At 73.4% G+C, this 86,539-nt stretch carries 76 protein-coding genes and 3 tRNA genes (1 of these 79 only partly in view); 25 read left to right on the plus strand and 54 right to left on the minus strand.

The features are described from left to right. A protein-coding gene (locus AC067J_RS03015) for an ADP-ribosylglycohydrolase family protein (protein WP_478296193.1) crosses the window boundary here: on the minus strand, nucleotides 1–760 show its 5' portion. 494 nt of this gene lie to the left of the window's left edge; only the first 760 of its 1,254 coding nucleotides appear in the window; the start codon lies at nucleotides 758–760; the stop codon falls past the left edge of the window. A 112-nt stretch (nucleotides 761–872) separates the two neighbouring features. Here AC067J_RS03015 and AC067J_RS03020 point away from each other — a divergent pair, with 112 nt between their 5' ends. Next, complete coding sequence (locus AC067J_RS03020; RefSeq protein WP_478296194.1) at nucleotides 873–1,874, plus strand: hypothetical protein; 1,002 nt, start codon at nucleotides 873–875, stop codon at nucleotides 1,872–1,874. Nucleotides 1,875–1,994: 120 nt separating this feature from the next. Here AC067J_RS03020 and AC067J_RS03025 read toward each other — a convergent pair whose 3' ends face one another. The 8 genes from AC067J_RS03025 to AC067J_RS03060 all read right to left on the minus strand — a co-directional run bounded on the left by AC067J_RS03025 (nucleotide 1,995) and on the right by AC067J_RS03060 (nucleotide 11,498). Then, nucleotides 1,995–2,408, minus strand: coding sequence for a transcriptional regulator (locus tag AC067J_RS03025; RefSeq protein WP_478296195.1), 414 nt, complete (start codon nucleotides 2,406–2,408; stop codon nucleotides 1,995–1,997). Continuing rightward, entirely contained in the window at nucleotides 2,408–2,884 is a 477-nt protein-coding gene (locus AC067J_RS03030; RefSeq protein ID WP_478296196.1) for a hypothetical protein, read from the minus strand. Before AC067J_RS03030 ends, AC067J_RS03025 begins: the two co-directional genes overlap by 1 nt. Nucleotides 2,885–3,045: 161 nt before the next feature. After that, nucleotides 3,046–3,591: a ribonuclease gene (locus AC067J_RS03035; RefSeq protein ID WP_478296197.1), complete on the minus strand. Its 546-nt coding sequence runs from the start codon at nucleotides 3,589–3,591 to the stop codon at nucleotides 3,046–3,048. Between the two features lie 402 nt (nucleotides 3,592–3,993). Continuing rightward, complete coding sequence (gene ppdK / locus AC067J_RS03040; protein WP_478296198.1) at nucleotides 3,994–6,702, minus strand: pyruvate, phosphate dikinase; 2,709 nt, start codon at nucleotides 6,700–6,702, stop codon at nucleotides 3,994–3,996. Between the two features lie 564 nt (nucleotides 6,703–7,266). Then, nucleotides 7,267–8,436, minus strand: coding sequence for a tRNA dihydrouridine synthase DusB (gene dusB / locus AC067J_RS03045; RefSeq protein WP_478296199.1), 1,170 nt, complete (start codon nucleotides 8,434–8,436; stop codon nucleotides 7,267–7,269). 268 nt (nucleotides 8,437–8,704) lie between these two features. After that, on the minus strand, nucleotides 8,705–9,496 hold the full coding sequence (locus AC067J_RS03050; RefSeq protein WP_478296200.1) for a DUF4097 family beta strand repeat-containing protein: 792 nt from the start codon (nucleotides 9,494–9,496) through the stop codon (nucleotides 8,705–8,707). Nucleotides 9,497–9,636: 140 nt separating this feature from the next. Next, the gene (locus tag AC067J_RS03055) at nucleotides 9,637–10,281 is read right to left on the minus strand and encodes a response regulator (RefSeq protein ID WP_478296201.1); all 645 of its coding nucleotides are present in this window, start codon (nucleotides 10,279–10,281) and stop codon (nucleotides 9,637–9,639) included. Further along, nucleotides 10,269–11,498 carry a sensor histidine kinase gene (locus AC067J_RS03060; protein ID WP_478296202.1) on the minus strand — a complete coding sequence of 410 codons (1,230 nt, stop codon included), beginning with the start codon at nucleotides 11,496–11,498 and terminating at the stop codon, nucleotides 10,269–10,271. The genes AC067J_RS03055 and AC067J_RS03060 overlap by 13 nt, the downstream gene beginning before the upstream one ends. Before the next feature lie 134 nt (nucleotides 11,499–11,632). On the opposite strand from AC067J_RS03060, the gene AC067J_RS03065 reads away from it, so the two are divergent. Next, complete coding sequence (locus AC067J_RS03065) at nucleotides 11,633–12,322, plus strand: hypothetical protein (protein WP_478296203.1); 690 nt, start codon at nucleotides 11,633–11,635, stop codon at nucleotides 12,320–12,322. A 446-nt stretch (nucleotides 12,323–12,768) separates the two neighbouring features. On the opposite strand, the gene AC067J_RS03070 is transcribed toward AC067J_RS03065, so the two are convergent. Further along, a complete protein-coding gene (locus AC067J_RS03070) occupies nucleotides 12,769–13,719 on the minus strand; it encodes a helix-turn-helix transcriptional regulator (protein WP_478296204.1) in 951 nt (316 codons plus the stop codon). A gap of 101 nt (nucleotides 13,720–13,820) precedes the next feature. Between AC067J_RS03070 and AC067J_RS03075 the strand changes: the two genes are divergently transcribed. Continuing rightward, complete coding sequence (locus AC067J_RS03075; RefSeq protein ID WP_478296205.1) at nucleotides 13,821–15,299, plus strand: MFS transporter; 1,479 nt, start codon at nucleotides 13,821–13,823, stop codon at nucleotides 15,297–15,299. A 200-nt stretch (nucleotides 15,300–15,499) separates the two neighbouring features. On the opposite strand, the gene AC067J_RS03080 is transcribed toward AC067J_RS03075, so the two are convergent. The 3 genes from AC067J_RS03080 to AC067J_RS03090 all read right to left on the minus strand — a co-directional run bounded on the left by AC067J_RS03080 (nucleotide 15,500) and on the right by AC067J_RS03090 (nucleotide 17,111). Then, complete coding sequence (locus AC067J_RS03080; RefSeq protein WP_478296206.1) at nucleotides 15,500–15,766, minus strand: hypothetical protein; 267 nt, start codon at nucleotides 15,764–15,766, stop codon at nucleotides 15,500–15,502. Next, complete coding sequence (locus AC067J_RS03085; RefSeq protein ID WP_478296207.1) at nucleotides 15,759–16,322, minus strand: RNA polymerase sigma factor; 564 nt, start codon at nucleotides 16,320–16,322, stop codon at nucleotides 15,759–15,761. The genes AC067J_RS03080 and AC067J_RS03085 overlap by 8 nt, the downstream gene beginning before the upstream one ends. A gap of 339 nt (nucleotides 16,323–16,661) precedes the next feature. After that, nucleotides 16,662–17,111, minus strand: coding sequence for an ATP-binding protein (locus tag AC067J_RS03090; protein ID WP_478296208.1), 450 nt, complete (start codon nucleotides 17,109–17,111; stop codon nucleotides 16,662–16,664). Nucleotides 17,112–17,261: 150 nt separating this feature from the next. On the opposite strand from AC067J_RS03090, the gene AC067J_RS03095 reads away from it, so the two are divergent. Both AC067J_RS03095 and AC067J_RS03100 read left to right on the plus strand, forming a co-directional pair. After that, entirely contained in the window at nucleotides 17,262–18,602 is a 1,341-nt protein-coding gene (locus tag AC067J_RS03095) for a hypothetical protein (protein WP_478296209.1), read from the plus strand. Between the two features lie 134 nt (nucleotides 18,603–18,736). After that, nucleotides 18,737–19,507, plus strand: coding sequence for an SMI1/KNR4 family protein (locus AC067J_RS03100; RefSeq protein ID WP_478296210.1), 771 nt, complete (start codon nucleotides 18,737–18,739; stop codon nucleotides 19,505–19,507). Nucleotides 19,508–19,539: 32 nt separating this feature from the next. Here AC067J_RS03100 and AC067J_RS03105 read toward each other — a convergent pair whose 3' ends face one another. Then, on the minus strand, nucleotides 19,540–19,947 hold the full coding sequence (locus AC067J_RS03105; RefSeq protein ID WP_478296211.1) for a VOC family protein: 408 nt from the start codon (nucleotides 19,945–19,947) through the stop codon (nucleotides 19,540–19,542). A 196-nt stretch (nucleotides 19,948–20,143) separates the two neighbouring features. Between AC067J_RS03105 and AC067J_RS03110 the strand changes: the two genes are divergently transcribed. After that, nucleotides 20,144–20,725, plus strand: coding sequence for an NADAR family protein (locus tag AC067J_RS03110; protein ID WP_478296212.1), 582 nt, complete (start codon nucleotides 20,144–20,146; stop codon nucleotides 20,723–20,725). Between the two features lie 199 nt (nucleotides 20,726–20,924). Continuing rightward, nucleotides 20,925–22,469 carry a hypothetical protein gene (locus AC067J_RS03115; RefSeq protein ID WP_478296213.1) on the plus strand — a complete coding sequence of 515 codons (1,545 nt, stop codon included), beginning with the start codon at nucleotides 20,925–20,927 and terminating at the stop codon, nucleotides 22,467–22,469. 251 nt (nucleotides 22,470–22,720) lie between these two features. On the opposite strand, the gene AC067J_RS03120 is transcribed toward AC067J_RS03115, so the two are convergent. Then, the gene (locus AC067J_RS03120; protein ID WP_478296214.1) at nucleotides 22,721–24,103 is read right to left on the minus strand and encodes a glycine--tRNA ligase; all 1,383 of its coding nucleotides are present in this window, start codon (nucleotides 24,101–24,103) and stop codon (nucleotides 22,721–22,723) included. A 191-nt stretch (nucleotides 24,104–24,294) separates the two neighbouring features. Between AC067J_RS03120 and AC067J_RS03125 the strand changes: the two genes are divergently transcribed. Genes AC067J_RS03125 through AC067J_RS03140 form a run of 4 tightly spaced genes read left to right on the plus strand, consistent with a single transcriptional unit; the run spans nucleotide 24,295 to nucleotide 27,438 of the window. Continuing rightward, a complete protein-coding gene (locus AC067J_RS03125) occupies nucleotides 24,295–25,290 on the plus strand; it encodes a metal ABC transporter substrate-binding protein (protein WP_478296215.1) in 996 nt (331 codons plus the stop codon). A gap of 17 nt (nucleotides 25,291–25,307) precedes the next feature. Next, nucleotides 25,308–26,075, plus strand: a complete 768-nt coding sequence (locus tag AC067J_RS03130; RefSeq protein WP_478296216.1) for a metal ABC transporter ATP-binding protein — start codon at nucleotides 25,308–25,310, stop codon at nucleotides 26,073–26,075. After that, entirely contained in the window at nucleotides 26,072–26,992 is a 921-nt protein-coding gene (locus AC067J_RS03135; protein WP_478296217.1) for a metal ABC transporter permease, read from the plus strand. The genes AC067J_RS03130 and AC067J_RS03135 overlap by 4 nt, the downstream gene beginning before the upstream one ends. A 35-nt stretch (nucleotides 26,993–27,027) precedes the next feature. Further along, nucleotides 27,028–27,438, plus strand: coding sequence for a Fur family transcriptional regulator (locus AC067J_RS03140; RefSeq protein ID WP_327676752.1), 411 nt, complete (start codon nucleotides 27,028–27,030; stop codon nucleotides 27,436–27,438). A gap of 73 nt (nucleotides 27,439–27,511) precedes the next feature. Here the strand turns inward: AC067J_RS03140 and AC067J_RS03145 are convergent, their stop codons facing one another. From AC067J_RS03145 to leuA, 4 genes are all read right to left on the minus strand, one after another. Further along, complete coding sequence (locus tag AC067J_RS03145; RefSeq protein WP_478296218.1) at nucleotides 27,512–28,351, minus strand: isoprenyl transferase; 840 nt, start codon at nucleotides 28,349–28,351, stop codon at nucleotides 27,512–27,514. 4 nt (nucleotides 28,352–28,355) lie between these two features. Beyond that, entirely contained in the window at nucleotides 28,356–29,102 is a 747-nt protein-coding gene (recO, locus tag AC067J_RS03150) for a DNA repair protein RecO (protein WP_478296219.1), read from the minus strand. Between the two features lie 346 nt (nucleotides 29,103–29,448). Then, on the minus strand, nucleotides 29,449–29,958 hold the full coding sequence (locus AC067J_RS03155) for a TerB family tellurite resistance protein (RefSeq protein ID WP_478296220.1): 510 nt from the start codon (nucleotides 29,956–29,958) through the stop codon (nucleotides 29,449–29,451). Between the two features lie 423 nt (nucleotides 29,959–30,381). After that, a complete protein-coding gene (gene leuA / locus AC067J_RS03160; RefSeq protein WP_478296221.1) occupies nucleotides 30,382–32,178 on the minus strand; it encodes a 2-isopropylmalate synthase in 1,797 nt (598 codons plus the stop codon). A gap of 330 nt (nucleotides 32,179–32,508) precedes the next feature. On the opposite strand from leuA, the gene AC067J_RS03165 reads away from it, so the two are divergent. Next, nucleotides 32,509–33,528: a M4 family metallopeptidase gene (locus tag AC067J_RS03165; protein ID WP_478296222.1), complete on the plus strand. Its 1,020-nt coding sequence runs from the start codon at nucleotides 32,509–32,511 to the stop codon at nucleotides 33,526–33,528. Nucleotides 33,529–33,595: 67 nt separating this feature from the next. Continuing rightward, on the plus strand, nucleotides 33,596–33,862 hold the full coding sequence (locus tag AC067J_RS03170) for a protealysin inhibitor emfourin (RefSeq protein WP_478296223.1): 267 nt from the start codon (nucleotides 33,596–33,598) through the stop codon (nucleotides 33,860–33,862). Between the two features lie 90 nt (nucleotides 33,863–33,952). Here the strand turns inward: AC067J_RS03170 and AC067J_RS03175 are convergent, their stop codons facing one another. From AC067J_RS03175 to hrcA, 16 genes are all read right to left on the minus strand, one after another. Continuing rightward, the gene (locus AC067J_RS03175; protein WP_478296224.1) at nucleotides 33,953–34,666 is read right to left on the minus strand and encodes an alpha/beta fold hydrolase; all 714 of its coding nucleotides are present in this window, start codon (nucleotides 34,664–34,666) and stop codon (nucleotides 33,953–33,955) included. A gap of 46 nt (nucleotides 34,667–34,712) precedes the next feature. Next, on the minus strand, nucleotides 34,713–35,642 hold the full coding sequence (gene era / locus AC067J_RS03180) for a GTPase Era (protein ID WP_478296225.1): 930 nt from the start codon (nucleotides 35,640–35,642) through the stop codon (nucleotides 34,713–34,715). 55 nt (nucleotides 35,643–35,697) lie between these two features. Continuing rightward, nucleotides 35,698–35,859 carry a hypothetical protein gene (locus tag AC067J_RS03185; protein WP_327676766.1) on the minus strand — a complete coding sequence of 54 codons (162 nt, stop codon included), beginning with the start codon at nucleotides 35,857–35,859 and terminating at the stop codon, nucleotides 35,698–35,700. A 137-nt stretch (nucleotides 35,860–35,996) separates the two neighbouring features. Beyond that, nucleotides 35,997–36,350, minus strand: coding sequence for a cytidine deaminase (locus AC067J_RS03190; protein ID WP_478296226.1), 354 nt, complete (start codon nucleotides 36,348–36,350; stop codon nucleotides 35,997–35,999). A 35-nt stretch (nucleotides 36,351–36,385) separates the two neighbouring features. Further along, a complete protein-coding gene (locus AC067J_RS03195; RefSeq protein ID WP_478296227.1) occupies nucleotides 36,386–36,925 on the minus strand; it encodes a DUF4383 domain-containing protein in 540 nt (179 codons plus the stop codon). Between the two features lie 12 nt (nucleotides 36,926–36,937). Next, nucleotides 36,938–37,174 (minus strand): hypothetical protein, encoded by a 237-nt coding sequence (locus AC067J_RS03200; RefSeq protein ID WP_478296228.1) that lies wholly within the window; start codon nucleotides 37,172–37,174, stop codon nucleotides 36,938–36,940. Nucleotides 37,175–37,206: 32 nt separating this feature from the next. Further along, entirely contained in the window at nucleotides 37,207–38,532 is a 1,326-nt protein-coding gene (locus AC067J_RS03205) for a hemolysin family protein (protein ID WP_478296229.1), read from the minus strand. Between the two features lie 19 nt (nucleotides 38,533–38,551). Continuing rightward, complete coding sequence (gene ybeY / locus AC067J_RS03210) at nucleotides 38,552–39,046, minus strand: rRNA maturation RNase YbeY (protein ID WP_238741059.1); 495 nt, start codon at nucleotides 39,044–39,046, stop codon at nucleotides 38,552–38,554. 14 nt (nucleotides 39,047–39,060) lie between these two features. Beyond that, entirely contained in the window at nucleotides 39,061–40,179 is a 1,119-nt protein-coding gene (locus AC067J_RS03215) for a PhoH family protein (protein WP_478296230.1), read from the minus strand. A 230-nt stretch (nucleotides 40,180–40,409) separates the two neighbouring features. Next, nucleotides 40,410–41,333 (minus strand): ribonuclease Z, encoded by a 924-nt coding sequence (locus AC067J_RS03220; protein ID WP_478296231.1) that lies wholly within the window; start codon nucleotides 41,331–41,333, stop codon nucleotides 40,410–40,412. Between the two features lie 4 nt (nucleotides 41,334–41,337). Next, nucleotides 41,338–41,691: a histidine triad nucleotide-binding protein gene (locus AC067J_RS03225; RefSeq protein ID WP_478296232.1), complete on the minus strand. Its 354-nt coding sequence runs from the start codon at nucleotides 41,689–41,691 to the stop codon at nucleotides 41,338–41,340. Nucleotides 41,692–41,791: 100 nt separating this feature from the next. Beyond that, nucleotides 41,792–42,397, minus strand: a complete 606-nt coding sequence (locus AC067J_RS03230; RefSeq protein ID WP_478296233.1) for an RDD family protein — start codon at nucleotides 42,395–42,397, stop codon at nucleotides 41,792–41,794. 125 nt (nucleotides 42,398–42,522) lie between these two features. Further along, nucleotides 42,523–45,771 (minus strand): S41 family peptidase, encoded by a 3,249-nt coding sequence (locus AC067J_RS03235; RefSeq protein ID WP_478296234.1) that lies wholly within the window; start codon nucleotides 45,769–45,771, stop codon nucleotides 42,523–42,525. A 166-nt stretch (nucleotides 45,772–45,937) separates the two neighbouring features. Beyond that, entirely contained in the window at nucleotides 45,938–46,687 is a 750-nt protein-coding gene (locus AC067J_RS03240) for a 16S rRNA (uracil(1498)-N(3))-methyltransferase (protein ID WP_478296235.1), read from the minus strand. A 91-nt stretch (nucleotides 46,688–46,778) separates the two neighbouring features. Next, complete coding sequence (dnaJ, locus tag AC067J_RS03245) at nucleotides 46,779–47,924, minus strand: molecular chaperone DnaJ (protein ID WP_478296236.1); 1,146 nt, start codon at nucleotides 47,922–47,924, stop codon at nucleotides 46,779–46,781. A gap of 75 nt (nucleotides 47,925–47,999) precedes the next feature. After that, entirely contained in the window at nucleotides 48,000–49,034 is a 1,035-nt protein-coding gene (gene hrcA, locus AC067J_RS03250) for a heat-inducible transcriptional repressor HrcA (protein ID WP_478296237.1), read from the minus strand. Nucleotides 49,035–49,294: 260 nt separating this feature from the next. On the opposite strand from hrcA, the gene htpX reads away from it, so the two are divergent. The 3 genes from htpX to AC067J_RS03265 all read left to right on the plus strand — a co-directional run bounded on the left by htpX (nucleotide 49,295) and on the right by AC067J_RS03265 (nucleotide 51,773). Next, nucleotides 49,295–50,215, plus strand: coding sequence for a zinc metalloprotease HtpX (gene htpX, locus AC067J_RS03255; RefSeq protein WP_478296238.1), 921 nt, complete (start codon nucleotides 49,295–49,297; stop codon nucleotides 50,213–50,215). Nucleotides 50,216–50,324: 109 nt separating this feature from the next. After that, complete coding sequence (pspAB, locus tag AC067J_RS03260) at nucleotides 50,325–50,909, plus strand: PspA-associated protein PspAB (RefSeq protein WP_478296239.1); 585 nt, start codon at nucleotides 50,325–50,327, stop codon at nucleotides 50,907–50,909. 30 nt (nucleotides 50,910–50,939) lie between these two features. Continuing rightward, on the plus strand, nucleotides 50,940–51,773 hold the full coding sequence (locus AC067J_RS03265) for a DUF3097 domain-containing protein (RefSeq protein WP_478296240.1): 834 nt from the start codon (nucleotides 50,940–50,942) through the stop codon (nucleotides 51,771–51,773). Nucleotides 51,774–51,779: 6 nt separating this feature from the next. Here AC067J_RS03265 and AC067J_RS03270 read toward each other — a convergent pair whose 3' ends face one another. The 4 genes from AC067J_RS03270 to AC067J_RS03285 are packed head-to-tail and all read right to left on the minus strand — an operon-like array spanning nucleotide 51,780 to nucleotide 56,202. Further along, on the minus strand, nucleotides 51,780–52,337 hold the full coding sequence (locus AC067J_RS03270; protein WP_478296241.1) for a Uma2 family endonuclease: 558 nt from the start codon (nucleotides 52,335–52,337) through the stop codon (nucleotides 51,780–51,782). Between the two features lie 58 nt (nucleotides 52,338–52,395). Then, nucleotides 52,396–52,950: a Uma2 family endonuclease gene (locus AC067J_RS03275; RefSeq protein ID WP_478296242.1), complete on the minus strand. Its 555-nt coding sequence runs from the start codon at nucleotides 52,948–52,950 to the stop codon at nucleotides 52,396–52,398. Nucleotides 52,951–52,991: 41 nt separating this feature from the next. Next, complete coding sequence (hemW, locus tag AC067J_RS03280; RefSeq protein WP_478296243.1) at nucleotides 52,992–54,221, minus strand: radical SAM family heme chaperone HemW; 1,230 nt, start codon at nucleotides 54,219–54,221, stop codon at nucleotides 52,992–52,994. A 58-nt stretch (nucleotides 54,222–54,279) separates the two neighbouring features. Further along, entirely contained in the window at nucleotides 54,280–56,202 is a 1,923-nt protein-coding gene (locus AC067J_RS03285; protein WP_478296244.1) for an AMP-dependent synthetase/ligase, read from the minus strand. Nucleotides 56,203–56,541: 339 nt separating this feature from the next. On the opposite strand from AC067J_RS03285, the gene AC067J_RS03290 reads away from it, so the two are divergent. From AC067J_RS03290 to AC067J_RS03305, 4 genes are all read left to right on the plus strand, one after another. Then, nucleotides 56,542–58,275, plus strand: a complete 1,734-nt coding sequence (locus AC067J_RS03290) for an ABC transporter ATP-binding protein (protein WP_478296245.1) — start codon at nucleotides 56,542–56,544, stop codon at nucleotides 58,273–58,275. A 233-nt stretch (nucleotides 58,276–58,508) separates the two neighbouring features. Then, complete coding sequence (locus tag AC067J_RS03295) at nucleotides 58,509–60,407, plus strand: ABC transporter ATP-binding protein (protein WP_478296246.1); 1,899 nt, start codon at nucleotides 58,509–58,511, stop codon at nucleotides 60,405–60,407. 214 nt (nucleotides 60,408–60,621) lie between these two features. Then, nucleotides 60,622–61,572, plus strand: a complete 951-nt coding sequence (gene sigJ, locus AC067J_RS03300) for an RNA polymerase sigma factor SigJ (protein ID WP_478296247.1) — start codon at nucleotides 60,622–60,624, stop codon at nucleotides 61,570–61,572. Between the two features lie 140 nt (nucleotides 61,573–61,712). Further along, a complete protein-coding gene (locus AC067J_RS03305) occupies nucleotides 61,713–62,780 on the plus strand; it encodes an NAD(P)/FAD-dependent oxidoreductase (RefSeq protein ID WP_478296248.1) in 1,068 nt (355 codons plus the stop codon). A gap of 137 nt (nucleotides 62,781–62,917) precedes the next feature. On the opposite strand, the gene lepA is transcribed toward AC067J_RS03305, so the two are convergent. Then, the gene (lepA, locus tag AC067J_RS03310; protein WP_478296249.1) at nucleotides 62,918–64,786 is read right to left on the minus strand and encodes a translation elongation factor 4; all 1,869 of its coding nucleotides are present in this window, start codon (nucleotides 64,784–64,786) and stop codon (nucleotides 62,918–62,920) included. A gap of 225 nt (nucleotides 64,787–65,011) precedes the next feature. Between lepA and AC067J_RS03315 the strand changes: the two genes are divergently transcribed. The 3 genes from AC067J_RS03315 (at nucleotide 65,012) to AC067J_RS03325 (ending at nucleotide 66,986) form a co-directional block, all read left to right on the plus strand. Next, nucleotides 65,012–65,317 (plus strand): antibiotic biosynthesis monooxygenase family protein, encoded by a 306-nt coding sequence (locus AC067J_RS03315; protein WP_478296250.1) that lies wholly within the window; start codon nucleotides 65,012–65,014, stop codon nucleotides 65,315–65,317. A 170-nt stretch (nucleotides 65,318–65,487) separates the two neighbouring features. Continuing rightward, nucleotides 65,488–65,757 carry a 30S ribosomal protein S20 gene (gene rpsT / locus AC067J_RS03320; RefSeq protein ID WP_329885167.1) on the plus strand — a complete coding sequence of 90 codons (270 nt, stop codon included), beginning with the start codon at nucleotides 65,488–65,490 and terminating at the stop codon, nucleotides 65,755–65,757. A 341-nt stretch (nucleotides 65,758–66,098) separates the two neighbouring features. After that, nucleotides 66,099–66,986 (plus strand): hypothetical protein, encoded by an 888-nt coding sequence (locus AC067J_RS03325; protein ID WP_478296251.1) that lies wholly within the window; start codon nucleotides 66,099–66,101, stop codon nucleotides 66,984–66,986. A 150-nt stretch (nucleotides 66,987–67,136) separates the two neighbouring features. On the opposite strand, the gene holA is transcribed toward AC067J_RS03325, so the two are convergent. Continuing rightward, the gene (gene holA, locus AC067J_RS03330; protein ID WP_478296252.1) at nucleotides 67,137–68,135 is read right to left on the minus strand and encodes a DNA polymerase III subunit delta; all 999 of its coding nucleotides are present in this window, start codon (nucleotides 68,133–68,135) and stop codon (nucleotides 67,137–67,139) included. Between the two features lie 72 nt (nucleotides 68,136–68,207). Here holA and AC067J_RS03335 point away from each other — a divergent pair, with 72 nt between their 5' ends. Next, on the plus strand, nucleotides 68,208–68,501 hold the full coding sequence (locus AC067J_RS03335) for a hypothetical protein (RefSeq protein WP_478296253.1): 294 nt from the start codon (nucleotides 68,208–68,210) through the stop codon (nucleotides 68,499–68,501). 315 nt (nucleotides 68,502–68,816) lie between these two features. Here AC067J_RS03335 and AC067J_RS03340 read toward each other — a convergent pair whose 3' ends face one another. From AC067J_RS03340 to AC067J_RS03375, 8 genes are all read right to left on the minus strand, one after another. After that, the gene (locus AC067J_RS03340; protein ID WP_478296254.1) at nucleotides 68,817–71,297 is read right to left on the minus strand and encodes a ComEC/Rec2 family competence protein; all 2,481 of its coding nucleotides are present in this window, start codon (nucleotides 71,295–71,297) and stop codon (nucleotides 68,817–68,819) included. A 204-nt stretch (nucleotides 71,298–71,501) separates the two neighbouring features. Beyond that, nucleotides 71,502–72,647, minus strand: coding sequence for a ComEA family DNA-binding protein (locus AC067J_RS03345; protein WP_478296255.1), 1,146 nt, complete (start codon nucleotides 72,645–72,647; stop codon nucleotides 71,502–71,504). Between the two features lie 182 nt (nucleotides 72,648–72,829). Next, complete coding sequence (locus tag AC067J_RS03350; RefSeq protein WP_478296257.1) at nucleotides 72,830–73,675, minus strand: DegV family protein; 846 nt, start codon at nucleotides 73,673–73,675, stop codon at nucleotides 72,830–72,832. A 58-nt stretch (nucleotides 73,676–73,733) separates the two neighbouring features. Next, nucleotides 73,734–74,558, minus strand: coding sequence for a hypothetical protein (locus AC067J_RS03355; protein ID WP_478296258.1), 825 nt, complete (start codon nucleotides 74,556–74,558; stop codon nucleotides 73,734–73,736). Between the two features lie 448 nt (nucleotides 74,559–75,006). Continuing rightward, complete coding sequence (leuS, locus tag AC067J_RS03360; RefSeq protein ID WP_478296259.1) at nucleotides 75,007–77,916, minus strand: leucine--tRNA ligase; 2,910 nt, start codon at nucleotides 77,914–77,916, stop codon at nucleotides 75,007–75,009. Between the two features lie 361 nt (nucleotides 77,917–78,277). Next, nucleotides 78,278–79,891 (minus strand): hypothetical protein, encoded by a 1,614-nt coding sequence (locus AC067J_RS03365; protein ID WP_478296260.1) that lies wholly within the window; start codon nucleotides 79,889–79,891, stop codon nucleotides 78,278–78,280. 126 nt (nucleotides 79,892–80,017) lie between these two features. Beyond that, a tRNA-Ala gene (locus AC067J_RS03370) sits at nucleotides 80,018–80,090 on the minus strand. Nucleotides 80,091–80,413: 323 nt separating this feature from the next. Further along, a complete protein-coding gene (locus AC067J_RS03375) occupies nucleotides 80,414–81,874 on the minus strand; it encodes an MFS transporter (protein WP_478296261.1) in 1,461 nt (486 codons plus the stop codon). A gap of 102 nt (nucleotides 81,875–81,976) precedes the next feature. On the opposite strand from AC067J_RS03375, the gene AC067J_RS03380 reads away from it, so the two are divergent. Beyond that, nucleotides 81,977–83,101, plus strand: a complete 1,125-nt coding sequence (locus tag AC067J_RS03380) for a helix-turn-helix transcriptional regulator (protein ID WP_478296263.1) — start codon at nucleotides 81,977–81,979, stop codon at nucleotides 83,099–83,101. Nucleotides 83,102–83,164: 63 nt separating this feature from the next. Here AC067J_RS03380 and AC067J_RS03385 read toward each other — a convergent pair. The 5 genes from AC067J_RS03385 to AC067J_RS03405 form a co-directional block, all read right to left on the minus strand. After that, nucleotides 83,165–83,237: transfer RNA gene (locus AC067J_RS03385), tRNA-Ala, on the minus strand. Nucleotides 83,238–83,274: 37 nt separating this feature from the next. Further along, nucleotides 83,275–83,347 (minus strand) — tRNA-Ala (locus AC067J_RS03390). Nucleotides 83,348–83,481: 134 nt separating this feature from the next. After that, a complete protein-coding gene (locus AC067J_RS03395) occupies nucleotides 83,482–84,129 on the minus strand; it encodes a histidine phosphatase family protein (RefSeq protein WP_478296363.1) in 648 nt (215 codons plus the stop codon). Beyond that, complete coding sequence (gene rsfS, locus AC067J_RS03400; protein WP_478296265.1) at nucleotides 84,126–84,596, minus strand: ribosome silencing factor; 471 nt, start codon at nucleotides 84,594–84,596, stop codon at nucleotides 84,126–84,128. Before rsfS ends, AC067J_RS03395 begins: the two co-directional genes overlap by 4 nt. 130 nt (nucleotides 84,597–84,726) lie before the next feature. Further along, nucleotides 84,727–86,539, minus strand: a 1,813-nt coding sequence (locus AC067J_RS03405; RefSeq protein WP_478296266.1) for an LCP family protein, incomplete at its 5' end; no start/stop codon positions are given.

The following is an 86,539-nucleotide window of genomic DNA, read 5'->3' on the forward strand; positions in this document are numbered from 1 at the left end:
CGGCCTCCCAGACCGCCCCGCGGTAGTCGGTGAGCCGGCGGGCCGCGCACCAGAGCGCGTACGGGACGGTGTCGGCGGCACTGACCCGGCTGCCGTTGCCGAGCACCTTCGCGACGGCCGCGAGGTCCCGCTCGCCCAGCAGCGCGACCGCCTCGGTCAGGCCGTCCCGTACGGCGCCGGCCGGTGTGAGGTCCCGCACCGACTCCAGGAAGCCCTCCGGGGTCACGGGCTCGGTGCGGGCCCGCACCGCGAAGGCCGCGGCGACCGCGACGGCGATCGCGCCGTCCACGGCCTGCGGGTGGGTGTGGGTGATCACGGCGCTGACGGCGGCCGGCTCGACGGCCGCACCCGGGTCGTCGGCGTACGCCGCCCCCAGCGGGGCGACCCGCATCGCGGCCCCGTTGCCGTACGAGCCCCGGCCGTCGAAGAGTTCGGCGGCCAGCTCCCGGGCGTCGCCGCCCTCGCGGACCAGCCGCAGCAGCCGGTTGGCGGCCGGGCCGTAACCCCGGTCGAAGTCGTGGCGGCGGGCGAAGGCGTGGGTGAGGTCGAAGGTGTCGACGCTCCCGCGCTCGGTGTGCGCGGCGTACACCGAGCACGCCATCTCGGTGTCGTCGGTCCACGGCCAGGGGCCGGGCGGTGCGGTGCGGGAGGCCAGGTGGGCTCTGGCGGTGGCGGGGACGAAGAACTGGGCGCCGAGGGCGTCGCCGACGGAGAGGCCGGCGAGCGCGTCGAGCGCGGGGCCGGTGTGAGGAATCGTCATCAGCGCCAAGCTGAGCCGTCGAACCGGCGCCGCGTCAACCTGATTTGACCCGGCGTTCCCCCTGCGGCCGATGCTTCGCATACCGCCGACCCGGGCGGGAAGCACCTCGGGCATGACCCGCACCACCGGCCTCGTCGACCCGCTACGGCTGTTCGGCGCCGACCAGCAGCACATCGTGACCCGCGCACAGCTGCACCGGCTCGGCGTGCCCTCCGGCACCATCGCCCACCGGCTGCGGCCGGACGGGCCGTGGCAGCAGGTGCTGCCGCGGGTGATCTGCCTGCAGACCGGGCGCCTGACGTCGCATCAACGCCTGCGGGCCGCAATCGCCTACGCGACACCCAGGGGCCGGGCGGACGCACCGGCCGGCGACGTCCTGCTGACCGGCGCGGCCGTGCTGGCCGACGCCGGGCTGCCCTCCGCCGGGCACCCGGCCGACCTGTCCTCGGTCGACGTGCTGGTCCCGGGCGGCCGGCGGGTGGCCGACCGGAGCTTCGTCCGGATCCACCGCGCGGCCGGGACGATGCCGGACGGCTTCGAGCGTGACGACGGGCTCTGGAGCACCACGGTCGCCCGGGCGCTGGCCGACCTCGCGCCCAGGGAGAGCGGCCGGCGCCGGTTCCGGGCGCTCTGCGCCGAGGCCGTCCAGCGGCGGCACTGCGAACTCGGCGAGCTGCTGGACCAGTTGCTGGCCCGGCCGAACGCGCTCGAACTGCCCCGGCTGGCCGGAGTGGTGGAGGAGCTGACCGCCGGGGTCCGCTCGGTGGTCGAGGGCGAGGCCCGGGACGCGGTGCGCGGCGCCGGGCTGCCGGAACCGCTCTGGAACCCGCTGCTCCTCCTGGACGGGCGGTTCCTGGCCGTGCCGGACGCCTACTGGCCGTGGGCCTGCGTCGCGCTGGAGATCGACTCCCGGGCCTGGCACCTGCGCCCGGCCGACCACGAGCGGAGCCTCACCCGGGCCAACCGGCTCACCGCCGCGGGCCTGCCGGTGGTCCGCACCACCCCGCTCCAACTGCGGCGCGACCCGGCTCCCGTACTGCGGGAACTGGCCGCCCTGCTCGCCGGGGGCCCGCACGGGCCGCAGGCCCGGATCACCTGGCGGCGGGCCCGGTGATCCACCTCGCGCGGCCGGGTCCGGCGGCGACGGCGGCGGCGGCGACGGCGACGGCGGCGACGGCGACGGCGACGGCGACGGGGCTGCGGTCGGGTGGCCGGCGGGCCGGGGTGCGGTGGGTCAGATGTCGGCGCGAGTGGGGACGGCGTCGGTGGGGACGGCGTCGGTGGGGACGGCGTCGGCAGGCGCGGTACCGGAGGGCACGGCGTCGGCAGGCACGGCCGCCGCGGTGGCGGCGCCCGCGGCTTCGGCGGCGGCGACCAGCCGCTGGAGTTCGGCGAGGTGCTCGGCGAGGGCTCGGCGGCCGGTCCTGGTCGCCGCGAGCCACGTGCGCGGACGCCGGCCGACCGCCCCCTTCCTGACCTTGAGGTAGCCCGCCTGCTCCAGCGCGGTCGCGGCCTTGCTGAGCACGGAGTCGGAGACCTCGCAGTGGTCGCGGACGGTGCCGAACTCGGCCTCCGCGCAGGCGCTCAGGAAGGCCAGCACGGTGAGCCTGGTCGGGTGCTGGAGCAGCGGGTCGAACGAAGCGGGCATCAGCGCGCCATCTCAGCGCGCCGGATCCGCCCGGTGAGCCACCCGGTTCCCGCCCAGAACGCCGCGCCGGCCGCGAGCCCGGCCGCCGCCCCCACCCAGCGCACACCGCCGCCGGCCAGCAGCACCAGGCCCGCCGCGGCGGCGCCGGCGGCGAAGACCCCGAGGACGGCCAGCACGGCCGGGCGGCCGTAGCCGGGGGCCGGCCGGTGCACGATCCCCGCCCCCTGCACGGCGATCCGGGCGAGCACGCCGGTCAGCGCGGCGAAGACCACCCCGAGCACAGCGCTCAGCCAGCCGACACCGGCGCCGATCGCCTGCCCGACGCCGGCCCCGTAGGCGGTGAACGCCACCGCGAAGGCCGGGCCGTACCAGGCGGGCAACCGGCCGGGGGCCTGGGCCGCCGCCTTGGCGCGGTCGGCGAGGCGCAGCGCCTCGGCCGCGGGCAGCGTGGGGCGGACGGGCTCGGAACTGCTCATGGAATCCCCCTGTCGTGCGGCGCCTCGGAGCGCATCGCGGTGATTCCACTATGGCATCCACTTTCCGATGTGGAAAGTACTTTCGGGAGGGATCCTCCGGGCGGCGGGCCGTGGACGCCGGGGCCTTGGGCCGCACACTGCGCCCGTCAGCAGCGGGCCGGTCAGCAGCGGACGTCGATCTCCTGGAAGGTCGCGTAGTGGTCGGCGGTCCAGTACTGCTCGCCGGAGTCACCGGTGACGACGCGGCGGGCGCCGCGGTCGGCGGAGCCTGGGGTGACGACGGTGAACTCGTGGTAGTAGCCCGAGGCCTTGCGGGGGAGCCTGCTCTCGCGGTTCTCGAAGACGATGCCGTCCGAGCGGTAGGGGTACGGGCCGCCCTTGGCGATCAGCCCGAGGGTGTCGACGGCCTGGGCGGGCAGCTTCGTCCGGCAGACGTCGGCCAGCGCCGGGTCGGCCGGCACCCAGGTCCCGGCCGGCACGGGCGTGCCCGGGGCGGACGCGGTGCCGGCGGGCGGGGAGGTCTTCGGTGCCGTGGGCTTCGGGGTCGCCGGTCCGCCGGACCCGGGTGCCGCCGAGCCGGTGGCGGGCGTCGCGGAGGCCTCGGGCGTGCTGTCGCCGGCGTCGTCCGACAGGGCGTACCCGACTGCGGCGGCGAGCACGCAGAGCAGCACGGCCAGGAGGGTGATCAGGCGGTTTCTGCTGGTCATGGGGCCCAGCTTGGCAGCCACCCGGGCCCGGACCGGGCAACCGCGCGCGTGGCCGCCGACACACCGCCGGGGAGGGCGCCGCCCCGGGACGGCACGAATTGGCACGGGACGGCGCGGGCACGGGATGGCCCGGAGAGGGCGCCGCCCAGGGGAGAACACCGGCCCGAGAACGGCAGCCGGGAGCAGCGGTGGCCGGGAGACGGCACCGGCCGAGGGGGCGCGGCAGAGGGGACGGCCCGGCCGGGGAAAAGCAGCGGCCGGGGCGGGGACGGACGCCGTTGTCCGTTCCCGCCCCGGCCGCCTCACGTACGCCGGTTCTCCTGCGCCGAGCTCCGGTGTACGCCCCTCCCGGGTGGAGGGGATGCGGTCAGCGAATCGACCGTGCCGAGGGGCTCAGAGCCCTCAGCGCGAGTCGCTGCCCGCAGTCTCGATGGCGGCGCGGCCTGCCTCCAGGCGCGCCACCGGGATCCGGAAGGGGGAGCAGGAGACGTAGTCCAGCCCCACCTCGTGGAAGAAGTGCACCGAGTCCGGGTCGCCGCCGTGCTCGCCGCAGACGCCGAGCTTGAGGTCGGGGCGGGTGGCCCGGCCGGCCTCGACGGCGTGCTTGACCAGCGCGCCGACACCGTCGCGGTCGATGGTCTCGAACGGGGAGACCCCGAAGATGCCCTTCTCCAGGTAGGCCGTGAAGAAGGAGGCCTCGACGTCGTCGCGGGAGAAGCCCCAGACCGTCTGGGTGAGGTCGTTGGTGCCGAAGGAGAAGAACTCGGCGGCCTCGGCGATCTGGCCGGCCGTCACGGCGGCGCGCGGCAGCTCGATCATGGTGCCGAGCTTGATGTCCAGCTGGACGCCGGTGGACTGGGCGACCTCGGCGAGGACGCGCTCGCACTCGTCGCGGACCAGCTCCAGCTCCTGGACGGTGCCGACCAGCGGGATCATCACCTCGGGGCGCGGGTCCGCGCCGGCCAGCTTCCGCTCGGCCGCGGCCTCGGCGATGGCGCGGACCTGCATGCCGAACAGGCCGGGGATGACCAGGCCGAGGCGGACACCGCGCAGGCCGAGCATCGGGTTCTGCTCGTGCAGCTTGTGCACCGCCTGGAGCAGGCGCAGGTCGTTCTCGTTCGGGTCCTTGCGGGCCTCGGCGAGCGCGACGCGCACCGACAGCTCGGTGATGTCGGGCAGGAACTCGTGCAGCGGCGGGTCGAGCAGGCGGACGGTGACGGGCAGCCCGTCCATCGCCTGGAAGAGCTCCAGGAAGTCGCCCTTCTGCAGCGGCAGCAGGGTGGAGAGCGCGGCCTCGCGGTCCTTGTCGTTGTCCGCGAGGATCAGGTGCTCGACCTCCTTGCGGCGCTCCTCCCCGAGGAACATGTGCTCGGTGCGGCAGAGGCCGATGCCCTGGGCGCCGTAGCGGCGGGCGCGCCCGCTGTCCTCGGCGTTGTCCGCGTTGGCGCGCACGGCGAGCCGGCGGCGGCCGTCGGCGTGCGACATCAGCCGGTGCACGGCCTGGACGAGACCGCCCTGGACGTCGGCGCCGGCGTGCAGGGTGCCCTCGAAGTACTCCACCACCGCGGAGGGGAGCACGGGTACCTCGCCGAGGTAGACCTTGCCGGTCGCGCCGTCGATCGAGACGACGTCGCCCTCCTCCAGCACCAGGCCGTCGGAGGTGGTCATCCGGCGGCGCTTGGTGTCGACCTCCAGCTCCTCGGCGCCGCAGACACAGGTCTTACCCATGCCGCGGGCGACGACGGCGGCGTGCGAGGTCTTGCCGCCGCGCGAGGTGAGGATGCCCTCGGCGGCGATCATGCCGTCCAGGTCGTCCGGGTTGGTCTCGCGGCGGACCAGGATGACCTTCTCGCCGGAGCGCGACCACTTCACGGCGGTGTACGAGTCGAAGACGATCTTGCCGATCGCGGCGCCGGGCGAGGCGGCGAGGCCCCGGGCGATCTGCTTGGACTCGGCGTCGGGGGCGAAGCGCGGGAACATCAGCTGGGAGAGCTGGCCGCCGGTGACCCGCATCAGGGCCTCGTCCAGGTCGATCAGACCCTGGTCGACCAGCTGGACGGCGATCCGGAACGCGGCCGCGGCGGTGCGCTTGCCGACCCGGGTCTGGAGCATCCAGAGCTTGCCGCGCTCGATGGTGAACTCGATGTCGCAGAGGTCGCGGTAGTGGTTCTCGAGCGTCTGCATGATCGCCATGAGCTCGTCGTACGACTTCTTGTCGAGCTTCTCCAGCTCGGCGAGCGGCAGGGTGTTGCGGATGCCGGCGACGACGTCCTCGCCCTGGGCGTTGGAGAGGTAGTCGCCGTAGACGCCCTGGGTGCCGGTGGAGGGGTCACGGGTGAAGGCGACGCCGGTGCCGGAGTCCTCGCCGAGGTTGCCGAAGACCATGCTGCAGACGTTGACCGCGGTGCCCAGGTCGTTCGGGATGCGCTCCTGGCGGCGGTAGAGGCGCGCCCGGTCGCCGTTCCAGGAGTGGAAGACGGCGTGGATGGCGAGGTCCATCTGCTCGCGCGGGTCCTGCGGGAAGGCCCGGCCGGTCTCGCGCTCGACGATGCCCTTGAAGTCCTCGACCAGCTGCCGGAGGTCGGCGGCGTCCAGGTCGAGGTCGTTGGTGGTGCCCTTGGCGTGCTTGGCCTCGTCCAGGGCCTCCTCGAACAGCTCGCCGTCGACGCCCAGCACGGTCTTGCCGAACATCTGGACCAGGCGGCGGTAGGAGTCCCAGGCGAACCGCTCGTTGCCGGACTGGGCCACCAGGCCGACCACCGAGACGTCGGAGAGGCCGATGTTCAGGACCGTGTCCATCATGCCGGGCATGGAGAACTTGGCGCCCGAGCGGACGGAGACGAGCAGCGGGTTGTCGGCCTGGCCGAGCTTCTTGCCCATCTCCTGCTCAAGGGCGTCCAGGTGGGCGCTGATCTCCTCGTGGAGCGAGGCGGGCTCGCTGCCGGTCTCCAGGAAGACCTTGCAGGCCTCGGTGGTGATGGTGAACCCCGGAGGGACGGGGAGCCCCAGGTTGGTCATCTCGGCCAGGTTCGCGCCCTTACCGCCGAGAAGGTCCTTGAGGTCCTTGTTTCCTTCAGTGAAGGAGTAAACAAACTTCTGCTGGGACGACACGGGTCGGTCTCCTCGCACACGGTTGCCCTGACGCCGGAGAACATACCCATTTCGAAGGCACTCCTGCGCTGCCAATAGGCCGTACGAGGCCGGTACCCAGCGGTAACCCGATAGATCGAATGCACATAAAGGCGTTCACCTCTGTTGATGAAATCGTCCGGATGACGCTAGCTAGCGTTCAAGTCTTGAACGCTACGAAACAGGAAGATCACACGAGGGGGACGGAGGGTAGCGGTCGGCCGTTCGACCTGACGCCTCGGCTTGATTTCCTGCACCCTGAGCGGGCGATCCACTGCCGCCCCCCTTCGGGAAGCGATTCACCGGCGACTTGTTCATTTCGTCCTGTCGGTCACCTCCGAGCAGCACCGTATGTGGCAAGCGTCACCAGCGCATCTCACCGCTCGGGCGTAGGCCGGCTCCGCCGATCGTCGCACTCCGTCCAGAAACGTGCTCGTTCCGTGATGCTCGCCTGCCAAAAAGGAGCCCTCCTGGCCAGATCGGCAAAGAGGGCTGGGACGGGGTGGCGAGGGGCCCCGATAGGGCCTTTTTGCCACTACGGAGTGGTCATCCGCCAGATGTGTCCGATTCGGCGTCTGCACCCGGCCGGGCGCAGTCGTACGGATCGTCCAACCAGCCCTCCGGCAGGACCACCCGGTTGTTGCCGCTGGTCCGCCCCCGCGGGCCGTCGGCACCGGCCGGCCAGGCCTGCGACTGCTCCACCAGGGCGAGGGTTTCGGCCAGTTCGGCCAAGGAGGAGGAGTTGGCGAGCTTCACCCGCAGCTCCGAACCGACCGAGAAGCCCTTGGTGTACCAGGCGACGTGCTTGCGGAAGTCGATCACACCACGGGCCTCGTCCCCCAGCCACTCGCCGAGCAGCTGCGCGTGGCGGACCATCGCCCGCGCCACGTCGGCGAAGGTCGGGCGGGCGTAGTCCACGTCGCCCTCGAAGATCGCCACCAGGTCCTTGAACAGCCACGGCCGGCCCAGGCAGCCGCGCCCGACGACCACGCCGTCGCAGCCGGTCTCGCGCATCATCCGCACCGCGTCGTCCGCGGACCAGATGTCCCCGTTGCCGAGCACCGGGATCTCCGCCGGGACGGACTCGCGCAGCCGGGCGATCGCCGACCAGTCCGCGGTGCCGCCGTAGTGCTGGGCGGCGGTCCGCCCGTGCAGGGCGATCGCGGACACGCCCTCCTCGGCGCCGATCCGGCCGGCGTCCAGGAAGGTGAGGTGGTCGTCGTCGATGCCCTTGCGCATCTTCATGGTGACCGGGAGGTCTCCGGCGTTGGCCACGGCCTCCCGGAGGATCTCGCGCAGCAGGTTGCGCTTGTACGGCAGCGCCGAGCCGCCGCCCTTGCGGGTCACCTTGGGGACGGGGCAGCCGAAGTTCAGGTCGATGTGGTCGGCCAGGCCCTCGTCGGCGATCATCCGGGCCGCCTTGCCGACGGTCACCGGGTCCACGCCGTACAGCTGGATCGAGCGCGGCTTCTCGCTCGGGTCGAACTTGATCAGCTGCATGGTCTTGGCGTTGCGCTCCACCAGGGCCCTGGTGGTGATCATCTCGGAGACGTACAGCCCCTTGCCGCCGCTCTGCTCACGGCAGAGGGTGCGGAAGGGCGCATTGGTGATGCCGGCCATCGGCGCCAGCACGACGGGCGGCCAGACCCGCATCGGACCGATGTTCAGCGGCGCGAACTCGGTGCTGGTCGCGGTGGGTGCGGGCGTGGCTGTCATGCGCGGCTGACCTCGGGGAAGGGGGCTCGGGACTCTTCATTGTCCCCCACCCGGGGGACCGGGCCGGGAGACGGGCGTTCGGAGGTCCGGGAGCGGCAGGTCCGGGCGCGGCGGGTTCGGGGGTGGCAGGTCCGGGGGCGGCAGGTCCGGGCGCGGCGGGTTCGGGAGCGGCGGGTTCGGGAGCGGCGGGTTCGGGGGCGGCAGGTTCGGGGGCGGCGCGGTGGGCGCGGGCGCGGTGCCGCGGCGGGTTGCCGGTCGCGGTCGCGGGTCAGCCCCCCGACGTGGCGCCGGGAACGGAGAGGACCGTCACCGAGCCGGAGGTCACCGAGACCCGGACCTGGTTGGTGCTGGACTGGTCCGCCAGCAGCGGGTCGATGTGGCGGGAGCCCGACACGATGCCTCCGTTGAACCGGTAACCCGAACCGCGCGGCAGGCCCAGCGTCACCGCCCCGGACGTCGCCCCGATGTCCACGACCTGCGGCGGCCGGACGAACGACAGGTCGACCGAGCCCGAGGTCGCCCGCACCTCCGCGGAGGCGGAACCGAGGCCCGTCGCCTTCACCGACCCCGAGGTGGTGCTCAGGGCCACCGGCCCCGGGAGGTCCGTCAACCGGATCGACCCCGAGGTGGAGTCGAGCCGCACCTCCCCGGTCACCCTGGTCACCTCCACACTGCCGGAGGACCCGGAACCCTCCACGGAGACGCCGGCCGGCACCTCAAGCTCGATCTGCGCACCGCAGCCGAGCTCGGCCGCCGGTATCACCTGGTTGCAGCGCATCCCGACCCTGAGGTCGGTCCGGTCGAAGAGCACCGAGACGATCGGCGGGCGGATCATCCAGTCCAGCTCCTGCCGGACCACCACCCTCCCCTCCTGCCCCGGCCGGATCCGGACGGTCGCCGGGCCGGTGTCCAGCACGACCCTGGTCACGGCCACCGGGTACGACTTCTCCGATTCCCTCCGCTGCTGCACGACCATCGCCCACGTCTGCACCGCGCCGACGACCAGCGTCACGACCAGCGCCAGCAGCCCGAGCACCCGCCAGACCCGGTACCCGCGCACGGGCGGCTCCTGCCGCCCGCCCCGCCCCCGCCGCCGGGCGGTCGGCTCTCCCCTCTCTTCTCTCTCTTCTCTCTCTTCTCTCTCTCGTCCCGTCCGCCGCTCCTTCTCCCTCTCCTGCTCCCTCGCACGGTTCGGCACGGCTATCCGACCTCCAGGAAGCGCAGCACCGCCAGCACCCGGCGGTGGCTGTCGTCGGCCGGCGGCAGGTCGAGCTTGGCGAAGATCGAGTTGATGTGCTTGGCCACCGCGCTGTCGCTGACCACCAGGGAGCCGGCGATCGCGGCGTTGGACCGGCCCTCCGCCATCAGGCCCAGCACGTCCCGCTCCCGCGGGGTCAGCCGCTCCAGCGGATCGCGGTGGCGGCGGACCAGCAGCTGCGCGACCACCTCCGGGTCCAGGGCGGTGCCGCCCTCGGCGACCCGCTGCAGGGCCTCCACGAAGTCGTCCACATTGGCCACCCGCTGCTTGAGCAGGTAGCCGACCCCGCTGGTGTTGGTGGCCAGCAGGTCGGCGGCGTACCGCTCCTCCACGAACTGGGAGAGCAGCAGCACCGCCACCTCCGGCCACTGCCGGCGGATCAGCAGCGCGGCCCGGACGCCCTCGTCGGTGTAGCCCGGCGGCATCCGGACGTCGGCCACCACCACCTTCGGGCGGTGCTCCTCGACCGCGGCGAGCAGCGCCTCGGCGTCCCCGACCGCGGCGGCCACCTCGAAGCCCACCGCCTCCAGGACCTTGACCAGCCCGACCCTGAGCAGGACCGAGTCCTCGGCGATCACAGCACGCACGGCAACTCCACGGTGATGGTGGTCGGGCCCCCGAGGGGGCTGAGAACGGAAAGGGTGCCGTCGACCGAGGCGGCGCGCTTGCGCAGACCGGTCAGGCCGGTGCCGCGCGAGGCGTCCGCGCCGCCCACGCCGTCGTCGCTGATGATCAGGCGCAGCTGACCGCCGGCCGTCCGCACCGAGAGGCTCACCCGGGAGGCCCTGGCGTGCTTGGCGACGTTGGTCAGCGCCTCGGAGACGGTGAAGTAGGCGACCGCCTCGACGGTCGGGGCTATCCGCTCGGCCAGGTCGACGTCCAGCCGGACCGGGAGCGGGGCGCGGGCCGCGATGCCGGAGAGCGCCGCGTCCAGGCCGCGGTCCTCCAGGACGGCCGGGTGCAGGCCGCGGACCAGGTCGCGCAGTTCGTCGATGGCCGCCTGGGCCTCCTCGTGCGCCTCGACGATCACCTGCATGGCCTCGGGCGGGACGTCCTTGAGGGTCCGCCGGGCCAGGCCCAGGTTCATCGCGAGCGAGGTGAGGCGCTGCTGGGTGCCATCGTGCAGGTCGCGCTCGATCCGGCGGCGCTCGGCGTCGACGGCGTCGACCAGGCCGGCCCGGCTCTCGACCACCTCCTCGATCCGGTGCTCCAGCGCCTCCGCCCGGCCCGGACCGAGCAGGCGCACCGCCGCGACCTCCTCCAACCGGGCCAGCAGGGCCACCGCGAAGGGCAGCACGGCGAGCAGGGCGAGGCCGCCCGCGGTGACCGGCACGTCCAGCTGGAGCCACCGCTGCCGCACCGGGTTGGAGAGCGGCATCAGCCAGGCCCAGCCGAGCACGGTGCTCGCGACCAGGGCCGCTCCCCAGGCGTAGACGGCTGTCATCGCGCCGATCGCGAGCAACGGCCCGACCAGCAGGTGGTACCCGACCTGGCGCCAGCTGATCCCGGTGCGCAGCCTGGTCAGCAGCCCCTGCGGGAGGCCGGCCGGCCTCAGCAGCGGTCGCACCTCCACCCCGCGCAGCACCCGCAGCCGGCTGCGCTGGGCAGCCGTCAGCAGGCGCAGGGAGATCAGGACCAGGCCCAGGAGGAGGAAGGTCGACTTCGGGATCACGGCGGCGACCACCACCGGCAGCGCCGGCGGGATGCCGGAGGCGATGAAACGGGTGTCCCGCCAGGCGGCGGCCGACCACGGGGGCCGGGCGGCGCTCCTGGCGAGCGCGCGGCGCAGCGTCGTGGAGGGCATGGCCGACAGCCTAGGGCTGCATGATCGTCACCCACCATGAAGGGTGCTGCCGAAAAAGGGTGTACCTGGGTACACCCCCAAGTCGGACCGGCGCACTACCGACAGCTACGGCCGCCGACGCCAGGCTTGTCGGTATGACGAGCACCGCATCGCACTCCGCTCACCCGCCGCACGGGCACCACGCCTGCTGCCCGGAGCACCTCGCCGCGGCCGCCGTCGCCGAGGGGCGGCTGCCGGTCGGACCGGCGAGCCCCTCCACCGTGCCCGACGGTCCGGCAGAGCTCGGCGGTCCGACCGGGCTCGGCGGTCCGACCGGGCCCTGGTCGGTCCGCAGCGTGCGGGCCGGTCGCAGCCGCGGCCGTACGGCGCTGGAGCTGTACGAGTACGGCGAGCTGGTGGACGTGCTGGTGGCGTCCCGGCTCGGCGGCGGGCTGCTGCGCGGCGCCCGGTCGTGGGCGGTCCCCGGCGGGGCCGGTTGCACGGTCGCCGGTCGGTTCGCGGACGCCGGGCGGTTCGCTGACGCCGGCAGGCAGCGGCTCCGGCACGGACTGGCCTGGGGGCGGCTGCCGCGCGGCGGGGCGGCGCCGTCCGTCGGGTTCACCGCCGGGCGGCTGCTGCGGTGGCCGGGGCGGCCGGCCCCGGTCGTCGAGGTGGCCGAGGTGGTCACGGTGGCCGGGGAGTTGTGGCTGGCCTGGGCCGAGGGCGTGTTCGACGGTGTGCTCGTCGAGGCGACGGACGGCACCGCGGCCGAGCGGCGCCCGCTGGACCGGGTCCGCCACCGGGTCGCGGCGGCCGCTCCGGTCGGATTCGGGGGTGCGGCATGAGCACCGCCGTCCTCACGGGCCGGCCGGGCGGGCGGCTGCCGTGGTCCTTCCCCGTCACCCTCGGCGCCCGCGCCGAGCGGGTGCCCGCGTTGGCCGCTTTGGCGCTGCTGCCCTGGCTGGCCGTGCTCGCGGCCGCAGGCGAGACGGCGTGGGTCGTCCTCGACCTGCTCGAACTCTCCGCCCTGCTCCGCCTGGACGCCCTGCTGCGCCACCGCAGCCCGGCCGCGGTCCGGCCCGCCACCGTGGTCGCCCTGCTTCTCACCTCGGACGCCCTGTTCGACATCGCCACCGCCGCGCCGGGTCACGAGACGCTCGCCGCGCTCGTGATGGCCGGCTGCGTCGAGCTGCCGCTGGCCGCCCTCTGTCTGGCCCTCGGCCTGGCCCGGGCCGCCGGCAGATCCACCGGCAGGCCCGCCCGCCGGTCCGCCGGCAGGGCCGCCGACCGGTCAGCGCGGCCGCGCCGCCGCCGGCGTCCGGGCCGGAAGCCGGGCCGTCAGCGCGCGGGTCTCCTCGTCCCGAGGGGTGTAGACGATCATGCGCGGGCCCTGGCGCGGTCCGAGCCAGAGGCTGGTGTACTCGAACCTCAGCAGGCCCACCTCCGGTACGAGGAAGCGCTTCAGCCCGTTGCCCGGTCGCAGGACGTCGTGCCGCTGCCAGGCCGCGTCGAAGTCGGGGGACGCCTTGCGGAGCCGGCAGAGCAGCGTCCGCCAGGCGGGCTCGGCACCGTGCTCGCCCATGCCCGAGCGGAAGCGGGCCACCATGACGTCCCGCTCGTACTCGTGGTCGACCAGCACGTCGTGGAAGCGCGAGGGGGTGAACGCCAGCCACATCAGGTTGCGGTCCTCGTGCGGCAGCGCCTCCAGGTCGCCGACGATCCCGGTGTACTGCGCGTTGCAGGCGAGCACGTCGTAGCGGGAGTTGATCACCGCGGCCGGGTAGGGCGCCATCTGGTCCAGCATCATCCGGATGCCCGGCGTCACCGTCGGGCACTCCACCACCGGCGTCGGGTCCTCGGCACCGGCCAGCGCGAACAGGTGGGACCGCTCGCTCGGATCGAGGATCAGGGCCCGGGCCACCGCGTCGAGCACCTGGACGGACACCTGGATGGCCCGCCCCTGCTCCAGCCACGTGTACCAGGTCACGCCGACGGCAGCGAGCTGCGCCACCTCCTCGCGGCGCAGCCCCGGAGTCCGGCGGCGACCGGTCATCGGCAGGCCCACCTGCTCGGGGGCGATCCGCTCACGGCGGCTGCGCAGGAAGGCCGCCAGCTCGTTCCGGCGGGCATCGGCGGCGGGTACCTTGCCCTTGTTCCCAGCGGTGGCCGTACCGGGCACGGTCGTGCCGGTCGTCGTGCCGGTCGTGGCGCTGTCCTTCGCGGCGGCAGTCGTCAGACTCATCCCCCCAGCATGCGCCACCCGTCATCCTGTTGCCAGGTACTTCTTATACCTGGATAAGCACACTCTGGTACCAGGGTCCGAGGCGGCGGATCGTATGACCCGTGACCCAACAACTCGCCGTCGCCAAGTCCACCGCCGGACCGGCTGCTTCCACCCCCGCCCCCACCACTGCCACTGCCCCCGCCGCTGCCGCCACCCGCTCCTCGCTCGGCACCGCCGGACTGGTCACCGTCCTGCTCGGGGCCTTCCTCCCGATGCTGGACTTCTTCATCGTCAACGTCGCCCTGCCGACCATCGACCACGACCTCGCCGCCGGCCCCGCCGTCCTCGAACTGGTCGCCGCCGGGTACGGCATCGCCTTCGCCGTCCTCCTGGTCCTCGGCGGCCGACTCGGTGACATCTACGGCCGCCGCCGCCTCTTCGTCGTCGGTGCCGCCGCCTTCGCGGTGACCTCCCTCGCCTGCGGGCTCGCCCCCGGCGCCTGGACGCTGGTCGCCGCCCGCGCCGCCCAGGGCGCCTCGGCCGCCCTGCTGGTCCCCCAGGTCCTCGGCACCATCACCGCCGCCACCCACGGCGCCCGGCGCGGCCGTGCCCTCTCGATCTACGGCGCGGTCGGCGGCATCTCGGTGGTGATCGGCCAGGTACTCGGCGGGATCCTGGTCGCCGCCGACGTCTTCGGCACCGGCTGGCGCTCGATCTTCCTGCTGAACGTCCCCTTCGCCCTGCTCACCGTGGTCCTCGCCTTCCGCTACGTCCCGGAGAGCCGGGCCGAGCAGGCCGCCGAGGTCGACGTCGCCGGCACCGTCCTGCTCACCGCCGCCATGCTCGCCCTGCTGGTCCCGCTGATGGAGGGCCGTGCCGCCGGTTGGCCGCTCTGGTCCTGGCTGCTGCTGGCGCTGTTCCCCGTCTTCGCCGCAGCCTTCGTCCTGGTCGAGCTGCGGGCCGAGCGGCGGGGCGGATCCCCGCTGGTGCCGCCCTCTCTGCTGCGCATCCCCGAGATGCGGCGCGGTCTCGGCATCGCCCTCCCCTACTTCGGCGGCTTCGGCGGCTTCATGTTCGTCGTCGCCGTCGCCCTCCAGCAGGGCCTCCACCTCGGCCCGGTCGCGGCCGGCTGGGCGCTGGTCCCGATGGCGGTCGGCTACTTCACCGCCTCGCTCGCCGGCCCCCGCCTGATCGGCCGCTTCGGCAGCCGCGTCCTCACCGCCGGCGCCGTCGTCCAGGCACTCGGCCTCGCCACCCTGGCGGTCACCGTCCTCGCCGACTGGTCCCACTTCTCGCCGCTCCGGATGGCGCCCGGCGTCGCCCTCGCCGGCATCGGCCAGGGCCTGATCGGGACCCCGCTCTTCCGCGTCGTCCTGTCCAAGGTCCCCGCCGCCCGGGCCGGCGTCGGCAGCGGCGTCCTCGCCACCAGCCAGCAGGCCAGCCTGGCACTCGGCGTCGCCACCCTCGGCACCCTCTACCTGGCGCTCTCCCCGACGCTGGGCCTGGACCGCGCCCTCGCCCTCTGCCTGGGCATCCAGCTCCTCGGCTCCTTCACCATCCTCTACCTCACCCTCCGCCTCCCCCGCTCCATCGGGTGAGGCCGGGTGCGACTCATTCGCATGAGAGCGACGCGAACTACACCATGGGGCGGGCTCCTTGGGCCCCGGCGTCGCCCACGTCGCCGCCGGAGGCCCCGTGCGGCGGGGGCATCGGGATCACCCGTGACAACAGGGTGATCCCGAGGCCCCCGCCACCCGCCCCGGTCCGACGTACCCGCCGCATCGTCCTCCCGGCGTGCTCAGCCCGGTCGGCCGGTGGTGAGCGTGCAGTGGCCGTCCTCGCAGGAACGCTTCACCCGGCCCCGCGAGACGGTCTCCAGCAGCCCGATCGCCCAGCACGTCGGGCAGCCCCGCAGGGCGAGCAGGCCGACCGGCAGGAGCAGCAGGGCGAGCAGGCCGACCACCGGGATCAGCGCGAACGCACCGATCAGCGACCCGAAGCCCACCGCGCCACGCGCCAGATGACGGGGCAGCGAGGCACTCGCGAAGCCCGAACCGTCAGTCATCGCCACCTCCCGGAAGCGGCCGGGCACCGTCCCGCAGCGTCTGCCGGACGGCCGCACGGGCACGGTGCAGCCGCGACTTCATCGCGGCGCTGCTCAGGCCCAGCACATCGGCGACCATCCGCCCGCTGAGGCCCTGCACGTCCCGCATGACCAGCACGCGGCGCTGGTCGTCCGGGAGCGCCGCGATGGCCGCCGCCACCCGGCCCGCCTCCAGCCGGTCCAGCACCTCGTCCTCGGCCGACGGGGCGACGTCCTCCTCGATCTGCGGCCGGTCGCGCAGCAGCATGCGCGCCCGGCGCAGGCACTCGTTGCGGACGATCCGGAACGTCCACGACGCGAGGGCGCCGGAAGCCTGCAGCATCCCGATCTTCCGGTACAGGATGATCAGCGCCTCCTGCGCCGCGTCCTCGGCGTCCTGCGGCGAGCTGCAGAGCGACCGCGCGAACCGCTGCACGTGCGGGTGCGCCCCCGACACCAGCGCGGTCAGCGAATCGACGTCGCCCCGCTGTGCGGCCCGGACCAGCCGCTCCCCCGGCCAGGCGACGGACTCAGCCACGGCCCCGCCCCCGCTTCCGCAGCACGACCACACTGCAGGTGCACAGCAGCACCACGGCCACGGCAATGGCGATTCCGACGATCATGACAACCTCCCGGGTCCAGCCCCCGACGTTCGTCGGAGACATTCATAGGAGGCCCGTCCCGGGTCAAAGGATTCAGCCCCGCCGCAGATTCTTCCGCGCCTCCCGCGCGGCACCCCCACGGCCCCCACGGCACCCCCCACGGCGACCGGACGAGGCCGCCGGTCGGGGCGTCCCCGCCCCGGAGCGCGAGCAGCGACGGCCGGCGGGTCGCCTGCCGGGAGGATCCGTCCCACGAGGACGGGGCAGGCCGGCCGTCAGGCGGACTGGGTGGCCAGGGGGCGGGGCGCCGGGGCGGGGGCGGGGAGGTCGGGGGCGTAGGTGAACCAGACGACCTTGCCGGTACCGGCGGGTTCCCAGCCCCAGGCGGCGGCCAGGGCCTCGACCAGGAGGAGGCCGCGGCCGTCGGTGGCGTCCGGGTCGGGGGCGGCGGCCTGAGTGGCCCGGCGGAGGGTCGGGCAGGTGTCGGCGACCTCGACGCGCAGGAGGGAGGACACCCACCGGACGGTGACCGTGCAGCGGCCGCCGGCGTGTTCGACGGCGTTGGCGATCAGCTCGCCCGCACACAGCTCGACGTCCGCGAGGGCGTCGTCCGACAGCGGCAGCGCCCAGGCGCGGGCGGTGTCGGCGACGTGGCGGCGCGCCTCCGGGACGGCGGCCGGGTCCGGCGGGACGTCCCTCGCACAAGGCGTTCCGCATGTGATCACTGTTGCTCTCCGTCTCTGCGAAGTCCCTTGCGAATCCGACCGCTCCGCCACCCGTGAGGCTGACATCCATTCAACGCGGGTACACAGGACGGAAGAACCGGCGATGCTGGTCGGAGCGTTGAACCGGTTGAACGAAGGACGGGGATCGCGATGGCGAGACGACCGCGCACACCCAACACCGGACTGGCCGCGCTTCTCCTCCAGGCCCGCTGGGGCAACGACCAGCTCGCCCGGGCGGTGAACCGGGTCGGCGCGGAGCAAGGCCTGGGCCTCACGTACGACAAGTCGTCCGTCTCGCACTGGCTCTCCGGCGCCCGCCCGCGTGCGGAGGTGCGCGAGGTGGTCCGGGAGGCGTTCGCGCGCCGGCTCGCGCGCCCGGTGACACCGGAGGAGACCGGGTTCGGCGACCCCGTCCAGCAGGGCGGGAGCACCCTCTCCGATCTGATGTCGATCGGCAAGGCCGACATGGACCCGTCCCGCCGGGGCGTGCTCTCCGCCGGGCTGTACTCCATCGCGCTGGCCCTCCCGGTGTTCGACGACCCCGAGGCCGCCGACCGGATCGCCCGCGCGAACGCCGGACGCACCGTGCGGATCGGGCCCGGCGAGGTGGAGACCGTGCGGGCGATGACGGGCCGGATCGCGGGCATCCTCGACGAGTTGGGCGCCGCCCACGCCCGGCCGATGGCGGCGGCGTTCCTGGTCAACTCGGTCGGACCGTGGCTCCGGGCCTCCGGCAGCGAGCAGGTGAAGGCCGACCTGCTGGCGGCCGCGGCGGACCTCACCTACCTGACCGGCTGGACGGCCATGTACGAGACCGCCCACGGGCTGGGGCAGCAGTACTACGTCCAGGCGCTCAAGCTCGCCCGCGAGGCCCAGGACCACGTCACCTACTGCCGCACCCTGCGCGGCATGGCCCTGCAGGCGTCACACCTCGGCTACGGCCCCCGCGCGCTGGAGCTCGCCGACTCCGCCGCCGAGGCGGCCCCGGCGGCCGGCCCGCGCCTGCACGCCTTCCTGGCCGGCCAGCAGGCGCACGGCGCGGCCATGGTGAAGGACCGGCGGCAGGCGTTCGCGCGGCTGGCCGAGACCGAGACGGCGCTCGCCAGGGCGGACGGCCGCAACGACGCGGTCGGCGGCTACGACCAGGCCGCCTACCACTTCCACGTCTCGCACGTCCTGTACGAACTCGGCGACCTCTCCGGGTCGGTGAAGGAGTTGCAGCTCTCCAACCGGGCCCGCCCGGCCAACGAGAAGCAGGGCCGGGTGCACGCCAACGGGCTGCTCGCCCGGCGCCAGATGGAGCTGGGCCACGTCGAGGCGGCCTGCGCGACGTGGCACGCCTTCCTGGACGACTACGTCACCCTCAGCTCCGTCCGCGGCGACGAGCACTTCCGCGCGCTCGGCACGTCGCTGACCGCCCGCCCGGGAGCCGGGGCGGTCCACCGGCTCCGGCAGCGGGCCGGCGAGGTGTCCCGCCAGAAGTCCGCCTAGCGGACCGGCCCGCCCGCGCCGCCCGACCCCAACCCCGGCCCCGGCCCGGCCCCACCCCCGGCCCCGGCCCGGCGGCCGACGGCGGTGCGAGGAGCCGCCGCCCGGTGACGGACCCCCCTGGCAGACTCGGCGCCATGCGACCGGACCTGACCCTGCTGCGCGAACTCGTCGAGGACTCACCGGAGCTCGGGCGGAAGCCGACCCGCGCCGTACCGGAGGAGGAGGTCCGCGGCGCCGAGACGCGGATCGGGGTGGCACTGCCGCCGTCGTACCGGTGGTGGCTGACCGAGTTCGGCCGGGGCCGGATCCACGGGGCGGAGCTCGCGACGACCGTGCCGTCCGGGTTCGCCGAGGACACGTACGAGGCGGTCGACGCGCCCTGGCGGCGGACCGCCGACCGCCTCTGCTTCGCCACCGAACCCGACTGCGGCGACCGGTACCACTTCGCCCTCGACCAGGCGGGGGAGGCCGGGGCGGGCGAGTTCCCGGTGGTGCGCCGCGACGGCCTCGACGGCGAGGAGCACCCCGAGGCGGAGTCGTTCGCGGGGTTCCTGGCCGTCCGCACGGCACGTTCGCGAGGGCTCGGCGACGGCCCCAACCCCACGATCGCCCGCCTGTGGCGGTCGACGCCGGGCGTGCTGCTCGACAGCGGCGTGCTCGTGTACGGGCCGCACGGCATCCGGGAACGCAACGAGACCTTCGAGGTGGCCCGGTACGCTCCCGAGTGGGTGCTGATCGGAGACGACAGCGGGGGCTCCGGACTGTTCATGCGTCGCCACGGCCGCGACCGCACCCGCGTGTACCGCCTCGGCCTGGGCGCGATCGACGAGAACGTCGAGCTGGAGGGCGAGTTGGTGACGGACGACCTGCTCACCTGGCTGGAGGAGGCCGGCACCGCCGCCTGAGCCGCCCCCGGCCCCCTCCGCCGCAGCGTGCGCTACTCCCCGAGTTCGGTGAAGAGGGTCAACTGGAGGGCGCCGGGGGCCTCCAGGCGGGAGTTGAGGGAGTTCCAGGGGGTGCGGACGGGCTCGGCGATCACCTCGGCCCCGGCGGCGGCGAGCTTGGCGGTGGTGGCCGTCGAGTCGTCGACCTCGAACGCGACCCGGATGTGGCCGGCCACCCGCCGCCCGACCTCGACCTCGTCGATGAAATCGGCGTGCCCCGGATCGGCGATCTCCAGGGTGGCGCGGCCGGCTTCGAGGATGGTGACCCGACCGTCCGGGGAGGAGAAGGCACCGCGCTCGGGCAGGCCGAGGACGTCACGGTAGAAGTGGAGCGCCTGCTCGTAGTCGGCCGCCGTGACCACCAGGCGGAGCTCACGGACGGCGGGGGTTTCGTCGGTCATGCCTGCTCCTTGCGGATGTGCGGATGTGCGGATGTGCGGAGGTACTGAGGTCGGGCCACGGATCACGGATCACGGCTACGGAACCGTGAACCGCCCGCCTCCCGGGCCGATTCCCGCACCGGTCCCCGGGGCGCGCACCGACGCCCTGTTGGAAAAACCGTGGCCCCCGAACACCCCTTTGTGTCAGCATGACGATATGAGCAACGAACTGGTCGACGACCCCACCGACACCCGCAACCGCGCCGACCTGACGGCCCTGGTGGCGATCGGCGTCGAACCCGAGTGGCTGATGTTCTGGGGACACCAGGCGCAGCAGGAGGGGTCGCTCGGGCCGGGGGTCCTGAGCCAGTGGTGGCCGGAGCGCCCGTTCACCGTCGACGGGATCGAGTACGCGACCGCCGAGCACTGGATGATGGCGGGCAAGGCGCGGATGTTCGGGGACGAGGGCACGCTGGCCCGGATCCTCCGGGCCGCGAGCCCCGCCGAGGCGAAGAAGCTGGGGCGGCAGGTCAGGGGGTTCGACGACGCGGCCTGGACGGCCGGGCGGTTCGAGCTCGTGGTGCGCGGCAACGTCGCCAAGTTCGGTCAGGACGAGGCACTTCGCGCGTACCTGCTGGGGACCAGGCGGCGCGTCCTGGTGGAGGCCAGCCCGGTGGACCGGATCTGGGGCATCGGGCTCGCCGCCGACGACGTGCGGGCGCAGCAGCCGGCGGCCTGGCGCGGGGAGAACCTGCTCGGTTTCGCCCTGATGGAGGCCCGGGAGCGGCTGGCCGGGTGAGCACGGTCGCGCCCGTCCCGGGTGGCACGGCGACGGCGCCACCGGAGGGCGCGCGCGCCGTGCCGGTCGCGACTCTCGCGCCGTCCGCGCCCTCGGACTCCACTCGCAAACCTCTGGACGCACTGCCGTAACGCGGTCGCCGTATACCGACGCCAGGATGACCTGCAGTCAGGGCCTAGTTGGACAGGTTGCGGTGATCATGCGTACACGGCACACAGAACAACCCCTTTCCCCGGGATCGGGATCGGGCACGGACGCGGGCACGGGCGCAGGTGCGGACGCGAGTACGGGCGCGAACGCACAGGCGGGCGGGAGCGCGGGCGGCACCGAGCAGGACGCGCTGGAACTACGCGCCGAGCTGGACGAGTTACTGCGCGCCCGCCAGTACGCGGCCCAGCGCGAGCGCCGGCTCTTCGAGGCCGTCCGGGCGCTGCCGGAGCGGCAGCGGCCGGACGGCGAGCTGCTGCGGCAGCTCGCCCAGGCGCGGACGCTGCGTGAGGGCCTCGGGACCCGCTGCCTGGAGCTGAGCGACCAGCTGAAGGCCCTGGAGGACCGGCTGCGACAGCCTGCTCCGCGTCGACGGATACCCCAGCAGCCCACCGGGGCGCGGTTCGGCGCAGGCGCGTACGACGAGGCGCCCGCCCCGTCGGCGCCTCCCGCTCCCCCGCAGGCGCCGCGCGCGACCGGAGCCCGGTTCGGCCGGCCCCGCGCCGCCGAAACCCCGACGGCCACCGGACCGGCAGCACAAGCGGGACCGGCGGGACCGGCAGGACCGGCCGGCCCGACGAGGCAGACCGGACGGGCCGGACAGGCCGGACAGACGAGGCCGTCGGGACAGGACTGGCCGACGGGTGCCCCGGAGGGGACCACCGCAGCCGCGCCCCCACCGCCCCCGGTCGCCGAACCGCCCCGCCGCCGCTCCCCCGGCGAGCTCACGGCCCTCGCCGAACGCATCACCGCCCTGTACCAGCAGGCCGCGCACCACCAACCCGCACCGCACCAGGCGACGCACCACCAAGCGACGCACCACCAGGGGGCGCAGCACCAGGCCGCCCCCCAGGAGGCCGACGACCTGCTCGCCCGGGCCGCCGCCCACCTCACCCCGCCCGACACCGCCGGTCTGGCCGCCCTGCTGGCCCGCCGCGGCCCGACCGGCGCCTCGGTCCGGCTCGCCCGGAGCGCCGCCCAGGGCACCCCGGAGCACGCCGCGGCCACCTTGGCCGAGCTGCGCCAGGCCGGACTGGCCGAGGAGGCCACCGACCTGTTCCACGCGCTCTGGTCCTACCCGGTCACCGCGCTGCCCGCCCTGCTGGACGCGCTGGAACGGGCCGGACAGCACGCCGACGGCGCCACCCTGCTCTGGGAGTGGGGCTCCGCCCCGACCGCCGACCTGGCCGCCCTCGCCACCCGTCTCCACGGGGCGGACCGCGCCGCCGACGTCCGGACGCTGCTCCGCCAGGCCGCGAGCCGGCCCACCGCCGACCTGGTCGACCTCGTCACCAGCCTCGCCCCGCCGCTCCCCGGCCTGCTGCTGGGCGAGCTGGCCGCGCTCCGCCCGCCGGCCGAGCTGGTCCGGCTGGCCGCCGCACTGAGCGCGGCCGGCAGCCGGCAGCTGTACGACGAGCTGCTGACCGCGCTGCTCGCGGACACCGCCCGCCACCGCACGACTCTCGCGGCACTCCGCACGGCGGGCCTGCCCACCACTCCGGCGCCTCCGCCCCGCTCCCGCTGGGGCCGCCGGTAGACCCCGGCGCCACGGCCCCGGAGCTACACAGCCACGTCACCGCACGGCCCCGGCACCGTACGGAGCCGGCCACCCGCCCCCGTACGGCCCCGGCCGCCGCCCACCGGTGGCACCGACGCGAAGAGCCCCCGCCCGCCCGAAGGCGAACGGGGGCTCCCGCGGCAGAGGACCAGCAGCCGTCAACCAGCGACCAGCACCTGGCAACCGGCGTCAGGCATCAGCCATCAGCCATCGGCATCAGCCGAAGAAGGTCAGCAGCCGATGAGCCGCGCCGCCAGGTACGACTTGACCTGGTCCAGCGAGACGCGCTCCTGCGCCATGGTGTCGCGCTCGCGCACGGTCACCGCGTTGTCCTCAAGGGTGTCGAAGTCGACGGTGACGCAGAACGGCGTGCCGATCTCGTCCTGGCGGCGGTACCGCTTGCCGATCGCGCCGGCGTCGTCGAACTCGACGTTCCACGCGGTGCGCAGGTCGGCGGCCAGGCCGCGGGCCTTCGGGGAGAGGTCGGCGTTGCGCGACAGCGGCAGCACGGCGACCTTGACCGGGGCGAGCCGCGGGTCGAGCCGCATGCCGACGCGCTTCTCCATGACGCCCTTGGCGTTCGGCGCCTCGTCCTCGAAGTAGGCGTCGATCAGGAAGGCCAGCATGGCGCGGTTGAGACCGGCTGCCGGCTCGATGACGAACGGGAAGTACCGCTCGCCGGACTCCTGGTCGAAGTACTTGAGGTCCTGGCCGGAGGCCTCGCTGTGCACCGTCAGGTCGTAGTCGGTGCGGTTGGCGATGCCCTCCAGCTCGGAGAACTCGGTGCCGCCGAAGTTGAAGCGGTACTCGATGTCCACCGTGCGCTTGGCGTAGTGGGAGAGCTTCTCCTTCGGGTGCTCGAACAGGCGCATGTTGTCGGTGCGCAGGCCGAGGCCGACGTACCAGTCCCAGCGCTGCTGGAGCCAGTACTCGTGCCACTGCTCGTCCTCGCCAGGCTTGACGAAGAACTCCATCTCCATCTGCTCGAACTCGCGGGTCCGGAAGATGAAGTTGCCGGGGGTGATCTCGTTGCGGAAGCTCTTGCCGACCTGGGCGATGCCGAACGGCGGCTTCTTGCGCGAGGTGGTCTGGACGGCCTTGAAGTTGGTGAAGATGCCCTGGGCGGTCTCCGGGCGCAGGTAGGCCAGGCCGCTCGCCTCCTCGGTGACGCCGAGGTGGGTCTTCAGCATGCCCGAGAAGTCCTTGGGCGAGGTGAACTGGCCCTTGACGCCGCAGTCGGGGCAGTTGACGTCCTGGAGGCCGTTCGGCGGCGGGAAGCCGTGCTTGGCCTCGTACTTCTCCTCCAGGTGGTCGGCCCGGTGGCGCTTGTGGCAGGAGAGGCACTCGGTCAGCGGGTCGTTGAAGGTGGCGACGTGGCCGGAGGCCTCCCAGACCTCGCGGGCCAGGATCACCGACGAGTCGAGTCCGACGACGTCCTCACGGGCCTGGACCATCGCGCGCCACCACTGGCGCTTGATGTTCTCCTTGAGCTCGACGCCCAGCGGCCCGTAGTCCCAGGCGGCACGCGTGCCGCCGTAGATCTCGCTGCAGGGGTAGACGAAGCCACGGCGCTTGCTCAGGCTGACGATCGTCTCGATCTTGTCGGCTGCCACAGTGCTCTCTTCAGTACGTACGGCACGGTCAGGGCACGGCTGGTTGCGCGTACCCGAATACCTCAGGTTACCGGCCATATGGGTACAGGGTTCAAATCGGTATCGCCGGTACCTGCCCACCCATCGTCACCGCCCGTTCACCCGTCCGAGTGATTTGACAATCATTTCCATCTAATCTGAGAATGGTTGTCATGATGATCCGACGACGTACTCGCAGTGCCATAGCCCTGACCGCCACCGCCCTCACCGCCGCCCTCGCCCTGACGGCCTGCGGCAGCGGCGGCAGCGCCCAGGGCGCGGACGGCAAGCTGAACGTCGTCGCCTCCTTCTATCCGATGGAGTTCCTCGCCACCCAGATCGGCGGCGAGCACGTCAAGGTCACCGGCCTCACCGCCGCCGGCGTCGAGCCCCACGACCTGGAGCTCACCGCCAAGCAGGTCGCGAACGTCAAGAAGGCCGACGCGGTCGTCTACCTCAAGGGCCTCCAGCCCACCGTCGACAAGGCGGTCGCCGACTCCGGCGCCAAGCACAAGGTCGACGCCACCGCCGCCAGCCCGCTGGAGGACCACCACCTGGCGGAGGGCCACTCCGAGGGCGACGGCCACGACCACGACGAGGCCGCGGGCGACCCGCACATCTGGCTCGACCCGACCCGCTACGCGGCGGTCGCCAAGAGCGTCGGCGCCGAACTGGCCAAGGCCGACCCGGCGCACGCCGCCGATTACCAGAAGAACACCGACGAGCTGGTCGGCAGGCTCACCACCCTGGACCAGGAGTTCCGGGACGGGCTGAAGGACGCCAGGACCCGCACCTTCGTCACCAGCCACGCCGCCTTCGGCTACCTCGCCGAGCACTACGGCCTCACCCAGGTCGCCATCAACGGCGTCGACCCGGAGTCCGAGCCCACCCCGGCCCGCCTCGCCGACGTGCAGAAGGCCGCCAAGGAGAACGGCGTCACCACGATCTTCTTCGAGACCCTGGTCAGCCCCAAGCTCGCCGACACCGTCGCCAAGGACCTCGGCCTCAAGACCGCCGTCCTGGACCCGCTGGAGGGCGTCAAGGACCCGGCCAAGGACACCTACCTCACGGTCATGAAGCAGAACCTCACCAACCTCCAGGCCGCCCTCGGCGCGACCGCCGGCACCACCGGAACCGCCGGTGCCACCGGCACCAGCGCCACCAGCTGACGGGACGACACCACGCCATGACCTCCCCGACACCCCCGGCCGTCCGCCTGCACGACGCCGTCGCCTCGCGCGGCGGCCGGCCGGTGCTGCGCGGCGTCGACCTCACCGTCCGCCCCGGTGAGGTCGTCGCGCTGCTCGGCGCCAACGGCTCCGGCAAGTCCACCACCGTCAAGGCCGTCACCGGCGCCGTCCCGCTGGAGCGCGGCGGGCTGGAGCTGTTCGGCACCCCGCTCGCCCGGTTCCGCTCCTGGCACCGGATCGGGTACGTGCCGCAGCGCACCACCGCCGCCTCCGGCGTCCCGGCCACCGTCCGCGAGGTCGTCTCCACCGGACGGCTGCCGCTGCACCGGCTGCTGCCGTTCCGCCGCCAGGACCGCATCGCCGTCGACCGCGCCCTGGCCGCCGTCGGCATGCTGGACCGGGCCGGCGACGGCGTCGCCGACCTCTCCGGCGGCCAGCAGCAGCGGGTGCTGATCGCCCGCGCCCTGGCCGGCACCCCCGACCTGCTGATCATGGACGAGCCGATGGCCGGGGTGGACGCCGCCAGCCAGCAGGTGCTCGCCGACACCCTCCGCACCGAGGTTGCCCGCGGCGCCGCCGTCCTGCTGGTGCTGCACGAACTCGGGCCGCTGGAGCCGCTGATCGACCGCGCGGTGGTGCTCCGCGACGGCTGCGTCGCGCACGACGGCCCGCCCGTCCCCAACACCGGCCTGCACGCCCTGCCCGGCCACGACCACGTCCACCCGCACGCCGATCTTCACCACACCCGGGGACTGCTGGCATGACCGAGATGCTCAGTTACGACTTCATGCAGCGGGCGCTGCTCGCCGCCGTCCTGGTCGGCGTCACCGCGCCCGCCGTCGGCATCTACCTCGTCCAGCGCCGCCAGGCCCTGCTCGGCGACGGCATGGGGCACGTCGCGATGACGGGCGTCGGCCTCGGCTTCATCTTCAACACCAGCCCGGTCTGGATGGCCGTGCTGGTCTGCGTGCTCGGCGCCGTCACCATGGAACTGGTCCGCTCGCGCGGCAACCAGCGCGGCGACATCGCCCTCGCGATGCTCTTCTACGGCGGCATGGCCTGCGGCAAGCTGCTCGTCTCGAAGTCCGCCCAGGCCGGGGCCGGCTCGCTGGAGAGCTACCTCTGGGGTTCCATCCTGACCGTCTCCCCCTCCGACCTGGCCACCATCGCCGCGCTCGGCGCCGTCGTCATCGCCGTCACCCTCGGCCTGCGCCGCCAGCTCTTCGCGATCTGCCAGGACGAGGACTTCGCCAAGGTCACCGGCGTGCCGGTGCGGTTCCTCAACCTGCTGCTCGCCGTGATGGCGGCGGTCACCGTCACCGTCGCCATGCGGGTGGTCGGCCTGCTGCTGGTCAGCGCGCTGATGGTGGTCCCGGTGGTCGCGGCCCAGCAGCTCACCCGGTCGTTCGCCGCCACCCAGGCCGGCTCGATCGCGGTCGGCGTGCTCGTCGCACTGGCCGGCGTCACCGGCTCCTACCACCTGGACGTGCCCTCCGGCCCGGCCATCGTGCTGCTCGCCATCGCCGTGTTCGCGGTGTTCAGCGCGGTCGCCGCACCGCTGGCCCGGCGCAGGCACCGGAACACCCCCGACACGGGGCCGCAGGTCTGCGACGTCCAACTGCCCGGCCCGGACCGGTCCGACGCGACCGCTCCGACGCCGAGTGCGGGGCTGGCACAATGAGGTGCGAGACGCCCACCACCCCAGGAGGACCCACGGTGACCACCGCAGGCCCGTCGCCGCGTGCCCGCTCGACCCGGCAGCGCGCCGCCGTCTCGGCGGCCCTGGACGAGATCGAGGACTTCCGCAGCGCGCAGGAGCTCCACGACATGCTCAAGCACCGGGGGGACTCGGTCGGCCTGACCACCGTCTACCGGACCCTGCAGTCGCTCGCCGACGCCGGCGAGGTCGACGTCCTGCGCACCGCCGACGGCGAGGCCGTGTACCGCCGGTGCAGCAGCGGACACCACCACCACCTGGTCTGCCGGCAGTGCGGCGCCACCGTCGAGGTCGAGGGCCCGGCGGTGGAGCGCTGGGCCAACTCGGTCGCCGCCGAGCACGGGTTCAGCGACATCGCGCACACCCTGGAGATCTTCGGCACCTGCGCGGAGTGCGCCAAGAAGGCCTGAACCGGCTTACGCCGAAGGGCCCGTGGGAGGCTTCCCACGGGCCCTTCCGCACACCCTCGCCGTGCCCGCGGGCTCAGCGCTGTGCCGGCACCTCGGGCCCGGCCTGGACCTCGTTCGGCACCGCCCCGCCGAACCGGCGGTCGCGCATCGCGTACTGCTCGCAGGCCCGCCAGAGGTCCCGGCGGTCGAAGTCCGGCCAGAGCACGTCCTGGAACACGAACTCGGCGTACGCCGACTGCCAGAGCAGGAAGTTCGACGTCCGCTGCTCGCCGCTCGGGCGCAGGAAGAGGTCCACGTCCGGCATGTCCGGGTGGTACATGTACTTGGCGAGGGTCTTCTCGTTGACCTTCTTCGGGTCCAGCTTCCCCGCCGCGACGTCGGCCGCGAGGGCCGCCGCGGCGTCCGCGATCTCGGCCCGGCCGCCGTAGTTGACGCACATGTACAGCGTGACGGCGTCGTTGTCCTTGGTCTGCTCCTCGGCGACCTGGAGCTCCTGGACGACGCTCTTCCAGAGCTTCGGCATCCGGCCGGCCCAGCGGACCCGCACGCCCATCGCGTCCATCTCGTCCCGGCGGCGGTGGATGACGTCCCGGTTGAAGTTCATCAGGAACTTCACCTCGTCGGGCGAGCGCTTCCAGTTCTCGGTGGAGAACGCGTACAGCGAGATGTTCTTCACGCCGAGCTCGATCGCGCCCCTGAGGACGTCGAGCACCACCGACTCGCCGACCTTGTGTCCCTCGGTGCGCGGCAGTCCCCGATCCTTGGCCCAGCGGCCGTTGCCGTCCATGACGATCGCCACGTGGTCGGGTACCAGCTCGCCGGGGATCTTCGGGGGCCGGGCGCCGCTGGGGTGCGGGGTCGGGGGGAGGTACTCCCTCTGCTTGCCGCCGCCGAAGAGCCGTCGCGCTGCCATGTGCTCACTTCTCCACGTATCTCATCGAGCGGATGCCCCGCTCCAGGTGCCACTGCAGATAGGCCGCGACCAGGCCGCTGCCCTCCCGCCAGTACCTCGGCTCGCAGGCGTCGGCCGTCTGCCAGTCCCCTGACAGCAGCGCCCCGAGCAGTACCAGTGTCTCAGGGGAGGGTACGGCACATCCGGGCACTCGGCAGTCCGGACAGAGCACCCCGCCCGCCTGGAGCGAGAAGAACCGGTTGGGGCCCTCCAGGCCGCATTTGGCGCAGTCGTCGAAGGTCGCACCGTACCCGTTGACCGCCAGCGAGCGCAGCAGGAAGGCGTCCAGCACCAGGTGCGACTCGTGCACGCCGGCGGCCAGCGTGCGCAGTCCGCCGACCAGGAGGAGGTACTGCTGGACGGCCGGCTGGCCCTCGTTCTCGGCGAACCGTTCCGCCGTCTCCAGCATGGCGGTGCCGGCGGTGTAACGGCCGTAGTCGGTGACGATCGAGCCGCCGTACGGGGCGATGGTCTCCACCTGGGTGCAGAGCGGCAACCCGCGGCCGATCAGCTCACTCCCGCGGCTGAAGAACTGCACGTCCACGTGCGAGAACGGCTCCAGGCGCGCGCCGAACTTGGACTTGGTCTTGCGCACCCCGCGCGCCACCGCGCGCACCTTGCCGTGGTGGCGGGTGAGCAGGGTGATGATCCGGTCGGCCTCGCCGAGCTTCTGCGCCCGGAGCACCACGCCGTCGTCCCGGAACAGGCTCATGCCACCGCCTCGCCGCGGCCGTCGAACAGTGTGGACATCCCACCATTGTCCCCCACCGGCGGGGGCAGCCGTGTGCCCGCACCGGGGCCGTGGGGGGACGCCCGATCGGTGCGGGTCACGGCGGGCCCCGGAGGGGGGTAGGGCCCGTTTGTGGGGGTCCGGGGGTCGGCCGGGGGTCTTCCTCACGGGCCGACGGGAGGCGCCTCCGGGAGACGCCGACAGGAGGCTCCGGCGGGAGGCGCGGAGCGGAGACGGAACGAACTGGAGGACGGAAGGGAGGAGAGGACGGAACGGGAACGGGTCGGAACGGGGTCAGGGAACGGAAACGGGGCGGGACCTGGCGGGCCTAGTGCGAGGTGCGGGTCGCCGCCTCCAGCAGCGCCCCGACCCGTGCCTGCGGCAGGTCCAGACATCGCCCGACGGCGGCCAGCGCGTCCCGCTCCTGCGGCCGGTACCGGCCGTCGGCCAGCGCGATCGCCGCCCCCTGGAGCAGCAGTCGTTCGCGGCCCTGGTGGGCCAGGTGCGGGGCGAGCGGTTCGAGTGCCGCGTGCAGCTCCACGGCCAGTCCGCCGGCCATGCCGTGGGCGTCGTAGAGCTCGCCCCCGAGGCCGGAGAGCGCGGCGAGGGCGGCCAGCACCTGGGCCTCGCCGCAGTCCTCGAAGCCGGCGTCCCGGACGGCCGCGCAGGCCGCCTCGCGGGCCGCGCGGTGCGCGGTGCCGCCGGCCGCCAGCACGGCGAGCGCGACGGTGTACTGCGCGTCGCGCAGCATCCCGCCCAGACGTACGCAGGTGGGCTGTTCCAGGCTCTCCACCCCGAACCGGCCGTGGCAGCTGGTGCACTGCACACTGCCGACCACCGGGCCGAGCGGAAACACCGGGGTGCCCAGCAACCGCAGCCACCGCCGGCCGTGCTGCCGGCGGTAGTTGCGGTCTCCGCCGCAGCCCGGGCAGAAGAAGTCACCGAGAACGTCAGTCCGCCACCGCGGGCGAACACCCCACATCCCTGTCACGGCGCCACTCCCCAGACATGGCAGGCGGCCTGCACAACAATGGGCAGGTCACGCGACCGGCCACCGGGCCGTCCCACCGACCCGGCTTACCGGTGGGACGATGTTGCCACGGTTGCCGACACGTGTCAGTACCTCGAACGGCTCGATCACCGAAAAAATGTGGCGCAGGCCACAGCTTCCGCGCCGGGGCCGCCCGCCTCCCCGCCCCGGCCTCCGGAAACGCCGCCGGGCCGCCCCGCGGGACGGCCCGGCCACTACCACTCGTACGAACTACCCTCGCTGCGCCCGGTTGACGGCGCTGATCATCGCCTTCAGCGAGGCCAGCACGGTGTTGCCGTCGATGCCCACGCCCCACAGCACCCGGCCGTCCACCGCGCACTCGACGTACGCGGCGGCCTGGGCGTCACCGCCCTCGCTCAGCGCGTGCTCGGCGTAGTCCAGCACCCGGACGTCCACGCCGATCCGGCCCAGCGCGTCCGCGAACGCGGAGACCGGGCCGTTGCCGGTACCGGACAGGACGACCGGCACGCCGTCCACCACGGCCTCGGAGGTCAGCGCGTCCCGGCCGTCCTCGGTGGTCAGGGTGCGCGAGCCGCTCAGCGAGATCCGGCCCCACGGGTTGGCCGTGGTCGGCAGGTACTCGTCCTCGAAGACCGCCCAGATCGCGGCCGGGGTGACCTCGCCGCCCTCGGCGTCGGTCTTGGCCTGGATGATCCGGGAGAACTCGATCTGCATCCGGCGCGGCAGGTCCAGCTTGTGGTCGTTCTTCAGGACGTACGCGACGCCGCCCTTGCCGGACTGGCTGTTGACCCGGATGACCGCCTCGTAGGTGCGGCCGACGTCCTTCGGGTCGATCGGCAGGTACGGCACGCCCCAGGTGTGCTCCTCGACCGGCACGCCGGCCGCCCTGGCGTCCGCCTCCAGGGCGTCGAAGCCCTTCTTGATGGCGTCCTGGTGCGAGCCGGAGAAGGAGGTGTACACCAGGTCGCCGGCGTACGGGTGGCGCGGGTGCACCTCCATCTGGTTGCAGTACTCGGCGGTGCGGCGGACCTCGTCGATGTCGGAGAAGTCGATCTCGGGGTCGATGCCCTGCGAGAACAGGTTCATGCCCAGGGTGACCAGGTCGACGTTGCCGGTCCGCTCGCCCTGCCCGAACAGGCAGCCCTCGATCCGGTCGGCGCCGGCCATGTAGGCCAGTTCGGCGGAGGCGACGGCGGTGCCCCGGTCGTTGTGCGGGTGCACCGACAGGCAGACGAACTCGCGCCGCGACAGGTTGCGCGACATCCACTCGAACTGGTCGGCCTGGACGTTCGGGGTGGCCCGCTCGATGGTGGCCGGCAGGTTCAGGATGATCTCGCGGCCCTCGCCGGGCTGCCAGACGTCCATGACCGCCTCGCAGACCTCCAGCGCGAAGTCCAGCTCGGTGTCGACGAAGATCTCCGGCGAGTACTGGTAGCCGAAGACGGTCTCCTCGCCCAGCAGCTTCTCGGCGTACTCCATCACCAGCCGGGTGCCGTCGGTCGCGATCGCCTTGGTGGCCGCCCGGTCGTTGCGGAACACCACCCGGCGGAACAGCGGCGCGGTCGCGTTGTACAGGTGGACGGTCGCCCGCGGGGCCCCGACCAGCGACTCGACGGTCTTCTCGATCAGCTCCTCGCGGGCCTGCGTCAGCACCGAGATGGTGACGTCCTCGGGGATCGCCCCCTCCTCGATCAGCGAGCGGACGAACGCGTGGTCGGTGGCCCCGGAGGAGGGGAAGCCGACCTCGATCTCCTTGTAGCCCATCCCGACCAGCAGGTCGAACATCTGCCGCTTGCGGGCCGGGGACATCGGGTCGATCAGCGCCTGGTTGCCGTCCCGCAGGTCGGTGGAGAGCCAGCGCGGCGCCTTGCTGATCACCTTCGACGGCCAGGTGCGGTCCGGCAGGTCGACGGTGCCGAACGGCAGGTAGCGGCCGTGCCGCATGCCGGACGGCTGCTGGCGTACGGACGCGGAGGTGATCGGGGTGGGGCGGTCGACGAAGGCACGGGCGCCGGGGACGGACGCGGCGGAGCTCTGCTCGGTCATGGAGGTGAGTCTCGGCTTCCTGTGATGCGGGGCTGGTCGGGGTGGGGTGGTCACCCGACTCGGCCGGCCTGCTGCCGCTCGCGACCCGCCATTGGATCGCCCGATTACGCGCGCAGCACAGTCCCCGCGGCGAGGGAGCCGGCCCTGGTGGACTACAGGCCCTCGACGCGGCAGCTAAGAAGAAGCAGCCCAATGCGCATGATGGTCCCCAGCGTAACCCAGGGCCGCGCGCCCCCGAAGTGAGCCGGGCTGACATTCCACCCCTTGAGACGGCGCACGGTTCCGTCCGCGCCGGTGACAACACGTCATCGATGCCTCACTCTTGGCCACATGACAGCCGAACCGCCGCTCTGTGCGATCGTTCCGCCGTACGTCCTGGACCGCCTCTCCGATGACGGTCACGCGCCCGCCGCCCGCTCCCTCGCCCTGGACGCCGTGCACCGCGCCACGCGGCTCACCGCCGTTCCACGACAGCCCGCCGCCGACCGCCTGGAGCGGGTGATCTCGGACGCCGGGCACCGCGAACGCCTGCCCGGCCGGACCGTCCGCCGGGAGGGCGAGGCCCCCCTCTCCGACCAGTCCGTCAACCACGCCTACGACGGGCTCGGCGCCACCTACGCGCTGTTCTCCGACGTGTACGGGCGGCACTCCATCGACGACCAGGGCCTGCGCCTCGACGCCACCGTGCACTACGGCCGGGACTACGACAACGCCTTCTGGGACGGCCACCGGATGGTCTTCGGCGACGGCGACGGCGAGGTGTTCGGCGACTTCACCGCCTGCATCGACGTCATCGGCCACGAACTCGCCCACGGTGTCACGCAGTTCACCGCCGGTCTGGAGTACCGGGGGCAGTCCGGCGCGCTCAACGAGTCGGTCTCGGACGTCTTCGGCTCGCTGGTCAAGCAGTACGGACTGCGCCAGGACGCCGCCGACGCGGACTGGCTGATCGGCGCCGGACTGCTCGCCCCCGGCGTGCAGGGGGTCGCGCTGCGCTCGATGAAGGCGCCCGGCACCGCCTACGACGACCCCCGGCTCGGCAAGGACCCGCAACCCGCCCACCTGCGCGACTACGTGCACACCGCCCAGGACAACGGCGGCGTGCACATCAACTCGGGCATCCCCAACCACGCCTTCTACCTGCTGGCCACCGCGCTCGGCGGCCCGGCCTGGGAGCGCGCGGGAAGGATCTGGTACGACGCGCTGACCGGCCGCCGGCTGCCCGCCGACGCCGACTTCACCGCCTTCGCCCGGGCCACCGTGGCCGCCGCCCGGGCCCGCTACCCGGAACCGGAGGTGGCCGACACCGTGACCGCGGCCTGGGCGAAGGTGGGCATCAGCCCGGGTTGAGCCGCGCTTAAGTCAAGGTCCGGGAAAACCCCGGCAAACGGCTTCTCCTGGTAGCACCATGGACACCATGCGCATCCAGGTGACCCGGACCGGCGGCTTCGCGGGACTCGTCCGCCACGCGGAGCTCGACACCACCGAGCGGGCGGACGCCCCGCATGTGCACGCGCTCGCCCGCGAGGCCGTCGCGGGCGGGCTGCGGTCCCCCTCGTACGGCGTACCGGACGGCTTCCACTACGAGATCACCGTCGACGGGCGGACGGTGCACTGCGCGGACCCGAAGCTCACCGAGTCGCAGCGCGAGCTGGTCTCCCTGGTGCTGCGCGAGGGCGCGTAGCCCCGTCCGGGCACCGGCGCGCGCGCCCGCACGGCAGGCGCCCCCGTCGGCGGCTCGGACCCGGTCTGCGGCTCAGACCCAGCCGGCGGCTCAGACCCAGCCGTCGAGCGAGGCCAGGAAGCCCGCGAGGTCGTCCCGGTGGATGGTGTGCCCGGCGCCGGCCACCGTGCGGAGCTCGTACCCGGCGCCGCGCAGCCGCTCGGCGTCCTCGGGCCCGATCAGGAAGCTCCGTTCGGGCAGCTGGACGAGCGAGGGTACCGCGGGGGCGCCGGGCAGGACGGCCGTCCCGTAGAAGTCGGCGAGGCCGAGCGCGCTGTCCGGGTCCCAGGCGGCCAGGGTGGCCACCTCGACGTCCACGTCGACCGCGTCCCAGCGCGGCGCGAGCGCGGCTATCTGCTCCCGGGTGGCCTGCTTGAAGTGGGTGAAGACGACCGGGTCGAACAGGTCGGCCTGGGCGAAGCACCAGGCCGGGTCGGAGTAGACCGCCCGGGCGGGCTTGAGCCGGTCGACCGCCCGCAGCAGGGCCAGCCCTCCGAGCGAGTGGCCGACGGCGAGGTCCGCCCCGGCCGGCAGGGTGTCCACCAGGTCCTCGGCCAGCCGGTCGGGGCCGTACCGGTCGGCCGGGGTGGCGCCCTCGCCGCGCGGGCTGGCGCCGTGGCCCCGCAGGTCCACGGCGATCACCCGGTAGCCGAGCCCGGCCAGCGCGGGACCGACCGTCCGCCAGGTGCGGTGGTCGGACATGATCCCGTGGACCAGCAGCGCGAGCCGGTCGCCGGTGCCCCACTCGTGGGTGTGCAGCTTCATTCCGGCCCCCCTGTCACCCGGTCCGGCCCCCTGTCGTCCGGACTGCTCAGAAGCCCAGCTTACGGAGCTGCTTCGGGTCCCGCTGCCAGTCCTTGGCGACCTTGACGTGCAGGTCCAGGAAGACCGGCGTGCCGAGCAGCGCCTCGATGTGCTTGCGGGCGGTGGTGCCGACGTGCTTGAGCCGGGCGCCCTTGGCCCCGATCACGATCGCCTTCTGGCTCTGCCGCTCGATGTAGACGTTGGCGTGGATGTCGAGCAGCGGGCGGTCCGCCGGGCGGCCCTCGCGCGGCAGCATCTCCTCGACGACGACCGCCAGCGAGTGCGGCAGCTCGTCCCGGACGCCCTCCAGCGCGGCCTCGCGGATCAGCTCGGCGACCATGATCTGCTCGGGCTCGTCGGTGAGGTCGCCGTCCGGGTAGAGCGGCATGCCCTCGGGGAGCAGCTTGGTGATCAGCTCGGCGACCAGCTCGACCTGCTTGTCGCCCACGGCGGACACCGGGATGATCTCGGCCCACTCGATGCCCAGCTCGACACCGAGCTGGTGGACGGCGATCAGCTGCTCGGCGAGCCGCTTGGAGTCGACCAGGTCGGTCTTGGTGACGATGGCCACCTTGGGGGTCTTCTTGATCTCGGCGAGTTCCTTGGCGATGAACTTGTCGCCGGGGCCGAGCTTCTGGTCGGCGGGCAGGCAGAAGCCGATCACGTCGACCTCGGCCCAGGTGGAGCGGACCAGGTCGTTGAGCCGCTCGCCGAGCAGGGTGCGCGGCTTGTGCAGGCCGGGGGTGTCGACCAGCACGAGCTGGGCGTCCGGGCGGTGCACGATGCCGCGCACGGTGTGCCGGGTGGTCTGCGGACGGTCGGAGGTGATCGCGACCTTCGTCCCCACCAGGGCGTTGGTCAGGGTCGACTTGCCCGCGTTGGGCCGGCCGACGAAGCACGCGAAGCCGGAGCGGTACGAGGAGGAAGGGGCACTCATGCGCCCCATTCTCCCTGATCACGGGGAGCGCGACGGACCGGGCCGCCCGGAGCGGTCACTTCTTGCCGCCGCCGAGGACCGAGGCGAGGCCCCAGACCAGCACGATCACCAGGAACGAGACCGAGCCCCAGAGCCAGAACGGCGAGCCGGTCTCCTGCCATTTGCCCATCCCCATCACGCCCAGCAGCAGTCCCGCGAAGAACGCGAACGGCCCCATCGCCCAGCCCCCTCACCGCAGCAACTCCCCCCGGTGAGATTATCTGCCGAGCCGGTACGACAGAGCGCCCGGGGTGTCCGCCCCCGGGCGCCCGGCGCACCACGTGCCGCCTTCGCGGGCCGCCCCGGCGAAGCCGCTCAGCGGGCCCCGACCGAGGCCCGCAGCACCCCGTCCGGCCCCGCCAGCAGCAGCGGCGTCCCGGCGCCCCCGAGGTCCCGGACGGCCGCCAGATCGGCCTCGGAGGGCTCCTCCGCCTCGCTCACCACGGCCGCGGCCTCCAGCGACTTCGCACCGCTGGCCACCGCCATCGCCACCGCCGTCTGCACCGCGCTGAGCCGCAGCGACTCCAGCGCGACCGTCCCGGCCACGTACGTCCGGCCGGTCTCGTCACGCACCGCGGCCCCCTCCGGGACGCCGTTGCGGGCGCGGGCGGAGCGGGCCAGGGTGATGATCTTCTTGTCTTCGGGGTCGAGTTCGACGATGTCACTCATGCCCAGGAGCATAGGCGCCCGTCACCGGCCCCGGATCAGTGCCCGATCGGGTTCGGCGGACCCGGCCGCATGACCTTCACGAAGGTCTTGGGACCGGACGGCATCGGCTCCTCGTCCTCGGCCCGCTTGCGCCAGTACGGGTTGTCGTGGGGCAGGTGGCTGCTGACCCGGCCGTACATGCCGAAGGTCGTGATCACCAGCCCGAAGACGAACGCGAACAGCACGTTGGACATCCGGAAGTTCAGGATGTTGGCGTCCGGCCGCCCCAGCACCGTCAGCCCGTAGAAGCCGGAGAGCACGAACAGCACGCCGACCACCATGTTCAGGTTCGAGGCGAAGTTGCCACCGATGACCGCACCGGCCACCAGGATCGCGCCCACCACGATGGAGAGGATGCTCAGCGCCCCGTTGGTCGACATCCCCGCGATGTCGCTCCCGCTGGTGGACAGGAAGCCCGGGTGGTCGGCCAGCCCGAGGCAGCCGAACACGATCAGGAAGATCCCGCCGAGCCCCGCACCGATCCGCCAGACCAGCAGCAGTTTGTGGTCGACGGGCAGTTCGTCTTGCAGCTTCATGGCGACCTCCGCCTAGCTGTAGGGGTGGCTTCCCTGCATGTGCGGCACCTCGTGCATGTACAGCGAGCCGCACTGCTGGCAGCACCGGAGCCCGGTCCCCCACTCCTGCTCCGGCCGTGTCTCGGCGTCCGCGGGCATGGTCCGGCCGCACAGGGCCGTGGCCGGATCACCGTCCCGCACCACGTGCCAGACCTTGACCCCGCCCGCCGTCCCCTGCGGGCCGTGCTCCGCGCGAAGTTGGTGAGTCATACCAACATCGTCGCCCCCGCCGGGCGGGAGCGCTACTCGCCGCCGGTCCGGGCCGCCCCGGCCTCCGTCCGGACCGGCGCGGCCACCACGGAGCCGATCCGGTTGCGGCGGCCGGCCGAGCTCTCCGCGGTCAGCCGGATCGCGGTCAGCCCGCCCGGGACCTCCTCCGGCAGCGGGATCTCGCAGGACGAACCGGGGATCGGCACCCGGCCCAGGTGCTTGGCCAGCAGCCCGCCCACGGTCTCGACGTCCTCGTCCTCCAGCTCGATCCCGAACAGCTCGCCCAGGTCCTCGACCAGCAGCCGCGCCGTGATCCGGTACGAGCCGTCCCCGAGGTCCTCGACCGGCGCGATCTCCCGGTCGTACTCGTCGGTGATCTCACCGACGATCTCCTCCAGGATGTCCTCGATGGTGACCAGGCCGGCGGTGCCGCCGTACTCGTCGATCACGATCGCCACGTGCGAGCGCATCTGCTGCATCTCGCGCAGCAGGTCGGCGGCCGGCTTGGAGTCCGGCACGAACACCGCCGGCCGCAGCACCGCGCCGACCTCGTCGGACTCGGAGTCCCGGTTGATGTGGGTGCGCCGCACCAGGTCCTTGAGGTAGACGATGCCGACCACGTCGTCCTCGTTGTCGCCGACCACCGGGATCCGCGAGAAGCCCGAGCGCAGCGCCAGGGTGAGCGCCTGCCGGACGGTCTTGTGCCGCTCGATCATCACCAGGTCGGTCCGCGGCACCATCACCTCGCGGACGATGGTGTCGCCCAGCTCGAAGACCGAGTGCACCATCCGGCGCTCCTCGTCCTCGATGACGTCGTTCTTCTCCGCGAGGTCGACCAGGGCCCGCAGCTCCGCCTCGGAGGCGAACGGGCCCTCCTTGTACCCCTTGCCGGGGGTGAGCGCGTTGCCGAGCAGGATCAGCAGCCGCGGGATCGGGCCGAGGATCCGGGCCAGCGGCAGCAGCACGAAGGAGGCGGCGGTCGCGGTGGAGAGCGGGTGCTGGCGCCCGATCGTGCGCGGCGAGACGCCGACCGCCACGAACGACACCAGCACCATCACACCGAACGCCAGCAGCACGGCCTGCCAGGTCGAGTCCAGGCTGCGGACGCAGACCACGGTGACCAGGACGGCCGCCGCCATCTCGCTGGCGACCCGGATCAGGGTGGCCAGGTTGAGGTAGCGGATCGGGTCGGAGGCCAGGGCCAGCAGCCGGGCCGAGCCCTTCCGGCCGGACCGGACGGCCTCCTCCGCGCGGAACCGGGAGACCCGGGAGATGCCCGCCTCGGCGCAGGCCGCCAGCCAGCCGAGCACGACCAGCAGCACGGCGCCGAGGATGAAACTCGTACTCTCACCACTCACAGGGGTTCGGGCTCCGCGCTCAGTGGGTGGTGGGGGCCGGCGAGATGCCGCCGAGGCCGCGCCCGGCCCGCCAGCCGTCGAGGATCGCCTTCTGGAGGCCGAACATCTCCTCCTCCTCGTCCGGCTCCTCGTGGTCGTACCCGAGCACGTGCAGCACGCCGTGGACGGTGAGCAGCTGCAGCTCCTCGTCCATCGAGTGCTTGGACGGGGCCGCCTTGCCCTGCTGCTCGGCGACCTCGGGGCAGAGCACGATGTCGCCGAGCAGCCCCTGCGGCAGCTCCTCGCCCTCCTTGCCCGGCCGCAGCTCGTCCATCGGGAACGACATCACGTCGGTCGGGCCGGGGAGGTCCATCCACTGGATGTGCAGCTCCTCCATCGCCGCACCGTCCACCAGGATCACGGACAGTTCGGACTGCGGGTGGATCCGCATCTTGTCCAGTGCGTAGCGGGCGACGTCGAGGATGGCTTCCTCATCGGCGTCCCAACCGGACTCGTTGGCGATGTCGATCGACATGACGGGCTGGTTACTCAGCTTTCGGTGCGATGGGACTGTCGGGGTGCGCGCGAGCCGCGCCGCTGGGCCTGCTTGGCCGGGAGCGGGCGCTCCTCGGCCTCCTGCCGGGCGTCCCAGCGCTCGTACGCGTCCACGATCCGGCCGACCAGCTTGTGGCGGACCACGTCGGTGCTGGTGAGGACGGAGAAGTGGATGTCGGGCACGTCGGCCAGGATCTCCTGGACGACCTTGAGGCCGCTGCGGGTGCCGCCCGGGAGGTCGATCTGGCTGGTGTCGCCGGTGACGACCACCCGGGAGTTGAACCCGAGGCGGGTGAGGAACATCTTCATCTGCTCGGGCGAGGTGTTCTGGGCCTCGTCCAGGATGATGAAGGCGTCGTTGAGGGTGCGGCCGCGCATGTAGGCGAGCGGGGCGACCTCGATGGTCCCGGCGGCCATCAGGCGCGGGATGGAGTCCGGGTCCATCATGTCGTGCAGCGCGTCGTACAGCGGGCGCAGGTACGGGTCGATCTTCTCGTAGAGGGTGCCGGGCAGGAAGCCCAGCCGCTCCCCCGCCTCGACGGCCGGACGGGTCAGGATGATCCGGTTGACCTCCTTGGCCTGGAGGGCCTGGACGGCCTTGGCCATCGCGAGGTAGGTCTTGCCGGTGCCGGCCGGGCCGAGCCCGAAGACGATGGTGTGCTTGTCGATCGCGTCGACGTAGCGCTGCTGGTTGAGGGTCTTGGGGCGGATGGTCCGGCCCCGGTTGGACAGGATGTTCGCGGTGAACACCTGCGACGGTGCCGGGCTGTCCGGGTCGTCCGCGGCGCTCCGGATCATGGCGATGGAGCGCTCCACGGCGTCCTCCGTCAGGGGTTGGCCGGTGCGCAGCACCAGCATCATCTCGGTGAAGAGCCGCTGGACGAGGGCGACCTCGGCGCGCTCCCCGGTGGCGGTCACCTCGTTGCCGCGGACGTGGATGTCGGCGGCGGGGAAGCCCCGCTCGATCACGCGCAGCAGCGAGTCCGCGGTGCCGAGCAGGGTGACCATCGGATGCTTCTCGGGGATGACGATCCGGGCGCTGGTGGAGCCGCCGTCGTCCGCCGGTTCGGGGCGCGACTGTCCGTTGGTACGGGTCTGCGATGTGTCACTCATAGGTCGGCGCTGGGGCCTGCCTCATCCCATCCGTGTCTCGTCGGTGCCGCTCGGTCTCTCCGGGGCACCAGGGTACGCCGCGCACGTGATCGCCGCGGCGGGCGGCGGGGCCGCACCCGACGATGCTCCGGCAGATCGGGAGGCGGCGCGAGCGGTTTTCCGAGCTGTTCACGGGCCGCTCGCAGCACCACCGCGACCGGCGTCGCGGCACTGCCGGTCCGCGCGGCCCTTCACGCGCGGTGCCGGGGCGGTACTGGTACCCGCGCCAGGTCCTCGGCAAGCACGATCGGGCCGTCGAAGTGCTTGCGGGCGTCGGCGAGGTGCTGCCCGAGGTCCGGGTAGCGCTGGGAGAAGTGGGTCAGCACCAGGGTCCGCGCACCGGCCTCCGCGGCGACCTTGCCCGCCTGGCCGGCGGTGAGGTGGCCGTGCTCCTCGGCCAGCCGCCCGTCGGCGTCGGTGAAGGTCGCCTCGATGACCAGCAGGTCCGCGCCCTCGGCCAGCTCGTGCACGCCCTCGCAGAGCCGGGTGTCCATCACGAAGGCGAACCGCTGGCCGGGCCGGGGCTCGCTGACCTCCTCCAGGGTGACCCGGCGGCCGTCCGCCTCGATCGCGCCCCGCTGCTGGAGCCGGCCGACGTCCGGACCGGAGATGCCCAGGTCGGCGAGGAGCCCGGGCACCAGCCGGCGGCCGTCCGGCTCGCTCAGCCGGTAGCCGAAGGACTCGACGGGGTGGGAGAGCCGGACGGCGTCCAGCGCGAACCGGGCGCCGGGCGCGGCCAGCGGCCCGGACTCCTCGATCGGGCGGGGGCGCAGCACGGCCGTCTCGTGGAAGGCGGTGGCGTGCCGCAGCCGCTCGAAGTAGACCTCGCCGGAAGCCGGGAAGTACACGTCGACCGGGTGCGGCACGCGGTCCAGGTTGATCCGCTGGATCACCCCGGCCAGGCCCAGGCTGTGGTCGCCGTGGAAGTGCGTGACGGCGATCCGGGTGAGCTGGGTGGCGGAGACCCCGGCGTGCAGCATCTGCCGCTGGGTCCCCTCGCCCGGGTCGAAGAGCAGCCCCTCGCCGTCCCAGCGCAGCAGGTAGCCGTTGTGGTTCCGGTGCCGGGTCGGGACCTGGCTCGCGGTGCCGAGGACGACGAGTTCGCGCTGCGACACGCGGCTAGACCATGCGCTCGGTCATCGACATGCCGCCGAGCACGTGGACGTGGGCGTGGAAGACGGTCTGCCCGGCACCGGCCCCGGTGTTGAAGATCAGCCGGTAGTCCGCGATGCCCTCGTCCGCGGCGACCCGGCCCGCCTCGGCGAGCAGCTCGCCGGCGATCTCCGGCTCGGCGTCGGCCAGCGCGGCGGCGTTCGGGTAGTGGACGTGCGGGATGACCAGCACGTGCACCGGGGCCTTCGGGGCGATGTCGCGGAAGGCGAGCACCCGGTCGGTCTTGCGCACCACGGTGGCCGGGATCTCGCCGGCCACGATCTTGCAGAACAGGCAGTCGGGCTGCGGCTCGCCGGCCATCGGGGTCTCCTCGCGGATTGTCGGTCGGGTTCTGGCTGGGTCTGGCGCGGAACCGGGCCCGGGCGTCGGGCCGGTGCCGGTCGGGGCGTACGGCGGCATGCTAGCCGAGCCGCGCCCCGGCCTGCTGGTACTCGCGCAGGTGCTTGCGGCGGACCACGCGGACCCCGACGGCGGTGCCCTCGGACTCCGGCTCCTCGGTGAGCAGCCCGACCACGACGATCACGAAGCCGAGCAGCCAGCGCTTGGTCAGCCGCCAGGTGCCCGGACGGCCGGCGTCCGCCCGGCGGACCGACCGGAGGGCCAGCAGGCCCTTGCCGAGGCTGAAGCCGGTGAGGCGGGTGAACAGCACCTGGTTGGTGAACGAGGCGGCGAGGAAGACGGCCGCCAGCGTGCCGAAGTAGGTGCCGACCGGGCCGTCGGGGCCGCTCGCCGCCTTGGCGGCGGCGAACCCGGCGGCGACGGCGGCCAGGGCGTCGGCGGTCGCCGCGAGGAACCGCCGGATGCTGCCCGCCTCCCGGGGGCGCGGCACCGCGGGCGGCGACGGCTGGGCCTGCGGCGGGTACGGGGCGGCGGCGTACTGCGGTACGCCGTACTGCGGCGGTCCGTACTGCGGTGGCCCGTACTGCGGTACGCCCTGCCGCGGCGCGCCGTACTGCGGTGGCCCGTACTGCGCCGGTGCCTGCGGCTGCGGGTACCCCTGTGCCATGTGCTCCCCCGTGAGCGGCCGGCCGGCCCGGGGCCGACCTTGATCGAGAACAGCCCCGCATCGTACCCGCCCCGCCCGGGGCCCGGGCGGGGCGGGAGGCCGGCCTCCCGCCCCGCCGGCCGGCGCTACGCCCAGGGCAGCTCCGGCGGCGTCTTCGCCGGGGTCAGCGCCAGCGTCTCCAGGGCGATCCGGACGCCCTCCGCGAGCTGCGGGTCCTCCCCCGCCGCCCACGCGTGCGGCGGCATCGGCACCTCGACGTCCGGGTCGACCCCGTGGTTCTCCAGGCCCCAGCCGCGCTGCTCGGACCAGAACGCGTACTTGGGCTGGGTCACCAGGGTGCCGTCCACCAGCGAGTACCGGCTGTCGATGCCGATCACCCCGCCCCAGGTGCGGGTGCCGACCACCGGGCCGATGCCGAGCGCCTGGATGGCGGCGTTGACGATGTCGCCGTCCGAGCCGGAGTACTCGTCGGCCAGCGCGACGACCGGCCCGCGCGGCGCGTCCTCCGGGTAGGGCGCCGGGTTGGCGACGTCCCGGGCGACGCCCCAGCCGACGATCCGCCGGGCCAGCTTCTCGATCACCAGCTGCGAGGTGTGGCCGCCCCGGTTGCCCCGGATGTCGACGATCACGCCCTCCCGGGCCATCTCCGAGCGCAGGTCGCGGTGGATCTGCGCCCAGCCGGTGGTCTGCATGTCGGGGATGTGCAGGTAGCCGAGCCGCCCGTCGGACAGCTCCCGGACGGCGGCCCGCCGGCCGGTCACCCAGTCGTGGTAGCGCAGCGCCTCGTCGTCGGCGAGCGGGACCACCACCGGGTGGCGCCGGTCGGTGCCGTCCTTGCCGGCCACGGTCAGCTCGACCGGCTGCCCGGCGGTGCCCGCCAGCAGCGGCGCCGGGCCGGTCACCGGGTCGACCGGGCGGCCGTTGACCGCCAGGACGGCGTCGCCGGGGCGGATCGCGGCGCCCGGCGCGGCCAGCGGCGAGCGGGCCCGCGGGTCGGAGGACTCGCCGGGCAGGATCCGGGCGATCCGCCAGGCGTCGCCGTCCTTGACCAGGTCGGCGCCCAGCAGGCCCTGCCGGCGGGCCGCCTCGGTGTGCAGGCCGTGCGGCAGCACGTAGGCGTGCGAGGTGCCCAGCTCGCCGTGCACCTCCCAGAGCAGGTCGACCAGGTCGTCGTGCGAGCCGATCCGCTCCACCAGCGGCCGGTACCGGGCCAGCACGCCGGCCCAGTCCACTCCGTCGAGGTCCGGGCGCCAGAAGTTGTCGCGCATCAGGCGGCCGTTCTCGTCGAACATCTGCCGCCACTCGGCGGCCGGGTCGACGGTCACCCGCAGCCGGGCGAGGTCGACGTCGATCTCGTCGTCCTCGCCGGAGGCCTTGTGGTCGGCGGGCACGATCCGCAGCTCGCCCTCGTCCAGGACGGCGAGCCGGGTCCCGTCGCCGCTCACCGCGAACGAGTCCAGGCCGTCCACCAGCTGCTCGGCCCGGCGCTTGCGGAGGTCGAACCGCTCCAGCGCGGGGCGCGGCCGCTCGTCCTCCAGCGAGGCCGCCTCGTCGCCGAGTTCGCCGACGAGCGGGACGCGCGTCCACAGCACGCCGTCCTTGGCGGCCCGCAGCGTGCCGAACCGGCCGCCCTCGACCGGGAACGGCACGATCCGGTCGGCGATGCCGTCCAGGTCGACCCGGGTGACCGGCGGCGCGTCGGCCGCGCCCTCCTCGCCGTCCGCCTTCTTGCCCCTGGGCTCGTCGTCCTCGCCGCCGACCGCCCGCCCCGCCAGCCGCGGCCCGAACGGGGACGGCGTGTCGGCGGCCAGCGTGATCAGGTACGGGCGGCAGCCGTTCGGGAAGGACAGGTCGAAGACGTGCGAGTCGTAGACCGGGTCGAAGTTGCGCACCGAGAGGAACGCCAGGTGGCGGCCGTCCGCGGTGAAGGCCGGCGAGGTGTCGATGAACCGTTGCGGGGTGGCCTCGGAGACCGTCCGGGTGGTCAGGTTGGCCAGCACGATCTGGCGCAGCGACCACGGTCCGAGGGCCGGCTGGGACCAGGCCAGCCAGGCCGAGTCGGGGCTGAACGCCAGGCCGCTGACCTCGCCGTCGGTGCTGTGCGCCAGCTCGTGGACGACGCCGTCGGCCAGGGCGACCAGCAGGACCCGGCCGTCGTGCGCGCCGACCGCCAGCTGCTTGCCGTCCGGCGAGACGAGCAGCGTCCGGACCCGGCCGAGCTTCCCCGCGGCCAGCCGGCGGCGCTCGGTGCCGAGCACGGCGGGCGCGTACTCGATCGCGTCCTCGCCCTCGGCGTCGGTCACCCAGACCACGCCCTGCCCGCCGTCCTCGCCCGAGCCCGGCACCACCCGGGCGAGCCGGCCCCGGACGCCCGGCGTCTCGTCCAGGACGCGGGCCGGGCCCTCCCGGTGGGTCAGCCAGTGCACGGTGCCGCGCACCACGACGGCGCCGGCCCGGCCGGTGCGGTCGGGGGCGGCGGTCTCCAGCCAGTGCGCGGCCGGCACCGGGCGCGGGCGGCGGCCGGTGCGCGGGCCCGCGAGCCGGACGTCCAGGCGGCGCGGCTCGGCGTCGGCCAGGTCCTCCAGCAGCCAGAGGTCGCCGGCGGCGTGCCAGGCCACCCGGGTGCCGTCGGTGGTGGCGTTGCGGGCGTAGAAGCCGTCCGGGGAGGAGGAGTGGCGGCGCAGGTCGGTGCCGTCCGGGAGGCTGGACCAGAGCGTGCCGACGCCCTCGTGGTCGGAGAGGAAGGCGATCCGGGACCGGCCCGGCTCCCCGACCCAGAGCGGCGAGTCGATGTTCCCGTCCAGCTCCTCGTGGATCCGGTCGAACCGGTCCGTGCCGATCCAGAGCCTGCCGGTCCGCCCGCCCCGGTAGCGCTTCCACCAGGCCGGCTCGACCCCGAACGCCGAGACCAGCAGCGCCCGGTCGCCGCCCGGCTCGAAGGACAGCCCGCCGACCGGGCCGTACGGCAGCCGCTCCGGCTCGCCGCCGTCCAGCGGCACCGCGTGGGCCCAGGTGCGGCGCAGCGAGGCCTGCCCGACGGCGGTGGTGGCGATCGGGCGGCCGTCCGGCGTCCAGCCGCGCAGCTGGGTCTGGGCGTCACCCCAGTGGGTCAGCCGCCGGGACGGTCCGCCGTCGACCGGGACGACGTGCACCTCGGGCGCGCCGTCCCTGGTGGAGGTGTAGGCGACGTGCCGGCCGTCCGGGGAGAATCTGGGCCGGCGGACCGGGAGGTGATCGGCCGTCAGTCTCCAGGCCCGGCCGCCGTCCAGCGGGGCGAGCCACACGTCGTTCTCGGCGACGAAGGTGACGAGGTCGCCGTGGAGGTGCGGGTGGCGCAGGTAGGCGCCGGCAGGGATGCTTTCGGGTTCGCTCACACCGCCAGCCTAGGCACCGATGCCGCGGCCACGCCCGGTTTTCCGCCGACCGCGCCCCGCCGGGGGACCGTCCGCCGGCGCCGCCCACCGGGGCCGCCCGTTCCCCGGCCCGGCGGGGCCCCGCCGGGCCGTCCCGCGTCCAGGCCCGCGTCCCGGCCCGGGCGGCTCAGCTCCAGCGGCCGGTGCGGCCCAGCAGCAGGGCCCCGGCCGCCACCCCCGCCGTCGAGGTGCGCAGCACGGACGGGCCGAGCCGGAACGGCTTCGCGCCGGCCTCGGCGAAGGCGGCCAGCTCCTCCGGGGAGACCCCGCCCTCGGGACCGACCACCAGCACGAGGTCCCCGGCCCCCGGCAGCACCGCCCCGGCCAGCGGTTCGGCCCCCTCCTCGTGCAGCACGGCCGCGAACGCGGCGCCGGCCAGCACCGGGGCCAGCTGCCGGGTGGTCATCGGGTCGCGGACCTCGGGGAACCGCAGCCGGCGGGACTGCTTGCCCGCCTCCCGCGCGGTGGCGCGCCACTTGGCGAGCGCCTTGGCACCGCGCTCGCCCTTCCACTGGGTGATGCAGCGGGACGCCGACCACGGGATCACCACGTCCACGCCGACCTCGGTCATGGTCTCCACGGCCAGCTCGCCGCGGTCGCCCTTGGGCAGGGCCTGGACCACGACGATCCGCGGCGCCGGCTCGGGCTCGCGGCGCACGACCTGCACGGCCACGTCGACCGCGTCCTTGCCGTGCACCGCCGCGACGGTGCCGTCCACCCCGAGGCCGAGGCCGTCGGCCAGGGTCACGGCCTCGCCCGCCTCCAGCCGCTTCACGGCGGCCGCGTGCCGCCCCTCCGGCCCGTCCAGCCGGACCAGCGCGCCGGGAGCGGCGGCGGCGATCCGCTCGGTCTCGACGACGAACACGGGCGCGGTCATGGGGTCTTCCTCCGGAGTGGGTCGGGCGGTGGAACGACGGCGCCCGGCGCCCCCGGACGGTGTGTCGCGGGGGTGCCGGGCGCCGGAGCCGTCAGCGGCCGTTGAAGGCGTCCTTCAGCCGGGAGAACAGCCCCTGCTGCCCGGGCGCGAACTGGCCGGACGGCCGCTCCTCGCCGCGCAGCACCGCGAGGCGGCGCAGCAGCTCCTCCTGCTCGGCGTCGAGCTTGGTGGGCGTCTGCACCTCGACGTGCACTATCAGGTCGCCCCGGCCGCCGCCGCGCAGGTGGGTGATGCCGCGGCCGTGCAGCGGGATCGACTGGCCGGACTGGGTGCCGGGCCGGATGTCGACCTCCTCCAGCCCGTCGAGCGTCTGCAGCGGCACCTGGGTGCCGAGCGAGGCGGCCGTCATCGGGATGGTGACGGTGCAGTGCAGGTCGTCGCCGCGCCGCTGGAACACCGTGTGGCTGGTCTCGGCGATCTCGACGTAGAGGTCGCCGGCCGGGCCGCCGCCGGGGCCGACCTCGCCCTCGCCGGCCAACTGGATCCGGGTGCCGTTGTCGACACCGGCGGGGATCTTGACCGTCAGGGTGCGGCGGGCGCGGACCCGGCCGTCGCCGGCGCACTCCGGGCACGGGGTCGGCACGACGGTGCCGAAGCCCTGGCACTGCGGGCAGGGGCGGGAGGTCATGACCTGGCCCAGGAAGGACCGGGTGACCTGGGAGACCTCGCCCTTGCCGCGACACATGTCACAGGTCTGCGCGGAGGTGCCGGGGGCCGCGCCCTCGCCGCTGCAGGTGGTGCAGGTGACGGCCGTGTCGACCTGGAGCTCCTTGGTGGTGCCGAAGGCGGCCTCCTCCAGGGTGATCTCCAGCCGGATCATGGCGTCCTGGCCGCGCCGGGTCCGCGAGCGCGGGCCGCGCTGGCCGGAGGCCGCGCCGAAGAAGGCGTCCATGATGTCGGAGAAGCCGAAGCCCGCCGCGCCCGCGCCGAAGCCGCCCGGCCCGCCCGCGCCGCCGTTCGGCGACAGCGGGTCGCCGCCGAGGTCGTAGACCTGGCGCTTCTGCGGATCGGAGAGCACCTCGTAGGCGGCGTTGATCTCCTTGAACCGCTCCTGCGTCTTCGGGTCCGGGTTGACGTCCGGGTGCAGTTCGCGTGCCAGGCGCCGGAACGCCTTCTTGATCTCGTCCTGCCCCGCATCCCGTCGGACGCCGAGTACCGCGTAGTAGTCCGTGGCCACCAAATGCTCCGCTTGTTCCGCCTGTAGAAGTGCTTGCGACTGGAACCACCGCCAGGGTCCTGGCGGTGGCCTTTCCTACGACTCGGCCAGGATCTGGCCCACGTACCGTGCCACCGCTCGCACCGCCCCCATTGTGCCCGGATAGTCCATCCGGGTCGGACCGATCACACCCAGTTTGGCCACGCTCTCGTCGCCCGAACCGTAACCGACCGAGACGACGGAGGTGGAATTGAGGCCCTCGTAGGCGTTCTCGCGCCCGATCCGGACCGTCATCCCGGCGTCCGCGGTCTCACCCAGGAGGCGGAGCAGGATGACCTGCTCCTCCAGTGCCTCCAGCACCGGCTGGATGGTCAACGGGAAGTCGTGGCCGAAACGGGTCAGGTTGGCCGTGCCGGCCAGCATGATCCGTTCCTCGTTCTGCTCGGCGAGCGCCTCGAAGAGCGTCGCCAGGACCGTCGAGACGGTCGGCCGGTCACCCGCCTCGAACTGGGCGGGCAGGTCCTCCAGCAGCCCCGGGACGTCGGGCAGCCGCTGTCCGGCGGCCCGCGCGTTGATCCGGGCCCGGAGGTCCGCAAGGACGGTCTCGCCGACCGCCCCCGGGCAGTCCACCATCCGCTGCTCGACCCGGCCGGTGTTGGTGATCAGGACCAGCATCACCTTGGCCGGGGCCAGCGCGACCAGCTCGATGTGCCGCACGGTGGAACGGGAGAGCGAGGGGTACTGCACCACAGCGACCTGGCGGGTCAGCTGGGCGAGCAGCCGGACCGTACGGGCGACCACGTCGTCGAGGTCGACCGCCCCGTCCAGGAAGTGCCGGATCGCCCGCCGCTCGGGCGCGCTCATCGGCTTCACCTCCGCCAGCCGGTCCACGAACAGGCGGTACCCCTTGTCGGTGGGGATGCGCCCGGCGCTGGTGTGCGGCTGGTGGATGTAGCCGTCCTCCTCCAGCGCGGCCATGTCGTTGCGGACGGTCGCCGGGGAGACCCCGAGGTTGTGCCGCTCCACCAGGGCCTTGGAACCCACCGGCTCCTCGGTCCCCACGTAGTCCTGGACGATCGCGCGAAGCACCGCGAGCTTGCGGTCGTCCAGCTGGCGGACCTCACCGGCCATGGGCACGCACCTCCGTCTTCACGCGTTGTCCGTTGTGACACGTGTCCGTTTCGAGTCGCTTCGGCCCCCTCTGGGAGGGCCCGGGCTTGGCACTCGGAACACACGAGTGCCAGAACCGTACCTGCCAGTGTAAGGCCCGGGTCCGACCTCAGGAACGGCCCGGCCGGGGTGATCCTGCCCGCAGTTCGCGGCGCGCGGGTGATGCCGCGGGCCCGGCCGGGTGGCAGCATCGAAAGCGGACGGCGAACGGAGGACCAGCGATGTCGACCTCGGGCCACCACACCCGCTTCGCACCCGACCGCGGCCTGACCGGCCGGATGGTCGGCACGATGTTCGTGATCGGGCTGCTGTACGTCGGATTCACCGGCCTGCTGATCGTGCTGCTGCGCGGCGCCTGGCCGATCATCGTCCTGATCTCCGGCGGCCTGTTCGTCGCCCAGTTCTGGTTCAGCGACCGGATCACCGAACGCGCCATGGGCGCCCACCGCGTCACCCCCGAGCAGTACCCCCAGCTGCACGGCACCGTCGACCGGCTCTGCGCGCTGGCCGACATGCCCAAACCCCGGGTGGCGGTCGCCGACAACGACATGCCGAACGCCTTCGCCACCGGCCGCAACCCGAAGAACGCGGTGGTCTGCGTCACCACCGGGCTGCTGCGCCGGCTGGAGCCCGAGGAACTGGAGGGCGTGCTCGCCCACGAGCTGTCGCACGTCGCCCACCGGGACGTCGCCGTGATGACGATCGCCGGCTTCCTCGGCGTCCTCGCCGGGGCCATGACCCGGATCGCCATGTACGGCGGGTTCATGGGCGGCGCCCGCAACAGCAACGACTCCAACGCCGCGCTCGCCGCCCTGGTCATCCCGCTGGTGTCGATCGTGGTCTACGCGATCAGCTTCCTGCTGACCAGGCTGCTCTCCCGCTACCGGGAGCTGGCCGCCGACCGGGCCGCCGCCCAGCTCACCGGCCGCCCCAGCGCGCTGGCGTCGGCGCTCACCAAGGTGACCGGCCAGATCGCCGCCATCCCGACCAAGGACCTGCGCCAGTCGCAGGCCTACAACGCCTTCTACTTCGCCCCCGCGCTGAACGCCCGGGAGACCGCCGCCCAGCTGTTCTCCACCCACCCGACGCTGGAGAAGCGGCTGGAGCAGCTGGCGGAGATCTCCACCCGGCTCGGCCACTGATCGGCCACCGATCAGCCGCGGATCGGCCGCCGATCGGCCGCTGAACCGCCTCCACCGAACCGCCTCCTCGTGAACCGCCTCCTCCGGGAGGGGAGGGAAAGGGACCACCGTGGGAATCCTGGACGCCCTGTTCGGCCGCACCAAGCCCGTCAAGCCCGACCTCGACCAGCTGTTCGGCGTGCCCTCCGCCGCGCTCACCCTGGAGGCGGCGGCCGGGTTCCGGCCCACCGGTGTCGGGTCGGTCTGCTTCGCCTCGGTGGAGGGCGGGGCGTTCGGCGAGGTCGAACGGCAGGTCCGGGCCCTCCTGGACGCCGACACCGAACGCGGCGGCGTCCCCGTCGAGGCGTCCAAGGACACCTACGGCTACTCCTGGCTGCTGGCCCGGCACACGCCCGGGGAGCTGCCGGAGCTGGTCAACGACCTGCACGCGGTCAACAGCGAGCTGGAGGCGAACGGCTTCGGGCCGCAGCTGCTCTGCTCGCTGGTCGCCTTCCGCAACGAGACGGGCCGGCCGCTGGCCCTCGTGTACCTGTACAAGCGGGGCACCTTCTACCCCTTCGCGCCGGTGCCGGGCGGCGGCGAGAAGCGCGACAGCCCGCTGGAACTGCAGGTCAACGCGCTGCTCGGGAACGACCTGCGGCTGGAGAAGGACCTCACCCGCTGGTTCCCGGTCTGGGGCGCGCCGGGTCTCTGACCCTCCGTCGGTCTTCCCTATAGTCGCTGCATGCGCAGCCGCCAGTACGGACCCGACCTGACCCCGCCGTGGAAGAAGCAGCAGCCCGCCCCCGAGGTCGCCGCCGAGCGCGACCTGGTGGTCGAGGAGGCGGCGACCGGCTTCTGCGGGGCCGTGGTGCGCTGCGAGCGGACCGCCGAGGGGTTCACCGTCACCCTGGAGGACCGGTTCGGCAAGCACCGGGTCTTCCCGCTGGTCCCGCGCGGCTTCCTGCTGGAGGGCCGCGTCGTCACCCTGGTCCGGCCCGCCGCGGCCGCGCCGGCGCCCTCCCGCGCTCCCGGCCGCACCGCGTCCGGCTCGGTCGCCGTGCCCGGCGCCCGGGCCCGGGTGGCCCGCGAGTCCCGGATCTACGTCGAGGGCCGGCACGACGCCGAGCTGGTCGAACGGGTCTGGGGCGACGACCTGCGGATCGAGGGCGTGGTGGTCGAGTACCTGGAGGGCGTCGACGACCTGCCCGCGATCGTCGCCGACTTCGCCCCCGGCCCGGGCCGGCGCCTCGGCGTCCTGGTCGACCACCTGCTCCCCGGCACCAAGGAGCACCGGATCGCCGCCCGGGTCACCGGCGAGGCGGTCCTCGTGGTGGGGCACCCGTACGTGGACGTCTGGCAGGCCGTGAAGCCGTCCAGCGTGGGCATCCCGGGCTGGCCCGCCGTCCCGCGCGGCGAGGAGTGGAAGGAGGGCGTCTGCCGCCGCCTCGGCTGGCCGGTGGACACCCCCGCCGCCTGGAAGCGCATCCTCGCCTCGGTGGACTCCTACCGTGACCTGGAGCCGGACCTGCTCGGCCGGGTCGAGGAACTCATCGACTTCGTGACGCTGCCGGAGTGAGGCGGATCAGACGTACCGCTGGAAGTCGGCCGTGTCCAGCGTGACGCCGAGCAGGTCGACCGGGACGGGATCGCCGAACTTGCTGGTCCGCTCGGACATGTAGTGCGGCTGCCCGGCCCCGGAACCCCGGTCCAGCTCGGTCAGCAGCACGCACTGCCCCTCGATCGGATCGACGATCAGGTAGGCGGGGATCACGCCCTCGGCGTACATCTCCCGCTTGGTCCGGTAGTCCCGGTCGACGCTGGTCCTGGACACGACCTCGACCACCAGGGTGACCGAGGGCGACGGCAGCAGTCGGCCGTGTTCCTCGACCGCGCCTCGTTCGAAGACGACCAGGTCCGGCTGCGGTTCGCTGGCCTGGCCGGGGACCGCCAGGTCCTGCGTGGTGAGCGGACGCCACCGGTCGTAGGGAATCTGGTGCTGGATCGCCAGGACGATGAGGTTGTGGACCATGTCCGGCCCCGCCGTCATCACGATTTCCCCCCTGATGAGCTCGGCCTTGACACCCTCCGGAACCTCTAGGTTCTCGAAGATCCCGGTCATCCGGTCATCGATGGCGGTCATCGCACGCTCCCTCCGACGGCTGGCGGCCCGGAGGGTCAGAACCGCGCGGCTGCTGGTGTCACACCGTTCCGAAATCTCCGGTGTCGAGCGTGATGCCCAGGCGTTCCAGCGGAATCGGGTCGCCGAACTTCGTGGTGCGCTCGGACCAGTAGTCCGGCACGCCCGAGGCCGTCGACTCCATCGGCTCGGTCAGCAGCACGCACTGGCCCTTGATCGGATCGATGATCAGGTAGACCGGGATCGGCCCTCCCGCGTACATCTCCCGCTTGACGTGGTAGTCGCGATGGGCGCTGGTCCTGGACACGACCTCGACGGCCATCGTCACCGCTGGCGCGGGGATCAACCGACCAGGCCCCTCGACCGCGCCTCGCTCGATCACCACCAGGTCCGGCTGTGGCTCACTGGCCTCGCGGGGGAACGCCACATCCTGGGTCTGGAGCCGGTGCCAGCGGGCGCGGGGGATCTGGTCGACGATCCCCTCGACGATGAGGTTGTGGACCATGTCCGGCCCCGCCGTCATCACGATTTCCCCCCTGATGAGCTCGGCCTTGACACCCTCCGGAACCTCTAGGTTCTCGAAGATCCCGGTCATCCGGTCATCGATGGCGGTCATCGCACGCTCCCTCCGACGGCTGACACCCACGTTAACGAACGTCAGTCCACCAGGTCACGCACGACCGCGTCGGCCAGCAGGCGCCCCCGGAGGGTGAGGACCGCGCGGCCGGCGGCGTGCGGGGCGGCGTCGAGGAGGCCGTCGGCGAGGTGCTGCCGCGCGGCCTTCAGGCCGGTCTCCGTCAGCAGGTCCAGCGGGATGCCCCCGGCGAGGCGCAGCTCCAGCAGGATCCGCTCGACCCGGCGGTCCTCGGCGGTGAGCCGCTCCCGGCCCTGGGCGGGGGTGCGCCGCTCGGCGAGGGCCTGCGCGTAGGCGGCCGGGTGCTTGGCGTTCCACCAGCGGACGCCGCCGACGTGGCTGTGCGCGCCGGGGCCCGCGCCCCACCAGTCGCCGCCGGTCCAGTAGAGCTCGTTGTGGCGGCAGCGGCCCTCGGGGGTGGTGGACCAGTTGGAGACCTCGTACCAGGAGTAGCCGGCGGCGGTGAGCGCCTCCTCGGCGATCAGGTAGCGGTCGGCGTGCACGTCGTCGTCGATCATCGGCAGCTCGCCGCGCTTGACCCGGGCGGCGAGCTTCGTGCCGTCCTCGACGATCAGCGAGTACGCGGAGACGTGGTCCGGCGCGGCGCCGATCGCGGCGTCCAGGGAGGCCCGCCAGTCGTCGTCGGACTCGCCGGGCGTGCCGTAGATCAGGTCGAGGTTGACGTGCTCGAAGCCGGCGGCGCGAGCCTCGGCGACGCAGGCCTCGGGGCGGCCGGGGGTGTGGTGGCGGTCGAGCAGCCGCAGGACGTGCGGCCGGGCGCTCTGCATGCCGAAGGAGACCCGGTTGTAGCCGCCCTCGCGCAGTTCGGCCAGGTACGCCGGGTCGACCGACTCCGGGTTGGCCTCGGTGGTCACCTCGGCGCCGGCGGCGAGCCCGAACTCCTCGCGGATCGCGGCGAGCATCCGCACCAGGTCGGCGGCGGGCAGCAGGGTGGGGGTGCCGCCGCCGAGGAAGACGGTCCGCACCGGCAGGTCGGCGTCCCCCAGCACCTGCCGGGCGTGGCGGATCTCGGCGACCACGTTGTCGGCGTACGTCTCCTGCGAGGCGACGGCGCCCGAGGAGCGCAGCTCGGTGGCGGTGTACGTGTTGAAGTCGCAGTAGCCGCAGCGGCTCGCGCAGTAGGGCACGTGCAGGTAGAAGCCGAACGGCCGGGAGCCCAGTCCGTCGAGCGCGGATGCGGGCAGGGAACCGTCGGACGGCACCGGTTCGCCGTCGGGGAGTGCGGAGGGCATGACCCCATTGTCCCGTACGGCCCGGGTGGTCCTCCGGGCCGTACGGAACGGGGGCGGCTCAGGCCTCGTTGGCGCCCGCGTACATCGCGGTGACGGCGTCCGCGTACTCGCGCTCGACCACCGGGCGCTTGATCTTCAGGCTCGGCGTGAGCTCGCCGTGCTCGACGTCCAGGTCGCGCGGCAGCAGGTGGAACTTCTTCACCGTCTGCCAGCGCTGGAGGTCGGCGTTGAGCCGCTGCACGAAGCCGTCGATCAGCTTGTGCACCTGCGGGTCGGCGACCACCTCGGCGTAGGACTTGCCGGCCAGGCCGTGCTCGGCCGCCCACGGCATGATCGCCGCCTCGTCCAGGCCGATCAGCGCGGTGCAGAAGTTGCGGCCGTTGCCGATCACCAGGATGTTGCTGACGAACGGACAGACCGCCTTGAACTTGCCCTCCACCTCGCTGGGCGCGACGTACTTGCCGCCGGAGGTCTTGAACATGTCCTTCTTGCGGTCGGTGATCCGCAGGAAGCCGTCCGCCGACAGCTCGCCGATGTCCTCGGTGTGGAACCAGCCGTCGGCCTCCAGCACCTCCGCGGTCTTCTCCGGCAGGTTGTGGTAGCCGCGCATGATGCCCGGGCCGCGCAGCAGGATCTCGCCGTCCTCGGCGATCCGGACCTCGGTGCCGGGCAGCGGCCGGCCGACCGTGCCGACCCGGATGTCCTCCGCCCGGTTGACGCACGAGCCGGCGCTGGTCTCGCTCAGCCCGTAGCCCTCCAGGATCGGCACCCCGGCGCCGACGAAGAAGTACCCGATCTCGGGGGCGAGCGCGGCACTGCCGGAGACCGCGCCGCGCAGCCGCCCCCCGAACGCGGCCCGGATCTTCGCGTACACCAGCTTGTCGGCCAGGGAGTGCTTGAGGCCGAGGGCGAAGGGGACGCGGTCGCTTCCGGTGGCGACCCGGTTGGCCTGGGCGGTGCGGGCGTACTCGCGGGCGGTGCGGGCCGCCCACAGGAAGATCTTGTACTTGGCGCCGCCCTCCGCCCGGGCCTTGCCGGCGATGCCGTTGTAGACCTTCTCGAAGATGCGCGGCGCCGAGGCCATGATGGTCGGCCGGATGACCGGCAGGTTGTGGATGATCCGGTCGACCCGCCCGTCCAGGGCCATCACGTGGCCGGTGGCGATCTGCCCCGAGATCAGCGTCTTGCCGAAGACGTGCGACAGCGGCAGCCACATGAACTGCACGTCGTCGGCGGCCAGCAGCCCGCTGGCCTCCTGCGCTCTGCCCTCGTACGCCCAGCAGTCGTGCACCAGTCGCACGCCCTTGGGCCGGCCGGTGGTGCCGGAGGTGTAGATGAGGGTGGCCAGCTGCTCCTTGTCGAGCCCGGCGACGGTCCGCTCGACGGCGTCGGGGTGCTCGGCCAGGTACTCGGCGCCGAGCTGCTCCAGCTCGGCGAGGGTGATCACGGTGAGCCCGGCGGCCTCGGGAACCTCCGCGACCGCGTCGAAGAGGATGACGGTCTTCAGCTCGGGCAGCCGCTCCTGTTCGGCGACGACCTTGGCCAGCTGGGCGGCGTTCTCGGCGAACATGGCCCGGGAACCGGAGTCGGAGAGGATGAACGCGGTCTCGTCGGCGTTGGTGCTCGGGTAGACGGCGGTGGTGGCCGCGCCCGCGCACATGTTGCCGAGGTCGGCGAGGACCCACTCCAGCCGGGTGGAGGAGGACAGGGCGACGCGGTCCTCGGACCGGATGCCCAGCGACAGCAGGCCGGCCGCCACCGCGTACACCCGGGCGGCGGCCTGGGCCCAGGTCAGCGAGCGCCACTGCTCGGCGCCGGGGGCGCTGTCCGCCGCCTGCTCGTCCACCGGGGCGGGGTAGCGGTAGGCCTCGGCACCCGGGGTGGCGGCGACGCGCTCCAGGAACAGGTGGGCGACGGAGGCGGGGCGCCCGGCGACGATGTCGGCGCGGCCGGAGTCGATCAGGGACTGCGCGGAACTCAACGAGGACCTCCGGGAGCGGGTGGCCGTCTGAGGGAAGGCTCTGAGGGATTGTCGCGGCGCCCGTGGGGGCGGTCGCCGGCCCCCTTCGGTAACCAGGCCGGTACCGGCGAGTAACAAGGGGGCAATCAGCAGCCTAGGGGGAAACCGGTCATTCCGTAAGAGGGGGCGGCCAGCTGGCACCCTCCCGATCCACCGGTGCACGGCACAAGCCCGCCCGCCGGAACGTTCGGCAAAGGGCTGGACAAAGATCCGGCTCGCTTGCCCGGAATGGCCTGCACGAGCCGGTCGAAGAACGAGAATTGGGATGCCAAAGCCGCCGCCGACGACAAGAGTGAGCCAGTGCTGATCAGACTGCTCAGGGCGTACCTCCGCCCGTACACCCGACCGATCACCCTGCTGGTGCTGCTCCAGCTGATTTCCACGCTCGGCCTGCTCTACCTGCCGACACTCAACGCCGACATCATCGACAACGGCGTGGTGAAGGGCGACACCGGTTACATCCTGCGCGTGGGCGCGGTGATGATCGGCATCACCCTGCTCCAGACCCTCTGCGCCATCTGCGCCGTCTACTACGGCGCACGCACCGCGATGGCCCTCGGCCGGGACGTCCGCACCGACATCTTCGACCGCGTCCAGGGCTTCAGCTCCCGCGAGATGGGCCAGTTCGGAGCCCCCTCGCTGATCACCCGGACAACCAACGACGTCCAGCAGGTCCAGATGCTGGTCCTGATGTCCTTCACGATGATGGTGGCCGCGCCGATCATGTGCATCGGCGGCATCATCATGGCGCTCAACCAGGACGTACCGCTCTCCGGACTGCTGCTCGCCGTCGTACCCGCCCTCGGCGCCGTCGTCGTCCTGCTGGTCCGGGCGCTGCGCCCGCGCTTCCGCAGCATGCAGGAGAAGATCGACACCGTGAACCGGGTGCTGCGCGAGCAGATCACCGGCATCCGGGTCATCCGGGCCTTCGTCAAGGACGACCACGAGCAGGCCCGGTTCGCCGGCGCCAACGAGGACCTCACCGGTGTCTCGCTCCAGGTCGGCAAGCTGATGGCCTATCTCTTCCCCAGCGTGATGCTGGTCGTGAACGTCTCCAGCGTCGCCGTGCTCTGGTTCGGCGCCCACCGGATCGACAGCGGCGAGATGGAGATCGGCGCCCTCACCGCCTTCCTCTCCTACCTGCTGCAGATCCTGATGAGCGTCATGATGGCCACCTTCATGTTCATGATGGTGCCGCGCGCCGAGGTCTGCGCCGAGCGGATCCAGGAGGTGCTCACCACCAGCTCCAGCGTGGTCCCGCCCGCCGCGCCCGTCACCGAGGTGCTGCGCCGCGGCCACCTCGAACTGCGCGACGTCGACTTCCGCTACCCCGGCGCCGAGGCCTCCGTGCTGCGCGGCATCGACATCGCCGCCCGCCCCGGCCAGACCACCGCCGTCATCGGATCCACCGGCAGCGGGAAGTCCACCCTGCTCGGGCTCGTCCCCAGGCTCTTCGACGCCACCACGGGCCAGGTCCTGCTCAACGGCGTCGACGTCCGCGAACTCGCCCCCGAGACCATCGCCGACAGCGTCGGACTCGTCCCGCAGAAGCCCTACCTGTTCTCCGGCACCGTCGCCAGCAACCTCCGCTACGGCCGGCCCGACGCCACCGACGAGGAGCTCTGGCACGCCCTGGAGATCGCCCAGGCCAAGGAGTTCGTCGAACAGCTCGCCGAGGGCCTGGACGCGCCGATCGCCCAGGGCGGCGGCAACGTCTCCGGCGGCCAGCGCCAGCGCCTGGCCATCGCCCGCACCCTGGTCCGGCGGCCCGACATCTACCTCTTCGACGACTCGTTCTCCGCGCTCGACTACGCCACCGACGCCCGGCTGCGCAAGGCCCTCGCCCGCGAGACCTCCGACGCCACCGTGGTGATCGTCGCCCAGCGCGTCTCCACCATCCGCGACGCCGACCGGATCATCGTCCTCGACGAAGGCGCCGTCGTCGGCAGCGGCACCCACGGCGAACTCATGGCCGGCAACCCGACGTACCGGGAGATCGTGCTCTCCCAGCTCACCGAGCAGGAGGCGGCGTGACCACGCCCGACAAGCCCGCGCCGGACCGGAAGAACCCCACCGCCGGAGGCCCTGGTGGCCCCGGCGGTCCCGGTGGGTACGGCCCAGGTGGCCCCGGTGGACCCGGTGGACCGGGCAGGGGCGGACCCGGCGGACCGGGCGGCCCGGGCGGACCCGGCGGAGGCCGCCCCCCGCAGTCCGGCGACTCCCAGGCCGCCGCCGCCCGCCGCGGCCCGGCCGGCCCCGGCCGGTTCATGGGCGGCCAGGGCGCCGAGAAGTCCATGGACTTCAAGGGCTCCGGCAAGCGCCTGCTCAAGCTGCTCCGCCCGGAACGCGCCCTGATCGCCGGCGTCCTCGCCCTCGGCGTGCTCAGCATCGGCTGCGCCGTCATCGGCCCCAAGATCCTCGGCAACGCCACCGACCTGATCTTCGCCGGCGTCGTCAGCGGCCGCTTCCCGGCCGGCGCCTCCAAGCAGGAGGTCGTCGACGCCATGCGCGGACGCGGCGACAACGACATCGCCGACCTGCTCTCCTCCGTCGACTTCACCCCCGGCCAGGGCATGGACTTCGGCGCCATCGGCAACGTCCTGCTCTGGGTCCTGGCGATCTACGTCGCCTCCTCCGTCTTCGGCGTCGTCCAGGGCCGCCTCGCCGCCCGCGCCATCCAGCGGGCCGGCTACCGGCTGCGCCAGGACGCCGAGGCCAAGCTCGCCCGGCTGCCGCTCAGCTACTTCGACAAGCAGCCGCGCGGCGAGGTGCTCAGCCGGGTCACCAACGACATCGACAACATCAGCCAGACCATGCAGCAGACCACCGGCCAGGTGATCAACTCGCTGCTCACCGTCGTCGGCGTCCTCGCCATGATGTTCTGGATCTCCTGGCTGCTCGCCCTGATCGCGCTGATCGCCGTCCCGCTCTCCGTCCTCGTCGCCACCCGGGTCGGCAAGCGCGCCCAGCCGCAGTTCGTCCAGCAGTGGAAGTCCACCGGGCAGCTCAACGCGCACATCGAGGAGATGTACACCGGCCACACCCTGGTCAAGGTCTTCGGCCGGCAGAAGGAGTCCGCCGCGACCTTCCGCGAGCACAACGAGGCCCTCTACGCGGCCAGCTTCAAGGCCCAGTTCATCTCCGGCATCATCCAGCCCGCGATGATGCTCATCGGCAACCTGCAGTACGTGCTGATCGCCGTGGTCGGCGGCCTGCGGGTGGCCACCGGCGCACTGAGCATCGGCGACGTCCAGGCCTTCATCCAGTACTCCCGGCAGTTCAGCCAGCCGCTCACCCAGGTCGCCAGCATGGCCAACCTGGTGCAGTCCGGCGTCGCCTCCGCCGAGCGCATCTTCGAACTCCTCGACGCGCCCGAGCAGACCCCCGAGCCGGCCATGCCGGAACGCCCCGACGCCCTCCGCGGCCGGGTCGTCTTCCAGGACGTCGCCTTCCGCTACGACCCCGGCACGCCGCTCATCGAGGACCTCTCGCTCAAGGTCGAGCCCGGCCAGACCGTCGCCATCGTCGGACCCACCGGCGCCGGCAAGACCACCCTGGTCAACCTGCTGATGCGGTTCTACGAGGTCAGCTCCGGCCGGATCACCCTCGACGGGGTCGACATCGCCGCCATGTCCCGCGAGGACCTGCGCTCCGGCATCGGCATGGTCCTCCAGGACACCTGGCTGTTCGGCGGCACCATCGCCGACAACATCGCCTACGGCGCCGACGGCGCCACCCGCGAACAGGTCGTCGAAGCCGCCCGCGCCGCGCACGTCGACCGCTTCGTGCGCACCCTGCCGGACGGCTACGAGACCGTCATCGACGACGACGGCGCCGGCGTCAGCACCGGCGAGAAGCAGCTGATCACCATCGCCCGGGCCTTCCTCGCCCAGCCGTCGATCCTCGTCCTCGACGAGGCGACCAGCTCGGTCGACACCCGCACCGAGGTGCTCATCCAGCGCGCCATGGCCCGGCTGCGCAGCGGCCGCACCAGCTTCGTGATCGCCCACCGGCTCTCCACCATCCGGGACGCCGACGTGATCCTGGTGATGGAGGACGGCTCGATCGTCGAGCAGGGCACGCACGACGAGCTGATCGCCGCCGACGCCGCGTACGCGCGGCTCTACAAGGCGCAGTTCGCCGAGGCGGTCGCCGAGCGGGAGTGACCCCGGCGCCACCGGGCGGGAGCCCGGGGCGGGAGGCCCGACGGCCGCTCCGCCCCGGGCTCCCGCGCGTCCGGGCCCCGCGTGTACGGTCCCCGCACGTCCGGTTCCTCGCTCGTACGGTTCCCGCCCGGGCCGCCCGGCCCGCGCGGCCTGCCCGGATGCGACCGACCCGAGGGTCTTCATGATCGCGACGACCGGCGCTACCGTAGGGCCCGTGAGTGACGACCCGTCGACCGCAGCCGCGACCGCCCGCCAGACCGACCGCCAGACCTCCGGCGCCCGGCCCGCCCCCGACGCCTTCGAGGCGAACCGGCGGTACCTCGGCTCGGTCGCCTACCGGCTGCTCGGCTCCTTCACCGACGCCGAGGACGTCCTCCAGGAGGCCTGGCTGCGCTGGCGCTCCGTCGACCCCTCCACCGTCGCCGACCCGCGCGCCTTCCTCACCACCGTCGTCACCCGCCTCTGCTACGACCAGCTCGGCTCCGCCCGCGCCCGCCGGGAGGCCTACTTCGGCGAATGGCTGCCCGAACCGGCCGTCTCCTACCAGGACACCCCGGCCTCCCCCGCCGAGCTCGCCGAACTCGGCGAGTCCGTCTCGCTGGCCCTGCTCGCCGTCATGGAACAGCTCACCCCGGCCGAACGCGCCGCGTTCGTGCTGCACGACGTCTTCGCCGTCGGATTCGACGAGATCGCCGCCTCGCTCGACCGCACCCCCGACGCCGCCCGCCAACTGGCCTCCCGCGCCCGCCGCCGGGTCAAGGACGGCGGCCGCCGGGCCACCGCCGACCCGGCCGAGCACCGGCAGGCCGTCGAGGCGTTCGCCGCCGCCACCGCCCGCGGCGACATCGAGAGCCTGCTCGCCGTCCTCGACCCCGAGGTGATCTGGCACTCCGACGGCGGCGGCATCGTCACCGCCGGCGCCCGCCCGGTGTACGGCGCCGACAAGGTCTCCCGCCTGGTCACCGGCCTGGTCGCCAAGTTCCTCACACCCGAGTCGGTCATCGGCTTCGCCCTGGTCAACGACGCGCCCGGGCTCATCTGGTACGAGCGGCCCGGGCAGGTCAGCGGCGTGATGGCCTTCACGGTCGCCGACGGCCGGATCACCGAGGCCCACGTCGTCGTCAACCCTGAGAAGCTCACCCACCTGAACGTGACGGCCCCCTGACCGACATGTGACGCAGGCCACCGTCACACTCCGGCCGGCCGCGTCGTCCCCTTCCCGAAGACGCGCAGAAACGCTCCCCGGTGACCCCGGGGACGCCGCGAGAGGGCGCCGCCGAAGGCGCCGCGAAGGAGCGGGACGACATGACCGAGAAGCAGATCGTCGTACTGGGTGCCGGCTACGCGGGCCTCACCGCCGCGACCCGGGCCGGCAAGGGCGGCCGGGTGACCCTGATCGCCCCCGAGAGCCGCTTCCTGAACCGCATCCGCCAGCACGAGACCGCCGCCGGCCGCCCCGAGCACCGTCCCGCCGTCGCCGAGGTCCTGCGCGGCCGGGGCGTGCGGCACATCCAGGCCCGCGCCACCCGCATCGACCCCACCGCCCGCAAGGTCTTCCTCGACAACGGCGACACCGTCGCCTACGACACCCTCGTCTACGCGCTCGGCAGCCGCACCGCCTGGCAGGGCGTCCCCGGCGCCGCCGAGCACGCCTACAGCGCCGAACGGGCCGGCGAGGTCGCCGAACGCCTGCGCACCGCCGACCGCCCCGGCACCGTCGCCGTGGTCGGCGGCGGCGCCACCGGCATCGAACTGGCCGCCGAACTCGCCGAGGCCCACCCCGGCTGGAAGGTCCGCATCGTCGCCGCCGGCCAGGTCGGCGGCTGGTTCTCGGCCAAGGGCCGCGGCCACGTCCACACCGTGCTCCGCGGACTCGGCGCCGAGATCCACGAGAACCACACCGTCACCGCCGTCGACGCCGGGGGCCTCGACACCACGGCCGGCCGGATCCCCGCCGACCTGGTCGTCTGGGCCGCCGCGATGGAACCGCACCCGCTGGCCGCCGAGGCCGGCCTCACCGTCAACCGGGCCGGCCAGGCCGTCGTCGACGGTCACCTGCGGTCGGTCTCGCACCCCGAGGTGTACGTGATCGGCGACGCCGCCGAGGTCACCGTCCCCGGCACCGGCACCCTGCGGATGGGCTGCGCCACCGCCCAGCCGATGGGCCGCTACCTCGGCAAGGTCCTCGCCGGACGCACCGACAAGCCCTACACCTTCCGGTACGCCGTGCAGTGCCTGAGCCTCGGACGGCGCGAGGGCCTGGTCCAGCTGATCCACGGCGACGACTCGATGCGGCCCGGCGCCCTCACCGGCCGGACCGGGCGGCTGGTCAAGGCGGCCATCGTCAACGTCGTGGTCATGTCGCTGCGCTGAACCCGCCCTGCCCGGGCCACCCCGCCCTGCCCCGGAACGCATGAGGGCCCGGAACGCACGAGGGCCCGGAACGCACGAGGGCCCGGAACGCACGAGGGCCCGGGACGTGATGTCCCGGGCCCTCGGCGGCGCCGTCGTTACTTCTTTTCCTTCGGCGCCTCGGCGTCGGTCGACAGCGCGGCGATGAAGGCCTCCTGCGGGACCTCCACCCGGCCGACCATCTTCATCCGCTTCTTGCCTTCCTTCTGCTTCTCCAGCAGCTTGCGCTTACGCGAGATGTCACCGCCGTAGCACTTGGCGAGGACGTCCTTGCGGATCGCCCGGACCGTCTCACGGGCGATCACGCGCGAGCCGATGGCGGCCTGGATCGGCACCTCGAACTGCTGGCGCGGGATCAGCTTCTGCAGCTTGCCGGCCATCATCACGCCGTAGTTGTAGGCCTTGTCCTTGTGCACGATCGCGGAGAACGCGTCCACCGCGTCGCCGTGCAGCAGGATGTCGACCTTCACCAGCTGGGCGCTCTGCTCGCCGATCGGCTCGTAGTCGAAGGAGCCGTAGCCGCGGGTCTTGGACTTCAGCTGGTCGAAGAAGTCGAAGACGATCTCGGCGAGCGGCAGGGTGTAGCGCAGCTCGACGCGGTCCTCAGACAGGTAGTCCATGCCCTGGAGGTTGCCCCGGCGGGCCTGGCAGAGCTCCATGATCGCGCCGACGAACTCGTTCGGCGCCAGGATGGTGCCGCGCACGATCGGCTCGTACACCTCGGCGAGCTTGCCGGTGGGGAACTCGCTCGGGTTGGTGACGGTGTGCTCGGTGCCGTCCTCCATCACCACGCGGTAGACCACGTTGGGGGCGGTGGAGATCAGGTCGAGGTTGAACTCGCGCTCCAGCCGCTCCCGGATGATCTCCAGGTGCAGCAGGCCGAGGAAGCCACAGCGGTAGCCGAAGCCGAGCGCGACCGAGGTCTCCGGCTCGTAGACCAGCGCGGCGTCGTTCAGCCGCAGCTTGTCCAGGGCGTCGCGGAGCAGCGGGTAGTCCGAGCCGTCCAGCGGGTAGAGGCCGGAGAACACCATCGGACGCGGGTCCTTGTAGCCGCCCAGCGCCTCGGTGGCACCCTTGTGCATCGAGGTGATGGTGTCACCGACCTTGGACTGCCGGACGTCCTTCACACCGGTGATGATGTAGCCCACCTCACCGACACCGAGGCCGTCCGCGACCTTGGGCTCCGGCGAGATGACGCCGATCTCCAGCAGCTCGTGGGTGGCACCGGTCGACATCATCGCGATCCGCTCACGCTTGGTGAGCTGGCCGTCGACGACACGGACGTAGGTGACCACGCCGCGGTAGGAGTCGTAGACCGAGTCGAAGATCATCGCGCGGGCGGGGGCGTCCTTGACGCCGACCGGGGCCGGGATGTTGTCGACGAGGTGGTCCAGCAGCTCCTCGACGCCCAGGCCGGTCTTGGCGCTGACCTTGAGCACGTCCCCCGGGTCGCAGCCGATGATGTGCGCGATCTCCGCCGCGTACTTCTCGGGCTGCGCGGCCGGCAGGTCGATCTTGTTGAGCACCGGGATGATCGTGAGGTCGTTCTCCAGCGCCAGGTACAGGTTGGCGAGGGTCTGCGCCTCGATGCCCTGCGCCGCGTCCACGACAAGGATCGTGCCCTCGCAGGCCGCCAGGGAGCGGGACACCTCGTACGTGAAGTCCACGTGGCCCGGGGTGTCGATCATGTTGAGGATGTGCGTGCTGCCGGCGTTGGCACCGGTCTTCGGCGCCCACGGGAGGCGGACGGCCTGCGACTTGATGGTGATGCCGCGCTCGCGCTCGATGTCCATGCGGTCGAGGTACTGGGCACGCATCTGCCGCGGGTCGACCACGCCGGTGATCTGCAGCATCCGGTCTGCGAGCGTCGACTTGCCGTGGTCGATGTGGGCGATGATGCAGAAGTTGCGGATCAGCGCCGGGTCGGTACGGCTGGGCTCTGGCACATTGCTGGGGGTCGCGGGCACCTTGGTCCGATTCTCCGTTGGTCCGGGGGCCGGGGGTGTCCGGATCATCGCTGACCGGCTTCCCGGGCGACCGGACGGTCGTCCGATCGAGATAGTTCCTCCCATCTTCCCACCTCCCGCGAGCGGGACGCGCGCCGCCGTCCGGTTCGACCCCGCCACCCGCCCCGCGGCCGCCCCTCCGGCCCCGCTCCCCCGGCCGCGGCGGCCCGGGCAGGATGGCGCCCCATGATCCTCGAAAGCGCACTGCTCGACGTCCTGCCCGGCCAGGAGGAAGCCTTCCTCGCCGCCTTCGCCGAGGCCCGACCGCTGATCTCCGTCCAGCCCGGCTTCCGCTCGCTCGAACTGCGCCGCTGCCTGGACGAGGGTCGGGGCTCACGATTCCTGCTCCAGGTGGAGTGGGAGACACTGGAGGACCACACCGAGGGGTTCCGCCGCTCCGCCGAGTACCGGCGGTGGCGCGAACTGCTGCACCACCACTACCGGCCGTTCCCCGAGGTCGAGCACTACGGCGAACCGGTCCTGCGCGCCTGAGCACCCGCCCGCGCCGCCGGGCCCGCGGCCGCCCGGTTTGGGGCGGACGGGGCGCCCCTGGTAGCGTTGGCCGCTGCACCTGGCCCCGGCATGCCCTCTCAGCTGGTCCGGCGGCCGCACGGTGCAGCCCCGTTCCAACCGTTCAATCCAGACAAGACTGAGGCTCCTTCGTGGCGAACATCAAGTCCCAGATCAAGCGCAACAAGACCAACGAGAAGGCGCGCCTGCGCAACAAGGCCGTCAAGTCCTCGCTGAAGACCGCTCTGCGCAAGGCCCGTGAGGCCGCTGCCGCCGGTGAGACCGAGAAGGCCGCCGAGCTGGCCCGCGCCGCCTCCAAGGCGCTGGACAAGGCCGTGAGCAAGGGCGTCATCCACGCCAACCAGGCCGCCAACAAGAAGTCGGCCATCACCAAGCGCGTCAACACCGCCGTCCAGGCCTGACGCCACCGGGGCCGCCTCGACGGCCCCTCCCCCTCGGGACGAACCGGCCCTCTACCCGGACGCCCGAGGCGCACAGAACGACTCGCACCGCACGCGGCCTGCGTTCGCCACGCGGGTGCGGTGCACAGAGCATCACCAGAAGTGCCTGCTCGCAGGCCTTCTCCCACTGCCCGACCGGTCCCCACCGGTCGGGCAGTGGGCGTTTCGGCCGGGAAGCGCCCGGTTCCAGGGCCCCGGCGGCGCCGACCGGGCGGGGCCACTGCGACGCCTGTCGCGTCCTGCGGCCCGACCGATAAGGTCTGGTTCCGGCACCTTCGTCGAAGGCCCAAGGGGGGCACACATTGGGGACACCACCGCCGCCGCCACCGCAGAACGGGCCCGGCTTCGCCGGCTTCCCCCAGCAGCCGCAGCACCCGCAGCCCGCTCCGCAACCGCCGGCCCCCGCCCCGGGCGGACCGCCCGGCTTCGGACCGCCGCCCGGACTGCCCAGCTCACCCGGCGCGCCCACCCCGACCGGCACGCCCACCGTGCCCGGGACCCTCGCCACCCCCGGTGGCCCCGGTGGCCCCGGCAGCCGCAAGGGCGGGAACCTGCGCCGGAACGCGGTCTGGGCCTTCGTCGGCGCGGTGCTCGCCTCGGCCGTGTGGACCGGCACCGTCGCCGTCGTGCCCGGCCTCGTGCACAGCGGCTCCTCGGCCCGGAGCATCGGCGACTACCACCCCGTCGACAAGATCTGCGACGCGGGCAAGCTCACCGCGTTCCGGCAGAAGTACAAGATGGTGGACAACTACCCGCTGGAGCACACCGGGCGCAGCGAGTCCATGGACATCATGCGGTGCTACGCCCTGATGAAGCGGACGGTCAGCGACAGCGACACCCCCGACTACGCCACCCTCGACATCCGCGTCGAACTGCACAAGGCCGTCGACTCCTCGCCCGAGTACGCCGCCACCCGGCACTACTTCGAGCAGCAGAAGTACGAGATCACCGACGTGCCGAACCTCGGCGAGGAGGCCTACTTCGCCTACGGGGACGAGCCGACCAGCTCGGACAAGACCTTCCACGACATCAACTACTACCTGCAGGTCCGCGACGGCGGCATGACGTTCTCGCTCTACTGGACCGACAACTACCAGACCGGCAAGAACCACACGCTGGACCGCGAGACCGTCCGCCGCGCCATGCTCGACGACACCCGGGACATGCTCAAGGCCATCGGCGGCAAGTAGCCGGCGCGGGGCGGTGTCCGGGCGCGGGCGCGGGAGCGGAGTGCCCGGCGGGGCCGGTGTGCTCCGGCCGCCCGGCGCGCCCGGGGTGCCTCCGGGGTACGTCGGGGCAGTCGGATCCGCTCGGGTGCGCTCGGATCGGCTCGGGGGGCGTCAGTAGGACGGCCGGGAGCCCGCGCGGGCGGCCCTGGCGACGGCGACCACGGCCCGTTCCAGGGCGAAGGCCGGATCGTCGGACCCGCCCTTGACGGCGGCGTCCGCCTGCGCGATCGCGGTCAGCGCCACGGCCACCGCGTCGCCGGTCCAGCCGCGCATCTGCTGCCGCACCCGGTCCACCTTCCAGGGCGGCATGCCCAGCTCGCGCGCGAGGTCCGCCGGGCGCATGTTCCGCCCGGTGGTCGCCAGCCGCCCGATGCTCCGCACGCCGGACGCCAGCGCGTAGGTGATGCCGGTCGGCGGCTGGCCCACGGCGAGTGCCCAGCGCAGCCGCTCCAGCGCCTCGGCGGCCCGGCCGGTGACCGCCAGGTCCGCCACCTCGAAGCCGGTCGCCTCGGCCCGGCCGCTGTAGTAGCGGGCCACCACCGTCTCGTCGATGGTGCCCTCGACGTCGGAGGTGAGCTGGTTGCACGCTGCCGCCAGTTCGCGCAGATCGCTGCCGAGCGCGTCCAGCAGTGCCTGGCAGGCCTCCGGTGTCGCCGAGCGTCCGAGCGTCCGGAACTCCCCCTTCACGAACGCCAGCCGCTCGTTGGCCTTCGCCAGCTTGGCGCAGGCGACCTCCCGGCCGCCCGCCTTCCGCCCCGCGTCGAGCAGGCCCTTGCCCTTGGCACCGCCCGCGTGCACCAGCACGATGATCACTTCGTCGGCGGGGGCCTCGATGTACGCCTTGACCTCCTTCACGGAGTCGGCGGAGAGGTCCTGCGCGGCCCTGACCACGATCACCTTGCGCTCGGCGAACAACGAGGGCGTGGTCAGCTCGGCCAGGCTGCCGGGCTGGAGACTCCCGGGTGCGAGATCCCGCACGTCGGTGTCCGGGTCCGCCGCCTTCGCCGCCGCCACCACCTGGGCGACCGCGCGGTCCAGCAGCAGCTCCTCCTGGCCGACCGCGAGGGTCAGCGGGGCGAGCAGGTCGTCGGGTGCACTCTTCCTGGCCATCGCCTACCAGCATCCCACGGGGCACGGACACCCCCCGCCCACCCGCTCCGCCGCCCACGGGACAATGGCCGGGTGACCGAAGATCCCACCACCGACCAGCCGCACGGCTTCGACCCCGACGCCCGGCAACTGCTCGTCCTGCCCGACCGCGACGCCGCCGAGGAGGCCGCGGAGGAACTGGGCGCCGACCACCCCGACCTCGGCGAACCCGAAATCGTCCGCGACGCGCTCGCCGGTGAGGACGACGCCGAGGACGCCCAGTGGCTGGTGGTCGTGGAGCCCCCCGAGTCCGGTTGGACGCCCGCACGCCTGCACGCCCTCGACGCCCTCGCCGCCACCCACGAGGGCTGGCGCGAGCAGGGCTGACCGCCTCCTCCGGCGGACGCGGGCGGTCCCGGCGGTCCCGGGCGGTCCAGGGCGGCGACTACGCGGTCCCTGCGGTCCTGCCGGCGACTCTGCGCGGAAAGTCGGCGGGTCCGACTTCCTGCGCAGGGTGGTCGCCACGCGGCTCCCGGCCCGCCTGCCCGCCCGGGCCGGGCTCGGCCCGGGCGGGCAGGCGGGCCGGCGGGCAACGATCCGTTTCCCCTGGGCTCCCCCGCCCCCTCCCTCCTCCCCTGCCCCCGACCCCTGCCCTGGCCCCGACCCCGATTTTCGGTGGGGGAGGAGGGTGGTTCTCGGGGGTCACCCCGGCGGGGCGCGCCGCCCGTGGGTGGTGTGCGGGCCCTGCGAGTGGACGACCGCGCCCAGGTGGGCCGGGGAGTCCCCCGTCACCGCGATGTCACCGGCACGGTCCGTCCGCAGCACCGTGGCACCCAGGGACCGCAACCGGTCCACCGTCCGAGGCGACGGGTGACCGTACGGGTTGCCGGCGCCGCAGGAGATCAGGGCCAGCCTCGGACTCAACGCCGCGGCCAGCGGCCAGTCCTGATGGGCCGAGCCGTGATGGGCCACCTTCAGCACATCCACCCGCGCCGCACCTCCAGCCGCACCCAGCCGGCCCAGCAACGCCTCCTGGGCCGGCGGCTCCAGATCGCCCAACAGGGCCAGCCGCAGCCCGCCCGCCAACGTCACCAGCACCGCGACACTCGCGTTGTTCGCACCCGACGCCACCGTCTGTTCCGCGTCGTCCGGCCACAGCACCTCCCACGACACCCCGGGGCCCGCGGACCGGCGCTCGCCGAGCCGTGCGCGCAGCAGCGGCACCCCGGCCGCCGACGCCCAGCCCGCCACCCGGGCGGCCTCACCCGGCGGATCGTCCAGTACCGTCCCCTCGACCGCCCCGACCCGCCGGCTCCGCAGCACACCCGGCAGCCCCTCGACGTGATCGGCGTGGAAGTGGGTCGCCAGGAACAGCGGTACCCGGGTGATGCCGAGGTCGCGCAGGCACCGGTCGGCCGCCCGGGGGTCGGGCCCGGCGTCCACCACCACGGCGCTGTCCGGCGGGTCGCCGCCCTCCCCGGTGACGGGCAGCACCAGCATGTCCCCCTGCCCCACGTCGCACATGACCAGCCGCCAGTCCGGGGGCGGCCAGCCCGTCGCGACCCTGGCGAGCAGCGGCGGCCGGAGCAGCACGGTGAGCAGGACGAGCAGGAGGACGCCCGCCACCACCGGTCGGACCCAGCCGCGCGGCGCCCGCCGGCCGATCCGGTCGGCGGGCCGGGGCAGCAGCAGCGGAACCGTCCAGCAGAGCGCGACCGTCCCCACGGCGAGGGTCACCGTGCCGAACAGCCCGCCCGGCCAGGACAGCCGGGCACCCGGCAGCTCGGCGCCGTACCTGGCCACCGCCGCCAGCCAGCCGGCCGGAACGGCGGCCGGCTCGGCCAGCAGCCTGGCGAGGGCCGGGGAGAGCGGATCGACCGCGAGGACCGTGAACCCGAGCAGGGTCGCCGGGGCCACCGCCAGCTCGGCCAACAGGTTGCACGGGATGCCGACCAGGCTGACGTGCCCGGAGAGCACCACCGTCACCGGCGCGCAGAGCGCCTGGGCCGCAGCCGTCGCCCCGACGGCGCCCGCGAGGCGGTGCGGCCAGCCGCGCGCCCGCAAGGCGGCCGCCCAGCGCGGGCCGAGGATCACCAGGCCGCTGGTGGCGAGCACCGAGAGCAGGAAGCCGTAGGACCGGGCCAGCTGGGGATCGAGGAGGATCAGGAGCAGGGCGGTGCCCGCGAGGGCCGGCACCGCCTGGCGGGGGCGGCCGGTCGCCAGCGCCAGGAGCCCGATCAGCCCGGTCCCCGCCGCTCTGAGCACGCTCGGCTCGGGGCGGCAGACCGTGACGAAGGCCAGTGTGACGGCGGCCCCGAGCAACGCGGTGGTGCGCAGCGGAATCCCGAACAGGGCTGCCAGGCCCCGCCGTTCGGCGGTTCCTGCCTGGCCCGGGGCGCCCAGCAGCACGCCCAGCACGATCGCGAGGTTGGCCCCGCTGACCGCGACCAGGTGGGCCAGGTCGGTGCCCCGGAACGCCTCCCGGAGGTCGTCCGGAAGACGCGACGTGTCGCCCACGACCAGGCCTGGCAGCAGCCCGCGCGCGTCCGGCGGAAGGTGGTCGGTGGCTTCGCGCAGCCCTGACCGCAGGCGGCCGGCGATGCGCTGCGGCAGGCTCGGTGGCGCCAGCTGTCTCGGCTCGCCGCGCACGATCAGCAGTGCCGCCGACTCGACGTCGCGCTCCCCCGCCGGGCGGACCGTCGCCTCGACGGCCAGCCTGGTCGAGGGCAGCACCCGCTCCCAGGGAGCCGTCGCGCCTTCCCTGACCATCACCGTGACCGGAGTCCGAGTGCGGACCGTGTGCGCGCCGGGTGCGGGGAGGAACCCGTCCGGAACGACGACCCGGTCCGCCACGGCGTCCACGGTGAGCAGCCGTTGCCCGGCACCCGACCCTCCGGCCCGCGAGGTGTGCGTGCGGGGATCGCCGGTGACGGTCAGTTCGACGCCGACCACCGGGGCGGGAAGGGCGGCCCGGGCCAGCTCGGGCAGCGGCCCGCGGTGCAGGTCGGCGGTGTGCAGGAGGGTGGCGGCCGCGGCGGCCGCTCCGGTCAGCAGCACGGCGGCCGACGTCAGGACGGCGGCGCGGCGGTGGTCGGTACCCCGGCCGCGGACCAGCAGGACGAGCCCGAGGAGGGCCGCCGCTGCTGCAGCCGAGGTGAGGGCGGTGCCGTGCCCGGGGCCCACCCCGAGGACCGCTGCCGTGACCGCCCACGCGGAGACTGCGGGAAGGAGCAGGCGGAAGTCGTTCGGACGGGCTGCGGGGGACGGCGGGTTCTTCCTCGCGGCGGGAGTGAGGACGGCGGTGGCGATGACGGCACCTCCTTTTCGGGCGCGGGTGGGTGCGGGAGACGGTGCAGCGGGCGGTGCAGCGGGCGGCGCGGTCGGCCGTCAGAGGATGAGCAGTGGTCTGATCTCCGAATAGGTCCGTTCCCCGATCCCGCTCACCTGCCGGAGCTGGTCGAGCGAGCGGAACGAGCCGCCGTGCGAGGTGCGGAAGGCGATGATGCGCTGGGCGAGGGTCGGGCCGACGCCCGGAAGCGTGTCGAGCTGTTCGAGGGTGGCGCGGTTCAGGCTGACGGGCTGCTTGGCCGTGCCGGCCGGCGGTGGTCCGGCTCCCGCCCCGGCGGCCGGCTGGAGGCCGGACTCGCCGACGAGGATCTGCTCACCGTCCGTCAGTACGCGCGCCAGGTTGAGGTTCCTGGTGTCCGTCTCCGGCAGTGGGCCGCCGGCCACCCGCAGGGCGTCCGCGACCCGCGAGCCGCCGGGCAGGGTGTGCACGCCCGGCGAGTGGACCCGCCCGCCGATGTCGACCACCACGAAGGCGGACGGTTCCGCGCCGGTGCCCAGCTCGGTAGCGCTGCCCGGAGCACCCGCCCCGGGCTGGGCAGCGGCGCCGGTCTCGGTCCCAGGCAGGCCCGGTGCCGGGGCGGCCTGGTCCGCCGACGCGACCGCGACCGCCGGCACCTCGACCGGTTGCGGCCTGGCCAGCCAGAAGTGCTGGACGCCGTAGCCCACGGCGAGCAGCAGCAGGACGAGCAGCCCCACCACCGCCCGCCGGTCGAGGGCCGGCAGCATGCCCGCCCACGGGTGCACCCGCTCCGGCTCGGCCCCGGCACCCGCCCCGACACCCGCACCCGCACCGCCAGCCGCTGACCCGGTCGGCGGACCGACATTTGAGCCGGCGGACGGGATGCCAGGCGGGATACCAGCCGAGAGGTCGGGCGGGCCGCCGGGCGGGTCAACGGGTGCCGAGAGGTCGGCCGGCACTTCGGGCAGCACCTCGGGCAGTCCTTCGGGCGGCGCATCGGGCCGACCGCGGGGAGGCCCGGCCCCCACCGGCTCACCGCCGGCCAGGGACCGACCGCTCGCCGGCCGCTCCCCCACCGCCCGCCGGTCCACGGGCTCCTCGTACACCGACGGCTCGCCGGGCAGCCCGTCGCTGTACGGCAGCAGTGCCGCCATCCGCAGGCCCGCGGTCTCGGTGATGTGCTGGATCCGTCGGCGCCTTGCCGCGCCGATGCGCATGCTCGTCATGCGGAGCACGGTAGGAGTCGCTGCGGGGGTACGCGGAAAATGCCGAAACCCTGTGGAAAACCCAGGGTCTGTGGACAAAAAGACTCACCCCGAGGAGGGAGTCGACTGCCCTCGCATTGACGGAAACCAGCTCAACGGACCCCGACCCCGACCCCGCCCCCGGTTCGGCCCCTCGTCCCGGCTCAGCGCGGCGACACCACCACGGCCAGCAGCCCCGGCCCGACGTGCGCACCGATCACCGCGCCGACCTCGGCGACGTACAGGTCGCGCAGCCCCGGCACCCGCCCCCGCAGGCGCTCCGCGAGCGGCTCGGCCCGGTCCTCCGCCGCGAGGTGGTGGACGGCGATGTCGACCTCCAGCTCCCCCGCCCGCTCGACCGCGATCTCCTCCAGCCGGGCGATCGCCCTGGACGCCGTCCGGACCTTCTCCAGGGGCTCGATCCGGCCGCCGTCCAGGTGCAGCAGCGGCTTGACCGCCAGCGCCGAACCGAGCAGTGCCCGCGCGGCGCCGATCCGCCCACCCCGGCGGAGGTACTCCAGGGTGTCGACGTAGAAGAAGCCGCTGCTCACCGCCGTCCGCCGGGTGGCGGCCTCGGCGGCCTCGTCCAGCCCCCGCCCGGCCGCGATCGCTTCGGCGGCCGCCAGGACCCCGTACCCGAGCGCCATCCCCACCAGCCTGCTGTCCACCACCCGGACCGGAACGGGCGACTCGGCGGCCGCCATCCTGGCCGCCTCCGCCGTCCCGGAGAGTTCACCGGAGATGTGGACCGAGACGATGCCGCACGCGCCCGCCTCGGCGGCCGCCCGGTAGGCGGCGGCGAACGACTCGGGGCTGGGCCGGGAGGTGGTCACCCGGTGCTTGCCCCGAAGCGCCTCGGCGACGTCCTTGGGGGAGATCTCGACCCCCTCCGCGAGCACCTCGTCACCGACCGCGACGCTCAGCGGGACCACCGTGATCCCGTGCCGGTCGACGGCCTCCTGGGGCAGGTAGGCCGTGGAGTCGGTGACGAGTGCGAGGTCGGCGGGCATGAGGCGGAGGTTACTCCCCACGTGGCCGGGGCGACAGCGACCGGGGACCGGAGGCCGGTCAGCCCGCCGTGGGCCCGGCCGTCGGCTTCCGCAGCCGGTTCGCCAGCTTCGCCAGCGGGTCGGTGAGGCCCAGCAGCTCCTCCGCGCTCGGCCGACCGCCCGTCCCGTCCGGCAGCGCGTTCCGGGCCGCCCCCTCACGCGAGGCGTCGCGCGGGCCACCCGCGGCGCCCGCCCCGCCACCCGCCGCACCCGGACGCGAACCCGCAGCACCCGCGCCACCCGCGCCACCCGCGCCACCCGCGCCACCCGCGCCACCCGCGCCACCCGCAGCACCGTCCCAGTGCCGCAGCGCCCCGGCCTCGTTCTCGCACTCCTGGCTCAACCGGCCCAGCTCGTCGTCCGCGAACCGGTGCATCCGGTCCTGCGCCGCCCAGCGCATCGTCTCCGCGGAGTGCGTGATCCGCTCGGCCCGCTCGCGCAGCTCGGGCAGCTTCGCCGCGATCCGGCCGACGTCGGGCTCGCGCTCCAGCATCCGCAGCTCGCCGTCGAGCTCGGCCGCGTGGGTGTCGAGCCTGGCCAGCAGTGCCAGCGCCTCGGTGAGCTGGCCGTCCTGCGTGAGGCCGCCCTCCAGGACCTGCCGGGTGCCGCTCAGGGAGGTCCGCAGACCCAGCCGGACGGCCGAGATCTGGCCCTGCGGGCCGGTCTGGGCGTAGGTCTTGGCCCTGAGTGTGACGTTCTCGACCGCGCGCCGGGCCTTGGCCTCCTGGCGCTCCATCTTCTCGCCGACCGCACGGGCGGCCTTCACAGTGCCGACCACGAGGAGCACCGCCACCACGAGGCCGAGCAGCAGAGCCAGTCCGACCATCACGCCGAGCACGTCCATCACGAGCCACCTTCCGCCAGCCGAACCGGCCCCCACCGGTCCCAACGCGGGCCGGACCACCGTGGGTTCCACCGTAGCCCCCGGACCCGCCGGGGAGTGGGCCGATCGGGACCGCCGGGCCCGAGATCAGGGACAGATCGGGGATCACCCCGAGAGCGCCGCGCCGCTCCCCGCGCACCCTGCCCACGGGCCACCCGCGCCCCGCCGAGGCGCCCACCAGCTGCCCGGCCCGCGCCCCACCCCGGCGCCCGCACGCCCCCGTACACACCCCCGCACACGCGCCCACCCGGTGCGTCCACCGACGCCGAGGGGCGGGCATCCCCGAAGGAACGCCCGCCCCGCAGCACATCACCACATCACCCGGTGTCACTCGCTGTCACCCGGTCGGGATCATCCGAACGGGATCACCCACCCGGTGTCACCCGGTCTCACCCGGTGCACTCCGGTGTCACCCGGTGACGATGTTGACCAGCTTCGGCGCCCGCGCGATCACCTTGCGCACCTCGGCCCCACCGATCGCCGCGACGACCGCCGGGTCCGCCAGCGCCAGCGCCTCCAGCTCGGCGTCCGAGATCGACGGCGCGACCTCCAGCCGGGCCTTGACCTTGCCCTTGACCTGCACGACGCAGGTCACGGACTCGTCGACCACGTACGCCGGGTCGGCGACCGGGTAGTCGGTGTGGGCCAGCGACTCGCCGTGGCCCAGCCGGCGCCACAGCTCCTCGGCGATGTGCGGGGCCAGCGGCGCGACCATCAGCACCAGCTGATCGGCCACCTCGCGCGGCGTCGAACCGCGCTTCACCAGGTAGTTGTTCAGCTCGATCGCCTTGGCGACGGCCGTGTTGAAGCGCAGCCCGGTCATGTCGCCGCGGATGCCGTCGATGGCCTTGTGCAGCGCGCGCAGGGTCGGCTCGTCGGCCGGCTCGTCGACGACGACCAGCTCGCCGGTCGCCTCGGAGACGATGTTGCGCCACAGCCGCTGCAGGAAGCGGTACGAGCCGACGACCGCGCGGGTGTCCCACGGGCGGGAGACGTCCAGCGGGCCCATCGACATCTCGTACAGGCGCAGCGTGTCGGCGCCGTACTCGTCGGCGATCTCGTCCGGGGCGACGGCGTTCTTCAGGGACTTGCCCATCTTGCCGGCCTCGCGCTTGACCGGCTCGCCCTGCCAGAAGTACGCGCCGTCGCGCTCCTCGACCTCGGCGGCGGGCACCGGGAAGCCGCGCTCGTCGCGGTAGACGTCGGCGGTGATCATGCCCTGGTTGAACAGCTTGTGGAACGGCTCGACGGAGGAGACGTGGCCCAGGTCGTGCAGCACCTTGTGCCAGAAGCGGGCGTACAGCAGGTGCAGCACGGCGTGCTCGGCACCGCCGACGTACAGGTCGGCGCCGCCGCCCGGCTTCTGCTCGGTCGCGCCCAGCCAGTACCGCTCGTTGGCCGGGTCGACGACGTCCGCGCCGTTCGTCGGGTCGACGTAGCGCAGCTCGTACCAGCAGGAACCGGCCCAGTTGGGCATGGTGTTGGTCTCGCGGCGGTACTTGCGGACGCCGTCGCCCAGGTCCAGTTCGACGTTGACCCAGTCCTCGTTGCGCGACAGCGGGGTCTTCGGCGAGGAGGTGGAGTCGTACGGGTCGTAGGTGTGCGGCGAGTAGTCGTCGACCTCGGGGACCTCGACGGGCAGCATCGACTCGGGCAGCGCGTGCATGACGCCGTCCTCGTCGTAGACGATCGGGAAGGGCTCGCCCCAGTACCGCTGGCGGCTGAACAGCCAGTCGCGCAGGCGGTAGTTGACGGTGCCCTCGCCGATGCCGCGCCCGGCCAGCCAGGCGGTGACGGCGGCCTTGGCGTCGACGACGCTCAGGCCGTCCAGCGAGATGCCGTCCTCGGTGCCGTCCGTGTGTGCCGAGTTGACGATGACGGAGTCGTAGGTGTCGAACGCGTCGTCCCAAGCGTGCGGGTCCTCGCCGCGCCCGTCGGTCGGGGCGACGACGCAGCGCATCGGCAGCTCGAAGGCGCGGGCGAAGGCGAAGTCGCGGTGGTCGTGGGCGGGGACGGCCATGATGGCGCCGGTGCCGTAGCCCATCAGCACGTAGTCGGCGATGAACACCGGCACGGGCTCGCCGCTGACCGGGTTGACCGCGTAGGTGCCGGTGAAGACGCCGGTCTTGACCTTCGCCTCGACCTGGCGCTCGACGTCGGACTTGGCGGCCGCGGCGGCACGGTAGGCGGCGACGGCCTCGGCGGGGGTGGCGGCGCCGCCGGTCCACTCCGCGCGGGTGCCCTCCGGCCAGGACGCCGGGACGATCGCGTCGACCAGGTCGTGCTCGGGGGCCAGCACCATGTAGGTGGCGCCGAACAGGGTGTCGGGGCGGGTGGTGAAGACGGTGATCTTCTCGGCGTCGCCGGCCGCCGTGTCGACGGCGAAGTCGACCCGGGCACCCTCGGAGCGGCCGATCCAGTTGCGCTGCTGCAGCTTGATGGCCTCGGGCCAGTCCAGCAGGTCCAGGTCGGAGATCAGCCGGTCCGAGTAGGCGGTGATCCGCATCATCCACTGGCGCAGGTTGGACTTGAACACCGGGAAGTTGCCGCGCTCGGAGCGGCCGTCCGCGGTGACCTCCTCGTTGGCCAGCACGGTGCCCAGGCCGGGGCACCAGTTGACCGGCACCTCCTTGCTGTAGGCCAGCCGGTACTCGCCCAGCACCTCGTCGCGCTCGGCGGCGTCCAGCGAGGCCCAGGTGCGGCCGCCCGGCACCTCGCGCGTGCCGTCCTCGAAGCCGGCGATCAGCTCGGCGATCGGGCGGGCCCGGCCGGCCTCCTCGTCGTACCAGGAGTTGAAGATCTGCAGGAAGATCCACTGGGTCCAGCGGTAGTACTCCGGGTCGATCGTGGAGATCGAGCGACGCGGGTCGTGGCCCAGGCCCAGGCGGCGCAGCTGGCGGCGCATGTTGCCGATGGCCGCCTCGGTGGTGATCCGGGGGTGCTGGCCGGTGGCCACCGCGTGCTGCTCGGCGGGCAGGCCGAACGCGTCGTAGCCCAGGGTGTGCAGGACGTTGTGGCCGGTCATCCGCTGGTAGCGGGCGAAGACGTCGGTGGCGATGTAGCCCAGCGGGTGGCCGACGTGCAGGCCCGTACCCGAGGGGTACGGGAACATGTCCATGATGAAGCTGTGCGGCTTCGCGGCGACGTCACCGGCAGCGGGGTCGGCCAGGTCACCGGCCGGGTTGGGGGCGTGGAACGTCCCCTCCTTCTCCCAGATGTCCTGCCAGCGGGACTCGATCTCCGCCGCCAGGGCGGCGCTGTACCGGAACGGCTCGGTCGCGGTCTCGGCCGCGCCGGACGCAGGGGTCGTCTCGCTCATGGTCCTTCAAGCTCCATCGATGTCAGTTGGCGAACCGGCGCGCCGGGCCTGCCACGGCGGACGGGGCCCGGGCCGGGAAACCCGGGCGGATACCGGGCGGACACCCGGGCGGAAAACAAAAAAGCCCCTCGCAGGAGGGGACGCCACGCCGACTCCGGCTCCGCCCTGGGGCTCGGCCGGTCCTGGTCAGCGCGGCCGGCTAAGGAGCAGGCGCACGGTTCGCATGGGCTCAGGGTACCGCAAGGGGGTAAGGCCCCTCCCGGCAATACCCGCCGTCCGGTCCGCGGCGGTGGCGGCACCGGGTCGAACGGCATGCCGGCCGGGGTTCCCGACGCCGACCCGGTGGGCGATCCTCCGGCAATCAGGTGCCGGTGGGAGATCCGGCGCGAGATCCGCTGGGAGTGCCGGTGCGAGATCCGGTGGACGAAGGGGACCGTGACGGCGGCACGGACCCCGGCAACGATCCCGACGGCCTCGCCGACACCGGCACCGGCGCCTCCTCCGCGGTCGGCCCTTCCTCCGCCGCCGCAAGCACCGCGGGCACCGCCGTCACCTCGGACACCGCCGTCACCTCGGACACCGCCGCCGCGAGCGCCGTCCGGAACGCCGCGTCGATGTCGCGCAGGGCCCGCGCGACCCGCTCCGACTGCATGCCGGCCGCCAGCGCCCGGGCCCGGTCGGCGGTGGCGACAGCCCCGGCCGTGTCCCCGGTGCGGCGCTGGGAGTCGGCCAGCCGGACCAGCAGCAGCGCGCGGGTCCGCGCCCGCCCGGGTCCGAGCCCGGCCACCGCCTCGGCCAGCAGGTCCTGGGCACGCCGGTGGTCCCCCAGGAAGAGGTACCCCTCCCCGAGCATGCCCGCGAGGTCGGCGCGCGCCTCACCGGCACTGTCAGCCCTGCCGGCCCCGCCGGCCCCATCGGCCCCGCCGACCCACTCGACGCCACCCGCCCCCGCGCCGGCGCCCGCGCCCGAACCCACGCGCCCCGCACCCGCACCCAGCTCGGCGAAGGCCTGCCCCGCCGCCTCCGCCAACGCCGCCCCCTCGCCCCGCCGCCCGTACGCGCGCGCGATCCGCCCGAGGTGCAGCGCCCGGTCGGCCGGGCCGAGCGCGTCACCGGCCGCCTCCAGCGCCTCCGCCAGCACGGTGGTCACGTCCAGCCCCCGGGCGCCCGCACCCTGGGTGGCGAGCACCACCAGCCCGCCGACCACGGCCACCCCCTGCCGTCGTTCACCGCTCACGTGCGCCGCGCGCAGCGCGGCCGCGAACGCCCGCTGGGCGGCGGCGTCGTGACCGAGGTCGTACGCGGCCCAGCCGGCCAGCGCGGCCAGTCGGCTCGCTGCGCCGTACAGCGCCCGGCCGAGCTGTTCGTCGTACGCGCCGAGCTCCAACAGCTTGGCCACCATGGCCAGTTCGGCGCGGGCCGGGCCGAGGACGAGGCCGCCTCCGCAGGAGCGTTCCAGCCGCACCTTGCTCCGGTACCCGAGGCCGAGTTCGCGGACCAGGCCGGGGTCGATGCGCAGTGCGCCGTCGCCGCCGGCGACGGGCGGCGGCGGGGTGGCCAGCCGGCGGGCGGCCTCGGCGAGGTCGGTGTCGCGGAAGAGGTCGGTGAGGCGGACCGGCCCGGCGTCGGCGGCCGCCTCGCGCAGCGCGGTCTGCGCCGTGTCGGCCGTCCACGGGTCGGTGAGCAGCCGGGGGGAGAGGATCTTGGCGCCCCGGTGGCCGCCCATCCGGCCCCAGAGCTGCTCGTAGGTGACGGCGATGCCGAGGGTGCGGCTGAGCACCTCGCAGACGGCCTGGTCGTGCGGGCTGCGCGGGACCATGCCCCGGTCACGCCACTTGTAGGGGGCGGTGGAGCTGATCGCCAACCGCGACGGCAGGGTGAGGTTGACCTCGCGGGCCAGTCGCTCCGGGTTCCAGCCGAGCTGGTGCAGTATCCGGGCGAGTTCCTCGTTGCGTCTGCGCTCCAGGTCCGCCATGGCTCCGACGGTAGCGGTCCTCCGGGCCGCCCGGCCCCGGCCTTGTGAAAAAGCCATGCCCGCAACGACCACCCCGGGGAACGCCGAAGGCCGCCTCCCGGATCGGGAGGCGGCCTTCGACTTCTGTGGAGCTACGGGGAATTGAACCCCGGACCTCTTGCATGCCATGCAAGCGCTCTACCAACTGAGCTACAGCCCCTTGACTTGCAGTGTCACCGGGGGTTTCGTTCCGTTTCCCTCGGCGACATCGACTACTTTACACGGTCGGAGGGGTGCTCCACGAATCCGTTCTCCGGGCCCACCGCCCGCCCGGCCTGACCGCCGCCTCACGGCGGGCCACGGCCGCCCCCGCCCGCCCGACGGGGCCCGCGTCCCGGTGCCCGGCCGAACCGCTCCTCCGCCCCACCCGGCCACCCTGCCCGACCCCGGCCGCACGGAGCCAGCCCAGCCACCCCCGCCACGCCCACTCCCGCCCTACCCGGGCCCCGGCCGCTCCCCCGCTCCGGCCGGGGCCCGGCCCGGCTACCCGGCCGCCGCCCGCCGCACCCGCGCGGCGAAGACGGCCGCGAGCGCCACGCCCGAGCCGGCCACCACCGTGGTGACCAGCAGCGCGTGCCCGGAGTCGCGGGCGGGCGCCGGCAGGTCGACCGAGCCGAGGAACACCGTGCCGAGCAGCGCCACCCCGGCGACCTGGCCGAGCTGGATGGCCGTGACCATCACCCCGCTGGCGTCCGCCGCGTCCGCCGGGGCGACCCGGGCCAGCGCCCGGGCGAACAGCGGCGCGTAGGAGCAGCCCGAGACCAGCCCGAGGACGGCGGTCAGCAGCAGGGGGCCCGTCCCGACCTCCGCGCCGCCGCGCAGCACCAGGCCGAGCAGCGCGTAGCCGGGGGCGAGCAGCCCGGCGCCGAGGATCGGGAGGACGCCGTGCAGCCGACCGGGCAGCCGTTGCCAGTGCAGGCTGGCGATCCCGAAGCCGACCGCGACCGGAGCCGAGCAGAGCCCGGCGTGCAGCGCGCTGTAGCGGAGCCCGGACTGCTGGTGCAGGGCGAAGGCGAGCATGAAGCCCGCGAAGGCCAGCATGATCATGAACAGCCCGCCGAGCGCCGGGAGCAGTCCGACGGCTCCCAGGACCCGGCCGGAGATCAGTGGCTGCCCGCCGCGCCGCGCGATCCGCCGCTCGACCACGGCGAACAGGCCGAGCAGCACCGCACTGGCGCCGAGCATCACCCAGCCCCAGGCCGGCCAGCCGAGTTCGTGACCGAGGACCAGCGGCACCACCAGCAGACCGAGGGCGGCGGCCAGCACCACCAGCCCGGGGACGTCGAAGCCGCGCTCGCGGTCGCCGGGCAGGTCGGGCAGCAGCCGGGCCCCGGCCGCGAGCAGCAGCAGCCCGATCGGCACGTTGACCAGGAACACCGGGCGCCAGCCCGCGCCGAACAGGTCGGCGCTGACGAGGACCCCGCCGAGCACCTGCCCGGCGGCCAGTCCCCCGGCCAGCACGGCCGAGTAGAGCCCGAGCGCCCTGGTCCGGGCCGGACCGGTGAAGGTCCGCTGCACCAGGCTCATCACCTGCGGCACCATCAGGGCCGCGCCGGCGCCCTGGAGGAGCCGGAAGGCGATCAGCCAGCCGGTGGCGGGGGCGAGCCCGCAGGCCAGCGAGGCGGCGGTGAAGGAGGCCAGGCCGTACTGGAAGAGCCGGCTGTAGCCGTACCGGGCGCCGAGCCGGGCGCCGGTGATGAGCAGCACGGCGTAGGCGACGGTGTAGCCGGCCACGACGAACTGCAGGGCCGCGCCGGAGGCTCCCAGGTCGGTGCGGATGGTCGGCACCGCGACGTTCACGATGGCGGTGTCGAGGACGGCCATGAACTGGCCGCAGAGCACGAGCGCGAGGAGCAGCCGGGGCCGGGCGGCCGGCGCCGCGCCGGTCGGTGTGCCGGGCGGGGCGGCGCCGGTCGGGCCGCGCCGGGTCTGGAGATCCGTCATGGACCGAGCGTCGCCGACCGTCGGTACCGGTGGTTAGAGCCTGCCGATCCTGGTACTGGCAGCACCTGTCCGGCCCGGTCGGGCTGCGGCACGATGGCGGGTATGACCGTCCTGGACGAACGCGGCGCCGCCGAGCCCACGACCGCACGTGCCCCCGCCGAACCGCCCGCTCTCTCCCGAACCGCCGCCACTGCCACTGCCACCACCGTCACCAAAGCCGCCGCCACCGAAACCACCGCCACCGAAACCGCCGCCACTACCGCCACCACCGGCACCGGCCGCCGGGACCGCCGCCGCAGCGAGCTGGCCCGGTACCTGCGCGCCTGCCGGGCCCGGGTGGCCCCCGAGGAGGTAGGCCTGCCACCCGGCCTGCGCCGCCGCACCCCGGGGCTGCGCCGCGAGGAGGTCGCCCAGCTCGCCGGGGTCGGGGTGACCTGGTACACGTGGCTGGAGCAGGGCCGTCCGATCAACGCCAGCGAGCAGGTGGTGACCGCGGTGGCCCGGGCGCTGCGGTTGGACGCGACCGAGCGCGAGCACCTGTTCCGGCTGGCCGAGGTCGCGGTGCGGCCGCCGGTGCAGCCGGAGCCGCCGGTCCTGGACCCGTCGACCCAGGTGATCCTGGACGCGCTGGTGCCCCTGCCGGCCGCCGTCTCCAACACCCGGTTCGACGTGCTGGCCTGGAACGGCCCGTACGAGGCGCTGTTCGCGGCGAGCCGGGCGCGGACGGACGACGGGTGGTTCAACAGCCTCTGGTGCACGGTCACCAGCCCGGCGTGCTGCAACCCGTTCATGAACCGGGAGGAGGCGCTGCCGCAGATGGTGGCGGTGCTGCGCAACGCGTACGGCAAGCACCTCGGCGAGCCCGCCTGGGAGAACCACGTCCGGGCGCTGGCCGCGGTGAGCGAGGAGTTCCGGGAGTTGTGGGCCCGGCAGGAGGTGGCGCCGCAGCGGACGGCGCTGAAGGTCTTCCGGCACCCGGACGTGGGGGTGCTGCGGCTGAACGCGTCGTACCTGACGATCCCCGGGGTGCCCGAGACCTTCGTGGTCGTCTACACACCGGACGGCCCCGCGGACCGCGAGCGGGTCGAGCGGCTGGCCACCCTGCCGCCGGGCGGCTGGGCCAACCCCTGCGACCACTCCGAGGCCTGCCCCGACCGACGCCCGGACCACCCGGAGCAAAACCCGGGCAACAGTCCGAACCTCAGCCCGGACCACCGCGCGGGCTGAGCTCTGGCCGAGCGGACGGCAAGAAGGCCGCCACCCGGTGGGTGACGGCCTTCTCGTCGTCTGTGGAGCTACGGGGAATTGAACCCCGGACCTCTTGCATGCCATGCAAGCGCTCTACCAACTGAGCTACAGCCCCGCGACACGCACGGCCCTCGCGGACCGCAGGTGCGGAGTGGAGCTACGGGGAATTGAACCCCGGACCTCTTGCATGCCATGCAAGCGCTCTACCAACTGAGCTACAGCCCCGCACTCACCGGATTTCCCGCTTCCCTTCCGGGCCGCGTTTTCCTCCGTGCGAACGAGGAAGACTCTAACCGGTCAGGCCCGGAACTGCGAAATCCGCTCCCCGTAGACCACTCCACGCCCCCTCCGCGCACCGCTCAGGTGTCGTCGCCGATCACCGGCTCCGGCAGCGTGCCGGCGTTGTGCTCCAGCAGCCGCCACCCGCGCGCGCCGCGGCCCAGCACGGACCAGCAGCAGTTGGACAGCCCGCCGAAGCACTCCCAGAGCGCCGGCTCCAGGCCGAGCATCCGCCCCAGCATGGTGCGGATGGTGCCGCCGTGGCTGACGACGACCAGTGTGCCGTTCTCGGGCAGCTTGTCGGCCGCGTCGAGCACCACCGGCACCGAGCGGTCGGCCACCTCGGTGGAGAGTTCACCGCCGCCGCGCCGGACCGGCTCGCCCTGCGCCCAGGCCTCGTACTCCTCCGGGTACCGGGCCCGGATCTCGGCGTTGGTGAGCCCCTGCCAGGAGCCCGCGTACGTCTCCCGCAGCCCCTCGTGGTGCTGCACGTCCAGGCCGGTGACCCTGGCCAGCTCCTCGGCGGTGCGCCGGGCCCGCTGGAGGTCGGAGGAGATCAGCAGGTCGGGGCGGAGGCCGGCGAGCAGCCGGGCGGCCCGCTGCGCCTGCAGCACGCCCTGCCCGGTCAGCTCGATGTCCGTGGTGCCCTGGAACCGCGATTCGAGGTTCCAGGACGTCTGGCCGTGTCGCCAGAAGACGATGCGCGGGCCCCGCGCGTCCCGGCTCAGCTGTAGTCCTCGGCGCCGAAGTCGTCCGCGGGGGCCTGCTCGGCCGGGGCGACGGCGTTGCCGGCCTGGTCGGTGTGGGCGTCGGGACGGTTGCGGGAGGCCAGGGCGTCCTCCGGCAGGGGCAGCTCGGGGCAGTCCTTCCAGAGCCGGTCGAGCGAGTAGAAGGAGCGCTCCTCGGAGTGCTGGACGTGCACCACGATGTCCAGGTAGTCGAGCAGGATCCAGCGGCCGTCGCGCTCGCCCTCGCGGCGGACCGGCTTGACGTCCAGCTTCTCGCGCAGCTGGTCCTCGATCTCCTCGGCGATCGAACGGACCTGGCGGTCGTTGTTCGCGGAGGCGATCAGGAAGGCGTCGGTGATCGACAGCACCTCGCTGACGTCGAACGCGATGATGTTGTGGGCCAGCTTGTCGGCCGCCGCCTGGGCGGCGACGTTGATGAGTTCCTGGCTGTGGTCAGTGGCGGTCACGGTGTTCTTCCGGCTCGGCGGCTTGGGGGCGCCCCGGAGCGCGGGGCGCCGGGATCGCCTTCCAGGATCTCACGTCGCTCCGGCGGCCCCGGAACCGTTTTTCCGGAGCCGCCCGCCCTGACCCGGGCGCCTACTGCGTCTTCGGCGGCGCGTAGTCCTTGCCGAGGACGACCACCAGGTCCGCGTTCTGCGCGTCGGTGACCTTCTTCACCGCCGTTTCGGGCAGGTTGAGGCTGGTCGCCAGCGACTTCGCGGCGGCCTGCCGGGCGTCGTCGGTGTAGCGGATCTCACTGGCCGGCTGCGGCGCGGTCCTGGCCCCGCCGGGGATGAAGGTGAGGCCCGCGTTGATCACCTGGACCTGTGCGGCGGCGGCCGCCTGGTCGTTGCCGCTGGCGTCCTGGACGGAGACCCGGACCGGCGCGTCGGCGGAGGCGGCGGCCTTGACGGTGCCGCCCAGCACCTCCTTGACCTGCTTGCCCGCGGTGGCCTCGTCCAGCGTGCCGTCCGGGTTCACGGTCAGCGCGGTGGTGCCGAACTGCCCGTTCCTGGACAGCTGGGCGAGCTGGAGGAGCACGCCGGCCAGCGCGTCCTCGGGCAGCGAGGGGTCGAGCACCGCGTTCATCCGGTGCACGTCGTCCTTGGCGTCCTTGAACTCGACCGGCATGGTGCGCACCACCGCGTCCATCACCTGGCCGAACCGGGCCAGCTGGGCGTCCCGGCTCTCGCCCTGGTTCTGCAGGGTGGCGTAGGCGACGGCCGCCTTCCCGTTCAGCAGGGTGTTCTTCCCCGCGGCGGAGAGCACCTTGCCGTCCGGCTTGCCGCCCTCGTGGGTCTCGGCGTTGGTGTCCACCCGGACGCCGCCGAGCTGGGCGACGAGCAGTTCCAGGTACGGGGTGTCCAGCCGCCAGGTGCCGGCGACGGGCGCGCCGAGCACGGTGGTCAGGCCGTCGCGGGTGGCGGAGGCGCCGACGCTGTCCATCGCCTGGCCGATGGTGGTGACCGGCGGGTCGCCGGGGCCGGGCAGCCGCAGGGTGTCCGGGAGCAGCAGGACGGTGCCCTTCTTCCCGGCGGCGTCGTTGACGAGCAGGGCGCTGGACACCTTGCCCTGCAGGTCGCGCAGGTGCACGACGTTGACCTGGCGCGGTCCGGCGGCGACGGCCGCGCTCTGCTGGTCGCTGCGGGTGAACCAGAGGTAGCCGCCGACGCCGGCTCCGACGAGCGCCAGTGCCACGCCGGCGCCGACCAGCCGGTTGCGCAGCTTGCGGCGGCGCTCGGCGCGCACCTCGCTGCGGGACTCGGCGAACTTCAGCCAGTCGATGACGTCCTCGGACTCCTCCGCCTCCTCGTCGACGAAGGTGAACTCGCCCGTCGGGTAGTCGTCCTTGTCGCCCTTGGGCGTCCTGCCCCTGGCGGCGCGCCCTCCGCCGACCTGCTCGGACGGCGGCTCGGGCTTGGCCGGGGCGGGTTCGGCGGCGGCGGGCCGGGGCGTCCGGGGGCGCGGCGGCACCGGGGCGGGCGCGGGGACGGCGGCGGGCGCCCCGGGAGCGGGGGCGGCGGGCTCCGGCTCGGTCACCACCGGCATCTGCGCGGTCGTGTACGCCTGCTGGGCCTGCTGCTGGTAGGGGTCGTAGACCTGCTGGTACTGGTCCTGGTAGCCGTAGCCGTCCTGCTGCTGGTACCCCTGCGCGGGCTGCACCGGCTGCACCGGCTGACCGTACTGGTCGTACTGCTGCTCGTACTGCCCGTGCTGCTGCTCGTACGGCGACTCCTGCTGCCCGCCGCCGTAGCCGCCCTGCTGCGAGTAACCCTGCTGGTACTGCTGCTGCTGGTACTGCCCGGTGGACCAGTCGTCCTGCTGCTGGTACCCCTGCGCGGGCTGCACCGGCTGCACCGGCTGACCGTACTGGTCGTACTGCTGCTCGTACTGCCCGTGCTGCTGCTCG

The organism is Kitasatospora sp. NPDC042419 (assembly GCF_056437345.1).

What these genes read in the sequence shown, in the direction of transcription:
- AC067J_RS03020 (WP_478296194.1), top strand. Translation starts at nt 873, where the DNA reads ATGACCCGCACCACCGGCCTCGTCGACCCGCTACGGCTGTTCGGCGCC.
- AC067J_RS03025 (WP_478296195.1), bottom strand. Translation starts at nt 2,408, where the DNA reads ATGCCCGCTTCGTTCGACCCGCTGCTCCAGCACCCGACCAGGCTCACC.
- AC067J_RS03030 (WP_478296196.1), bottom strand. Translation starts at nt 2,884, where the DNA reads ATGAGCAGTTCCGAGCCCGTCCGCCCCACGCTGCCCGCGGCCGAGGCG.
- AC067J_RS03035 (WP_478296197.1), bottom strand. Translation starts at nt 3,591, where the DNA reads ATGACCAGCAGAAACCGCCTGATCACCCTCCTGGCCGTGCTGCTCTGC.
- dusB (WP_478296199.1), bottom strand. Translation starts at nt 8,436, where the DNA reads ATGACAGCCACGCCCGCACCCACCGCGACCAGCACCGAGTTCGCGCCG.
- AC067J_RS03060 (WP_478296202.1), bottom strand. Translation starts at nt 11,498, where the DNA reads ATGCCCTCCACGACGCTGCGCCGCGCGCTCGCCAGGAGCGCCGCCCGG.
- AC067J_RS03065 (WP_478296203.1), top strand. Translation starts at nt 11,633, where the DNA reads ATGACGAGCACCGCATCGCACTCCGCTCACCCGCCGCACGGGCACCAC.
- AC067J_RS03070 (WP_478296204.1), bottom strand. Translation starts at nt 13,719, where the DNA reads ATGAGTCTGACGACTGCCGCCGCGAAGGACAGCGCCACGACCGGCACG.
- AC067J_RS03080 (WP_478296206.1), bottom strand. Translation starts at nt 15,766, where the DNA reads ATGACTGACGGTTCGGGCTTCGCGAGTGCCTCGCTGCCCCGTCATCTG.
- AC067J_RS03095 (WP_478296209.1), top strand. Translation starts at nt 17,262, where the DNA reads ATGGCGAGACGACCGCGCACACCCAACACCGGACTGGCCGCGCTTCTC.
- AC067J_RS03100 (WP_478296210.1), top strand. Translation starts at nt 18,737, where the DNA reads ATGCGACCGGACCTGACCCTGCTGCGCGAACTCGTCGAGGACTCACCG.
- AC067J_RS03105 (WP_478296211.1), bottom strand. Translation starts at nt 19,947, where the DNA reads ATGACCGACGAAACCCCCGCCGTCCGTGAGCTCCGCCTGGTGGTCACG.
- AC067J_RS03110 (WP_478296212.1), top strand. Translation starts at nt 20,144, where the DNA reads ATGAGCAACGAACTGGTCGACGACCCCACCGACACCCGCAACCGCGCC.
- AC067J_RS03115 (WP_478296213.1), top strand. Translation starts at nt 20,925, where the DNA reads ATGCGTACACGGCACACAGAACAACCCCTTTCCCCGGGATCGGGATCG.
- AC067J_RS03125 (WP_478296215.1), top strand. Translation starts at nt 24,295, where the DNA reads ATGATGATCCGACGACGTACTCGCAGTGCCATAGCCCTGACCGCCACC.
- AC067J_RS03130 (WP_478296216.1), top strand. Translation starts at nt 25,308, where the DNA reads ATGACCTCCCCGACACCCCCGGCCGTCCGCCTGCACGACGCCGTCGCC.
- AC067J_RS03135 (WP_478296217.1), top strand. Translation starts at nt 26,072, where the DNA reads ATGACCGAGATGCTCAGTTACGACTTCATGCAGCGGGCGCTGCTCGCC.
- AC067J_RS03145 (WP_478296218.1), bottom strand. Translation starts at nt 28,351, where the DNA reads ATGGCAGCGCGACGGCTCTTCGGCGGCGGCAAGCAGAGGGAGTACCTC.
- recO (WP_478296219.1), bottom strand. Translation starts at nt 29,102, where the DNA reads ATGAGCCTGTTCCGGGACGACGGCGTGGTGCTCCGGGCGCAGAAGCTC.
- leuA (WP_478296221.1), bottom strand. Translation starts at nt 32,178, where the DNA reads ATGACCGAGCAGAGCTCCGCCGCGTCCGTCCCCGGCGCCCGTGCCTTC.
- AC067J_RS03165 (WP_478296222.1), top strand. Translation starts at nt 32,509, where the DNA reads ATGACAGCCGAACCGCCGCTCTGTGCGATCGTTCCGCCGTACGTCCTG.
- AC067J_RS03170 (WP_478296223.1), top strand. Translation starts at nt 33,596, where the DNA reads ATGCGCATCCAGGTGACCCGGACCGGCGGCTTCGCGGGACTCGTCCGC.
- AC067J_RS03175 (WP_478296224.1), bottom strand. Translation starts at nt 34,666, where the DNA reads ATGAAGCTGCACACCCACGAGTGGGGCACCGGCGACCGGCTCGCGCTG.
- era (WP_478296225.1), bottom strand. Translation starts at nt 35,642, where the DNA reads ATGAGTGCCCCTTCCTCCTCGTACCGCTCCGGCTTCGCGTGCTTCGTC.
- AC067J_RS03185 (WP_327676766.1), bottom strand. Translation starts at nt 35,859, where the DNA reads ATGGGGCCGTTCGCGTTCTTCGCGGGACTGCTGCTGGGCGTGATGGGG.
- AC067J_RS03190 (WP_478296226.1), bottom strand. Translation starts at nt 36,350, where the DNA reads ATGAGTGACATCGTCGAACTCGACCCCGAAGACAAGAAGATCATCACC.
- AC067J_RS03195 (WP_478296227.1), bottom strand. Translation starts at nt 36,925, where the DNA reads ATGAAGCTGCAAGACGAACTGCCCGTCGACCACAAACTGCTGCTGGTC.
- AC067J_RS03200 (WP_478296228.1), bottom strand. Translation starts at nt 37,174, where the DNA reads ATGACTCACCAACTTCGCGCGGAGCACGGCCCGCAGGGGACGGCGGGC.
- ybeY (WP_238741059.1), bottom strand. Translation starts at nt 39,046, where the DNA reads ATGTCGATCGACATCGCCAACGAGTCCGGTTGGGACGCCGATGAGGAA.
- AC067J_RS03215 (WP_478296230.1), bottom strand. Translation starts at nt 40,179, where the DNA reads ATGAGTGACACATCGCAGACCCGTACCAACGGACAGTCGCGCCCCGAA.
- AC067J_RS03225 (WP_478296232.1), bottom strand. Translation starts at nt 41,691, where the DNA reads ATGGCCGGCGAGCCGCAGCCCGACTGCCTGTTCTGCAAGATCGTGGCC.
- AC067J_RS03230 (WP_478296233.1), bottom strand. Translation starts at nt 42,397, where the DNA reads ATGGCACAGGGGTACCCGCAGCCGCAGGCACCGGCGCAGTACGGGCCA.
- AC067J_RS03240 (WP_478296235.1), bottom strand. Translation starts at nt 46,687, where the DNA reads ATGACCGCGCCCGTGTTCGTCGTCGAGACCGAGCGGATCGCCGCCGCC.
- hrcA (WP_478296237.1), bottom strand. Translation starts at nt 49,034, where the DNA reads ATGGCCGGTGAGGTCCGCCAGCTGGACGACCGCAAGCTCGCGGTGCTT.
- htpX (WP_478296238.1), top strand. Translation starts at nt 49,295, where the DNA reads ATGTCGACCTCGGGCCACCACACCCGCTTCGCACCCGACCGCGGCCTG.
- AC067J_RS03265 (WP_478296240.1), top strand. Translation starts at nt 50,940, where the DNA reads ATGCGCAGCCGCCAGTACGGACCCGACCTGACCCCGCCGTGGAAGAAG.
- AC067J_RS03270 (WP_478296241.1), bottom strand. Translation starts at nt 52,337, where the DNA reads ATGACCGCCATCGATGACCGGATGACCGGGATCTTCGAGAACCTAGAG.
- AC067J_RS03275 (WP_478296242.1), bottom strand. Translation starts at nt 52,950, where the DNA reads ATGACCGCCATCGATGACCGGATGACCGGGATCTTCGAGAACCTAGAG.
- hemW (WP_478296243.1), bottom strand. Translation starts at nt 54,221, where the DNA reads ATGCCCTCCGCACTCCCCGACGGCGAACCGGTGCCGTCCGACGGTTCC.
- AC067J_RS03295 (WP_478296246.1), top strand. Translation starts at nt 58,509, where the DNA reads ATGGGCGGCCAGGGCGCCGAGAAGTCCATGGACTTCAAGGGCTCCGGC.
- AC067J_RS03305 (WP_478296248.1), top strand. Translation starts at nt 61,713, where the DNA reads ATGACCGAGAAGCAGATCGTCGTACTGGGTGCCGGCTACGCGGGCCTC.
- AC067J_RS03315 (WP_478296250.1), top strand. Translation starts at nt 65,012, where the DNA reads ATGATCCTCGAAAGCGCACTGCTCGACGTCCTGCCCGGCCAGGAGGAA.
- holA (WP_478296252.1), bottom strand. Translation starts at nt 68,135, where the DNA reads ATGGCCAGGAAGAGTGCACCCGACGACCTGCTCGCCCCGCTGACCCTC.
- AC067J_RS03345 (WP_478296255.1), bottom strand. Translation starts at nt 72,647, where the DNA reads ATGACGAGCATGCGCATCGGCGCGGCAAGGCGCCGACGGATCCAGCAC.
- AC067J_RS03350 (WP_478296257.1), bottom strand. Translation starts at nt 73,675, where the DNA reads ATGCCCGCCGACCTCGCACTCGTCACCGACTCCACGGCCTACCTGCCC.
- AC067J_RS03355 (WP_478296258.1), bottom strand. Translation starts at nt 74,558, where the DNA reads ATGGACGTGCTCGGCGTGATGGTCGGACTGGCTCTGCTGCTCGGCCTC.
- leuS (WP_478296259.1), bottom strand. Translation starts at nt 77,916, where the DNA reads ATGAGCGAGACGACCCCTGCGTCCGGCGCGGCCGAGACCGCGACCGAG.
- AC067J_RS03365 (WP_478296260.1), bottom strand. Translation starts at nt 79,891, where the DNA reads ATGGCGGACCTGGAGCGCAGACGCAACGAGGAACTCGCCCGGATACTG.
- AC067J_RS03375 (WP_478296261.1), bottom strand. Translation starts at nt 81,874, where the DNA reads ATGACGGATCTCCAGACCCGGCGCGGCCCGACCGGCGCCGCCCCGCCC.
- AC067J_RS03380 (WP_478296263.1), top strand. Translation starts at nt 81,977, where the DNA reads ATGACCGTCCTGGACGAACGCGGCGCCGCCGAGCCCACGACCGCACGT.